This is a genomic window from Bradyrhizobium sp. AZCC 2230 (assembly GCF_036924495.1).
Classification (GTDB): Bacteria; Pseudomonadota; Alphaproteobacteria; order Rhizobiales; family Xanthobacteraceae; genus Bradyrhizobium; species Bradyrhizobium rifense.
The window spans coordinates 5,577,501-5,692,337 of sequence record NZ_JAZHRS010000001.1 but is presented as its reverse complement, the minus strand read 5'-3'; the positions used below and the strand labels follow the sequence as shown (position 1 = coordinate 5,692,337).

Below are 114,837 nucleotides of genomic sequence, written 5' to 3'. Positions count from 1 at the left end.
GCCAGATCGCGGGTGCGGGGATTCGTCGTGTCAGTTTTGTGACGATGAAGAAAATCGGCAGCAGGTAGATGAACCAGAGCGTGCCGAACGGCTCGATGAAGGATTCGAGATAGAGCAGGCCAGCGTCGCGCCAGCTGGTTTCGGCCGCGAAAGCAGGCGCCTTGAAGCCGAACTGGATTGTCACCCAGACGACATAGAAATAAGCGAAATGCACCACCTTGCGGTCGAGATAGGTTCGCCAGTCCCGATCGATCACCAGCGGCAGGAACAGGCCCGAAATCAGGAAGAAGTCCGGCATCCGGAACGGCTTCGCAAAGGCCACCAGGACATGCATGAAACCGGTCTCGCCGGCGGCGAGTTCGACCCCCAGCACCGAATGCATCATCACGACCATGACGATGCAGATGCCCTTGGCATAGTCGACCCAATCGACACGCGCAGCAGCCGGGCCCCTGGTGCCCTCGCTCGCGGCAATTGTGCCTGATGATGCCATGGTGTCCCGTTTCGAGGCGTGTTCCGCCCGGTCCTGTGTGGGCGTGGGGCAGTGTGGGGCTTTGTGGTTTCCGACTTCTTTACCGGTACAAATCGCGTGCCGGTTTTGGAGCGCAGGCTCTTCCTTCCCTACGGGAAAATGCTAAACCGCCCCGAGTTGGGGTTTCGTTAACCAAACCAAAACAGGGATTTTCATGCGAATCGCGATGATCGGCACGGGTTATGTGGGACTGGTGTCCGGAGCCTGCTTTGCGGATTTCGGTCACGACGTCATTTGCGTCGACAAGGACGAGAAGAAGATCGCGGCGCTTCATCGCGGCGAGATTCCGATCTACGAGCCCGGCCTCGACGAGCTGGTCGCGACCAACGTCAAGGCCAAACGCCTCGACTTCACCACCGACCTGTCGAAGCCGGTCGCCGACGCCGATGCCGTGTTCATCGCGGTCGGCACACCCTCGCGTCGCGGCGACGGCCATGCCGATCTCTCCTACGTCTACGCTGCCGCGAAAGAGATCGCGCAGTCGCTGTCCGGCTTCACCGTCGTGGTGACGAAGTCGACGGTTCCGGTCGGCACCGGCGACGAGGTCGAGCGCATCATCCGCGACGCCAATCCCAAGGCCGACGTCGTCGTCGCCTCCAATCCGGAGTTCCTGCGCGAGGGCGCTGCGATCCGCGACTTCAAATTCCCCGATCGCGTCGTCGTCGGCACGTCCGACGAGCGCGGCCGCAAGGTGATGGGCGACATCTATCGTCCGCTGTCGCTGAACCAGGCGCCGCTGATGTTCACGGAACGTCGTACTGCGGAGATGATCAAATACGCCGCGAACGCGTTCCTCGCGACCAAGATCACTTTCATCAACGAGATCGCCGACCTCTCGGAAAAGGTCGGCGCCAACGTGCAGGAAGTCGCGCGCGGCATTGGCCTGGACAACCGTATCGGCACAAAATTCCTGCACGCCGGCCCGGGCTTCGGCGGCTCCTGCTTCCCGAAGGACACCAAGGCGCTGATCAAGATCGCGCAGGATTACGACGTGAGCTTGCGCATCGTCGAATCCGTGCTGGCGGTCAACGAGAACCGCAAGCGCGCGATGGCGCGGAAAGTAAGCCAGGCGCTCGGCGGTTCCTTGCGCGGCAAGACCATTGCCGTGCTTGGCCTCACCTTCAAGCCCGATACCGATGACATGCGCGATGCGCCGTCGATTCCGCTGGTCACCGGTCTCCTCGACATGGGCGCGAAGGTGAAGGCGTTCGATCCTGTCGGCATGGAGCAGGCCAAGAGTGAGCTGCCCAGCATCGCCTATAGCGAGGATGCCTATTCCTGTGCGCAAGGTGCCGACGCGCTGGTCGTCGTTACCGAATGGGTGCAATTCCGTGGTCTCGATCTTGATCGGCTGAAGAGCGTCATGGCGCAGCCCGTCGTCGTCGACCTCCGCAACATCTTCAGCCCCGAAGACATGCGTGCGGCTGGCTTTACCTACGAGAGCGTCGGCCGGCCGTCGGTTCAGGGCTGATAGCTACACATTATTGTCGACCAAAAGCGTCATGGCCGGGCTTGTCCCGGCCATCCACGTCTTGTTCACTGCCAGGTGAAAGAACGTGGATGCCCGGGACGAAGACGCGCTTCGCGCTTTTGCCCGGGCATGACGAACGGATAGACCTTTTTTGCCCCGCAACTTCGACACGCCCCTCCCGATCGATGCCGTGCTCGACGACCTCTCGCGCACGCTGGAGGCGCACAATGCGGCCGTGCTGGTGGCCCCGCCCGGCGCCGGCAAGACCACGCGGGTGCCGCTGGCGCTGCTCGATGCGCCCTGGGCCAAGGGCAAAAAGATCATCGTGCTGGAGCCGCGGCGCATTGCGGCCCGCGCCAGCGCCGACCGCATGGCCAAGTCGCTCGGCGAGCGCGCCGGCGAAACGGTGGGCTATCGCGTCCGTTTCGGCTCGAAGATATCGCGGGCTACACGCATCGAGGTCGTGACGGAGGGCATCTTCACCCGCCAGATCCTCGACGATCCCGAACTCTCGGGCGTTGCCGCCGTCCTGTTCGACGAATTCCACGAACGCTCGCTCGACGCCGACATGGGGCTTGCGCTGGCGCGCGATGCGCAGCAGGGCTTGCGCGAGGATCTGCGTATCCTGGTGATGTCGGCCACGCTCGACGGCGCCCGCGTCGCAAGGCTGCTTGGCGATGCGCCCGTCGTCGAGAGCGAGGGCCGCGCGTTTCCTGTCGAGACCCGCTATCTCGGCCGCAAGGCGGATGCGCCGATCGAGCGGCAGATGGCGGACGCGATCGCGTCGGCCCTGCGTGCCGACGGCGGTTCGGTGCTCGCCTTCCTGCCGGGGGCCGCCGAAATCCGCCGCACCCAGAATTTCCTCAGTGAGCGCGTGCAGGATGCCAGCATCGAGATCGTGCCGCTGTTCGGCGCGCTCGATGCCGCCGTGCAGGACCGCGCCATCGCGCCGGCGCCGAAGGGCACGCGCAAGGTGGTGCTCGCGACCTCGATCGCCGAGACGTCGCTCACGATCGAAGGCGTGCGCATCGTCGTCGATTCCGGTCTCGCCCGTGTACCGCGCTACGAGCCCGACATCGGCCTGACCCGGCTCGAGACCGTGCGCGCTGCGCGTGCCGCAGTCGACCAGCGCCGCGGCCGTGCCGGCCGCACCGAGCCGGGCGTCTGCTACCGGCTCTGGGACGAGCCGCAGACGGCGTCGCTCGCACCCTACACCCAGCCGGAAATGTTGAGTGCCGATCTGTCCTCGCTGGTGCTCGATCTCGCGCAATGGGGCGTCGCTGACCCTGCCGCGTTGTCGTTCCTCGATCCGCCGCCGCAGCCTGCGTGGAAGGAAGCAAAAAGCCTGCTCTCCGAGCTCAACGCGCTCGATGGTGATGGTAGGATCACCGCCGAAGGCAAGAGCCTGCGTGCGCTGGCGCTGCCGCCGCGGCTGGCGCGCATGATCGTGGATTCGCATCGCGCCGGCGCGGGCGAAGAAGCCGCCGAGATCGCGGCCATCCTCACCGAGCGCGGGCTCGGCGGCGACGGCGCCGATCTCGAGCACCGGCGCGACCAGTTCCGCCGCGACCGTTCGCCGCGGGCGGCGAGCGCGCGCGACCTGGCGCGGCGCTGGGCCTCGCAGGTGGCGGCGTCCGAGAAGGCGGGACAGCAGGAGGGTCTCTCGACCGGCTTGATGCTCGCCTATGCCTTCCCGGATCGCGTCGCGCGCAACCGCGGCAACGGCAGTTTCGTGCTCGCCAATGGCCGCGGGGCTGCGGTGGAGCAGACCTCTTCGCTTGCCCGCGCGCCCTATATCGCGATCGGCGAGATGACAGGAACGGCCGCCAGCGGCCGCATCCTGCTCGCCGCGCAAATCGCCGAGGACGACATCGAGCGGCATTTCGCCGAGCATATCGACACCGCCGACGAGACCTCCTTCGATCGCGGCGCGATGGCTCTGCGTGCGCGGCGCAAGCGCGTGCTGCATGCGATCACGCTGTCCGAGGCCACGCTTGCCGTGTCGCCCTCGGAAGAGACCGCGCGCATTTTTGCGGATGGGCTGATCGCCGCCGGCCTCGACCGGCTGCCCTGGTCGAAGGCCGCCAAACAATGGCGCGACCGCGTCATGTTCTTGCGCAAAGCCGAGGGCGATAGTTGGCCCGATCTCTCCGACGACGGTTTGATCGCGCGGCGCGACGACTGGCTGGTGCCGGCGCTCTACGACAAGATCGCACTGAAGGACATTTCCGCCGGTGATTTCTCCGATGCGCTGATGGCGCTGTTGCCGTGGGAGATGCGCGCGCGGCTCGACCGCGAGGCGCCGACGCATTTCGAGGCGCCCACGGGAAGCGTGCTCGCGATCGACTACGAGGCCGAGCAGGGGCCGACCATCGCCGTGCGGCTCCAGGAATTGTTCGGCCTCAACACCCATCCGTCGATTGCCGCCGGCAAGGTGCCGCTGGTGCTGGAATTGCTGTCGCCGGCGCAGCGGCCGGTGCAGGTGACGCGCGATCTCCCCGGCTTCTGGCGCGGCAGTTACGCCGCGGTCCGCTCCGATATGCGCGGCCGCTATCCCCGCCATCCCTGGCCCGAAGATCCGGCAAGCGCGCCGCCCACCCGGCGGGTCAAGCCGCGCGGGACGTGAGAAATCACACGCGGCCATTAACCGTACGCTCATCCTTTTCGTCAAAATGACACAGGCTCTGCCGTGGCGGCGCTCGCGGACGGGCGTGCCGCGTGGTGAAATCGCGCTTTCGGCTCGGAAGTGGTGTGATGCGTAACATTATGATCATCGCGGCCGTCATGATCGGCCTCGGCACTTTCATGGCACAGATGGCGGACAAGGTGAGCTCCGCGTCCGCCACGTCAGCACCGCAGACGACGGTCGCGCTTGCGACCACGGCGCCGGCCGGCGGCCGCAGCCTCAACATTCCCCGCGATGGCCGTGGCCACTTCCAGACCGAAGGCCGCATCGACGGCCAGCGCATCGGCTTCATGGTCGACACCGGCGCCTCCGTGGTGGCGCTGAACGAAACCTCGGCCGCCCGCTTCGGCCTGCGTCCCTCGCGCAGCGACTACAACGCCACCGTCACCACCGCCAACGGCACCATCAAGGCCGCGCGCACCCGCATCGCCATGCTGGACGTCGGTGGTCTCATCGTGCGCGACGTCGATGCCATGGTGCTGCCGGACGAGGCGTTGTCCGAGAACCTGCTCGGCCTCTCCTTCCTGTCCCGCCTGAAGCGCTTCGAATACGCCAACGGCCAGATGGTGCTGGAGCAGTAAAAGCGCCTTATCGCGCTGACGAACTACCATTCGCACGAATTTCTTGGGACGACCCAGGCGGAAGTTCTCGCGCCAGGCCGCGTTTTTCCGTTACCAAACTGCCGCAATTATCATCCATAAGGCGCCAATCCCGCCTTCCGCTGCGGCTTGGCATTCGCTAAGGCTGCATCAATTCCTGTCATTTTCACGAGACCGTCTCAATGTTTCCCAAGCCGAAATCCGTCTTGTTGCCCAACACCTATGCCTTCGAATCCGAGCCGATGGTGAAGGCCACGGGTTTCCGCGAATATGACGCGCGCTGGTTGTTTCAGAAGGAAATCAACCTCATGGGCGTGCAGGCGCTCGGGATGGGGCTGGGCGCGCTGATCGCGGAACTCGGCGTCAGCCAGGAGATCGTCACCGGGCACGATTTCCGTGGCTATTCGGCCTCGATCAAATACGCGCTGATCTCCGGCCTGATGGCGGCGGGCTGCAAGGTGCACGACATTGGCCTTGCGGTGACGCCGATGGCCTATTTCGCGCAGTTCGATCTCGACGTGCCCTGCTGCGCCATGGTCACCGCCTCGCACAACGACAATGGCTGGACCGGCGTGAAGATGGGCGCCAACCGTCCGCTGACCTTCGGCCCCGATGAGATGACGCGGCTGAAGGAGATCGTGCTCAACGCCGATTTCAAGAACAAGGCCGGTGGCTCCTACCAGTTCCACGAGAATTATCCGGCGCGCTACATCGCCGACCTCACCAACCGTCCGAAGCTCAAGCGCAAGCTCAAGGTCGTCGCGGCCTGCGGCAACGGCACCGCCGGCGCGTTCGCGCCGCAGGTGCTGGAAGCCATCGGTTGCGAGGTGATTCCGCTCGACACCGAGCTCGACCACACCTTCCCGAAATACAATCCGAATCCGGAAGACATGGAGATGCTGCACGCGATCCGCGATGCGGTGCTGCTTCACAAGGCCGATGTCGGCCTCGGCTTCGACGGCGACGGCGACCGCTGCGGCGTCGTCGACAACACCGGCGAGGAGATCTTTGCCGACAAGGTCGGCGTGATGCTGGCGCGCGACATGTCGGCGATCCACAAGGACGCGCAGTTCATCGTCGACGTGAAGTCGACCGGCCTCTTCATCACCGATCCGGTGCTGCAGAAGCAGGGCGCCAGGACCACCTATTGGAAGACCGGCCATTCCTACATGAAGCGCCGCACCCATGAGACGGGCGCGCTCGCGGGCTTCGAGAAGTCCGGCCACTTCTTCTTCAACAAGCCGTATGGACGCGGCTATGACGATGGCCTGGTCTCCGCGATCGCGATCTGCGACATGCTCGACCGCGCGCCCGGCAAGTCGATGGCCGATCTGAAGAACGCGCTGCCGAAGACGTGGTCGTCGCCGACCATGTCGCCGCATTGCGCCGACGAGACGAAATACGGCGTCATCGACCAGGTCGTGAAGCATTTTGAAGGCTTGCAGGCCAAGGGCGCCAAGATCGGCGGACAGCCGATCCGCGATCTCGTCACCGTCAACGGCGTGCGCGTCACGGTCGAGGACGGCAGCTGGGGCCTGGTGCGCGCGTCATCGAACAAGCCTGAGCTCGTGGTCGTGGTCGAGAGCCCGGTCTCCGAGCAACGCATGCACGACATGTTCGAGATGGTGAACAGCGTGCTGCGTACGCATCCCGAAGTTGGCGAGTACAATCAGAAGATCTGAGATGAGGCGCGCGCTCGCACCACGATCTCTGCTGTCATGCCACGGCTTGACCGGGGCATCCAGTACGCCGCGGCTTCTCCGTATTTCGTCGCCGTCTCTGGAATACTGGATCGCCCGGTCAAGCCGGGCGATGACGACTTCCGTGTGGTGAGAGCAAACCCTATGCCGCGACCACGGCCGGGATCGGCAGCGCCGTGACCGACTTGATCTTCTCCATCGCGAAGCGCGAGGTGACGTTCTTCAGCGGCACAGCGCTGATCAGCTTCTTGTAGAAGATGTCATAGGCCTGCATGTCCGCGACCACGACGCGCAGCATGTAATCGACGTCGCCCGCCATGCGATAGAACTCCATCACCTCCGGCATGGCGCTGACCGCTTCGGCGAATTTCTTCAGCCAGGCGTCGGAATGGTCGGAGCTCTCCACCGACACGAACACGGAGATGCCGAGCCCGATCTTGTTCTGATCGACCAGCGCCACCCGCTTCAGGATCACGCCGTCGGCCTCCAGGCGCTGGATGCGCTTCCAGCAGGGGGTCGAGGACAGTCCGACGCGGTCGCCGATTTCGGCGACGGACAGGGAGGCATCGTCCTGGAGTACCATCAGGATCTTGCGATCGATGGCGTCGAGGCGGCGGCTGGTCTCGGGGAGCGGGACAGCGAGGTCGGTCATTTGAAGAACTTTGTTCCAATATGAGGGTTGGTTTCCGTCATATAGAGAAAAATCTTCTATCGCAAGCCTATATTCTTGGCGTCGCTGCAGAATGGCTCTAAAGCCCGCCTTATAAAAGCTCTTCAACTTCAATGCGTTGCGGGGCGGCGAGGCCGCCGCCATGGCGCGTGCATTTCAGCGCTGCGGCCGCCGCGGCGAATCGCAGCGCGTCCCGCAGGCCGCCGCCCTCGGTGAGCCGAAGCGTGAAGGCGCCATGGAAGACGTCGCCGGCCCCGAGTGTATCGACGGCCTCAACCGGAAAGGCCGGCGTCTCCTCCAGCGTGCCCGCCTCGTTCAGCCAGATCGTGCCATTTGGGCCGCGGGTGGCGGCGAGGAAGGCGGGCGTCAGCCCGGCCAGCCGCTTCAAGGCCTCGCCGTCGTCAGCGACGCCGGCGGTCTCCTGGACCTGCTCGCTGGAAAACAGCAGATGCGAGGCGGCCGTGAGCAGGCCGTCGGTCAGCGCCATCGCGCGATCGACGCCGACAATGACGGGAATGCCGCGCCGGCGCGCCTCGGCGCAGAGATCGATGCAGAAGGCGCCGCAGCGGCTTTCGACGAGGACAGCCTGACAATCGGCGAGGAGCTCGTCTGCATCTGACAGTTTTGCGGTCCACAGCGTGGGATCGCGATAGATCGTCAGCGTTCGCTCACCGGTCGCGTCGATGATGATCGCAGAGACGGGCGTGGCCGCATCCGGCATGCGCACGATGTGCCCGATGTCGATGCCCTCGGCCGCCATCCGCTCGAGGATGAAGCCGCTCGAGGTCTCCCGCGCATCGCCCATCGGTCCGGCAAAGGCGACGCGGCCACCGAGCCGTGCCATGGCGATCGCGGCATTGAGCGCGTTGCCGCCGCAGATCTCGGCAAGATACGTGGCGTTGGCCTTGCTGCCACGTTCCGGCACGGACTCGACCCGGAAGGTGAGGTCGCGCACGGGAATGCCGATGCAGAGGATGCGCGGCGCGATCACGGATAGCGCCATCGCTGATCAGCTTTTGTCGTGTACCCAGCGGCCGAGCAGATGATGCGCGATCGCGAAGGGGTGCGGGCCGGCGAGCCCGTCGGGATGCGTCCGCGTCAGCATCAGGGCCGCCTCATCGCGCGTGAACCAGCGTGCATCCTCGAGCTCGGAATGATCGACGACGACGTCCTCGTTCAAGGCTCGCGCACTGCAACCGATCATCAGCGACGACGGGTAGGGCCAGGGCTGCGTCATGTAATACTGCACGTCGGTGCAGCGAATGCCTGATTCTTCGAGGATCTCGCGGCGCACCGCGTCCTCGATGGTCTCGGCGGCCTCGACGAAACCGGCGAGACAGGAATACATGCCTGGCGGAAACTGCTTCTGGCGGCCGAGCAGGCACTTTTCGCCGGATGCCACGTGCATGATCACGACCGGATCGGTGCGCGGAAAGTGCTCGGCCTTGCAAGCCGGGCACTCGCGCTTCCAGCCGCCTTCCTTCATCGCGCTGCGGGTGCCGCAATTGGCGCAATAGCCGTGGCGCTGATGCCAGCCGACCATCGACTTCGCCATCGCGATCGCCGACAGCTCGTCGGGCGGGATTGCGCCCTGCATCGCCATGCCGCGCAGCTCGGTGACGGTAAAGTCCTCGCGGCCGATCAGCTTTTCGGCGGCAGCCTGCGCAAAGCCCATGCCGAAGATCGCTGCGCCGTCGCGCAGGCCCAAAAAGATCGTGCCGGGATTGGCGCCGCATTTCAGCGCCTCGTCGATCGAAAGCAGCGCGCGCGTCTTGTCGCCGTCGCGCTTCACCAGCAGCGAGTCGCGGTAGACGACATAGGCGCGCGACGACGACTTCTGCTCCATCGCGAACAGTTTTTCGTCATCGCGCCGCAGATGCGCGGCGCGATCGAGGATGTTGGTGACGAAGGCCGGTTGCCCCAGCGGAAACGAGTCGAATGCTGACATTTCTTGTTCTTTCAACCCAACCAGATTTTTCGGCGAAGCGCGCTGATGAAATTCTGTACTTCAGTAGCGTCGTGCGCCAAGGGCTTCATCACACCCCACACCGGCCGCGGCCAGGCGGCGTCGCTGGTGCGGCGCGCGATGATGTGGACATGGAGCTGCGGCACCAAATTGCCGAGCGCGGCGATATTGAGCTTGTCGCATTGGGTGATCTCCTTCAGCGCGCGCGAGACGCGGGAGATCTCGGTCATCAATTGTGCCTGCTCGACCTCGTCGAGGTCGATGATCTCGACGGCGTCGGCGCGTCGCGGCACCAGCAGCAGCCAGGGATAATGCGCGTCCTTGATGACCAGCACCTTCGACAGCGGCAAATCGCCGATGTCGATGGTGTCCTCTTTCAGGCGGGAGTGCAGCGACCAGGTGGGATCGGACATATGCGTTTCCAGAATGCCCGATGGGTCGGGCGCGTTTGGTCGGACCATACGATACCGATTCCCCGAGGGGAAGGATCGGGGCCGCATACGCGGTCGGCATTCCAGGCGCGCTGTGCGCGCCCCTGAATGACGGAATTACGCCTCCGCCAGCACCCGCGCATTGGCGCGGATCGAGGCTTCGCTGACGCGAATGCCGAGGCCGGGGCCGTCGGGCACGACGACGTGACCTGCGCGGTTGGCGACGCGCTCTTCCAGCACGTCCTCGGTCAAAACATGATGCGGCATGTAGAACTCGCAGCCGAGCGAGATGCCCGGTGTCGCAGCGATCAGCTGCGTGCCGGCGGCAAGACCAATGCCGCCCTCCCATAGCGTGCCGCCATAGCCGGGCAGGCCGGCAATGTCGGCGATCGCCATGATCGCCTGCGCCTCGAACAGGCCGCCGGCCTTCATCAGCTTGATCGAGACCGCATCGGCCGCCTCGCGCCGGACCACCTCCATCATGTCGCGGCGGTCGAAGCAGCTTTCGTCGGCCAGAACAGGCGTTTCCAGCGCCGCGGTGAGCTGCGCCATCACGTCGAGAAATTTGCGCGGTACCGGCTGCTCGATGAAGGTCGGCGCGAACTCCTCGACATCGCGCAGGATCTTGATGGCGCCGAACGGCGCCAGCGCCTGGTTGTAATCGACGCGCAGATCGACCTTGTCGCCGAACTCCTTTCGGATCGCCGAGAGATGATCGAGGTCCTCACGATGCGGCTTTACGCCGGTCTTGACCTTGTAGATGACATTGTCGTCCGGAACCATTTTTCGCATGCGTTCGAGATCGGCGTCGAAATCGGGGTCGGCAATCGAGAACGACAGCGGGATCGTATCGCGCACGCGGCCGCCGAGCAGGTCGGCGACCGACAAGCCGGACGATTTGCCGACGATGTCGAGCAGCGCCATCTCGATCGCGACTTTTGCTTCCGCGTGGCCAACCAGCGCGCGGTCGAGCTCAGCCATCAGCGCGCGGATGCGGCGCACGGATTTGCCGAGCAGCATTGGCCTCAAGTAAATGTCGAGTGCCGAGAACGCTGCTTCCGGCGTTCCCGTGAACACCTCCCACGGTGCGGCCTCGCCCCAGCCGACCACGCCGTCGCTCGAGGTGAGCTCGATCAGCACGCGCTTCACCGTGCCCTTGACGTTGCCGACGCCCTGCAGGCGGGCCATCTTGATCGGGCTTTCGATCAGGAACAGGCGGAGACGTTCGATGGTCGCTTCAGTCATGTCAGGCCTCCATTGACGTGCCAGACTTGGCCGGTGACGTAGGATGCTTTCGGGGACGCCAGGAAGGCGATGATTTCGGCGACTTCCTCCGGCCGCCCGCGGCGGCGCATCGGAATCAGCGCCTCGGTCGTAGCGATCTGCTCCGGCGACAACCGGCTCTCGCTCGGCGTGTCCTTGACGATGAGGCCCGGCGCAACCGTATTGACGGTGATGCCGTCTTTCGCGAGCTCGATCGCGGTCAGCCGCACCAACGCTTCCAGCGCGGCGCGGCTCGCCGCTGTCGCCGCGAACGGCGCGAATTCGGGCCGGATCGCATGCGCGACGAAGGAAGATACCGCGACGATCCGCGTATTCTGCCCGGCACGCAGCAGTGGAAGTGCGGCTTCGGTCATCCTCGTGAAGGCCAGTGCCGATTCGTCCATCGCCTGCCGGAACTGGTCCGCCGGCGTACCGATCGCGCTGCCGCGGCGGGCATGGCCGCCGACCAGGATCAGTCCGTCGAGCCGGCCGAAGGCGTGCTGCGTGGCGGCGAGTGCGTCGGTGACGGCTGCCTCCTCCGCGAGATCGCCGAGACATTTTGCGACCACAGCGCCCGTCGCTTGCACCTCCGCCGCAGTGGCGTCGAGACCTTCTGCGTTCGAGCGTGTGTGCAGCAAGAGACCTACACCAGGTGCTGCCAGCAGTTTTGCGGTGGCGCGACCGATGCCGCTGGCGGCGCCGGTGACGAGATAGACGCGGTCGATATCGGGCATCACTATACTGTTGTGACTGGCGGCAGCGCGCCGGTGCGGTGGAAATGGCTGAGGAAGGCGCGCGTCGCGGCTTCCTGTGGATTATCGATCACCTGACGAGCCGGGCCTTCTTCAACGACGACACCGTCGCGCATGAAGATCAGGCGGTCGGCGACTTCGCGGGCAAACGCGATTTCATGGGTCACGATCACCATGGTCATGCCTTCGGAGGCCAGCTGCTGGATCACGTTCAGCACCTCGCCGACGAGCTCGGGATCGAGCGCCGACGTTGCCTCGTCGAACAGCATCACATCCGGCTCCATCGCGAGTGCGCGTGCGATCGCGACACGCTGCTTCTGGCCGCCGGAGAGCGTCGCCGGGTATTGGTCGGCCTTCTCGGCAAGCCCGACCTTGGCAAGCTGGGCGCGCGCGAGCTTCTCGGCGTCGGCCTTGGCCATCCGCCGCACCGTGACGGGTCCTTCCATCACGTTCTGCAGCGTCGTCATGTGCGGGAATAGATTGAAGTGCTGGAACACCATGCCTGTGGTGGCGCGGAATTTTGCGAGCGTCCTCACATCGGGCAGTCTTGCCCCGTCGCCGAACGCAAAGCGCGTGTCGCCGACACGAACGCTGCCGCCGTCGGGCACGACCAGCAGATTGATGCAGCGGAGCAGCGTCGACTTGCCTGAACCGGACGGGCCGATCAGCGCGACAACGCCGCCCTTGGCGACATCGAGGCTGATGGTCTTCAGGACCTCGTTGCTGCCAAAGCTCTTGCGCAAGGCCCGGATCTCGATTTTCGACGTCTCGCTCATTCGCTGACCGCCAGTCGCTTCTCGCCGCGCCGGGCGAGGATGGTGAGCGGGATCAGGATCGCCGCATAGGCCACCGCAACCGCGGTGTAGGTTTCCAGCGGCCGGTAGCTGTCATGGGCGGCGACCTGGCTCTGATAGACGAGGTCAGGCACCGCGAGCACCGAGACCAGCGAGGTGTTCTTGAACTGGATGATCGACTGGTTCATCAGCGCCGGGATCATGCGCTTGATCGCCTGCGGCAGGACGATGCGCCGCATGGATTGGCCCGGCGTCATGCCGAGCGCCGCACCGGCTTCCGACTGGCCCTTGTCGATCGAGATGATGCCGCCGCGGATGATCTCCGAATAGAACGAGCCGCCATAGAGCGAGAGCGCCAGCGCAGAGGCCGTGATCGGGGTCATCTCGACGCCGGCGAGGATCGGCAGCGCGTAATAGAACCAGATCAGCTGCACCAGGATCGGGGTGCAGCGGAACGCCTCGATGAAGGTGAGCGCGGTTAGGCGCACGGCCTTGAAGCGCGACAGGCTGCCGAACGCGCCGAACAGGCCGAACACCAGTCCGAGCACGACGATAACCACGGTGAAGCCGACGGTGACGCCAAGCCCGTTGAGAAAGAGCCAGCGATAGCTCCAGAGGATGCCGAAGTCCCACTGATACATGCGTTCTTTCTTGCTTCACCTCTCCCGCTTGCGGGAGAGGTCGCGTCGCATCGAAGATGCGATGCGGGTGAGGGCTCTTTCCTCTTGGGGAGTCTTGCCAGCGGAGACACCCTCACCCCGGCCCTCTCCCGCAAGCGGGAGAGGGAGAGAAGCGGAGCGAGCCAGCCCTGACTTCATCACTTACAGCGAAACGCCCGGCGGAATGTCCGCCTCGGTCACGCCCACCAGCTCCATGTTGGTGATGATCGCGTTGCGGATGAAGCCGAGGCCCTTGTTGAAGTCGATCCAGGTGTTGACGTAGTCGCGGAACGTCTTGTCGTTCTCGCGGCGGAAGCCGGCATTCGACGTGGTGGCAAAGATCGGCGTCGGCAGCACGAACTGGCCGAGCGAGGGGTTCTTCTTCAGCACCGTCAGCGACAGCATGGTGATGAGGCACTGCGCGTCGACGCGGCCGGTCTGCAGGGCGGCAGTGGCGTCGTCGGCGGTCTTCAACCGCGAGATCTGCGCCTTCGGGGTCAGGCGGCTGACGACCTGGTCATGCGAGGAGCCCTGGTCGACGGCAATCTTGACGTCGGGCGAGTTCAGCTCGGCCCAGCTCTTCGGCTTGAAGTCCTTCTTGCAGAGGATGCCGAAGGCGTTGTTGAAGACCGGCACCGAGAAGTCGACCACCAGCGCGCGCTTCGGGGTCGGGTTTAGGCCGAAGAAGATGTCGATCTTGTTGGCCTGGAGATCGAGCACCGAATTGCCCCAGGTGGTCTCGGTGATCTCGAGCTCGGCCTCCATATCGTCGGCCAGTCCCTTGGCGATGTCGATGTAGAAACCCTTCCACTGGCCGCTCGAGAGGTCCTTCATGTAATAGGGCGCGCCACCGCCGACCGCGCCGATCCGCATCTTCTTGGTGCGGCGGATGCGGGCAAAGGTCGATTCGTTGGGATCGGTCGCCTGGGCCACCGCCGGCGACGCCAGCGCTGTCGCGGTCACTGCGCCAATGGCGCCAAGTCCGACAATCGATGCAACATCACGACGTGTAACCATTGGGATCAATCGCTTTTCTGGTTGGGTGGAGTTCCGCCACGCGTTCATACCAAGGCGCTCCCGGCAGTGAAAGCACAGCCTATCGGCTGGGCAGACCGGGAATTGCCCGGATGCTGGGCAAGCGCAAGTCGTTCCGGGCGATACCCGCTTGCTTTCCCGACCTTTTGGCCCCAAATAGGGACCGGGAGATTGGCGGTGGACGAGCCACTCGCCAACCGGGTCAGGTCCGGAAGGAAGCAGCCCTAACGAGGTCCGGATCGGGTCGCTCGTCAGTCTCCTACCTGTTTTTCCGAGCGAATTGCGCCGGCGGCTCGAGCCGCCAGCGCGCTCCTTTCCGCAAAAGCCGGCGAGAGACATTTCATTGCGGATCGACCGATGACCGACGCTGGCGTCCCTCCTGATCCTGACAGAGCCGGCAAGGCTGCCAACGCGCCTTACCGCGTTCTCGCGCGCAAATACCGCCCCTCCTCGTTCGACGATCTGATCGGCCAGGAGGCCGTGGTCCGCACCGTCTCCAACGCGTTCGAGACCGGGCGCATTCCGCAGGCCTGGATCCTCACCGGCGTCCGCGGTGTCGGCAAGACCACCACCGCGCGTATTCTCGCCCGTGCGCTCAACTACGAGATGCCGGACGGCTCGGTGAAGGGCCCGACCATCCACATGCCGACGCTCGGCGTGCATTGCCCGGCGATCATGGAAAGCCGGCACATGGACGTGCTGGAGATGGACGCGGCCTCGCATACCGGCGTCGACGACGTCCGCCAGATCAATGACAGCGTGCGCTACGCGCCGGCCAGCGCCCGCTACAAGGTCTACATCATCGACGAAGTCCACATGCTGTCGACGGCGGCGTTCAACGCCTTCCTGAAGACGCTGGAGGAGCCGCCGGAGCACGCCAAATTCGTGTTCGCGACGACGGAGATCCGCAAGGTTCCGGTCACGGTGCTGTCGCGCTGCCAGCGTTTTGATCTTCGCCGCGTCGAGGCCGATGTGTTGATGAAGCATCTTGCCAACATCGCGGCGAAGGAAAGCGTCGAGATCGAGCCCGAGGCGCTCGGCATCATCGCGCGCGCCGCGGAAGGCTCGGTGCGCGACTCTCTGTCGCTGCTCGACCAGGCGATCGCGCATGCGGCAGGCAATGTGAAAGCCGACGCCGTCAGGCAGATGCTGGGTCTCGCCGACCGCACCCGCGTCATTGACCTGTTCGATTCGCTGGCGCGCGGTGACATCGCGAGCGCCTTCAAGGAATTCCGCGACCAGTACGACGTCGGCGCCGATCCGATTGTTGTGCTCTCGGACCTCGCCGAATTCGTCAATTTCGTCACCCGCGTGAAGATCGTGCCGGCGACCGCCGACAATGTCGCCTATGGCGAGACCGAGCGCGTGCGCGCGAAGGATTTCGCTTCGAAAATCTCGATGCGCGTGCTGTCGCGGATGTGGCAGATGCTGCTCAAGGGCATCACCGAAGTGCAGGCCGCGACGCGCCCTGCTGCGGCCGCCGAGATGGTGCTGGTGCGCATCGCCTATGTCGCCGACCTGCCGACGCCGGACGAGGCGATCAGGATGCTGGAGCAGAACGGCGGCGGTTCGCCGGTCATGAGCGGCGGCGGTGCTGCGCGCAGCGGCGCGCCGGCTGCCCCGATGGCCTCCGCGGCGTCCAGTACCTCTGCTGCGCCGGTTCGCATGCCGACCTCGTCGCCGACTGCGTTCGGCGGCGGCGCCCGGCCGCAGATGGCGGCGCCTGCGCCGGACCCGCAAGCGGCGGCCCCTCAGTTGCACATCACCAGCTTCACCCAGCTCGTGGCGCTCGCGGGGCAGAAGCGTGACCTCATGACCAAGGCCGCGCTCGAAGGCGACATGCGCCTCGTTCGTTTCGAGGAGGGCCGGCTGGAGGTCGCGCTCGAGCCGAACGCCTCCAAGACCATGATCTCCGAGCTCGCGCGAAAATTCGAGCTGTGGACCGGCCGCCGCTGGACCATCATTGTGTCCAACGAGCAGGGCCAGGCGACGCTGCGCTCGGTGAGCCAGGCCGCCAAGCAGGAACATGCGCGCACCGCCGAGGCCGATCCGCGCGTGCAGGAAGTGCTGTCGCGCTTCCCCGGTGCGAAGGTCGTCGAGGTGCGCAGGCTTGCGCCGGAGACGCCGGAATCCAATATTAACGCCGACTATGGCTCTGACGATCCGCCCGACGGTTCCGACGCCGACGACGATCTCTGAGCCAGTTTTGAGGACGAGCACCCATGGCTGATTTTCTCGGCATGATGAAGCAGGCGGCGCAGCTGCAATCCAAGATGCAGGAGATGCAGGAGCAGCTCGCCAATGTGGAGGTCGAGGGCATCTCCGGCGGCGGCCTCGTCGCCGTGCGCATGACCGCGAAGATGGACGTCAAGGGCATCAAGATCGATCCCTCGCTGATGAAGGCCGAAGAGCGCGAGGTGCTGGAAGATCTGCTCGTCACCGCGCTCGGTGATGCCCGCCGCAAGGCGGAGACCGCGATGCAGGAGAAGATGCAGTCGCTGACCGGCGGTCTCGGCCTGCCGCCGGGGCTGTTCGGCCAGTAATATGGGCGCGGTTGCAGGTCCCGAAATCGAGCGGCTGGTTCAGCTTCTCGCGCGCCTCCCGGGCTTGGGCCCGCGCTCCGCGCGGCGTGTGGCACTGCATCTGATCAAGAAGCGCGAAGCGCTGATGATGCCGCTGACATCGGCGCTGCAGGTTGCGCTCGACAAGGTCCAGGTCTGCAAGACCTGCGGCAACATCGACACGCAAAATCCCTGCACCGTCTGTATCGATCCGAAGCGTGATCCCGCCATCATCGTCGTCGTCGCCGACGTCGCCGATCTCTGGGCGCTGGAGCGGGCCAATGCGACCCAGGGGCGCTACCACGTGCTGGGCGCGACTCTGTCGCCGCTCGACGGCGTCGGCCCGCAGGACCTCACCATCGACGCGCTGGTCGCGCGTGCCCACGCGGCCGAGGTGCACGAGATCATTCTTGCGCTGAATGCGACAGTCGACGGACAAACCACCGCGCATTACATCACCGACCTGCTTCAGGACGCCAACGTAAAAGTAACCCGGCTGGCCCACGGTGTGCCTGTTGGTGGCGAGCTTGATTATCTCGATGAGGGCACGCTATCGGCCGCCATGCGGCAGCGGACCCTGTTCTAGCCATCCAGACTTGACGGAACGGACGACATGACGAAACTTTTCGCCACACGATCGGCTTTGGTCGCGACGATGCTTTTGCTGGTGACACCGGCCATCGCCGCACAGCAGGACGACGAGGCGGCGCCGCCCTCAAAGCCCGGCAAGCCGATCAGCACTGGCGAAGTGCTCTCGGGCGAATTGAACGCCATGAAGATTCGCGACGCCAAGAACGCCGGCAAGCGGATTGCGATGTACCAGATCACCTCCGAGCCGCGCCGTCTGCCGGCGCCGAACGGGCTGTGCGATCTCGAGACGGGACCTGAGACCTTCCAGCTCATCACCTCCAGCGATGCGCAGGCCACGCAGCTGAAATCGTTCGTCGGCAAAGAGATCTCGGTCAAGGTCGACGAAATCGCCTGCGCCAGCGATCCCGGCCAGATGAGCGAGGCCGTGGTGACGAAGTGGAGCTTGGTCAGGAAGTAGGGGGCGCGTCAGCGTTTCCGCGGTCACAGCTGCCGTAGGGTGGGCAAAGGCGCAACGCGCCGTGCCCACGATTTTCCAGCCGTGATTGGTGGTGGGCACGCTTCGCTTTGCCCACCCTACGGCATCGCGCCGAGGACTATATCCTCACCGGCCCCAGTGACTCAAAATGCCCGCGCCTCTGCAGCCACGTCAGCAGCACCAGGCTCGGGATCGCCACCAGCACGCAGATCACGAAGAACAGCGGCCAGCCGGTCGTATTGGCCACGAAGCCGGCCCCTGACGAGAGATAGGTCCGCCCCACCGCTGCAAGCGCGGTGAGCAGTGCGTATTGAGTCGCCGTGTGCAGCGGGTTCTGGCACAGCGCCGAGAGATAGGCGACGAAGATCACGGTGCCGACGGCGCTGGTAAAATTCTCGGCGCAGATCGCGAGCGCCAGCGCCCATTGATTGGTGCCGACCAATGCGAGCCAGGAGAAGGTGAGATTCGCCAGCGCCTGCACCACGCCGCCGATCCAGAGCGAATTTGCCAGCGAATAACGGCGCGCGACAAAACCGCCGGCAAAGCCGCCGATCAGGGTCGCAGCGAGGCCTACGCCCTTCACGATCGCCGCATAGTCGTTGCGGGTGAAGCCGAGGTCGATCACGAACGGCGCCGTCATCGTTCCCGAGAACGCGTCGGTGAACTTGAACAGCACGACGAAGGCGAGCGCCGCGATCGCGTCCTTGCGCGACAGGAATTCCGAGAAGGCGCCAATCGCCGCGTGCAGCACGCGCGTGAATGCGGTCTCTTCGTGCGTCGCAGCTTCCGCCCGCACCGATTGCTCGGGCTCGGTCGCGGCCAGCGCCGTGATCGTCCCGATCAGCACCATCGCCGCCATCACCACATAGCCCCACATCCAGGCCGAGGTACGCGTGATGCCGGTGCTCTCGAAGCCGGAGACGATGAACAGAGCACCCGCGGTCGAGACCAGCATGCCGATGCGGTAGGCCGCGACATAGGCCGCCATGCCGGCGGCCTGCTCGCTCTCCGGCAGGCTCTCGACGCGAAAGGCGTCGACCACGATGTCCTGCGTCGACGACGTCGTCGCCACCAGCAGCGCACCGAGCGCGACATAGAATGGCGACCTTCCGGGATCGGTCATCGCCAGCAGCAGGATGGCGACGATCAGCAGCAATTGCGAGAACAGCAGCCAGCCGCGCCGCCGCCCGAAGGCGCGCGTGAACAGCGGCACATGCAGCGCGTCGACCAGCGGTGCCCACAGGAATTTCAGCGTGTAGGGCGTGCCGACCAGCGCAAACAGCCCGATAGTCTTGAGATCGACCCCGGCCTCGCGCATCCACACCAGCAGCGTCGAGCCCGACAGCGCCAGCGGCAGCCCCGAGGAGAAACCGAGGAACAGCACGATCAGCACGCGCGGCTGCAGGTAGACAGCCAGGCTGTCGCGCCAGGAGGTCGCGGGGGTGGATGTCGCGGCAGGGGAGGTCGCGTCGGGTGCGGTCATGGGGAGGTGTTAGCAGATTCTGGGGGTGGCGAGGGAGGTGTCGTCGCCGCCGGCCACAAAGGAGGTGTCGTCGCCCGGCTTGACCGGGCGACCCAGTATTCCAGAGGCTGTAGTTATGGAGGACCCGCGATCTCCGAATAGAGATCGTTCCAGTTCGGATTATCCTTCTCGATCAGCGCAATCTTCCAATCGCGCTTCCACTTCTTCAGCCGCTTCTCCCGCTTGATCGCATTCTCGGGATCATCGAATTGTTCGAAGTAGACGAGCTTCACGACACCGTATTCCTTCGTGAAGCTTTCGATGAGCTTCAATTTGTGGTCCGCGACCCGGCGGATAAGATCATTCGTCACACCGATATAGAGTGTACCGCCGATCTTGCTGGCGAGAATGTAGACGTAGTAGTGGCGTTCACCCATCTGCCGCCTCTGGGATACTGGGCCGCCCGGTCAAGCCGGGCGACGACAGTGAAATTGGGGCGGCAGCGTACCGGATCTGGGAAAGGAATCACTCCCCCGCCTGGAGCTTCCTTGGAAACAGCTCCGGCGCGCCCGTTGCCACCAGCCGCGGGCGCTCTGCCGGCGCTTCGGTCTTGCTGAAATCGAGCTCCTCGATCCGGCCTGCGCGCTTTTCGATCTTGTCGGCGGAAATCAGGATCTGGCGGACGTCCTCGTTGGCGTCGGCAAAGTGCTTCTGCAATTTCAGTACGCGGTCGCGCAGGCGGCCGAGATCGTCGCCGAGCTTGATCACTTCGGTCTGGATCTGGTCGGCGGCATCGCGCATGCGCACGTCCTTCATGATCTGCTGCATCACCTGGATCGCGAGCATCAGCAGCGACGGCGACACCAGCACGACCTTGGCGCGATAGGCCTTCTGGATCACGTCGTCGAAACCGTCATGGATCTCGGCGTAGACCGATTCCGACGGCACGAACATCAGCGCCATCTCCTGGGTCTCGCCGGTGACGAGGTATTTTTCCGCGATGTCGCTGACATGCTTCATCACGTCGCCGCGCAGCCGCTGCGTGGCGAGGCGCTTCTCCTCATCGGTCCGGGCATCGTGCAGCGCGGTCATCGCTTCCAGCGGAAACTTCGCGTCGATGCAGAGCGGGCGCTGGTCGGGCAGGAACACGACGCAGTCGGGCCGTTTTCCCGTCGAGAGCGTGAACTGGAATTCGTAAGCGCCCTTCGGCAGACCGTCCTGGACGATCGCCTCCATCCGCGCCTGGCCAAAGGCGCCGCGCGACTGCTTGTTGGCGAGCACGTCGCGCAAGGTCGTCACCTGCGTGGTGAGGTCGGTGAGATTCTTGTGCGCGTTGTCGATGATGCCGAGCCGCTCGTGCAGCGCGCGCAGGCTCTCCATGGTGTTGCGGGTCGAGTGTTCCATGGACTGGCCGACCCGATGGGTCACCGAATCCAGCCGCTCGTTGACCGCCCGCGCCATCTCGGCCTGACGGCCGGCGAGGGCCTGGGTCATGGCGTCGGCGCGGCCGGCGGCCTCGCTCTGGGCGTGCAGGACCTGGCTCAGCCGCTCCTCCAGCTCGTCGGCGCGGATGGCGTGCGCCATCGCGAGTTCCGCGCCGCGCCGCCCTGAGCGCGCAATCACGACCGCAATGGCGATCAGCAGGATGAGGACCAGGACGCCGAAGCCGATCAGCGCGTCGATGGTGCGCACCGGCCAGTCACCCAGCATGAAAATGATCTCGTTCATGCCAGCCCTTCTACCCGATTCGCCTGTTCGCACGAACGAATAGCGAACATTTATGGTTAATCGATCCCTAATTTTTATGGTTAACGAAAAGCGAAGTTTTATGGTTAGCGGACCGTTAACGTGTTCCCGGCCGCATTGACCGCTTGTCGCGCGCAGCTTAAATCGCCCGCCATGGCCCTCAGAGAAATCATCATCCTGCCCGACAAGCAGCTGCGTCTGGTCTCCAAACCGATCGAGAAGGTCACGCCGGAGATCCGCAAGCTTGCCGACGACATGTTCGAGACTATGTACGACGCGCCCGGCATCGGGCTTGCGGCGATTCAGATCGCGCAGCCGCTGCGGCTGATCACCATGGACCTGGCCAAGCCCGACCAGGACGGCGAGACCAAGCCGGAGCCGCGCGTCTTCATCAATCCCGAGATCATCGCGTCTTCCGAGGACCTGTCGGTCTACGAGGAAGGCTGCCTGTCGATCCCCGAATATTACGAGGAGGTCGAAAGACCTGCGAAGGTGCGCGTGCGCTTCACCGATCTGGACGGCAAGGTGCACGAGGAGGACGCCGAAGGCCTCTACGCCACCTGCATCCAGCATGAGATCGACCATCTCAACGGCGTGCTGTTCGTCGACTATCTCTCAAAGCTCAAGCGCGACCGCGTGATCAAGAAGTTCGAGAAAGCCGCGAAGCGCGCAGAGTAAGGTTCTCCGTCGATGCCCCTCCGCCTGATCTTCATGGGTACGCCCGATTTCTCCGTGCCGACGCTGCTCGAGCTCGTCGCGCACGGCCACGAGATCGTGGCCGTCTACACCCGCGCGCCGAAGCCCGGCGGGCGGCGCGGGCTGCAACTGCAGCCAACGCCGGTCGAGGAAGCCGCGCGAAAACTCGGCGTGCCCGTGCTGACGCCGAAGACGCTGAAAACCGAGGCGGCGCTCGACGAGTTCAGCGCCTTTGAGGCCGATGCGGCCGTCGTCGTTGCCTATGGCATGATCCTGCCGCAGTCGATCCTCGATGCGCCAAAGCTCGGCTGCTACAACCTTCATGCCTCGCTGCTGCCGCGCTGGCGCGGCGCCGCACCGATCAACCGCGCGATCATGGCCGGCGATGCCGAGAGCGGCGTCATGGTGATGAAGATGGATGTCGGCCTCGACACCGGCGACGTCGCCATGGCCGAGCGGCTCGCGATCACCGACAACATGACCGCTGTCGACCTGCACGATCGCCTGTCCCGGCTTGGTGCCGATCTGATGGTGCGCGCCGTGGCCGCGCTCGACCGCGGTGGCCTCCAGCTCAAGAAGCAGAGCGAGGAGGGCGTCACCTACGCCGCCAAGATCGACAAGGCCGAGGCACGGATCGACTGGAGTAAGCCCGCGCACGCGGTGCTGCGCCACATCCACGGCCTGTCGCCGTTTCCCGGCGCTTGGGCCGAGCTTGAGAATGCGCGCGTAAAAGTTCTGCGCTGTGAGCTCGCCAAAGGCTCCGGTGCGCCGGGCGAGGTGCTCGATGGCCAGCTCACCATTGCCTGCGGCGAAGGCGCGATCCGCATCCTCGAGCTGCAGCGCGAGGGCAAGGCCCGGATGCAGGCCACCGACTTCCTGCGCGGCGTGAAGGTCGAGCCGCCGATGCGGCTCTCCTGATGCCCCGCTACAAGCTCACCATCGAATATGACGGCGCGCCGTTCTTCGGCTGGCAGATTCAGGACACGCTGCCCTCGGTGCAGGGCGCGCTGGAAGCGGCGGTGAAGGCGATGACCGGCGCGGATGTGCGGGTGCATGGCGCGGGCCGCACCGATGCCGGCGTGCACGCGCGCGGCCAGGTCGCGCATGTCGACATCGAGAAGCCATTTCCGCCGGGCCGTTTTCGCGATGGTTTGAATGCGCATTTGCGCCCGCATCCGATCGCGGTCCTCGAGGCCGACATTGTGCCCGATACCTTCGAGGCGCGCTTCTCGGCCGTGAGGCGCCACTACCGCTACCGCGTCGTCAACACCCGCGCCAATCTCGCGCTCGACATCGGCCATGCCTGGCGCGTGCCGCGCCGGCTCGATGCCGATGCGATGCATGTTGCTGCACAGCGCCTGCTCGGCAAGCATGATTTCACGACCTTTCGCGACACCGAGTGCCAGGCCAAGTCGCCGGAGAAGACGCTCGATCAGCTCGACGTGCTGCGCGACGGCCGCGAAATCACGATTCTCACCTCGGCGCGCTCGTTCCTGCACAGCCAGGTGCGCTCGATGGTGGGATCGCTGGTCTGGGTCGGCGAAGGCCGCTGGACCGCAGACGATCTCTCCGCAGCGCTGGAAGCTCGCAACCGTGCCGCCTGCGGCATCGTAGCGCCGCCGGATGGGCTGTATTTGGTGAAGGTGGATTATTAGGCGGGAGACGAACGCTCCCACTCCATCATCGGTGTCATGCCCCGGCTTGACCGGGGCATCCAGTACGCCGCGGCCCTTCCGTATCACGCACGGTCTCGGAGTACTGGATCGCCCGGTCAAGCCGGGCGACGACAGCGAGTGTTGGGCGAGGGAGAAGACCCTACCCAAAATACCGCGTCAAAATCCCGCGATAGACCTTCGTCAGTTTCTCCAAATCCCCCACCGGCACGCGCTCGTTGACCTGGTGCATGGTCTGGCCGACCAGACCGAACTCGATCACCGGGCAGTAGCTCGAGATGAAGCGCGCATCCGACGTGCCACCGCTCGTCGACAGCTCCGGCTTGCGGCCCGTGACCTCTTCGATCGCGGACACCGCGAGATCGGTGAACGGGCCGGGCTTGGTCACGAACACGTTGGAGTTCGACGGCTCCCAGACGATGCGGGCCTTGATCCGGTTGCCGCAGGCCTTTGTCAGGCGCGTTTCGACCAGCTCGCGCAGGCTCGCCTGCGTATGGTTGTCGTTGTAGCGGATGTTGAACTTTGCGCGGGCCTCGCCCGGGATGACGTTGTTGGCCTTGTTGCCGACATCGACCGAGGTGAATTCGAGGTTGGAGGCCTGGAACTGCGCGCTGCCGTGATCGAGCGGCTCGTCGGAGATCGCCACGATCAGTCGCGAAATATCCGGCACCGGATTTGAGGCGCGATGCGGATAGGCGACATGGCCCTGCACGCCGTCGACATAGAGCGTGCCCGATTGCGAGCCGCGGCGGCCGACCTTGATGGTGTCGCCGAGCGTCTCGACATTGGAGGGCTCGCCGAGCACGCAATGGTCGAATTTCTCGCCGCGTTCGGCGGCCCACTGCAACAGCTTGATCGTGCCGTTGATGGAGACGTCTTCCTCGTCGCCGGTGATCAGGAACGAGATCGAGCCTGAGCCCGATTCTTGCCCGTCCGCGCGCGGCTTGCCGTCGTTGGCAGCGAGATGCTCCAGCACCGCGGCGACCGAGCAGGCGATGCCGCCTTTCATGTCGACCGCGCCGCGGCCGTGCAGGAAGCCGTCCTTCACCTCGCCCGAGAAAGCACCGACGCTCCAGGCGCTCTCGTCGCCGGGCGGCACCACGTCGGTGTGGCCGGCGAAGGTGATGTGGGGGCCCTCGTTGCCGATCCGCGCATAGAGATTATCGACATCTGCGGTGCCGGCTTCGCTGAAGGTCACGCGGTGGCAGGTGAAGCCGGCCGCATTGAGAGCTTTTTCAAGCACGCCGAGCGCACCGGCGTCGGCCGGGGTTACCGAGGGGCAGCGGATGAGGTCGCGGGCAATGGAGAGAGCATCGGTCATGCGCTCCGCTTAACATGCATGCCGCCGGGTGGGCTAGCGCTGGGCGGGACAAATTCGATCTCGCTCTGCTGGTCCCAGCTTTTCGCAGGGGGCGACGCGGAGCTGTCCGCGATGTCGGCCAGCGGATCAGGACCGAACCGGTTGCTGCCCGACGTGCCGCGCAGGAAGAACATCTCGACGATACCCCACAGCCACAGCGCGTGGATGGCCCAGTCGAACGGAAGAAACCAGTTGGCGTCGGGAAGCCAGTCCCAGAAATGAAACAGCAGTCTGGGGACGAAGAAAAAGGGAACGATCCACCAGCCGCTTCTGTCGCGATCGTGCAGCCGCTTGATCGCCGTCGCGAGGTAGATCCAGAAGAACAGCAGGGCGCCGAGGGCGTTCAGAATCAGGATCGCGCGATCGCCGGATGCCTGCAAACGGTAGGTCCTGGGATCAGCGGCCTTGAACAGATCGTCGAGGCCGAAGTCGAAATCGAGCTTCAAGGAGAATTTCAGCGATCCCGTGGCGCTGATGAGGTGGATGACCTGACTGATCAGCCCAAGCAACGCCACCAGCACGGCAACGATCAGCAGCGCCTGCCACAGCAGAGCGCGGTTGATGCGGCCGTCGAAGCGAAACAGATACCAGGTCCAGTCCATGGCAAAGGCTCCGGGCGGAAGGAGCCGCCGGGGATTGGTCGCGATGGAGGGAGGGCGGGTTCGATTATGGGTGCGAATGGCGAGTAGCGAATAGCGAGTAGGGCACAGACCCTATTCGCCACCTGCCATTCGCTATTCGCCTTACATCAATCCCGCAGCAGCTCGTTGATGCTGGTCTTGGAGCGCGTGCGCTCGTCGACGCGCTTGACGATCACCGCGCAGGCGGTGCTCGGGCCGATCTGGCCGTTCTTCATGGGCTTGCCGGGCAGCGCGCCGGGCACCACCACCGAATATTCAGGCACTTCGCCGATGAAGATCTCGCCGGTCTCGCGGTCGACGATCTTGGTCGAGGCGCCCAGGAACACGCCCATCGCCAGCACCGCGCCCTTGCGCACGATGACGCCCTCGGCGACCTCACTGCGGGCGCCGATGAAGCAATCGTCCTCGATGATGACGGGCTCGGCCTGGAGCGGCTCGAGCACGCCGCCGATGCCGGCGCCGCCGGAGATGTGCACGCGCTTGCCGATCTGCGCGCAGGAGCCGACGGTGGCCCAGGTGTCGACCATGGTGCTCTCATCGACATAAGCGCCGAGATTGACGAAGGACGGCATCAGCACGACGTTCTTGGCGATGAAGGCCGAGCGGCGCACCACGGCGCCGGGCACCGCGCGAAAACCGGCATCGCGAAAACGGTTCGGGCCCCAGCCCTCGAACTTCGAGGGCACCTTGTCCCACCAGTTCGCCTGGCCCGGGCCGCCGGGAATGACGTCCATGTCGTTGAGGCGGAAGGAGAGCAGCACGGCCTTCTTCAGCCACTGATTGACCTTCCACTTGCCGTCGGCCCCGCGCTCGGCAACGCGCGCCTCGCCCTTGTCCAGAATCTCCAGCGACTGGTTCACGGCCTCGCGTACTTCGCCCTTGGTCGAGGTCGAGATGCCGTCGCGCGCGTCGAAGGCGCTGTTGATGGTGGATTCCAGGGCGGACAGGGACATCGGGATTTCCTCTCGGGCAGGCCAGGATTTGTAACGGATTGGGTCGCTTTTTCGGGATTTGGGGAGGTGGAGTCAAGCTTGGCATTGCTGTCATCACCCGCGAAAGCGGGTGATCCAGTACGCCGCGGCGGACGTGATGAATCGAGGCGCTGGCGATTACTGGATACCCCGCTTTCGCGGGGTATGACGGCTACTCGGGGTGGGATAGCCTCGCCAAAAACCCCGTCAAATCATCCGTGACGTGGTCGACATGGGCCGCATCGCGGCCCTCGAGTTCCCAGTCCTCGCGCACCACTTCCCTCGTCCCGTCAGGCACCACCAGCACGGTGGTCATGCCGAACTCATGCGGGACGGTGAGGTTGCGGGCGAGGTCTTCGAACATGGCGGCCTTGGTCGGGTCGACCGCGTGTTGCTTCAGGAATTTCTGATAGGTTTGCGCCGCCGGCTTGGGTTCGAATTCGGCGGCGATGATGTCGAACACGCCGTCGAAATGCGAGCCGAGCCCAAGCCGCGCCAGCACGGCATCGACATGATCGACCGAGCCGTTGGTCAGGATCAGTTTTCGCCCCGGCAGTTTTGCGATGGCCGCGCCGAGCGCCGGGTTCGGCTCCAGCGGCGAATGGTCGATCTTGTGCACGTAGGCGAGATAGTCGTCGGCGCGTACGCCATGCAGGGTCATCATGCCGCGCATGGTGGTGCCGAAGCGCTGGTAATAGTCCTTCTGGATCTTGCGCGCTTGCTCCGGGCCGACCTGCAGCCAGTTGCACACGAACTCGCCGATTCTAGCATCGACCTGCTGCCACAGATTGACGTGATGCGGGTAGAGCGTGTTGTCGAGGTCGAACACCCAGGTATCGACGTGGGCAAAGGTGCGGGATTGGTTCATCACAACTCTCTATTTGTTACACGCAAGCGCCGCCCACTTTCCGCTGTCGTCCCGGACAAGCGAAGCGCAGGTCCGGGACCCAACCACAGGGAGTGGTTTTGCGAAGACCGGCAACTGCCATCACGCGCCACAACTGCTCCCTGTGGTTATGGGTCCCTGCTTTCGCAGGGACGACAGCGGGGTTTGTGGCGCCAGCGCTCCAATCAAACAAACACCCATCACGGCACTGCAAAGCGCAGCGTCTTGCCGCCACTGCTCATATCCACCGCGCCAAAACCCGTCGGCGCAAATCCGCGCGCGCCGCAATCGGTCTGCTCGTTGGTCTCGAACTTGGTCTCTCGCGTGCAGAGCTGCTTGTCGCCGCCCCAGTTCAGCGGCTTGTCCTTCAGCTTGACGGCGCGGTTGTCGCCATCGACGGCTTCCGCGAAGCTGAAGATCTGCTTGGGCTGGCCGGCGACATCAGGATGCAGGCAGGTTTTGGGATCGATGCGGTACCAGCCGCGGCTCGTCACCGACTTGCCGTCGTCGGTGGCGACCGCCGCCATCACCTTGTGCGGTGTGTCGTTGCACCAGGTGAGACCATTCGGGGACGGCGCCTGCGCCGCATCGACCATGGTCTTGAACAGATTCGGCGATGAAACCACGTCGGTGGACAGCCCGCGGCTCTTCAGGAACGCAGCGAGTGCGGCCTGCGTTTTCGGTCCGTCGACGCCGTCGATTGCGCCGATGTCGTAGCCCGCGATCACCAGCAGCCGCTGGATGCCGGCGAGCCGGGCCTGCTCGTCGTCATATTCGGAATCCTCGGCGAGATAGGCGACGAGATTGCCGTCGTCGCCCTGCGTCGGCGTGATCTGGGTGAAGGCGGCCTGGGTCTGGCCGCTGCGGCACTGCCGCGCGGCCGCGATGACGAAATTGTCCTGAGCCACGCACAGCATGTCGCTGCCGTTCTGCGGGATTGGGGACGCACCGTAGACGCCGAGCGCCCGCGCATTGAGCAGGATGCGGTCGGCAGAGAGCGTGCCCTGAACCACGACGCGGCAGGTGGCGGGATCGATCCTGAACCAGCCCCGCGTCGCGGTCGCCGCCTTGTCGTCGATGCCGATCGCGGCCTCGACGACATAGGACATGCGGTTGCAGATTTTCAGATCGGCGAAGGCCGGCGCGGAGGAGAAGAAGAACGACGCGGCAGCCGCCGGCAGCGTCATCAGGAGACGAGTCAGAGGCGAGCGGCGATGCCGCCGCTCTTGCCCGGCCATGACGGCGCCTCTCGTCTTCTCGTCGCTCACTTATGTATCAGCGTCCCCGTGCCCGTGTTGGTGAAGAGCTCGAGCAGCACCGCGTGCTGCATCTTGCCGTCGATGATGACGACGCCCTCGACACCCTGCTCGAGCGCATAGATGCAGGTTTCGACCTTCGGAATCATGCCGCCGGAAATAGTGCCGTCGGCGATCAGTTTGCGCGCGTCCTTCACCGAGAGTTGCGGGATCAGCTTCTTCGACTTGTCGAGCACGCCCGGCACGTCGGTGAGCAGCAGCAGGCGTTTTGCCTTCAGCGCACCGGCAACCGCCCCCGCAAAGGTGTCGGCGTTGACGTTGAGCGTCTGGCCGTCTTTCGAGGTCGCCAGCGGCGCCAGCACCGGGATCAGCTCGTAGCCGATCAGCTGGTTGAGCAGCGTGAGGTCGACCTTCTCGGGATCGCCGACGAAGCCGAGATCGACCGCCTTCTCGATATGCGAGTCCGGATCGATGATGGTCCGCGTCGTCTTCGACGCCTTCACCATGTTGGCGTCCTTGCCGGACAGGCCCACGGCCTTGCCGCCGGCTTCGTTGATGTAGCCGACGATCTGCTTGTTGACGGAGCCGGCGAGCACCATCTCGACGATCTCGATGGTCGCGGCATCGGTAATGCGCAGGCCGGCGGCGAATTCCGAGACGATGCCGAGGCGCTTGAGCATGGTCGCGATCTGCGGGCCGCCGCCATGCACCACCACCGGATTGATCGCGGTCTGCTCCAGCAGCACGATGTCGCGGGCGAAATTCTTCGCGGTCTCCTCGTCGCCCATGGCATGGCCGCCATATTTGATGACGATGGTTTCTTCGTCGTACTGCTGCATGTGCGGCAGCGCTTCGGACAGGATGCGGGCCTGGTCGAGCGGGGAGATTTCGGTCATGAGGCGGATCTCGCTGGCGGGACTAACGCGGCCAGCGTTCTATCTGATTGGCGGGCGAGGCGCAAAGTGTGCGTTCTTCCCCTCTCCCCTTGTGGGAGAGGGTGGCTCGCCGCGTAGCGGCGAGTCGGGTGAGGGGTTCTATCCGCGAGCGCGCCCGTGGAGAGAGACCCCTCATCCGGCGCTTCGCGCCACCTTCTCCCACAAGGGGAGAAGGAAGAAAGCGGGCACTATTTGCTGGGCACCACCGCCGCCAGCGTCACCGCCAGCCAGCTCAAAATCATCAGCGTTCCGCCGGTCGGCGCCGCGAACGGAAACAGCGAATGGCCGGCATATTGCAGCACAGTGAGGTCGCCGGCGAACAGCGCGGCGCCGATCACGAAGCCGAACGCGGCGATCAGGCCAATTCCGCCATGCAGAAGGCCGCGCACGAGCAGGGCGACAGAGGCCAATATGGCAGTTGCATGAAACAGCAGCATGGCGCTTGCGGAGGCAAGCCGGCTGGCGTCAGCGCCATGGGCGGAGGCGGCGGCCAGTGCGACGCCGGCGGCGCCCATTAAACCGGCAAGGGCGATCAGCAGGCGAGCCATCATTTGGTCCGCTCTTCCAGCAGCTTTGCCATCGCGGCGCGCAGCTCGGCCATGCCGGCCGATTCGCGTGACGACGTCGCGAGCACGTCCGGGAACGCCGCCGGATGCTTGGCCAGCGCGGCCTCCGTCTCGGCGATGCGCGTCTGAAGCTCGGCGGCCTTCACCTGGTCGGCCTTGGTCAGCACGATCTGGTAGCTGACGGCCGAGCGGTCGAGCGTCTTGAGCACTTCGAGATCGACGTCCTTTAGCCCGTGGCGTGCGTCGATCAGCACATAGACGCGTGCGAGCGAGGCGCGTCCGAGCAGGAATTTGTGGATCAGCTCGGTCCAGGACGCGACCTGGCTCTTGGGCGCCTTGGCATAGCCATAGCCGGGCATGTCGACGAGGCGCAGGTCGGTCTTGCCCGGGACCTCGAAGAAGATCAGCTCCTGGGTGCGGCCCGGCGTGTGCGAGGTGCGCGCCAGCGCGTTGCGGCCGGTCAGCGCGTTGATCAGGCTCGACTTGCCGACATTGGAGCGGCCGGCAAAAGCGATCTCCAGCCCCGCCATCGGCGGCAGCGTCTCGACCGAGGGCGAAGCCCAGATGAACTGCCAGTCGCGGGTGAACAGCTTTCGCCCGGCCTCGATCAGCTTCGCATCTTTGTCGTCGGTCATGCGAAGGCTTTCAATTGTTGACCCCGTCATTGCGAGCGACTTGTCCGCCGTAGCTCGAAGAGCGAAGGCGGAAGCGAAGCGCCCGCATTGACGATGCTTACGTCGCCTTCCTCGCGAACGTCGCCTTGAGATTGTCGAACAGCTCCACCTTCACGCCGTTGCGGCGCATGATGAAGCTCTGCTGGAGCACGGAGAGCGTGTTGTTCCAGGCCCAGTAGATCACGAGTCCCGCCGGGAAGCCTGCCAGCATGAAGGTGAAGATCAGCGGCATCCAGTTGAAGATGATCTGCTGCGTCGGATCCGGCGGCGTCGGGTTCAGCTTCATCTGGAACCACATCGTGATGCCCATGATGATCGGCCAGATGCCGAGCGCGAGATAGTGGCCGAACAGCGGAAGCGTGGTCGGATCGAACGGGATCAGGCCGAACAGCGTGAACAGATTGGTCGGATCCGGCGCCGAGAGGTCCTTGATCCAGCCGAAGAACGGCGCGTGCCGCATCTCGATGGTGACGAACAGCACCTTGTAGAGCGAGAAGAACACCGGGATCTGGATCACCACGGGAAGACAGCCGGCGACCGGATTGATCTTCTCCTTGCGGTAGATCTCCATCATCTCCTGCTGCTGCTTCACCTTGTCGTCGGGATAGCGCTCCTTCAGCGCCTGAAGCTGCGGCTGGACCGACTTCATCTTCGCCATCGAAGCGTAGGACTTGTTCGCCAGCGGGAAGAACAAGAGCTTGACGATCACGGTCACGAGCAGGATCGAGATGCCGAAATTGCCGAAGAAGCGGTAGAAGAAGTCGAGACCGAGGAACATCGGCTTGGTGATGAAGTAGAACCAGCCCCAGTCGATCAAGAGATCGAAATGGTTCAGGCCGAGCTCCTTGTTGTAGCCGCCGAGCCCTGCGAACGGGAACACGCCGACGACGCCGGCTTCCTTGGCACCCGCGAACAGCCGCGCGTTTGCGGTCGCGCTGCCGCCGATCGCGACGGTGACGGGATCGAGCAGATAGTCGGTCTGGTAGGTATGGACGTTGCCGACGAGGTTCGAGGAGAACTTCGCCTGAAGCTGGGCACTGGTGTCGGGCAGCAGTGCCGAAGCCCAGTACTTGTCGGTCATGCCGAGCCAGCCATTGGTGGCCTTGAAGTTGACCGACTTGGCTTCGTCGATCTTCTTATAGGCATATTCCTGCAGGCCATCGAGATAGCCGATCAGGCCTTCGTGCAGGATGTAATAGCCCGACACCTGCGGCGTGCCGTGGCGCGAGATCAGCGCGAACGGGTAGAGCGTCACCGGCGCATTGCCGACATTGCTCACGTCGTCCTTGATGGTGAAGAGATAGTGGTCGTCGACCGTGATGGTGCGGCGGAAGGTGAGGCCCTCGCCATTATCCCATTTCAGCACCGCCGGCGTGGTCGGCGTCAGGCTGCCGCTGCCCTCCTGCTGCCAGACGGTCTGGGCGTCCGGCATCTTCGACGTCACGCCCGTCGCCGCCACCCAGCCGAACTCGGCGTAATAGGGCTCTGCGGTGCCGGAGGGCGAATAGAGAATGATCGGCGGCGATTTCGGGTCGACCGTCTCGCGGAACTGCAGCAGCGCGAGGTCGTCGATGCGGCCGCCCTTCAGCGAGATGCTGCCGGCGAGGCGCGGCGTGTCGATCTTCAGGCGCGGGCTCGCGGCAATCGCGGTGTCGCGGTTGACGGTCGGCTGGGCCTGCTGGTTCGCGCCCGGCGCGGCGGTCGGCGCCGGCGCGCTGCCGGATTGCGGCGTGGCGCCCGGCGTCGCGGACGCCGTCGGCTGCGGCGCGGTCTTCTGGAGCTCGGCCTGCGCCTGCTGCTGGGCGCGCTGCTTCTCCATCGCCGGCACATTGTAGAAATACTGCCAGGCGATCAGCACCAGGCCGGAGAGAATGACGGCGAGGATGGTATTGCGATTGTCGGTCATCACTATGGTCTCGTCATCAATCCGGTTTACGGCTGGCGGCTGGGCGGGGGCTTGAATCTGCCCTCGGCCCGCGTCCCTTGTGAGGTCCTTTGGCCGTATGCCGCGCGGGCTTCGTGAACGCTATGCGCAGATCGTCGAGCATGGTCGTGAAGTCGCGCGAGAGCGCGTCCCTGCGGCCGACCAGCACGTAATCATGATGGGGTTGCATCGACACCGGATCGAGCCGCTTCACCAGTTCGCGAAGCCGGCGCCGGATGCGATTGCGCTCGGGGGCGTTGCCGTTCTTTTTGGTAACGGTGAAGCCGATCCGGATCGGGCCAGAGTCGTCGCGACTGCGGCTTTGCAGGACGAACGCGGGATTATTCACCCGCGCGCCATTGGCAACGGCGAGGAAATCCGCTCGCTGCCTCAGCCGATCCATAATGAAATCCCAAAAAGGGGGTCCGGCTCAGGCGCTCAGACGCTTGCGGCCGCGGGCGCGGCGGGCAGCCAGAACCTTGCGACCGCCGGCGGTCGCGAGACGGGCCCGGAAGCCGTGGCGGCGCTTGCGCACCAGTTTGCTGGGTTGATAAGTCCGCTTCACGGGTTTTTCTCCGCTGACCGGGCAATTTGCCTGTAGAATTGATGATAAAGTCCGGAAGATGCGGCCCAAAATGAGCCATTTCCGGCCCCAGAAGAGCCGCTCCCGGTGTCGCACCGGGTCATCGCGGACAATTTGGCTGGCTTATAAGCGAGCGTCTTGTTTTCGTCAACGCCGCAGGACCGCACAGTTCCGGTGAATATCGCTGTTTCCTTGGGGTTTTTAACCCTTGAGGTGGCGGATAGCGGTATCAGCGCCTACATCCCACCTTGGCAGATGAGCGATCTGTAATTTGACCACCCCTAGGGGCGGGTCGCATCTTCCATCAGTCGAGCTCTATCAGAAGGCCAGCAGGGGCGAATTTCGTGGTAGCGACAGACCTCCAGCAGCCGACCCAAGATCTGGACCAGGATCTGGATCAAGATCCGGATCGGCCAACGGACCAGCCGGTGACGCGATCCCGCGGACCGGATGGGCTTGGCCTGTCCGGCAAGCTGTTGCTGCTGACCGTCCCCCTGGTGATGATCGCGGCCGTCCTGCTCTATGTACCTGCGATCGCCAACTTCTGGGTCAACCGGCTCAACGACCGCGTCGCCGCGGCCAACACGGCCGCGCTGGTGCTCGATGCGGCGCCGCTCGGCATGGTGCCGGATTCGCTGTCGCGGGAAATCCTCAAAAGCATCAATGCGCGCGCGGTCGCCATCAAGATGGGCCAGCAGCGCCGCCTGCTCGCCAGCGACAATCTGCCGGCCACGATCGAGCATGACATCGATCTGCGCGACATGACGGTGTGGCAGGCCATTACCGGCTCGTTCCAGATGATGCTGGAGACCGGCAACCGGCCGATTCGCATCGTCGGCCCCGGCGTCGGCAACGCCCAGTTCATCGAGATCGTGACCGACGATCTGCCGCTGCGGCAGTCGATGTACCGCTTCTCCCGCAACGTCGTGGTGGTCGCGCTGATCATCGGCGTCCTGACCGCCGGCCTCGTCTATCTCGCGCTCCATTATCTCTTCGTGCGGCCGATGCGCCGGCTGACCGCGAGCCTGGTCGGCTTCCACGAAAATCCCGAGAGTTCGGCGCGGATCATCGTGCCGAGCCAGCGCAGCGACGAAATCGGCGTCGCCGAGCGCGAATTGTCCGATATGCAGCGCGATCTGATGTCGATGCTGCATCAGAAGAGCCGGCTCGCCGCACTCGGCCTCGCCGTCTCCAAGATCAACCACGATTTGCGCAATCTGCTGGCCTCGGCGCAACTGCTGTCGGACCAGCTCGCCAGCGTGCCCGATCCGCGGGTGCAGCGTTTTGCGCCAAAGCTGGTGCGTTCGCTCGAGCGCGCCATCGCCTTCTGCCAGTCGACGCTGTCCTACGGCCGTGCCCAGGAGGCCGCGCCCGACCGGCGCATGATGCTGATCGAGCCGGTCGTGCTGGAGGTGCGCGAGACCGCGGGTCTTGGCAACGACGTCTCGATTGCCTGGGTCGCCGCGATCGAGCGCGGGCTCGCGGTCGACGCCGATCCCGACCAGCTGTTCCGCGTGCTGCTCAACCTCGTGCGCAACGCCGCCCAGGCGCTGGAGAGCCATGCCTCCGGCGACGGCGGCCCGCAGCAGATCCGGATCACGGGCAAGCGCGAAGGCGCGGTCGCCATCCTGGAGGTCTCCGATACCGGCCCCGGCGTGCCCCCGAGGACGCGGGAGCATCTGTTCGAGGCGTTCCAGACCTCCGGCCGTCCCGGCGGCAGCGGGCTGGGCCTCGCCATCGCCGCCGAGCTCGTCCGTGCCCATGGCGGCGACATCCATCTGGTCGAAGGCACCATCGGCGCCACCTTCCGGATCGTCATCCCAGACCGCCCCGTGGAACTCCTCTCCATCCGCAACGAGCGGCAGCGGGCCTAGTCGGCCAAAGGCCGACGCGAAAACCGTCATCTCCCTGCAAAATCTCCTCATCCCGGACCTTGCCAATCGGGGCAAGAGCGGTTAGTCAGAGCGCTCTTTCGCACCCCTCCGGCGCTCGCTGGAGGCTGCGTGTGGGCCCCGCCCGCACAGCTGTTTGCGAAACACGCGCCCGTAGCTCAGCTGGATAGAGCATCAGACTACGAATCTGAGGGTCGGACGTTCGAATCGTTCCGGGCGCGCCATTTCCGACACCACTCGGTACAAAACAGCGAACCCTAGTCACGGAAGCGACTTCTGCTCATTGACGCAAAACCGGCTATCCCTCGCGATATGACGGAACGGGACAGAAGGGGTCAAGCTGCCGTTAGGTTACGGGCTCGCTGTTATCGGAGTTGCCCGAACGAAGACGATCAGATGATCCACCTTTGGCCACCCGTTGAGGAGTGGCTCTGGGTCGCTTAGAATCATCCGGCTCGCAGGTCTGGCGTTGCTGCCACGGCCTTTAAACGCGCTGTCTCCTCGGGGGTGAGCGCGCCCTCGGCGGTCGCGTTGAAAGCGCGCGCCGCCTCGATGGTGCGTGCCGCCGCGTTCGGTTCGGCGTCTGGGCCGGCCAGACGGAACGAGGCTGGCGACAACGGACCGAACCATAACGCCCGTTCAAGCGCCGGCCACGCCGCGGGGCGCGGTTCGACGCCGGCATTGGCGGCAAACAGCGTCGCCAACGCATGCATGGGGACGTCGCGCGGCCCCTCTCGACGCGCTCTCGCCGTCGAAATGCCCTGCTCCATCGTTTGGATGGAGGGCATCGGCCGCAGCCCCGCCCACAGGTAGGCAAGCCAACGCGCCTGCAATTCGAGCACCGGGAAATAAGGGCCAACCAGCGGATAAAGGCCGATGAAACCGAGGCCGTCCAGATCGGGATGCAGCGTGTGGTCGTGCAGGTCGACGTGATAGCCGTCGAGACCCAGGCTCGCGGCGATCGTCTCGCTGACGAACGGCAGCGAGAGCCCGAAGCCGGTGCCTAGAATGACGGCGTCGAACGCGTCGGTCGATCCGTCGGCAAAGCGCACGGTTTGGCCGTCGACCGCCTCGATCCACGGCCGCGGTTGGATGCGCCCTTCCGCCACCAACGCCAGATAGTTTTGCGACTGGGTTAGGCCGGCGACGAAGATGTTGTCGTCCGGCTTCGGCGCGCCGAACTGCTCGGGGCTGCCGCAGCTCGCCACGACCATTTGTTTCATCCCGGCCGCGATCGCGTCCGGCGGGAGGGCCCGTCCGGCCTGCGCGGCGAAACGGGTGAAAGCGACGTGATCCGCCGGCACGCCGGCGAGCAACTTTTGCAGCACATAGCGTTGGCGGCGCATGGCGACGGAGACCTTCGCCGCGCCCGACGCTGCCAATTCGCTTGCGATTTCGAGCGCGCTGACCGAACAGCCGGCAACCAGCACGGATTGCCCGCGATAGGATTCCGACCCTCGATATTGGGAGCTATGAATGGCGCCGCCGCGTCCGGCAAAGCCGTTCAGCCCTGCAATTTCAGGCATGTCCGGCGCCGTGCAGCAGCCCGTCGCAACCACGACGCGCGAGAAGAGCTCCGATGCGACGCTGTCGCCGCTTTCCGAGCGGACGATCCAGCCCGCGCCGGGGCCGCGCTCCAAGGCTTCGACCCGGGTCGACAGACGAAGGTTTGGCGTGAGGCCAGCCGTCTCGGCGTAGCGCTGCAAGTAAGCCAGCATATCAACTTGGCTCGGATAGACGTTGGCGCTTGCGGGATGATCGAGATCGCTGAAGGCCGTCAGCACCCGGCTCGTATTGGTGCGCATGCCTGGCCAAACGGCGCTCGCGGGCGAAGCTGGATTCCATTGTCCGCCGGCCGCCGCCGCGGCCTCGAAGACGACCGGTCGGAAACCGTGCTTCTTGAGGTAGCGCGCGGCGACGAGGCCGGCCGGCCCCGCGCCGATGACGGCGACGGAACGTTCAGGTGTGCGAATCGGGTCGAGAGAAGCGTTCATGGCGCGAGTCCTCCACAAGGTCGGCCCATTCCGTACGCTTCCCTTGGGGCGCCGCGTTCCTAAATGGTTCCTAAGCGCCGCTTCCGTTTTGCTAAATTATTGCTAACTGCTAGAGTCGGCTCATGCAGGGAGAAGATCGACATCCGATCGACGCGGAGCTAGCCGCCTTCCTGGAGAGCCCGGTGATGATCATCGTCGGCAGCAGCGACGACGGCCTGCGGGCGCAGATTGCCCGAGCAGCCGGGGCGATCGTCGATCGCGCCCAAGGTCGCGTCGACCTCGTCGTTTCCGGCTGGCAATGGCCAGATACGATCGCCAACGTTCGTCGTAACGGGCGGCTCGCCGTTACCTTCGCGCGGCCCGCCGACTATGTCTCGTATCAGGTAAAGGGCCGCGCTGCGATCATCCCCGCTTCCGTCGCGCATCGGGCCCGTGCGCAGCGCTACATCGAGGCGATGACCGAGACGTTCGCGGGGCTCGGCCTCGACCGCGCGGTCGTGGCGCCCTGGCTCGTCAAGCGCGAACCGCAGGTCTTGCGCCTCTCGATCGAGACGGTATTCGTGCAAACTCCGGGCCAGAAGGCGGGCAGCATCCTCGAGCCCTCGTGATGACAGTCTCTCTGCGCAGCCTCCACGCTTGTTTCGAAGGCGTCATTCCCGCGATCATCGCGACGGTTTCGCGAGACGGCGTTCCGAACATCTCCTATCTCTCCCATGTCGCATTCGTCGACGACGAGCATGTGGCGCTGTCAGACCAATTTTTTTCGAAAACCGCGGCCAACATACGCGCCAACAACAATGCCGCCCTCATGCTGGTCGATCCGCATGACGGCGCGCAATATTGGCTGGCCGTGATCTTCGAGCGCTCGCTCGACACTGGCGCGCTCTTCGATACGATGGCAGCCGAGCTTCGCGCGAGCAGCGCGCAACTAGGCATGGCTGACGTAATGCGGCTCCGCGGCGTGGACGTTTACCGGGTGGCGTCCGTTGAGGCGGTTCCTTCTCCCAGCGCCGCCAAGGCGGCGCCGTCGTCGACAGCGGGCCTGCATCTCGTCGCGGCTGCGACCCTCACCGGCCGGATCGCCGAAGAGGGCGAAGTCGACACGATCGTCGACGCCGTGCTGGATGGCCTGCGCGACAGTTTCGGATACGCCAACACAATGCTGCTCATGAAGGATCCCGCCGGCGAACGCCTGGTGACCGTTGGCAGCCGCGGCTATCCGTGGACCGGCATTGGCTCGGAAGTGGCGCTCGGCGAGGCGGTCGTCGGGATGGCCGCCGCCGAGCGCCGCCCCGTTCGCATCAGCGACATGAGCCGCATCCGCCGCTTCGGCGGCGCAATCCGCGCGTCGGCGGCGGACGAGAATCGCACCCGCGTCATTACGCTGCCGGGTCTCCCCGAGGCCATGAGCCAGATGGCGCTGCCGATGATCGCGGGAGGCGCCTTGCGGGGCGTGCTGTTTCTCGAGAGCGAAGTGCGTCTCGCCTTCCCGAAAGATGTCGAGACGGCGCTCTCGATCGTCGCAAGCCATGCGGCGGCGGCCCTCGCGCATGCGGAGAGCACGAGCGGCGGCGAGCAATCGCTCGTCACATCCCAGGGAAACGGCGCCTTGGCGGGACGGCCCTTCACCGTCGTCCACCACGGTTACGACGACAGTGTCTTCATCGATGGCGAATACCTGATCAAAGGCGTTTCGGGCCGGCTTCTGGTGCATCTGCTTGGGCTGCATCAGCGAGAGGGTCGGACGGACTTCACCAATCGCGAGATGAGGCTCTCCGACGAACTGCGGTTGCCCGATTTCAAGGACAACCTCGAAACGCGCCTGCTCCTGCTCAGGCGGCGGCTTGAGGAGAAGGCTGCTCCAATCCGCCTGCGACGAACGGGTCGCGGAAGGCTCCGGCTTGAGCTGGCCGGACCGGCGCTGCTTGAGTCGCGGTGAAGGGCTTGGGAGACTTCGGGCCGTGGACGGGGCATGGACAAATGGCCGCTTAGCGGCACGAAGCGGCCATCCCAATCTTTCAGAATCATAACGCTATTTCAATCACATAGGTGTTCGCAGTTTTATTCTGAGTGGCGCGCCATTTTCGGCCATTCGTTGCCAGGCCCTCTCCTAGCGTTGACCACGGCTCTGGATCGGAATTCTTGCCGCAACGTTCGGCCGGTTTTTCTCGAGCCAGGCCACGGCTTCGGGTCCGTCGACGACGCACTCGAACGTTTCCCAGGCCGGATCCTCGATGGTGTCGGGTTGCAGTCGCTTCGCCGCATATTCAACGAGGTCATGCAGGCCTTCGTATCCGCGTCGGCGCTCGAGGGAGTCCACAATCGCCGTGCTGGCCCAGCCTCGTTGGGCCAAATCGACAATGCTCGGAACGTCAGCCTCGCTGAACCAGGGCGTAGCATCGAACTCGAGACAGCGGATGTTGTCGGCGGTATGGCAAGTCGCGTGGATCATCGGGTCCCTCCGTTCGCCGGGTGACAACCATGCCCCTGACATTGCATTCCAGATTCGCTCGTGCAGCCGTGCGCCCGTCAGCCTTTGACCAGGTCGCCGAGCAAGTTGGCCGCCACCATCAGCTTGGCGAGCGTCAGGCCACCAGCGGCAATCTCCTCGACCGCTCGGCGGATGCGCGTGGCTTCAGGATGAGCCGCAAGCCAGGTCTCGGCAGCCTGCTGACCGGATTGGCCGATGGTCAGCATATCTGCGGCCAGGCGTCTTTCGGCTGCAGCGATCAGCTCGCCGGCGCGGTCGATGGCCAGGCGTTCGAAATGATCGCTGGCCGGCACGCTGCGCGCGGCGGCGAGGATGCGGTCGAGACGGAAATTGGCCTCGGCAGCAAAGAACGTCGCTGCGGCATCGCCGATGCTGCGACCGGTACGCTCGGCGACCGTCACGATATCAGGCGCCGAGACCAGGGCGTCGAGGTCGGCAAGTTCGCCGGCGAGTCCGCTCGGGACGCCGGCATCGGTCAGGTCCTGCCGGCGCTTGCTGCGCGCGGCCTGCAAGTCCGGTGGCAGGGCGTCGTCTAGCGAGGCTGCGATGTCGCGGACGGCAGGGCCAAACCGGGCGATGAGCGCGCTCAGACCATCCTGGAAATCGACATTGCGCACATACCAGACCATGCGGGAGAGCAGGAGGTCCTGGATCGCCGCGTAGAGGCTGAGCTGCAACTGCCCGTCGATTCGCGTGTCGAGCGCGTCGATCGCGTCATTGAGCCGCCTGAGCTCGTAGATCGCGTCCACCGCAACCTGCGCCATGACGATGGTCGAGACATCGGCGTCGGTCTCGTCGGTCAGGCGCACGATGCAGGCTGGGCCCCCGCGGTTGATCACGGCATTGACGAGACTGGTCGCGATGATCTCGCGTCGGAGGCGATGGAGCTCGACCGCGGTCGGGAATTTATCGAGAACTTCGCGCGGAAAATACAGGGACAGTCTGCGGGCGAGATAAGGATCATCCGGCACGCCCGTGACGAGCAGGTCCTCGTAGAGCGTCAGCTTGGCGTAGGCGAGCAGCACTGCAAGCTCGGGCCGTGTCAGGGCCTGGCCGCGCCGCGTGCGCTCGGCGATCGCGGCGTCGTCCGGCAGGAATTCCACGGCGCGGCTGAGCAGGCCGCGCTGCTCGAGCGACTGCATCAGGCGGGTGAGGAAGCCGGTCTCGGCCACGCCCTTGCGTTCGGCGAGCGAGAGCGCCAGCGTCTGCAGATAGTTGTTGCGCAGCACCAGCGTGCCGACCTCGTCGGTCATTGCGGCAAGCAGGTTGTTGCGATCGGCGAAGCTGAGGCGTCCCTCGCGTTCGGGGCGTGCCAGCGCGATCTTGATATTGACCTCGACGTCGGACGTGTTCACGCCGGCCGAATTGTCGATGGCGTCGGTGTTGAGCTTGACGCCCTTCTGCGCGGCTTCGATGCGGCCGCGCTGGGTGACGCCGAGATTGGCACCTTCGCCGATCACCCGGGCGCGAACGTCGGTTCCCGTGATGCGGATCGGATCGTTGGCGCGGTCGCCGGCCTGATCGTCGCTCTCCGCCGATGCGCGGATATAGGTGCCGATGCCGCCGAACCACAACAGGTCCGTGCGCGCTTTCAGGATCGCCGTCATCACCTCGAACGGTGTGGCCTGCTCCTTGTCGAGATCGAGCAGGCTACGCACTTCCGGTGCGAGCGGGACCGCTTTGAGCGTGCGCGAGAACACGCCGCCGCCTTGCGAGATCAGCGACTTGTTGTAGTCCTGCCAGCTCGATCGCGGCAGGTCGAACAGGCGCTTGCGCTCGGCGAAACCGGTCGAAGGATAAGGGGAGGGATCGATGAAGATGTCGCGGTGATCGAAAGCCGCCACGAGCTTTGTCGCCGGCGAGAGCAGCATGCCGTTGCCGAAGACGTCGCCGGACATGTCGCCGACGCCGGCAACGGTGAACGGCTTGGTCTGAATGTCGGTGCCGAGCTCGCGGAAATGGCGCTTGACCGCCTCCCAGGCGCCGCGCGCAGTGATCCCCATCTTCTTGTGGTCGTAGCCCTGGCTGCCGCCGGAGGCGAAGGCATCGCCCAGCCAATGGTTCTTTTCAGTCGAGATCGCGTTGGCGACGTCGGAAAAGGTGGCGGTGCCCTTGTCGGCGGCGACGACGAGATAGGGGTCGTTGCCGTCATGGCGCACGGTGGAATCGGGCGGCACGACGGCGTCGCCGTCGAGATTGTCGGTGAGCTCGAGCAGCGAACGCACGAAGATGCGATAGGCCTCGGTGCCTTCGGCGAGCCAGCCGTCGCGATTGGACGGCGGCGGCAGGCGCTTGGGCACGAAGCCGCCCTTGGCGCCGACCGGCACGATCACGGCGTTCTTGACCTGCTGCGCCTTGACGAGGCCCAGGATCTCGGTGCGGAAATCCTGCGGCCGGTCGGACCAGCGCAGGCCGCCGCGCGCGACCTTGCCGAAGCGCAGGTGAATGCCTTCGATACGCGGCGAATAGACGAAGATCTCGTAGAGCGGTCGCGGCGCCGGCAAATCGTCGATCCGGCGCGCATCGAACTTGAAGGAGATCACCGGACGCGGATGTCCGTCCTCGCCGATCTGCCACAGATTGGTGCGGATGGTCGACTGCACCAGATTGGTGAAGCGGCGCAGGATGCGGTCTTCATCGAGCGAGGCGACGGATTTGAGCTGTTCCTCGATCTCGGCGAGCAGGGCCGTCTCGCGCGCCGCGCGCTCGGCATCGGTGGCGGCGCGGCGCGGATCGAGGCGGGCCTGGAACAGAGCGATGAGGCTCGCCGTGATCGCGGCGTTCTTGCGCGCCGTCTCCCACATGTAATCCTGGGTGAACGGCGCGCGGATCTGGTGCAGATAGCGCGATAGCGCCCGGATGGTCGAGACTTCCCGCCAGCCGAGCGCAGTGCGCAGGATCAGGGCATTGTATCCGTCGGATTCGGCGCGATCCGTGACCACCGCCATGATCGAGGCTTCCAGGCGATGGCTGAATTCCCGATTGATCTCGATCGGCTGGCCATCACTCGTCTCGATCGTCATCTCGTGCAGCCAGACCGGCTCCGGCCTGTTGCCGGGCACGATCTGATAGCTGCGTTCGTTGACCACGCGCAGGCCGTGATTTTCGATCACCGGCACACGGTAGGACAGCGATAGCGGTGCGGCGTCGGAGAACACCTTCAGGCTGAGGCGCCTGGGATCGTCCTCGTCCTTGTCGCGGTGAACCGAAATCGTCACCGGGCGGGCCGGGGTCAGCTTTTCGATGGTCGCGATATCGGCGATCGCCTGCTCCGCGGTGAAAACCTCGCTATAGCCGCCGCCAAAGGCCTGGGCATAGCGGTTGGCGATCATGCGCGCGCGCATGCCGTCGGTCGACGCACTGAGCGCGGCCTTCAGTTTGTCGGCCCAGGTCGCGGCAATGGCGCTGATCCCAGCTTCCAGCGTGGCGCGCTCGACGACGGGGGTTTTGCCTTCATAGCGTCCGATGATGAAGTGGACGCGCGCCAGCGCGCCTTCCGGGAACGAGACGTAGGAAGCGGACAAGGTCCCCTTGTAGACCTGCGCCAGGAAGGCTCCGACGCGCGTGCGGACGTCGGTGTCGTATTTGTCGCGCGGAATGAAGGTGAGGATGGAGACGAAGCGATCGAACTTGTCCACCCGCGCCAGCGCCCGGACGCGCGGGCGCTCATAGAGGATCAGTATCTCGATGACGAAATTGTGGAGCGTGTCGACGTCGATCTGGAACAGCTCGTCACGCGGATAATCTTCGAGAATATGCATGAGCGCCTTGCCCGAATGGCCGTTCGGGTCGAAGCCGGCGCGCTGCAGCACCCGCGAGACCTTGTGGCGGACATAAGGGATCTGCCGCACCGAGCGGGTATAGGCGCCCGAGGTGAACAGACCGACGACGCGCAATTCGCCTTCGAGCCGACCGTCGGGCGAATAGAGCTTGATGCCCACATAATCCATCCGGATGCGGCGATGGACGCGGCTACTGACATTGGCCTTGATGACGATCAGCAACGTCGGCTCGTGCATGAACTCGCGGATTTCCGACGTCATCACCACCATTTCGTTGCCGCGGCGCAGCACCTTGACGTCGGAATCTCTGAGGATGCCGAGGCCGTCGCGGGTCATGATGTCGTCGGACGTATCGCTGTCGGGCGAGAAGCGATATTCGCGCACGCCGAGGAAGGTGAAATTGTCTGCGCAGAGCCATTGCAGGAACTGATTGGCTTCGGCGACCTCGTCGATCGGGAGCGGCGGCGGATTGGAAGAGAACGTCTTGATCGCTTGCTCAACGCGGTCACGCATGGCGCGCCAGTCGGTGACGCAGGCGCGGACGTTGTTCAACGCCCTGGCGACCCCGTCGATCAGTTTCTGGCGGTCGGCGTCGGCGTCCAGGCGGTTGATGTGGAGGTGAATCAGGCTTTCGCGTGCGCCCTTTGCTCCCTCCGGCAGCGCTTCGCCGTAGAACCGAAGCAGCTTGCCCTCATCATCGCGCTCCACGGCGATGATCGGGTGGGCGACGAGGGTGACTTCGATACCCTGCTCGGCGAGCTCCGCCATCGTGGAGTCGTACAGGAATGGCATGTTGTCGTTGAGAATCTCGAGCACGGAGATCTCGCGCCCGTTCGGCAATGTCGGATTGACGACGCGGATATCGGCGCTGCCGGCCGTGCGCCGCTGCACGTGCTCCCAGGCTTGCTCCGCCAGAAGGGCAAGCGAGGCGGCATCGAAATTGTCGAGATCCTCGATATTGGTGTAGCCGAACAGGGGCTCGGCAAAGGCCCGGGGGCTCTTGCCCGGCGGCACGCTGCCTGCTGCATCGCGGATCAGGGTTGCCCGGGCCTTGTCGTCACGCCACGCCATAGCGTCCTCCATGTCCCGGCCGACTAACCGCAATTACGGTCGGGCGTTGATTTCGGAGTGGACCTCTTCGTGTTCCATCGTTCCCTGTCCGCGATTCAATCGCGTACGCGAAATCCTCGGTCTTGCGGCCTCGAAGATACTAGCACCCCGGAGCCGCCAAGGCGCGCAGAGTTGTGAGGCGCGCTCAGGGCCGAAATCAGCGCCGACGGTCGCCGCCCCGTGGGGCGGCTTGCAAAATCACAAGGAATTTCAAATGTGTATGGGTTCGCAGCTTTTATCCTGACCGGCGCGCCATTCTTCCCGCCCTGCCTGCGCAAATCTGCTCTAGGCCGCCAGGTTATGCTTTTCATCCCCGATCAGACGGACCCGGTTGCGGCCGGCGGCCTTCGCGTCATAGAGCGCGATATCGGCCTCCGCGAACAATTCGACGATCCGCCGGCGGTGCGGGCGGCCGACCAGCGCGGCTCCGATCGAGGCGCCGACCTGGAGGCGAAGACCGTTCCAGAACAGCGGACGGCTCAACATCATGACGGTCTGCTGCAGCACGCGCGCGATCCGCGCAGGATCTTTCGGAGCGCGCAGGATGATCGCGAATTCGTCGCCACCGAGCCGGCCGACCAGGCCGGCATTGTGGAAGGCCCGCCGCAGACGCTGCGCGACCTCGCACAGGCATGCGTCTCCGGCCAGATGGCCGAATGTATCGTTGAGCTTCTTGAAGCCGTCGAGGTCGAGCAGAACGAGCGCCGACGCAAAACCGTGATTCAGGCTGTCGTTGACGACCTCGCGATAATGGGCCTGAAACACCGCACGATTGGCGAGCCCGGTGAGCGGATCGGTTTCGGCCTGCTGCCGCAGGCTCTCCAGCGCCTGTCGGTCGGAGGTCACGTCCTGCTTGGAGCCGAAGATCCGCACCGGCCTTCCGCCCTCTCGCACCGCGTTGATCGAGAGCCGCATCCAGCGTGTCTCACCGCGCCAGGTTCTGATCTCGGTCTCGAGCGTGACCGGGCAACCGCTCCGGATCACCTCGGCACGCGCGAGCTCCATGTGGCGCCTGGATTCGTCGATGTAGAGATCGACGATGCTCGCGCGCCGTAGCGGGTTGCTCACGGGATAGCCGAAGATGTCGTAGACGCCATGGGTCCAGCTCAGGCGCTCCGTCTCGAGGTCGCATTCCCAGGCGCCGATGCGAGCGGCGTTCAGAGCCTGATCATAAAGTCGTACGCGCACCTCGTCCGGTAAAGTCGAGGCAGCATGGTCTTCTCTCATCGACGATCCGGCAGCATGTCGCGATTTGGCCCAAGTCCTTAAAGGCTAGGGCTGCTGCGTTAACGAAGCCTATATGTCCGGCTCGAGGATCCCAGCTTCAATGACCGAATGCGGCGGCCCGCGCCCGCAATTCATCCCGCACGCGATCAAGCACACTTTCAAATTCACGCGTTTCGGTCTGCCGGAACAGCCGCACACTCGGATACCAGGGGCTGTCCGCGCGATCGAGCAGCCAGCGGTAGTCGGGCGTCCATGGCAGCAGGATCCAGGTCGGACGGCCAAGGGCGCCGGCGAGATGGGCAACGCTGGTGTCGACGGTGATCACGAGATCAAGACAGGCGATCAACGCGGCGGTATCAGTGAAGTCGGTGAGGTCGGCGGTCAGGTCGACAATGTCGCCTCTCTCCCGCAGGACCGCCGCATCATGCGGGCGCGGAGCCTTCTGCAGGCTGACGAAGCTGGCATCGACGTCGAGGATGCGGGACAGCGTTCGCAGCGGAATCGAGCGCGTCTCGTCGTTGACGTGGTATGGATCGCCGGACCAGACCAGGCCGACCCGGAGCCTGGTGCGAGGGCCAAGACGATCCTCCCAGGCCTGGACAAGGTTGTCCGGAGGGGCGGGCAGATACGGTTCCGACGGGATCGTATCGAGGCGGGTCTTGAAGGCGAGCGGCAGGCTGGATATCGGGCAGTGCAAGTCGAAAGCCGGCAGCGTGTCCATGGCCGACCTCGGAACGCAAAGAGATGCACCGCTCAGCGTCGACATCAGGCGATGCAGCGGGTCCTGCACGACGAGAATAACGCGTGCGCCGCGCTCCGCCAGCATGGGGACGTAGCGGACGAAGTGAATGGTGTCGCCCAATCCCTCGTCGGCCGCGACAAGGATCGTCTTTCCCGCGATGCTTTCACCCCCGAGCCAGATCGGCCGCTGAAACTGAGGGTGTCTTGCCGAAGGCAGTTTCAAACGGGCCTGGTGTCCGCGCCAGCCGGCTTCGAAATTGCCTGTCAGGAGATGCACCAGAGACACATTCCACTCTGTCACCGTACTGCTCAGCCCGAGCGAATTCATACGGTCCGACAGCGCGAAGACCTCGTCGAAGCGATGAAGGTGGAAGAGCGCGACCAGTCTGTTGTCGAAGGCATCCTTGAAGCGCGGTTGGAGCTCGACGGCCTTGTCGAACCATGCCAGTGCCTCCTCGTTGCTGCCGAGCCGCCGCAACGCAAGACCCAGATTGTTGCAGATCTCGGCATTTTGGGGATCGAGCTGGTGCGCCCGCTGGCCGTCGGTCGCGGAGTCCTCGAACCGTTTCAGGCAATAGAGAACCCAGGCGCGCGTCCGCAGCGTCGGGGCATGGTTCGGGAGCAGGCTGCTGCCGAGATCGAGACAGGCGATCGCCTCCTCGTTCCGCCCGAGCTTGTGAAGCACAATCCCGCTCTTATACAGGGCGTCGTGATGATGTGGATTGAGCTTGAGCGCATGTTGAAAGCTCGGCAGGGCTTGATCGAGCCGCGCAAGCTGAATGAAGATGTCGCCGCGCTGTCGCCACAGCTCGGCGTCGTCAGGCCGAAGCTGTATCGCCTGGTCGAGGACGTTGAGGGCTTCGTCGCAACGCCCATATTGCTGCAGGACGGTTGCGAAGCTCGCCAGATATTCGGGCTTCGGTGCGCGCTGGATCGCGCGGACGATCCACTGCAGCGCATCGTTGTATTGCCTGTCCCGGAGAAACAGCAGCCCCATGAGATGCTGGGCGTCGGTGTGCTCCGCATCGATTCCGAGCGCCTGCTGGTAGCAGGCACGCGCGTCGAGATGCCGTCCGTCCCTGAAATGCGCAAGGCCCGCTTCACAGAAGGCGGCTGCTGTGCTCATCGCTGCTCAAGTCCCGTTCAAGGCGAACGTCCACCTCGGTGGCGGCAGCGGCTTGTGACGGGCGCAACCCCGCCTCACTGGCGTCGCGGTTGATTCGACTTCAGCAGGGGGAGCTTGCGCCAAGGTTGCGGCGAGGTTCGGAGTCCCTTTGGGTCCTCAAGCGGAATGGGCTTAGGTTGAATCAGGCGGCCGCGGGCTCGGTGCACCTCTCCCGCTTGCGGGAGAGGTCGGCGCAACGCGCCGGGTGAGGGCTCTTTCCTCTTGGGGGTTCTCGATTGCGGAGATACCCTCTCCCCAACCCTCCCCCGCAAGCGGGGGAGGGAGCGCACCTCCGTCGTTGCAACGATCGAGCCTGATCTCATCCCGCTCTAGCCGCTGAGATCGGGCAGAGCTGGCGCACCGCCGGCAGCGGATGCCTGACTCGCGCCCGCCGCAGGCGCCTTCTTCCGCCGCCGCAGCCTGTCCAGGATCAGGTACATCGCCGGCGTCGAGTAGAGCGTGAACAGCTGAGCGACGACCAGGCCGCCCATGATGGTGATGCCGAGCGGCTGGCGGATCTCGAAACCCGGGCCGGTGCCGAAGGCGATCGGGACGGCGCTCAGGAACGCGGCGAGCATCGTCATCGTGATCGGCCGCGCCCGCAGCCGTGCCGCGAGCAGGATGGCATCGTGGGCGTTGAGGCCGCGATGCCGCTCCGCATCGAGGGCATAGTCGACCATCATGATGGCGTTCTTCATCACCATGCCGACCAGCAGGATGCAGGCGATGGTGGTCACCAGCGTGAACTGCGTTCCCGTCGCCCAGAGCGCGACCAGCGCGCCGAAGGCGGTCGGCGGCAAGGTCGAGAGAATCGTCAGCGGATGGACATAGCTCTCGTAGAGCATGCCGAGCGCGAGGTAGATCGCGACCAGGGCCGCCGCGAACAGCGCCGCCTGCTTGACGATCGACTTGTCGGCCTCCTTGGCCTCACCGCGGAATTCGGCCTTGATGTCATCGGGCAGCTTGGCCGCGGCTTCCTCGCTCCGGATCGCCGCGAGGACGTCGCCGATCGACGTGCCGGGCTTGATGTCGAAGAAAATCGTCGCGGCCGGAAACTGGGCGCTGTGGCGGACCCACATCGCAGCGTGCGCGCGCTGTGGCCGGGTCAAAGCGGTCAGTGGCACCGCCTTGCCGCTCGCGCCCGGCACGTAGATCTGGCTCATGGAGTCGGGACCGCTCGCCGCCTCTGGCTCGACCTCGAAGATCACACGCGCATAATTGGTCGGCAGGAACAGCAGATTGATCTGGCGCTGGCCGAAGGCGTCGTTGAGCGTGTTGTCGACCGCGACCGGCGTGACGCCGAGCATCGCGGCGCGCAGGCGGTCGATGGTCAGGCCGGCCTGCAGGCCGCCGGTTTCCCAGCTCGCGATGACGTCGATGACCTGCGGAACGCCGCGGACGCGGCGGATCATGGTCTCCGCGGCGCGCAGCACCTGCTCCTCGTCGATGCCCCACATCGTATATTGATAACGCGAGCCGCCGGACTGAACGCCGAGATTGAGATCCTGCAGCGGCACGAAGAAGACCCGGACGCCGTCGATGCGGTTCATGCGTTCGCGCAGTCGCGCGATGACCTGCTGGATCGACAGCTTGCGGACATCAGGCGGCTTGAGCGCGACCAGCATCTGCCCGACGCTGAGCGCATTGCCGTTGCCTTCGCCGATGTAGGACGTCAGCCCTGAGATCGCGGGGTCTTCCAGGATCGCCGCGCCGACGGCGCGCTGCCGGTCCTCCATGGACAGGAACGAGATGTTCGACGGAGCCACGGTCCGCACGAACATCACGCCGGTGTCCTGGGTCGGCATGAAACCCTTCGGCAGTTGCATATAGAGCCACACGCTGGTCCCCGTCAGGGCAGCGATCATCAGGACGGTGAGAAAACGGTGGCGCAGCGTCCAGTCGAGGCTGCGGGCATAGAAGGTGCGGTGCTCGGGAGCCGCATCGGGGTTATGCAGCCGCTGTCGGCCACGATCCAGGAGATGTCCGCACATCATCGGTGTCAGCGTCAGGGAGATCACCGCCGAGGATACGATGGCGACCACCAGCGTCACACCGAACTCGCGGAAATAGCGCCCGACCACGTCGGGCATGAACAGGATCGGGATCAGCGCCGCGATCAGGGCGACGGTGATGGCGACGACCGTGAATGCCATCTGGCGCGCGCCGTTGATGGCGGCCTGCAGCGCCGGCTCGCCTTCGGACATGCGGCGGATGATGTTCTCGATCATGACGATGGCGTCGTCCACGACGAAGCCGGCGGCGATGGTCAGTGCCATCAGCGACAAATTATCGAGGCTGAAGCCGCACAGGTTCATCACGAACAGGGTCGCGGCCAGCGAGACCGGAATGGTGATGCTTGGAATCACGGTGGCCCAGAACCGCCTGAGAAACAATGCGATGACGAGCACGACGAGCGCAGAGGCGATCACCAGCGTGAGCTTGACGTCGTTCACGGCGGCCCGGATCAGCGTGGTGCGATCATAGATCGTATGCAGCTTGATGCCGGGGGGCAGCCAGCGCTGGATTTCCGGCAACTCGGCCTTGATGGCGTCGACGGTCTCGACGATGTTGGCGTCGGACTGCTTGTAGACGAACAGGACGACGCCGCGCTCGGTGCCGTACCAGCCGGCGAGACGGTTGTTGATGACGCTGTCGGTCACCGACGCGACGTCGCCGAGGCGCACGGGCGCGCCGTTGCGCCAGGCCAGCACGATATCGCGATAGTCGACGTCCCTAAGCAGCTGGTCGTTGGCTTCAATGGTCAGGCGCTGGCCATCGACCGAGACCGCGCCCTTCGGCAGATTTTGCGATGCATTGAGCACGGCGACGCGGGCAGCTTCCAGCGACAGGTTCATGGCGGCGAGCCGGGCCGGAGACACCTGGATGCGCACTGCGCTGCGCTCGGCGCCGGTGACGTTGATCCGCGCGACGCCCGGAAGCTGCGACAGCTTTGGCGAGATCACGCCGTCGGCGAGGCCATAGACCTCGCCGGGCGTGAACACGTCGCTGGTCAAGGCGAGCGCCACGACCGCCGCGCCCGCGGGATTCGCCTTCCAATAGGTCGGCGGCCACGGCCCCTTCGGCAAGTTCGGCCCTGCCGAGTTGATGGCGGCCTGCACTGCGCCGGCGGCGGCATCGAGATCGACCGAGAGCTCGAACTGCACCGTGATGCTGGTGCCGCCCATGGCGCTGAACGAGGTGATCTCAGTCACGCCGGGAATCAGCGCCAGCGTCGTCTCGAGCGGTTGCGACAGCGCATTCGCGACCGTTGCCGGACTTGCGCCGGGGAATGGTGCGTAGATTCCGATCGTGGGCCGCTCCACCGCCGGCACCGAGGCGATCGGCAGGCGGAAATAGGCGACGCAACCGAGCAGGAACACGCCGATCATCAGCAGCGTCGTCGCCACCGGCCGCAGCACGAATTGCGCGGTGATGCTCACGGCGATGGTCGTTCCGCCTGGGGCAGCGCCGCCGGATCATCGGCGGATTGCCATCCGAACCGGGTGCGCAGCGAGGCGAACGCCAGATAGACGACCGGGGTCGTATAGAGTGTGAGAATCTGCGAGACGATCAGTCCGCCGACGATGGCGATGCCGAGCGGCTGGCGCAGCTCGGAGCCGGTGCCCGAGCCGATCGCCAGCGGCAGCGCGCCGAACAGCGCCGCGATCGTCGTCATCATGATCGGGCGGAAGCGGAGAATGCAGGCCTGCCGGATGGCGTCGAACGAGGACGCGCCGTCCTCGCGTTCGGCCGCGAGCGCGAAATCCACCATCATGATGGCGTTCTTCTTGACGATGCCGATGAGGAGGATGATGCCGATCAGCGAGATCAGATTGAGGTCCTGCCGGTAAAGCATCAGCGCCAGCAGCGCGCCGATGCCCGCCGACGGCAACGTCGACAGGATCGTGATCGGATGGATGTAGCTCTCATAGAGCATGCCGAGGATCAGATAGACCGTCACGATCGCTGCCAGCAGCAGCCATTTCTCGTCCGAGAGCGAGTTGGCAAACTCGGCGGCGGTGCCGATCAGCTTGGTCGTGACCGCGTCCGGCAGTCCGATCTCGCGCTCGATCTGGCGCAGCGCCTCCGTTGCATGGCTCAGCGAAACGCCGTCGGCGAGGTTGAACGAGATCGTGGTGGCCGGAAACAGGCCCTGGTGCGAGATCAGCAGCGGAGCGTGCTGCCGCTCTATCCGCGCGAACGCCGACAGCGGCACCGGCGCGGAGGCCTTGCTGAAGGCACCGCTGAAGCCGCCGGTCGACTGATCGATCGTGCTGGCCTGGGCCGCGGCCGCGGTCAGATAGATCTTGCCGAGGATATCGGGATCGTTGCGCAAGGCGGGATCGACCTCGAGTATCACGTGATACTGGGTGAGGGGGCCGAACACCGTTGCGATCTGGCGCTGCCCGAACGCGTCATAGAGCGTCTGGTCGATCGTGTTCAGGCTGACGCCGTAGCTCGCCGCGAGCTGGCGGTCGATGGTGACGGACATCTGCAGGCCTTCGTCCTGGCGGTCGTCGGCGACGTCGGCGAGCTCCGGGCGCTGGCGCAGCGCTTCGACCAGACGCCGGCTCCAGAGCCGAAGCTCGTCCTCGTCGAGATCCTGCAGTGCATATTGGTATTGCGTGCGTGCGACGCGCGATTCGATCTGCAGATCCTGCGCCGGCTGCAGATGCAGCGTGATGCCGTGAACGCCCTCGACTGCGTGCTGCAGCCGCGCCATGACGGCTGCTGCGGATGATTTTCGCGCGTCGGGGCTGCCGATATCGATATAGAGCCGGCCGCTGTTCAGCGTCGTGTTGACGGATCCGATGCCGACGAAGCTGCCGACGGTGACGACGTCAGGATCGCGCCCGATCACGGCCGCGAGCTGCTGCTGCCGCTCGGCCATCGCCGCAAAGGAGATGTCCTGGGCAGCATCAGTGGTGCCGATCAGAAGACCCGTGTCCTGCAGCGGCAGAAATCCCTTGGGGATGGCGACGTACAGCATCCCGGTGGCGACCAGGGTGAGCACGGTGAAGACCAGCGTGAGGTTGCGGTGCCTCAGCACCCAATCGAGCCCCCAGAGGTAGAAGCTTGCGGAGGCGTCGAAGCCGCGCTCGCTGATGCGGTACAGCCAGCCGTGATGCGCGTCGGGGTCCTCGTGCCGCAGAAGCTGCGCGCACATCATCGGGGTCAGCGTCAGCGAGACGAGACCGGAGATGACGACGGCAAAGGACAGCGTGATCGCAAATTCCCGGAACAGCCGGCCGACCACGCCGCCCATCAGCAGCAGCGGAATGAACACGGCGATCAGCGAAATCGTGAGCGAGACGATGGTGAAGCCGATTTGTCGGGCGCCCTTCAAGGCCGCCTCGAGCGGATCCTCGCCCTCCTCGACATAGCGCGCGATGTTCTCGATCATCACGATGGCGTCGTCGACGACGAAACCTGAAGCAATCGTCAGCGCCATCAGCGAGAGATTGTCGAGACTGAAGCCGCACAGCGCCATGACGCCGAAGGTTGCGATCAGCGACACCGGCAGCGTGACGCTCGGGATCACGGTGGCCCACAGCTTGCGCAGGAAGATGAAGATCACGAGCACGACGAGGGCAACCGTCAGTACCAGCGTGAACTGAACGTCGTGGATCGCGGCCCGGATCGTCGTCGTGCGGTCGCTGACGACCGAGATCTTCAGCGCAGCGGGCAGCGAATCCTGGAGTTTCGGCAAAATGCTCTTGATGGCATCCACCACCTCGATGGTGTTGGCGCCGGGCTGGCGCTGGATGTCCAGCAGCACGGCGCGCTCGCCCTGGAACCAGGCCGCCTGCTCGGCATCCTCGACGCCGTCGATGGCGGTGCCGACATCGCGCAGCAGCACCGGCGCGCCGTTGCGATAGGCAATCACCGCATCCTGATAGGCATCCGCGGTGAACAGCTGGTCGTTGGTGTCGACGTGAAACGCCTGCCGCGGTCCATCGAGCGAGCCCTTCGGATTGTCTGCGGTGGTGGCGGCGATGCCGCGGCGAACGTCGTCGAGCGACATGCCGAGCCCGGCAAGCCGCGTCGGATTCATTTGCAGGCGTATGGCTCGCGTTTGTCCGCCCTCGATGCTGACGGCGCCGACGCCCGGGATCTGCGACAGTTTTGGCACCAGAATGGTCGCGGCGTGATCGTTGGCCTCGTGCAGCGCCATCGTTTTCGAGGTCAGCGCCAGGATCAGCACCGGCGTGTCGGCCGGATTGACCATGCGATAGGTCGGCGGGCTCGGCAGCTGCTCGACCGGAATCCAGCCGGCGGCCGCATTGATCCGCGCCTGCACGTCCTGCGCGGCGGCGTCGATCTTGCGCGACAGATCGAATTGCAGCGTGATCTGGCTGTAGCCGTACGAGCTGGTCGAGCTCATGTCCGTCAGCCCCGAGATCGTGCCGAAATAATGCTCCAGCGGCGCGGTGATCGAGGTTGCGACGACGGTGGCCGAGGCGCCGGGATAGCGCGTCACCACCTGGATGGTGGGAAAGTCGACATTCGGCAGCGGCGCGATGGGCAGCTCACGATAGCCGAGCATGCCCAGCAGCACGACCGCGACGATCATCAGCGTCGTTGCGATCGGCCGAAGGATGAAGGGCGCGGACATGGCGGACCTCAGTCAACGCGCGGCTCGGAGCGCGGCTGGGTGGTCGGCTGCGCCTTGGCGGTCGGCGTCTGGCCCTCGATCGTGATGCGGGAGCCGTTCTCGAGCCGGTAATAGCCGTCGGTGACGACGCGCTCGCCTCTGGCGATGCCTTTGTCGATCAGCGCGCGTCCGTCAAAAATCTGCCCGACCGTGACGGGGCGGAACGCCGCCGTATCGTCCGCCTTTGCGACCCAGACGAAATCGCCGCGCGGCCCGTGCCGCACGGCGATCGCGGGCGCGGTGATCGCGTTCTTGCGGGTGTCCACCGTGATCCGTCCGTTGGCGAAATTGCCCGGCCAGAGTTTCAGCGCCTTGTTGGGAAAGGTCGCCTTCAGCTTGATCGTGCCGCTGGCCTGATCGACCTGGTTGTCGACCAGCGTGATCGTGCCCTTGTCCAGCTCGGTCGTATTGTCGGCCGTGAGCGCGATCACCGGCGCATCGGCCTGGCCGAGGCTGAGCCGGGTCTGGCCGACGGCGACGGCGGCAAGTGTGTAGATCACCGAGATCGGCTGCAATTGCGTGACGGTGACGATGGTCGTCGGCGACACGGCGCGGACGTAATTGCCCTGGTCGACCTGACGGATGCCGAGCCGTCCGCTCAGCGGCGCGCGGACGTTGGTGAAGCCGAGCTGCGTGCGCGCATATTCGATCTGGGCCTCGTCGTTCCGGACCTGCGCCTTGTACTGCTCGACCAGCGCATGCTGCTGGTCCACGACCTGCCGCGAGATCGCGGCGGCCTTCTGGATCAGCGAATCGTAGCGCTCCATGTCGATCTGGGCGCCGTCGAGCAGCGCCTGATCCTTCTGCCTCACCGCGACCTGCTGATCGAGCTGGGCCTGGAACGGGCGCGGATCGATCACCGCGAGGATGTCGCCTTGTTTGACGTCCTGTCCTTCCTGGAAAAGGATCTGGACGATCTCGCCGTCGACCCGACTCTGCACGTTGACGGTGTTGTAGGCCTGGATCGTGCCGATGCCGGTCAGATAGATCGGGACGTCCTCCGCCTTCGCGGCGGCGACTTTGACGGCGACCGGCGGCCGTGCCGCCGGCGTGGCGGCTTGCTCAGCTTCCACCGGCTGCATGAAGGGCAGCGCGAACGGAAGCTTGATGTCCTTGATGTCATTCCTGAAATAATAGGCTGCAGTGCCCGCGGGCAACACCACCAGCGCGCCGATGAAGAGTTTTACCGAGCGTCTCACGTTCAAACCCATCACCTCAGCCGGCCGCCGATGCCGGATTGATCGCCTCAGGGGCGGAACCTCTTAGCACGAGGCAACCTGACGTTGATATCGCAGGAGACGATGTGCTACCATCCGTAACATTAGCACGCGTAGCGGATCGAGATCAACGGCGCTTGCGTTGATGAACGTCTGGTCTGCCGATGAATTTTGCCGGGCTCTGGGCGGCCCTACACGACTTCGACGGTCGCTGCGTCGAACTGGGTGCCGGCGGCGCGGTGGCGGGCGAGCACCTCGCCGGATAGCTCCGACACCGCGTTCTGCGCGGTGCTGTCCAGCATCGCGCGGACGCGCTGGCTTGATGTCTTCAGCAGCGCCGGGTCGAGCTTGCCGGCATCGACGCCGTTGATGACCGACTGCGCCAGCCCGCGGGCGCGCTCGGTGTCGGTCAGATGCGAGCAGATCATCAGCATGTCGTTGCCGGCGGCCATGAAGCGCGCGCCGGAATCCGGCGCGTCGAGCCTACCCGCCATCGCGCGCATGCCGACGTCGTCGGACACGATCACGCCGTCGAACTTCATCGCCTCACGCAACAGCCCGTGGGTGATCGCGCGCGACAGCGTCACGGGATCGTTCGCGTCGAGCTTCCGGTACAGGATGTGCGACGTCATCATCATCTCGATGCCGCCAGCGATCGCGGCGGCAAACGGCAGCAGCTCGCGCGCCTTGATCTGGTCGAGGTCGAGATCCAGCACAGGCAATTCATGGTGTGAATCGACCTGCGTGTCGCCATGCCCCGGAAAATGCTTGCCGCAGGCGCGGACGCCGCGGCGTTCCATGGCCTTGGTGAACGGAAGCATCGACTTGATGACGTCGTCGGCCGAGCGGCCGAAGGCGCGCTCCCCGATCACGGGGTTGGCGGGGTTGCTGTGAATGTCGAGCACCGGCGCAAAGTTGAGATTGCAGCCGAGCGATGCAAGCTCGACGCCCATGGCGTCGCCGACCTGTTCCGCGGTGCCGGCCCATCGCGCCGCATAGGAAAAGCGCGTGATCGGCGGCGGCGTGCGGCAGACGCGTCCGCCTTCATGATCGATGGCGATGAACTGCTTGTCGCGCTGCGAGGCATCGCGGATCGCGGCGATCAGATCCCGGTGGATCGACAGCCACTCGCGATAGGGCAGGTCATGGCGGAAATTGCTCTTGTAGAGGATGACGCCGGCGGGCCGGAGATCCCGCAGCAGCGCGCGGTCGCGATCATCGAGGACGCTGGTCGGCCGCAGGCCAAGGAAGAAATGGTCACCGACCGTTGAAAGGAGGGAATCGCTCATTCGCCGGGGCCGCCACAAATCGTTTCGGTTGATTGGGATGGAGCTGGACGCAACGCGAACTCTCAGCCCCTGCGCGAGCCGTCGAGCGGCCCGCTTCGTCATTACAATATTTCAAATTTCCTCAACGGAATCAATATTCAAATCCGCCTTCGCGCGCAGTTGCGCCGGCAAGGTCAGTATTGACCGCCTTGCCGGCGCAACTGCGCTCACGCCGCAGCCAGCACCGGCTCCTTCGGCTGCCGGCCAATCATCAACGACAGCACGGCCGCGACGATACCGGTCGCGCCCGCGATCATGAAGGCTTGCAGATAATCGCCCTGCGACGAGCGCATGAAGCCGGCGAAGAACGCGGCGCAGGCCGCGCCAAGCTGATGGCCGGCGACCACCCAGCCGAAGATCATCGGTGCATTCTTGTCGCCGAAGGCTTCGTTGGCGATGCGCACGGTCGGCGGCACGGTCGCGATCCAGTCGAGGCCGTAGAACACCGCGAACACCGACAGGCTGACGAAGGAGAAATCCGAGTAGGGCAGGTAGATCAGCGACAGCCCGCGCAGGCCGTAATAGAAGAACAGCAGCTTGCGCGGATCGAAGCGGTCGGTGAGCCAGCCCGACAGCGTGGTGCCGAACAGGTCGAAGAAGCCCATCAGCGCCAGCAGGCTAGCGGCCTGCACCTCGAAGATGCCGTGGTCGCCGCAGAACGCGATCAGATGGGTGCCGACGAGGCCGTTGGTGGTGAAGCCGCAGATGAAGAAGGTCGCGAACAGGAACCAGAAGGTCGGAACCTTGGCCGCGCGCACGAGGTTGCTGATCGCAGCTATGAACGGATTGCCCTGCGCCGGTGCTGCGGGCTGGTCGTCATGCGGGCTGCCATAGGAGCGCAGGCCGATCGACGCGGGCCGCTCCGGCACCAGAAAATAAACCAGCGGGATCAGCGCCGCGCAGCATGCGGCGACCGTCAGCACCACCGGCTTCCAGCCGCCCCATTCGACCAGGCTCGCGAGGCCCGGCATGAAGATGAGCGTGCCGGTCGCGGTGCTCGCCGTCAAAAGTCCCATGACCAGGCCACGATTGGTGGTGAACCAGCGATTGACGATGGTGGCGCCGAGCACATTGGCGACCGCGCCGGAGCCGATGCCGGACAGCAGCCCCCAGCTCATGAACAATTGCCACGGCGCGGTCATGAAATAGCTCATAGCCGTCGAGACCGACATCAGCGCCAGCGCGCCGAGCACGGTGCGGCGGATGCCGAAGCGCTGCATCACGGCGGCGGCGAAGGGGCCGGCGAGGCCGTAGAGAAAGATGCCGACGGCGGCCGACGACGAGATCACGCTGACGTCCCAGCCAAAGGCCTTCTGCAGCGGCAGCATCAGCACGCCCGGCGTCGCGCGCAGGCCGGCCGAGGCCAAGAGCGCCAGGAAGACCACGGCAACGACCACGAAGGCGTAGTTTGGGCCGAACGGCCTCTTGGAGACGGAGGTGGATTGAACCGAAGCTGGGGGCATGTTACTTACCGGTACGTATTGCGATGCGGTACTAATACGTACCGGTCAGTAACATTGTCAAGTCCCAGCTCATGCCGAAGGTCGGACGAAGCCAGATGCCGAAAAAAGCCGAGAAACCCGCAAACGCGCCGCTGCGGGCCGCCGACCGGATCCGCGCCTCCGCCAGCGAGCTGTTTTATCGCGAGGGCATCCGCGCCGTCGGCGTCGACGAGGTGGTGGACCGGGCCGGCGTCACCAAGCCGAGCCTCTATCGCAGCTTTGCCTCCAAGGACGATCTCGCAGCCGCCTATTTGCGCGACTACGATCTGAGCTTCTGGGAAAATTTCGAACGCCCCGGCGGCAAGACCTACAGCAACGCCCGCGACCACGTGCTCGCCTATATCGGCCAGCTCGCGGCGCGCGCCGTCGCCAAGGGCTATCGCGGCTGCGGGCTGAGCAACGCCGCGGTGGAATATCCCTCGCGCGACAATCCCGCCCGCCAGGTCGCCGAAGCGCACAAGAAAGTCTTCCGCAAGCGCCTGCGCGAGCTTGCAGCCGGCATGGGCGCGCGCCAGCCGAACGTGCTCGGCGATGCGCTCTTGCTCCTGATCGAAGGCATCTACGTCACCGGCCAGCAATCGGAGGACGGTCCCGCGCAGTCGGCGGTCGCGGCGGCGAAGCTGCTGATCGATGCGAGTGTGAAGGCGGGGTGAGGGTGGGGTAGCGCATGGCTTTGTCGAGAGATTATGCGTCGCTCTCGTCGGTGGGAATGTGGCGCTGAAGGTCCATCCTGTCGTGGAGGATGCGCACGATTTCGATCGTGCTCTCCGGCGCGACGCGGTACATCAGGAAGTGGCTTCCGCGCCGACCGCGTCGGACAATGTGGAGCGTGCGAAGACCCGGCGCGATTTCGTCCCGGGTTTTGGAGCCTGCAACCTCAGGACCATTGGCGAGTTCGCCAATCGCTTGAACCAGAATGTCTCGATAGACGCGCGCTTGTCGCGGTCCGAAATTCTCAGTGGTCCATTTCAGAATATTGGCGAAATCGACTTCCGCGGCAGCGCCGAGGCGGACGCGCCATTGTTGCCGGGCCATACGGCTTTATTCATCCGTTCCGGAGATGACCTTCTCCGAGAGATCAGTCAGATAGGTTTGCAGATCGTCGATCGTCCTGAATTCTTTGAACTCGCCTCGCTGCAATGACCCAATTCCGAGGCGAGCTGCGGCGCGCAACGCCTTAAGCTTGCCAGCGTCCTCGGCCTCGCGTTGCTCCACCAGTCGCAGCCCATCCCGCAGCACCTCGCTGGCGTTCTGGTAGCGGCCGGACTCGACGAGGGTTTCAATGAGTTCCTGTTGGCGTTTCGTCAGCACGACATTTCTCGTCGGCATCATCGTCCTCGCTGGTCGACCCTTATGGCATAATATGCCACAAGGGTCCTACAGCTTCAACCTCGCAACCGACGTAGGGCCGGTTTGGAAGGGCAAGAGAGATGGTCAGTGGCCATAACCGCCCACCGCGCCGCTGACAAGATCGTCGCGATTCCGACCAGCGCGCACCATCTTCTACGCGTGCTGGCCAGACAGGAAGACCAGAAATTATAGTTTCACGCCAACGCTCGCCAGGAAGCTTTCCATACGGTTGTCAACCTCAGCCTTCGTCTCCGCCCACGCTGGGAACGACTGGAGAAGATCGTCGTGCCAAGCGATTAGGTTTGGGTATTCCTTGAACGGAAACTTCGCACGATCGACCTGGGAGAAGGGCGCCGCAATATCGATGTCGGCAAAGGTCAATGCATTGCCAACCATGAACTTGCGGCCTTCAAGATGCTGGTCGAGTACCTTCGCTGCGGCGCGAATCTTGCGCTCGGCAAACTCGATGAGGGACTCGTCTTTCGGTACTCCCATGACCGTCTTGCCGACGCGCTCGTCGAAAATGGTGGTGGTAAAGGTGCGCCACTGTTCGCCCGACCAGAACATCCACTGAAGGACCTGGAAGCGCTCCTCCCGGGTGATGCCGACCAGCGGCGAATTCACCTTGTTGGCGAGATACAGATTGATCGCTGATGATTCCCAGAGAATGGTGTCTCCATCCTGCAGAACCGGCGTCAGACCGTGGGGATTGAGACGTGATTTGAACTCGTCGGTTTGGCTCTCGCCTTTGAAGAGGTCAACGTTAACGCGTTCGAGTTCAATGCCCATGATCTTCGCAGCCGTGGTCACGCGACGTAAGCTGCCCGAGCCCGCATCACCATAGATCTTGATAGCCATAACTCTTCCTTTCGGTTCGGGGCCCGTGAGCGGGCGGCCGAACGCCGTTTCTCATATTCGCTTGGCGAGTGACATTGACGCCTTTCGAATGTCATCTATTGCTAATTGGAATGGATTGAGGATTGTCTGCGTGGCGGGGCGGTGGCCTGGTCATTCAGCTCGATCGACACTCGATCGGGATAAAAAGCGAAATAAAAGTGATGGATAAGCTAGACGCGATGCGGATGTTCGTGCGCGTCGTCGAGAGCGGAAGCTTTTCGCAGGCGGCGCGTGACCTAAACGTCAGCCAGCCGACGGTCAGCAAACAGCTCGCTGCGCTTGAGGCGCGGCTCGGGACACAACTCCTCGCGAGAAATTCCCGTGCTCTTGCCGTGACGCCCGCAGGACAGGACTATTACGAGGCCACCGTCCGCATTCTTCAGGATCTCGACTTCGTCGAAGAGAGAGTCCTTGAGAGGCAGTCGGCCCCTTCGGGGCTGGTCCGCGTGACCCTCTCGCCAGGCTTCGGGAGGATGTTCGTTATCCCTCGGCTATTGGATTTTAGGAACCGTTTTCCCGACGTCGCGATCGAGATGGAAGTCTCCGGGAGGCACGTTGACCTTATCGAGGAGGGGATGGACGTCGCAATCCGTATCGGTCGGCTTTCCGATTCAGCACTCGTCGCCCGGCGCATCGGCGACATGCGGATGATAACCTTGGCCTCCGCCGGCTATCTTGCCCAACACGGCACGCCGCAAACGTTAGACGAACTGCGCAACCACCAGCGTATCAGCTATGTCTACCAGGGGGATATCATCGGGTGGGGGTTCCACGTCGACGGCCGGCAGGTCACGGTCGACGGTGGGGGAGCGTTCCGCACGAACGACGCCGAGCATGTCCGCGGCGCGGTCCTCGCGGGCCTCGGCATCGCCCACCATGCGAGTTGGTTGTTCACGGATGCGCTGGCCTCCGGCGAGGTTGTACGAATTCTGGACCAGTATGCGCCGCCGCCCTTTCCGATCAACGCAGTTACCGCTGCCGGACGGCGCATGCCCTCCCGAGTGCGGCAGTTCATCGATTTTCTCGCTGCGATTTGCGCCGAGGAGCCGGAATTAAAAGTAGGCGACGGCTAGGGTGTCAGGGAGTGGACGGCGCCGGGTTGGCCAGAAGGCGCGCCTTGAGCTTCTCCGACGGGATTGTCATGTCATCTCCTTTCCAATTGCGCCGGTCTCGCCTGGAGCGCGATCGGGCATGGCCCGCATCATCGAACTGTCACCGCCTTGTCATTCGCGCTCTATTGATTGCGGCTCGTTTCGTCGCGCAATGGAGAGGCTGACATGCATCCGACTGAGACAATTTCGTCCGACCGCCGGTCGATCCTGAGGGGCCTCGCGGCCGCGGCGGCTGCGTCGCTGGCGGCACCGGCATTTGCTGCCGAAAGCCTCCCCGCGGCGCCGACCGGAACGGCGGCCGCCATCGCCACCGACAAGGCCTATTGGGCGGCGGTGAAGGGGCTCTATGCCGTGACGCCTGATGTCGTCAATTTCGAGAACGGCTATTGGGGCATCATGCCCGAGCCGGTGCGGCGCGAATTCATCCGCCAGTCCGACATGATCAACTATCAGAACACGTTTTACGCGCGGCAGCGCGCGGGCGCCGACTTCGAGGCCGTGCGCGCCAAAGTGGCGGAGGCGGTTGGTGCTGCGCCCGACGAGATCGCGCTCACCCGCGGCGCGACCGAAGCGCTGCAGCTCCTCATCGGCGGCTACAACAGGCTGAAGCCGGGCGACGGCGTGCTCTTTGCCGATCTCGACTATGATTCGGTGCAATATGCGATGAATTCGCTCAAGGCGCGCCGCGGCGTCGACGTCGTCAAGTTCGACGTGCCGGAGCCCGCCACCCGCCAGGCGGTGCTCGACGCCTATGCCCGCGCCATCGAGGCGAACCCGAAGACGAAACTTCTCCTGCTGACCCATGTCAGCCATCGCACCGGCTTCGTCATGCCGATCGCCGAGATCGCACGCATGGCGAAGGCCAGCGGCATCGACACCATCGTCGACGCCGCGCATTCCTGGGGACAGATCGACTTCCGTGTGGGCGAGCTCGAATCCGATTTCGTCGGTTTCAACCTGCACAAATGGATCGGCGCACCGCTCGGGGTCGGCTTCCTCTACATCAAGAAGGACCGCCTCGCCGACATCGACCGTGATCTCGGCGACGAGGATTTTGCGGAAACCGACATCCGCTCGCGGGTGCACACCGGCACGGTCAATTTCGCCACGGTGCTGACGGTGCCCACCGCCGTCGCGCTGCATCAGCAGATCGGCGCCCCGGCAAAGCAGGCGCGCCTGCGCTATCTGCGCGACTATTGGGTGAGCCGCGCCCGCGGCTTTAGGGATATCGAGATCCTGACGCCGGATGAGGCCGGCTCCTATGGCGCGATCACGTCCTTCCGTCTCGCCGGCAAGACCAGCAAGGCGGACAACGAGGCCATCGTGGTGAAGCTCCGCGACAGCCACAAGGTCATGACGGTACGCCGCGCCGGCGTCGCCAGGGGCCAATGCATCCGTGTGACGCCGGCGCTCTTTACCGACGAGGCCGATCTCGACCGCCTCGTCGAGGCGCTGGCGGTGGTCACCGGTACGAAGACGGGGTGAGGGCAGGGGAAGCAATCATGCGCGTATGATCGCGCCCGAAATCATCCGTTTCCAGGAACAGAAAGCGCGCTCCGGTCTGATCGCCGATGCGTGCCGTCTGCGCCGGACCATCCCCCGCGCCGAGGGGCAATCGCATATGGAGTGCACGAGGCAGCGGCATCGGCACTGGTGCTCCCTCTCCCGCTTGCGGGACCCCCGCGCCGGGAGCGGGCTAGAGCTGATCCTGTATCCGCGTACACCGTCAATCGACGCCAATTGCAAACCGGTTAGCGTCCGAAGGCGTGGCATCGCAGGGGCGCGCACCGATAGGTGGTGACTGGATGTTCACCTTCTGGTCATCGGAGAGGCGAAGGGTCCAGCACAGATTGTTATCGGAACGGATCGAATTATTGACCGCGTCATAAGTCCATCGGATTGCGACGTGCGCACAATCGTCGAGAACGAGTGCTGCATCATCCCCTGTCCCCGCCGATCCTCTTGCGTCGATGCAAAGCTCCGGCTTGCCTTCCAGCGAGATCTTGTCTCCGGAAAGGCGAAACACGCGCTGGCGTACGCCCCAAAAGGCGTCGCACCGATCGATCGTCAGGGGCGCGCCTGCCACGAATTGATAGTTGGGTGCGGAAAGGCAGAGATAATCGGCATAAGAAGGGGTAATTCGTAACCCCTTCGGGCGCTGCGCGAGGAGCTTTTCCCGTCTCGTCGGTTCGATCGTGAGTGCGCAGATGCGAACACTTCGATTTTCCCAACATCCGCCGCTGCGGCTGACGTTACCCAGCGAGGATTGGGCGTGGGTCGCGCCAGGTGACTCGTTCCAGTGGGCGATCCCCTCGTGGTTCTCAATATCGATCGAAGCCCAATACCGGTCGCCATAGATTGAAAACGAGCCATCTGTGTCGGTCCGTACGAATTCACAGACACCATCGATGTAGGGCTGACCGTCCACGATCAGCTTGCAGTCGACGGGCATCGTTACCGCGAATCCGGGCACCGACGTCGACAGCAGGAATGCGACGACGCCAATTGCGAATCTAACGAACATCTGCCGCTGTCTCCGGTGAGAGCCACGTCAGCTCACATCGTGCACATAGCGCATGCCGATGGCGAGCCGATTCCAAAAATTGATCATGCCGATGAGGATGGTGAGATCGGTGATCTCCTTGTCGGTAAAATGCTTCCTCAGCTCTTCGTAGTCCGCATCCGGCGCGCGCGTTTCTGCGACATTGGTGAGCGCCTCGGTCCAGGCCAGTGCGGCGCGTTCGGCTTGCGAATAGAGCGGCGATTCACGCCATGCGTCGAGAAGATAGAGGCGCTGCTCGGTCTCGCCATGCTTCCGTGCATCCTTGCTGTGGAACGTCGAGACAATAGGCGCAGCCATTGATTTGGGATGCCCGCATCTTCACCAGCTCGATCAAGCCTCTCGGCAGCCCGCATTTGAGGATGTAAGCCTCCACCGCGCGGAGCGCCGCGTAGCCCTCGGGGGCGATTTGCGCCGGTAACAGTCGGTCGGCATGCATAGCTCTGTCCTCTCTGGTCGTCCGCCTGGATCCGCAGCCAAGATGGGGCTTGAATAGAGACCCAGCGTTCCCCCAATGTGGGGGCAACGTGGACGCCCCATTTTATCGACCCGCAGTCTGGTTTATCTCTGTCACTCCGGTGCCCTGCGCAAGGAGGCAGACGCGTGCTCGACCATATTCTCAGATTCGTGACGCTCGGATCGATCATCGTTGGCATGGCCGCGATCTATGCGGCGCTCCACACCAACAATCGGCGTCTGGGCGCGGACATCTTCCTGCGATATTCAGACCGGGTCTCCGACCTGCGACGCCGCCTTCCGGTCGCGGCCTTCCTCGAGCGAGGGGCTGCCGGCGACATTGAGCTGACACCCGAAGAGCGCCGGGCGGTGCACGAGATCATCCATTCGATCTTCGAGCTTTACGAGCTCAAGGTGCATGGCTATTTTCCGCCGGCGATCTGGAAGATCAGGGAGCCCGATATCGAAAGGCTACTCTCGCTGCCGGTCTTTCAGCAGGAGCTGGCAAGCCTGGAAGGCCGATATACCAGGCATCCGCGTTTGATAGCCTGGGTCCAGAAGATCAGGGGTCAGCAAGAGACGATCTGACTTGCCCCGTGAATCGGTTGCCGGCCTCACCGCCACCCCAGCGCCGGCGCGACGTGCTTCAGGATCGCCTCGATCGCATGCGCGCAATAGTCGACGCCGAGCTGGTTCGGAATGGTCAGCAGCAGCGTATCGGCCTGCGCAATCGCCTCATCCTGCTTGAGCTGTTCGATCAGCGCATCCGGCTCCGCCGCATAGCTCCGGCCGAAGATCGCCCGCGTGCGGGGATCGATGAAGCCGATCTGGTCCTCGCCGCCGCGCTCGCCGCCGAAATAGGCGCGGTCGCGATCGTCCATCAGCGCAAAAATGCTGCGGCTGACGGAGACGCGGGGCTCGCGGCTGTGGCCGGCTTCCTTCCACGCCGCACGATAGGCGCGGATTTGGGCGGCCTGCTGCACGTGAAAGGCTTCGCCGGTCTCGTCGTTCTTCAGCGTCGAGCTTTGCAAATTCATGCCGAGTTGTGCGGCCCACACCGCGGTGGCGTTCGAGCCGGCGCCCCACCAGATGCGTTCGCGCAAGCCTTCGGAATGCGGCTCCAGGCGCAGCAGCCCAGGCGGGTTCGGAAACATCGGCTGCGGATTGGGTTTTGCAAAACCCTCGCCGCGCAGGATGTCGAGAAAGACCTCGGCGTGACGCCGGCCCATGTCGGCGTCGCTCTCGCCCTCGGCCGGCTGGTAACCGAAATAGCGCCAGCCGTCGATCACCTGCTCCGGCGAGCCGCGGCTGATACCGAGCTGAAGCCGTCCGCCGGCGATGAGATCGGCAGAGCCGGCGTCCTCCACCATGTAGAGCGGGTTCTCGTAGCGCATGTCGATCACGGCCGTGCCGATCTCGATCTTGCTGGTCCTGGCGCCGACGGCCGCGAGCAGCGGGAAGGGCGAGGCCAGCTGCCGCGCGAAATGATGGACGCGGTAATACGCGCCGTCCAGGCCGAGCTGCTCCGCTGCAACGGCGAGCTCAATGGATTGCAGCAGCGTGTCGCCAGCCGAGCGGGTCTGCGATTGCGGCGAGGGGGTCCAGTGGCCGAAGGAGAGGAATCCGAGTTTTTTCATGGGCGTCATTTAATGATGGCAGGGCCGGCGTCAACCGCCTGCGCCGGCAGCCGGGGTATGCGATGACGCCGGCGCAAAATGCTCGGCGCGCTCGACCAGGAGATCCAGAAAGCTTCTTGCACGCAGCGACATCCAGTGCGTCTCCGGATAGACCGCATGCAGGGGTAGCGCGGCGCCGGTGGAGCGGTGAGAGTTGCAGCGGCCCGCGACTTGAGCGGATCTGGTGTCTCGTCGCGCGAAGTCATCGTGAAGTTGGTCACCGGCGATGACCCATTTCGAGTGATTGCCAAATCGATTTCTCACCGTGCGTTCTTCCAGCCTGCTTCGTGCGGGTCTATGGTTCGGTCGCTACCATGAGCTGCCCGAGGGGCGTGCCGAGGCCCCAATCTCCAAGTGGCAGCGTCGCAGCTACCGGCGGGCGTTGAGCCTCAACAGATCAAGTCTTTCTTTTGATCAGCTCTACTCGATCGCGCGCGTGCGCAGCACGCGCATGCAGGGGAGATTCTCAATGATCAAGCGCACCATCCTTACGGCTGCCTGTTCTATCCTGGGTTTCGTTTCCGCAAGCGGATCTGCGACGGCGGAAACGATTGGGCGATTGGAATGCAGCGTTGTCGGCGCGGCAAGTCAGGAACCCATCGGAGACCGAGATGGGCATCGACTCACCAACGTCCAATTCGCTTGCTTTGGCGAGGATGGCCCGCTGAAGGGCGCGGTGTATACGGGATCTTCGACCCAGGAGTGGGATGGTTCTCAGAGCACATTTCTGGCTGCAGGAGGGATATACCGGGTGCCCGGGGGGCTCGCAGTGAGCCAGGCTATCGAGGGTACATCGTCTGTCGTCATGAAGGATGGCAAGCCGATTGGCAACGAGAGCTCCGGAAAAACACGCTTCAAGTTTGCATCCGGCACGCTCGCCGCGCTCGCGGGGAAGATCGCGCGCTTTGAAACCAAGCCAACCGGCGTTGGGCGATTCAGCCTTGAATATACGGCTGACAGCTCAACAGATACCGTCGGCACCGGCAAGCAATAGTGCTCATCGCGCTTTGACAGCTTCGTCGGGAACGGAATCTCGTCTCGAGTGAGGGTTGCAAACTCTCGTCTCGGGACGGATTGCAATCCTGCGTGGAAGTCTGGCTGCTTCGTGACGCTTTGGCGTTACCGCGGGACTAGGGCGTGTACTCATAAAGGTCCGCTTCTCAGGACGAAGCGGAAGGTTGCTTGGCTTAACTATCATCGACTGCTTTTGACCCAAAATGGACTTCGCCCGCAGCGACCGCGCGGAGTCGCTCGACGGTGGTTGCCGAACCGGCTCACGCCGGCTCGGCAATGGTGATCACGACCGTATGAAAGCGAGCAAGTCAGAATTAATCACGTCTGCATCCGTGGTGCACATGCCGTGTGGAAAGCCGGGATAGACCTTGAGCGTGCTGTTCTTGAGCAACTTGGCCTGAAGCAGTGCCGCGTCCTTGTAGGGTACGACCTGGTCGTCGTCGCCCTGCAGGATGAGCATTGGCACCTTGATCGCCTTTAGATCTTCCGTCTGGTCGGTCTCCGAGAAAGCCTTAATGCCGTCGTAATGGGCATTGGCGCCGCCCATCATGCCCTGGCGCCACCAGTTCTGGATAATTCCTTGCGAAACCTTCGCACCGGGCCGGTTGAAGCCGTAAAACGGACCCGAAGCCACATCGAGAAAAAATTGAGACCGGTTCGCAGCAAGCGCCTTTCGGAAGCCGTCGAATACTTCAATCGGGGTTCCGTCGGGATTTTTATCGGTCTTGACCATCAGCGGAGGAACGGCGCTTACCAGAACAGCTTTGGCGACGCGAGCCTGAGGCTCCCCGTACTTCGCGATATAACGGGCAACTTCGCCGCCACCGGTCGAGTGTCCGATATGGACGGCCTTGCGGAGATCCAGATGCTCAACCACGGCAGCCGCGTCGGCGGCGTAGTGGTCCATGTCGTGCCCATCGCTGACCTGCGCCGAGCGGCCGTGGCCGCGGCGGTCATGTGCAATGACGCGAAAGCCTTGGGCGACGAAGAACAGCATCTGAGCGTCCCAGTCGTCCGAACTGAGGGGCCAGCCGTGATGAAAGACGATCGGCTGGGCATTTTTCGGCCCCCAATCCTTGTAGAAGATCTGTGTCCCGTCTTTGGTCGTTACAAACGTCATGGTCTCGGCTCCTTTTGTCTCGGCAGAGGTTTTATGGGTGGGTTGGGCGATCGCAGCGGTGAGGGAAAACAACGGAGTTGCAGCCGCGACAGCACCTGCGCCAAGAGCCGCCCGTCGGGAGATGTTCATTCCAGATTCCTTCATTGAACCGGAGCAGGTATAGATTCCGTCCTGGATAGCCGAATAGACCGGAATCGTTCCGTTCTTTCGTGAACAGATGTCATGAATGGCTACGATTCTAGAAAAGACGGCCGGTCTCCTCGCCTTCGTCCGGACGGTCGATGCGGGGTCTTTCGCCGGCGCGGCGCGGTTGGTCGGCGCCACCCCTTCAGCGGTATCAAAAAGCGTCGCGCGCTTGGAGCAACGTCTCGGCGTGCGCCTGCTGCAGCGGTCGACGCGTACACTGACTCCAACCGCCGAAGGCGTCGCGTACTATGAACATGTGGCCCCCCATCTGCGCGCCATCGAGGAAGCCGATGACATCGTGCAGGCACCGGGAAACGTGCGTGGAGTGCTTCGGGTTACTGCGCCGACGACATTCGGACGCCCACTCATCTCTGCATGGGCCGGCTCGTTTCTGGATCGCTACCCGGATATCAAGCTCGACCTCAGCGTCACCGACCGCCGTATCGATCTGATCCGCGAAGGCTTCGACATCGCGGTGCGAATCGGGGAACTGGAGGATACGAATTTGATCGGCCGCTCCCTCGGCGTGCTGCACTATGTCCTCGGCGCATCGCCAAAGTACTTGCAGCGCCGAGGCATCCCACGGTCGGTTGATGATCTCAAGCGGCACAGCTGTCTTCGCTACGTGCTCGCGGGCCGACCGCAACCGTTCACGTTCGCTGACGGCAGGCGAGTCGTCCCCGATGGTCCATTCGATACGGACGATGCACAATATCTGATCGAGGCGGCCGTAGAGGGAGCCGGCATTACCCAGTTCATGCGCCTCGCGATTGAGAATGATCTTGCCGCCGGCCGCCTACGCACCGTGCTACCGGAAATACCGTTGTTCACCACGCCGGTCTACGTCCTACACCCCTTCGGACGCCAACTTCCGCTGCGGGCGCGCCTGTTCATCGATTTTCTCGTCGAGGCTTTGGGCGTCGGTAACGGTCCGAATTTGTCATCGCAGAGCTAAAAGTATTTACGGGTGGCGCGCACCCCCTAAACATTCGTCTGATCGTGTTGCAGTGCATGAGTCTCCTTCTGACCCAGGCCGTGTGAAAATCCCGCAACTTGGGGCGCGCTTTGGCGCATTTCGCACCGCCTAGCTTCTAATTCGGTGGAATCGACTCCCTGTCATCTCAGTGGCAACCAGGAGCGTCATATAGACGCTGATTTGGTCGCGCAGAGTCCGGCCTCACGCCCGCATCGCCTCCAGCAATCCGCCTACGCCCACGATCATCATCACGCGCTTCATGTTGTAGGCGAGCACGTTGAGCGCCATTTCGGTGGCCACCTTTGGCAGCTTTTTCGTGAGAAAGTGCGTTGCCCCCATCCAACACTTCATCGTGCCGAACGGATGCTCCACTGTCTGACGGCGAACCCTCATTGCATTGGGGTTGTGGTCAAGCCGATTCTGAACTTTCTCCAGAACGACCTCGTGCTCCCAGCGTGAGATGCGGCGCTCGGGGCCTGTCGTGCACTGAGCTTTTAGCGCGCAGGTTTTGCAGGCGCTTGTCCAATAGCGGCGCAGTGTCTTTCCGTCCTCTACGTTCGTATAGTGATAAGTTAGCCGCTCGCCGGCGGGACAGCGATAGACATCGTCGGCGGCGACATAGACGAAGTCCTGTTTGCCGAAGCGGCCAGCAGCTTTGGCGCCCGAAGTCATCGGCTTCGGCAACGTCACCGTGATGTCGGCTTCCTCGCAGGCCCTGATCTCCTCACCATCGTAATAGCCGCGGTCTGCCACGACTTCGAGCGCCTCGACAGCCATCTCGCCGCGCGCCTGTCCGGCCATGTTGGCGAGTTGGTGGCGATCGGTGCCCACGTTAGTCACCTCGTGAGCCACGATGAGATGATGCTGCGTATCAACCGCAATTTGCACGTTGTAGCCAACGATGCCGGTGTCCTTGCCACTGGTCGCCATCGAGCGTGCGTCAGGATCGGTCAGCGAGATCTGCTTGTCCTCGCTCTTCATCATCTCCGCATTGATCGCATTGAGCCGGACAATCTCCTCCTTGAGCTTCTCGATCTTTCCATTCAATCGCTCAACCTTCGCCTCCGGCACCGCATCGCCGTGTCGATCGGCGGTCTCGAGCTGTGAGAGATACCGGGCGATGCTCTCGTCGATCCGCTCCAGACGCCGCTTCATCTTCGCCTCGGTGAAGTTCTTGTCCCGCGCATTGACGGCCTTGAACTTCGATCCATCGATGGCGACGCTCGCTGCAACAAGCAGATCAAGGCTTGCGGCACAGCGCGACGAACTCGCGGCAGACCTCACGAATGGCCTTGCCATTGTCCTTGCGGAAATCCGCGATGGTCTTGAAGTCCGGCGTCAACTGCCCGGTCAACCAGATCATCTCGATATTGCGCTGGCATTCCCGCTCCAGGCGCCGGCTCGACGGAACCCGATTAAGATAGCCGTAGATGTACAGCTTGAGCATAACACCGGGGTGATAGCTGGGTCGGCCGGTATCGAGGGGCTGGACACCGACAAACCCGAGCTTATCGAGATCGAGACCGTCGACGAACACGTCGACCGCACGCACCGGGTTATCCTCGGTTACATAATCGTCGAGCGATGCCGGAAACATCGTGCTCTGCCCGCGATCCAACCCTTCAACAAAGCGCTTCATCAGATGCCCCGCAAAGTCACCGGGAATCTTATCGTGCGAATCACGGAAAACAGAGCGTTTTCACACGGCCTGGGCCCTAAGCCGACCTGCATTTGAATTGGCTTCTAGGTCGCCTTTTAAAGGCAAAGCGGACGTCGCTCTTATGAGCACACGCCCTAGCTTGCCGCTTGGGATCGTTCGCGGCACGCCATTGTCGTGGCGTCATTCCGGTCCAGCGCCTGAAGGCGTGGGTGAATGCGCTGACTTCGCCATAGCCGAGCAGCCGGGCGGTTTGCGAAATCGGCAATTCATCCTTCTTCAAATAGCTCTTGGCGAGGTCGATCTTCAACTCGTCGAGAATGGCCGTGAAGGTTAGCCCTTCCGAGGCGAGGCGCCGCGCCAAGGTGCGGTGACTCATGCCGAGGCGACGCGCAATCTCCTCGGCCCGTGCCTCGCGATGAGGAAGCAAGGGAGCGATGGCATTCTCGACGCTCGATCTGAGCGAAACTGCGCCAGGCTTCCGGTGCGCAAGCGCCTCCTCGCAGAAGGTCACCAGCAGATCGTTCAAATGGTGATCGGCACTTTCGATCGGCATCTGCCCCACGGGTCGTGGGTGAGCGCGCACAATCGGACCGCTGCACCGCGAGTGATCGGCGGCGAGACATTTCTTCGCCTTGAAGAACCGTTGGTGCCTTTCGGTGAAGGGCCATAGTTGCGGCGGAATCGGCACAGCCGAAGGATAGGGCAATTCGTGCGGTTGCTCTAATATTTTGACGAGAGCGCCAGTTTTGGCTATGATCTAGCCAGAATGGCCTTCGACGTCATCCTTGCCCCAGAAGCGGTTGAAGACTTCCAGCTCCTGGGAGCGCACGTTCGGGCGGCGGTTCGTGCCGCGCTCGAGACGCATCTGAGGCATGAGCCCGAGAAAGTCAGTCGCAGCCGGATCAAGAAGTTGCGGGGGTTGCGTCGGCCTCAATATAGGCTGCGCGTAGACGACGTCCGGGTGTTCTACGATGTTTCCCGCACGACCGTCGAAGTTCTGGCGATCGTTGCCAAATCAGAGGCCGAGTCATGGCTCGCACAGTTCGGAAGTCCGGAGTGAAGAAAGTGCCGCTCTCCGAGGTTAAGGACGATCTGTCTCGCTACCTTCGTGAGGCCGAGACGCAGGAGATTGTTATCACGCGTCATGGCAAGCCGGCCGGTGTGCTGATTGGATTTGAATCGGAGGACGATTGGTTCGAGTACCGCTTGGAGCATGATCCTCGTTTCCTGCAGCGCGTCGAACAGGCGCGGAACAGCCTGCGCGCGGGACGCCGCGTGAAGCTCGAGGATATCGATAAGGAGTAGCCGGAGGGGTCCGGCCCAACATGCCCGATGATGCTATCCTGCGCCTGTTTTTGTTAGACGGGTCAACTGCCGTGCACAGTCGCTTAAGCCATTGATCGCGGTACCGCCTGCCTAGGGAATATCATACTTACGTACCCAGAAATTGAGGGCATGATATGGATACCCTGTTGGACCACGTCAGAAGCAGTGCCGCGCGGCTGACCGCATATGAGGTCAAGTAGCGGGTTTGGCACCATCCAAGGCCACGGAGCGATTATTGGCTGCATTCCAGGCATTCATCGACGATAGCCGGAACGATGGCCTTGGCACCTTTGTATTGGCTGGCCACGTTGCGGCTGCCGAGACTTGGGCAAAATTCGCGAAAGACTGGGATACCCTGCTTCCGAGCGCGGGTACGCTTGCTCCTAATGGCAAGTATCATTTCCACATGACCGAAATGGCTTCGAATCCAGACCGTATGCTGCGCGTTCAGGCCTTCTATTTTCTTATAGAGCAGTATGCGCTGTTCTCAATTTCTTGCAGCTTCAACATCAATGATCTTGAGCGCGCAAAAGCCCGCATATACTCACAGCTTCTCCACAGGTTGTGCACTGCCAGTCGCGTCGCGTCCCCCCTTTCACCAAGAGGCGGCGATGAAGCAACTACCGAAGGAACAGCGCGGGTCGGAAGCTCTTCGTCTTCAGATCGAGGCACTGTTGGCGGCGCCACACAGTTGGCGCGGGTACGAACCTCAGCGCCAATGGCTTGAGAAGCTGTTGCAGCGAGATCATGCTGCGGGCGGCTTTACGCCGGCCGAACGCGATGCTGTCGCGCGGATCGCGTACATGCGCACTCCATTTGAGGGCTGGGACGGTTATTCTATTTCTGAGCTGATCAAGGGCGCGCTTCAGTACTCAGCTGATTACGACTATGACGAAGAATTGCTCCTCAAAGAGATCGCCTCCGAGCATTCGATTGCACTGGTCAGAGATCAGATGCGGACGCTAGTCGGATTGTGCAGAGCCGGTGGCATGGACTTGTCGCTGTTCGATGCGAGAACCGACTCGTCTGACGGTGATGTCGCTTGAGAGGTCACGTTCCTCGCGAAAAATCTATTGAAATTTGCGCCGCTTGAACGCTGCAACATCTGCAGCAGTGAGCTTGAACCACTCCCCGTTTGCACGACGATCCGAGAAACGCCTGTGCCAGTAGGCCTCGATGCCTGAGGGGTCGTCAGTTCGGATCGCGTGAACGAGGCTCGCCGCTTCAGGCTGGACAACGCGGATTTCCTTCACACGGCGCTCGATCTCGTCGCTGCGACCAATCTTGTAATGAGCACCGGACCTGATCAAATAAACGAGGCCCTCGTGCGCTGCCCTGCCGACCGCTTTCTCTGTTTCGATGCCCAACATGCCGGCGATATCGTGCAGATCAGGTTTATCTTCCACCCAGGTCCTGAGATTCGATAAGAGGTCGTTTTTTGACCCAAAGTGCTTGAAGATAGCTTTGGTGCTCGGAAAATCCGCATTCGTCTTCCGATGCGGTGCGAGTTCGCTGGCGGTTGGCAAGTGCCCGTAGTGCCTCGCGGCCTCGATGTATCGTTGCAGGATGATATTGGTCTCTGATTTGCCTTGCCACTGATTAGGAGCAAAGCCCGCTTCGTTAGTGCATCGCTCCAGCGAGCCCAATAGACGCCTCGCCAAGTGTGCTCGCGAATGCCGGTTTCTCGCTCGAACAACTGACTTCCGGGTGCCTGACCATCGTTCGCTTTTGCCAGCCTTCGTATGTCCTGAAGGATAGTGTCTCGCACCGGTCATTCCTCCGTGCCGCGTTCCCTGACAATGCCATCGTGCGCCTGTTTTGCCCGACGGGGCAGCGGTTAGGTCACGCCGCCTTTCTCCGACTGGGGCGGATCAGCACGTCTGCCGAGATGCCAAGACGTTCGTGAAGACGGCGAATCATCGTGATCGACAGCCCGCGCTTCCGGTTCAGAACCTCGGCAATGCGGGTGCGTGTCCCAATGATCTCTTCGAGGTCCCGCCGCGTCAGTCCTTGCTGCTCTATGCGAAATTTGATCGCCTCGATGGGATCGGGTGGATCCATCGGATAATGCTCGTTCTCGTATGCGTCGATGAGCGTGGCGAGCACGTCCAGCCGGTCGCCTTCTGGCGTGCCAGACTTCGCATCCCAGAGGCGTTCCACCTCATTGAGCGCGGCGTCATAGTCGCGCTTCGTCCGGATAGGATTGATCTCAGTCGTCGCCATGTCGGACCTTTTTCGTATCGATCTTTCACGCTTCGCACCGCGCATCGAATTGGTGCGGAACAGCCTGCGCGCGGGACGCGGTACCAAGCTTGAGGATATTGATAAGGATTAGCGGCTAGGGCGCGTTCTGACGCACGCGGCCCATGATGCCATCATGCGCCTGTTTTGCCCGACGGGTCAAGCGAATTACGGTTTTTCGGAAATACTGCGTTTGAACAACAGGGGCAAGCGCGATGACGATTTATCCCGATCTCATTGCGCTCTAAGTCTTTGATTTCGCTATTCCCGGCTACTGTGCATGGGGTTGTTTTCGACTTTTTGTTTTGGGGGTGCAAAAATATCAGGCCGAACCCGACCTGGTCCGGCGCTCGCCTTTTCATCAATCCATTTTTCGGGAGACGCATCATGCAAGTTTATAATGTGGTGAAGTTCAGGGTGAAGCAGGGCGAGGAAGCCGCCTTCCTCGACGCGCACCGGAACGGCAAGGCGAAATGGCCGGGCCTCGAACATGGCGTCATCATCAAGACCGGCGAGCAGACCTTCTGCCTGATCGGCACATGGTCCAGCCAGGACGCGATGGTCGCGGCACGATCAGCGATGATCAAGACCCTCGACAGCTTCAGGTCCGTGCTCGAGGACCAGGGCAATGGACGCGGGGTAACTGACGCCGTTTCGGGTGCGGTGGTGCTTGATATTTAGCAGGCGCGTCGCGCCCGCTACTTCATCACCCGCAAGCCTTTGGTCGTGAACTTCTGCGTCTTGCCGCCGGGTCGCAGCGGACGCTTGTTGCCGGCGGCCTTGCCGGTCCCGGGCGGTTGGTGCGCGGGCACGAGCTGGTCGGGACGCGATCCGATCAGGTCGCGGCGGCCCATCTCGATCAAGGCCTCGCGCAGCACCGGCCAATTGTCGGGGTCGTGATAGCGCAGGAATGCCTTGTGCAGGCGGCGCTGGCGCAGGCCCTTGATCGCCTCGACCTTGTCGCTGCCGCCGCGGCGCACGCCGCGCAGCGGATTGACGCCGGTGTGGTACATCGCGGTCGCGGTCGCCATCGGCGAGGGCAGGAAGGTCTGCACCTGATCGGCGCGATAGCGGTTCTTCTTGAGCCAGAGCGCGAGGTTCATCATGTCCTCGTCGGTCGTGCCCGGATGCGCCGCGATGAAATACGGGATCAGGTAATATTTCTTGCCAGCCTGTTCGGCCGCGGCATCGAACATCCGCTTGAACTTGTTGTAGGCGCCGATGCCCGGCTTCATCATCTTGTCGAGCGGGCCGCGCTCGGTGTGTTCAGGCGCGATCTTCAGGTAGCCGCCGACGTGATGGGTGACGAGCTCCTTGATGTATTCCGGGCTCTCGACCGCGAGGTCGTAGCGCACGCCGGAGGCGACCATCACCTTCTTGATGCCCTTGGTCTCGCGCACCTTGCGATAGAGCCGGATCAGGTCGTCATGCGAGGTGTTGAGGTTCGGACAGATCTCGGGGAAGACGCAGGACGGCCGGCGGCACGCGGCCTCGACCTTCGGATCCTTGCACGCCATCCGGTACATGTTGGCGGTGGGGCCGCCGATGTCGGAGATCACGCCGGTGAAGCCCGGCGTCTTGTCGCGGATCTTTTCGATCTCGCGCAGGATCGATCCTTCCGAGCGGTTCTGGATGATGCGGCCTTCGTGCTCGGTGATCGAGCAGAAGGTGCAGCCGCCAAAACAGCCGCGCATGATCGTGACCGAGAACTTGATCATGTCCCAGGCGGGGATCTTTGCGTCGCCATAGGACGGGTGCGGGGCGCGCGCGTAAGGAAGATCGTAGACCGCGTCTATCTCCTCAGAGGTCAGCGGGATCGGCGGCGGGTTGAGCCAGAGGTCGCGGTCGCCGTGACGCTGCACCAGCGGCCGCGCATTGCCGGGATTGCTCTCACGATGCAGCACGCGTGAGGCACGCGCATAGGCTTCCTTGTCCTGCTCGACCTGCTCCAGCGCCGGCAGACGGATCACGGTCGCGCCCTTCTGGCGCGTCGCGCCCTCGTCGGCGGAATCGAGATCGTCGGCGTGCAGCTCGGAATAGTCTTCGGGCACGCGGCGGAACAGCGCGACGCCCCTGATGTCGTCGAGCTCGCGCGGCGCTTCGCCGGCGGCAAGGCGATTGGCGACTTCGACGACGGCGCGCTCGGCATTGCCGTAGAGGAGCAGATCGGCCTTGGCATCGGCCAGCACCGAGCGGCGCACCTTGTCGGACCAGTAATCGTAATGCGCGATCCGGCGCAGCGACGCCTCGATGCCGCCGAGCACGACCGGCACGTCCTTGAACGCCTCGCGGCAGCGCTGGGCGTAGACGATGGTGCAGCGGTCCGGGCGCTTGCCGCCCTCGCCGCCGGCCGTATAGGCGTCGTCGCTGCGCAGGCGGCGGTCCGCGGTGTAGCGGTTCACCATGGAATCCATGTTGCCGCCGGTGACGCCGAAGAACACTTTTGGCTTGCCCAAAGCCTTGAACGGTTCGGCCGAATGCCAGTCGGGTTGTGCGATGATGCCGACCCGGAAACCTTGTGCCTCGAGCAGGCGGCCGATGATGGCCATGCCAAAGCTCGGATGGTCGACATAGGCATCGCCGGTGACCAGCACGATGTCGCAGGTGTCCCAGCCGAGCGCATCCATCTCGGCGCGGCTCATCGGGAGGAACGGCGCCGGCTTGCGCGGGCGCGCCTGGGCCATCAGGGGCTTTTCGGCGGTGATGATTTGGGTGTCCATGGCGCACAGGCATAGGACTCCGGGCCCGCGAATACAACCGACGCCCGCGTGAAAGATCAAGGTTCCGAGAGAAGGTGTTCTCAGTCTCCGTCAGCCGCACCCATGTCGCACCGGTGCTGCTCGCGAGCCTCTCCGGATCTCCCGGGGCTTTGCAATCGCCGCACATGCTCAGGAAACCGTCTTCCGGCTTCTCATCATGGTCCGCATCCGATATCCGGTTGCTTCATGGGCAAGGAAACATCTGAAGGTGGTCACGAAGCGGCCGGCGGCGCTGCGCCGTCGGCTGAACGCTGGCTCGGCGCCATTGCGCTGATCGGCTTCATCCTGGTGGCGACCGCGCAGGCCTCCAATCAGATTCTGGCGCGCGGGCTCGCGGGCTCGGTGCCGCCCTTCGCGCTCGCCTTCTTTTGCTGGAGCATCGTCGCGATCGGCCTCGCGCCGATCGCGCTTGCGGAGATCCGCGCCGGCCGCGTGCCGCTTGGCCAAAATATCTGGCCGATCCTCGCCGCCGGCTTCATGGGCATGTTCCTGTGCGGCGGCCCGGTCTATGCCGCGGGCGTGTCGACGACGGCGATCCACATTGCGCTGATCATGGCGCTGTCGCCGATTACGGTGCTGATGATATCTGCGGTGCTCGGCATCGAGCATGTCGGCCCGCTGCAATGGCTCGGCACGGCACTCGCGCTGTCGGGCGCGCTGATTTTGGGCGGTGTCTGGGCAAGCCTGCGCCGATAGTTCCATCGTGACGCGAATGGTTCACAGGCAGGAACAATCTGCCTTCGCGAACATTCTGATGAGTGGGGTTGCGGGCGAGCCCGGCTCGCGCGTGCTCGTGTCCAGGATCCGGAATGCCTCGATATTCGCCTCGGGCGATGGGGGAGCTGTGAATACAGTCATAGAGAATTTGCTGTCGCGGAAGCAGAAGCTTGTGGAACAGCTTGAGATGGCGCAGTCGGTCGAGGACCGCGATAAGATCGAGCACCAGCTCGAACAGATCAACACCGCGCTGGATTTTCTGGACAGACCGGAATCGCGAGACGGGCGGTAGAGCATGATCCGGAAAAGTGCGAAGCGGTTTTCCGGAAAGATCATGCTCAAAAAATAATCTGAACCGGTCAGTCCACCTTCAGCGCTTTGGCGTAGACCAGGCCCGAATTGGTGATGTGCGTCGTCATCGCCGCTTCGAAGGCGGCGTGCTCGCCGCGCGCGAACAGATCGAGCAGCTTGCGGTGCTCGTCGAAGGAGGAGCGGGTGCGCACGTCGATCGGTGAGGTCAGATTGGTGCGGAGCGCGGCGACGCGGCCCGAGACGAGCTGGTAGGATTCGGCGAGATAGCGATTGCCGCAATGCGCGAACAGGCCTTCGTGAAAGGTGGAGTCGGCGCGGCCATAGGCGATGTTGTCCCTGGCCTCGACCGCCGGCTCCATCGCGGCGATCGCATCGCTCATGGCCGCGATCGCACCATCACGGTCGTGGCGAAAGGCGAGCTCGGCGGCCTTGGGTTCGAGCGCGATGCGAAAAGTACAGAGCGCGGTGATGTCCTCCGCGCTCGGCGTGAACACGAAACTGCCGACCTGCGGCCGGATCACCACGAGCCCCTGCGCCTGCAACTGGCCCATCGCCTCGCGCACCGGTGTGCGGCTGACGCCGAAGGAATTCGCCACCATCTCTTCGGAGATGGCGGCACCGAGCGCAAACTCGCCGTCGATGATCGCCTGCCGCAGCCGCAGCATCACCCGCTGCGACAGCGATTTCGGCGCATCGAGCTTCAGCGAGCGCATGGATGCTCTCAAATCACCTTGCCGGGGTTGAGCAGATGATCGGGATCGAGCGCGGCCTTTAACGTCCGCATCAGGGCGATCTCGGGCTCGCTGCGGGCGTGTCCGAGCCATTTCTTCTTCAGCGTGCCGATACCGTGCTCGGCGGAGACGCTGCCGCCCATGTCGCGGACGAGACCATAGATGATCGCGTCCATCTCCTCCTTGGGCTGCTGCGCGACGGGAAGGCCCGTGACCCAGGAGACGAGGTGCAGATTGCCGTCGCCGATATGGCCGTAATAGACGCTCTCGCAGCGCTTGATGCCGGAGGCGAGCGCCGCCTTGCAGCGCGTGGCGAACTCGTCCATCCGCGCCACCGCAAGGCCGATGTCGTAGGAGATGTGCGGACCCAGCACCTGGCCGAATTCGGCGCAGATGTCGCGCACACGCCAGAACGCCTGCGTCTGCGCCAGCGATTGCGCCACGGCGGCATCCGCGAGCAGCCCGCGCTCCATCAGCTCTTCGAGCCAGGCCTGGAAACGCGGCGCATCGACGCTCTCGTCGGTGCCCTGCGCTTCGACCAACACATAGAGACCCTGGCCGGCGGCGACTGGCGGCTTGACGCCGGCCCGCGTCGTGATCACGTCCCAATAATCCGGCCACATCACCTCGAACGCCGAGAGCAGCGGGCCGAGCCCGCTGCGTGCGGCATCGAGCAGCGCGATCACCGCAGAATAGTCCTTCAGTGCGCACAATGCGGCCATGGTCGAGCGCGGTTTCGGAAACAGCCGCAGCACCACGCGGGTGATGATCCCAAGCGTGCCTTCCGAGCCAATGAAGAGATGCTTCAGATCGTAGCCGGCGTTGTTCTTCATCAGCTTGTTGAGGCTGGTGATGATGGTGCCGTCGGGCAGCACCACTTCGAGACCGAGCACCAGCTCGCGCGTCATGCCGTAGCGGATCACGCGGTTGCCGCCGGCATTGGTCGAGAGATTGCCGCCGATCGCGCAGGAGCCGCGCGAGCCGAGATCGAGCGGAAAGAAGAAGCCGGCCTCGTCGGCGGCCTTCTGGATCGTCTCCAGCGGCGTGCCTGATTTCACCGTCATCGTCATCGAGGCGCGATCGATCTCCTCGATGCCGGTCATGCGCTCCAGCGAGATCGCGACCCATCCCGCTTCGGGCGCGGCGCCGCGGCAGAGCCCGGTCAAGCCGCCCTGCGGCACGAAGGGCAGCCGCGCCTGCCGGCAGGTCAGGATCGCATCGGCGACGCCCTGCGCGTCGAGCGGTCGGATCACCGCGAGCGGCGTCTGCGGCAGGCTCGCGCTCCAGTCGTTGCAATTACGCGCGGGCACGTCGCTGCCGGTCAGCACGGCTGCGGCACCGAGCTTGTCACGCAAGGCGGCGAGCAATGGCTCGGGATGTCCGACGGGGGTCACCATGTTCATGCGAGACCTCCTCTAAATTTGGCTGCGTCTCATGCGCGCCGTGACGGCGGAAAGGATTTGCGTCCATCTTGTATGTAAGGTACAAGATGAAAAGTAAAGCAAAAACAAGGCTCGGCAAGCCCTCTCAGATCATTAGAGATCAGGGGCTTATTCGGGAGCCGCAACAAAGGGTGGTGCTATGACGGAGGCAATTCGCGGGTTCTGGGTGGCGTCGGCGACGCCGCTGGCGACGGACAGCAGCGTGGACTCCGCCAAGCTTGCCGCTCATGCCAAAAAACTCTTCGGCAATGGCGTCGATGGCGTCGTGCTGTTCGGCACCACCGGCGAGGGCACCTCGTTCAATGTCGCCGAACGCATAGCGACCATCGAAGCCGTGCTCAAGGCCGGCGTGCCGGCGGAGCGCATCGGCATCGGCGGTGGCTTCCCCGCCATCAGCGACGGCATCGCGCTGACGCGCGCCGTGCTCGGCCTTGGTCTGCGCCACGTGCTGTATCTGCCGCCTTACTTCGATCGCAGCGTCACGCCCGAAGGCATCGAGGATGCGTTCGCGGCGATCTTCGACGGCGTCGCTGATGATCGTCTGCGCGCCTATCTCTATCATATTCCGCAGGTCTCGGGCGTCGCGATCCCGACGACGGCCGCGGCGAATTTGCGCAAGCGTTACGGCAAGGTGGTCGCGGGCCTGAAGGATTCCAGCGGCGACTTCAAGCAGTTCCAGGCATTCCGCGCGGCTGCGCCGGAACTCGCCATCACCGTCGGCAACGAAACCGACATCGCGCGTGCGATCGCCGGCGGCGGCGCCGGCACCATCTGCGGCATGGCCAACATCACGCCGGAGCTGGTCAAGGCGATGATCGACGGCAAGGATGTCGAAGCGCGCATACAGGCCGCGGTCGATATCGTGGTGAAGTCTCCGTCCTTCCTGACGACGCTGAAGGCCATTCTCGCCGCGCAGACCGGCGACGCCGGCTGGTTGCGCGTGCGTCCGCCGCTGCGTGCGTTGACTGACGGCGCCGCGCTCAAGGCGAAGCTGGACGAACTGACCAGCCCCGCGATCGCCTGAGCGCCCGTTTCATTCGCTCCGAACCTCCGCGCTGCGCGCCGATATGGCGCGGGCCGCAACCAGCGCGGCCGCGAATCCTGCCGCCGCGCCCACGCCGAGCGCCCAGCGCGGACCCAAATTGTCCGCCACCCATCCAACAATCGGTGCGCCGATCGGTGTGCCGCCCAGCGCGACGCCGAGGCGCAGCGCCATCACGCGCCCCCTCATCCGCGGTTCGGTGGAGAGCTGCATCATGGCGTTGGAGGTATTCGTGACCGTCAGGGCCGCGACGCCGATCAGGATAAGGCTGCCTGCAAACAGCTAGTAGCTGGGTGCGAGCGCGGCCAGCGTGCATCCCGCGCCAAAAGCCGCGGCGCCCAGCAACAGCGAGACAAATCGCGGCTGCGCGCGCCCAGCAGCCAGGAGGGCGCCCGAGATCGTGCCGACGGCCATCGTCGAGGATAAAAGGCCAAAGCCGCGCGCATCGGTGTGGAAGACGCTGACCGCCATGGTCGAGATGAAGATCGGAAAATTCAGTCCGAACGTGCCGATCAGGAACAGCATGATCATGATCGCCCTGAGATCCCGACGCGACCATACGTAACGAAAGCCCTCAGTCATGCCGCCCTTGGTGCGGTGGGCGCGTGCATTGGGGCGAAGCTCAGAGGTGCGCAGCAAGGCGAGTGAGCCGAGCACCGCCATGAAGGATGCGGCGTTGAGCAGGAAGGCCCAGCCGGTGCCGATCGAAGCGATGACAATCCCTGCGACCGCGGGCCCGACCATCCGTGCGGCATTGAAGGACGTCGAGTTCAGCGCGATCGCGTTGGAGAGTTCGCCGTCGCCGACGAGCTCGGCGACGAATGTCTGGCGCACCGGGGCGTCGAACGCCGCGGCGCAGCCGAACAGGAAGGCAAACACGTAAACATGCCAGAGCGCTACCTTCCCGGTGACGGTGAGAAGGCCGAGAACGAGCGCCAGCACGCCCATCGTCGCCTGGGTCGCGACCAGAAGCCGTCGCTGGTTGAAATGATCGGCGGCAAAACCCGTCCACGGCATCAGCAGAAGCTGCGGCCCGAACTGGAGCGCCATCACCACGCCGACGGCCGACGCATTGTGCCGTGTGAGCTCGGTGAGAACGAGCCAGTCCTGCGCGGCGCGCTGCATCCACGTTCCGGTGTTGGACACCAGCGCGCCCGCTGCCCAGACGCGGTAATTGTAGTTCAGCAGGGAGCGAAAGGTGCCCGCGACCGCCACGCTCACGCGCCCGTTGGTGTGTTGCCGCCGTGGAACCGGCCGAAGTGTCGCGCACAAAACAAGCTGAGCAGCAGCGCGCCGACCGCGAGGGCTGCGACGTCGCCCGTATCCAGCAGTGAAAACTCTCCGACACGGCAGACGAGGAGATATCCGACGACGAGGTTGAAGAAGCCCCAGAGCACGTTGACCGTCGACGAGGACAGGCCTTCTCCTCGCGGTTTTGCGAACGGGGACTGGAACGGCTCGCCGCGCAGGCCGCTGACGAGATGTGGAATGGCGTTCGCCAGAAAAGCGCCGCCCCAAAAATAGGAAACGAGATGAAGCCAGTTCATGCCTGCGCGCTCCGTGTTGCCAGTAGATCGATGATCGCCTGGGTCGAGCCGCTCTCGCCGAGCCGCGGAAACACGTTTGCGATGCCGTAGTCGTGAGCCTCGGAACGCGGATCGGTCATGGCGTCGGTGGCAAGGGTGACGTTGAAACCCGCCTCGTAAGCCTGCCGCGCGGTGGACTCGACACCGGTGCCGGTGGCGACGCCGGCGATGACGACCTGCGTGACGCCGCGCTGCCGCAACTGGCTCTCGAGATCGGTGCTGGCAAATGCGCCCCATGTCCGCTTGGTCACGGCGATATCGTCGGACTGTCGATCCAGCTCGGGAATGAGATCGGTCCATCCGTCGGGGAACGGACCGCCAGGGCGCGGCCGCTCGGTGCGGCCCGGTGCGCCGCCGGTGACATTGACCAGCACGACCGGCAGGCGATGCCGCCGAAACATCGCGGCGAGCGCACTGGCGCGCGCCACGACGTCGCCCATCGCGTGAACGGAAGGGAGATCGACGATGCCGCGTTGCAGGTCGACGATGATGAGCGCAGTGATCGGGTCGAGAATCGTGAGAGCCATGATCAGGTCCTTCCGGCAGCGCAGCCGCGTCAATCGTCGACGAGTCGTTTGAGCAGCGTGACGGCGGCGGCCAATTCGTCCTGCTCCCGCGCGGACAGCCGTGCCGAAATGGTGCGCGAGAGCCAATCCTGCCGGGCGGCGCGACCGACCCGGATCCAGTCGCGGCACGCTTTCGTCAGCGACAGAATGGTCTGACGGCCGTCCTCCGGGTCGGGGGCGCCACTGACCAGGCCCGCGGCCAGAAGAGCGGCGACCGCGGTGCTCATTGATTGCGGGCGCATCTTCTCCGATCGCGCCAGGCTCGACACTGTGGCGGGGCCATCTTTTTCCAGCTGGAGCAGGATGGACACCTGGGACAGCGTCAAATCCTCCGGGCCTGCCTGCTCGCGCAGCCGGCGCTTGAGCTTTCCGACCAGCGAACGGAGGTCTTCTGCCAGCGCGCCGGCGCGCGCGGACGGGCGTTGGTCCGACGAATTGATCATGGCTGAGTGAATGGCATATACGAAGGTAAACTGTAAAGATAATCTGTGCAGTCCATCTGAACAAAAGGACGTGAGTAGACTAGCGAGCCGCAACAATGGCGGCGGGGTGTGATCGCACGAGCGCCGAGGTCGTGAAGCACACATGCGACATGGCGTCGCGTCGATGACGCGTCGTCAGCATCGACAATGAGCGGACGCGCTCGTTTCGTGCGCGTTCCAATCGCGACGTTCCGGTTCCTGCTCACGAAAGCGTCACGGCATCGGGGCTCCACATCATTGTGCGATCGTTCCTGCTCTTAGAACGATTCAACACTAGAGCGATTCAAGTCGCCGCCATGTTCTCTTCATTCGCCGCGGCTGGTAGATGCGCGAACTCCAATGCCGTGACCTGGAAGTGAATTGAAAGTGCGTGCTCCTGTGGATGGCCCTCGCGTCAGTGGTCATCGAAATCGCGCCGGCAAGAGCCGCGCCAGCCTTCTCATCGGAGCGGCCGTGCTGCTCGCCGGATATCCCTTCGACACCACCAATGCGCAGGCGCAAACAGCGCTGCCGCCGGTGAATGTGGATGCGCCGACGCAGCGGCCGAAGCAGGCACGCGCTTCGGAGCAATCGCAACGACGCACACAGCGAGTCGCACGCCGTAGCCCGACCGCCGCTCCGCCCGCAGCGCCAACGCCGTCCGAACGCGCCGCGGCTGATGCCGCCACACAACAAGCCGCAAAGCTCGGATATCGTGCGATGCCGAGCGCGAGCACGCTGCGTTCGGGCGCGTCGCCGCTCGATACCTCACAATCCGTAAACGTCGTCCCCGCGCAGGTCATCAAAGACCAACTGCCGCGCAACATCGACGATGCGCTGGTCAACATCAGCGGGATCACCCAGACCAACACGCTCGCCGGCACCGAGGACGCCGTGATTCGCCGCGGCTTCGGCGACAACCGTGACGGCTCGATCATGCGCAACGGCATGCCGCTGGTGCAGGGCCGCAGCCTGAACGCCGCAGTCGACAGCGTGGAGGTGCTGAAGGGGCCGGCCTCGCTGCTCTACGGCATCATGGATCCAGGCGGCATCGTCAACACGATCAGCAAGCGCCCGGAGCTCTATCAGCACGGCTCGGTCACACTGCTCGGCTCGACCTACGCCAATAATCGCAACGGCGCCGACGGAACGCTCGACGTTACCGGTCCGATCGGCGACGGCGGTCTGGCCTATCGCTTCATCGGCTATGGCGTCAGCGAGGACTATTGGCGCAATTTCGGCCGCCATCGGGAAATGCTCGTAAACCCGTCGCTCGCATGGTACGGCGAGACCACGACGGTCCAGCTCACCTACGAGCACCGCGAATTCATCTATCCGTTCGATCGCGGCACCGCCTTCGTCAACGGTGCGCCGCTGGCGATCCCGACGACGCGCCGGCTCGACGAGCCCTTCAACAACATGTGGGGCACCTCCGACCTGATGCAGGCCTCGGTCGAGCAGAAGCTCAGCGACAATTGGAAGGTCACGGCGGCCTACAGCTACAACACCGAGACTTACAGCGCCAACCAGCTCCGCATCACCAGCGTCGACGCCAAGACCGGCGTCGAGAAACGCAGCAACGACGGCACCCAGAACTCGCTGAGCAATGCCAGCTATGGCACCTCCTATATGCAGGGTGACGTCTGGGTGGGCGGCTTCCGCAACGAGATCCTGGTCGGCGGCGAGGCGATGTATCGCACGATCGATCGTCGCGACCTGATCCGCCAGGCGACCGCAAACTTCAATTTCTACAACCCCGTCTATGGTCTGGTCACACCTGGCACGACCATTTCGGCAGTCGACAGCGAGCAGACCGACAAGCTCGGTACTCGCGGGTTCTTCGCCCAGGACACGTTCCATCTGACCAACTGGCTGTCCGTGGTCGGCGGCGTGCGCTGGATGGAATACGAGCAGCTTGCCGGAAAGGGCCGGCCTCTGTTCATCACCAACACCAATCTGGCGGGCGACAAGGTGCTGCCGCTCGGTGGTATCATCGTCAAGCTGAACGAAGAGCTTTCTTATTATGTAAGCTATACTCAGTCGCTGAAGCCGACTTCGGTCATCGCGGCGTTCACGACCGGCTTCGTCGTAGACTCTACCATTACGCCCGAAGAGGGAACGCAGTGGGAAACCGGCCTGAAATTCGATGTCAATAAGCGGTTGTCGGGCACATTAGCGGTCTACGATATCCAGAAGAAGAACGTGCTGGTGCTGGATGACATCGGCAGCGGCAAGTCGGCGGCGCGCGCGTCCGGCGCCGCGCGTTCGCGCGGTATCGAATTGGACGTCACCGGCAGGCTGACCGATGAATGGGCCATGATCGGCAGCTACGGCTACACCGACGCGCGGCTGATCAACGATCCCCAAGTCGGCAATGCAAAACTGCTGAACGCCGCGATGAACACCGCGTCGCTCTATCTCGTTTACGACTTCGGCGACCGGTTGCCCGGTCGCCTGCGGCTCGGCGGCGGCGCACACTATGTCGGCGACCGGCCGGGCGACTCCGCCAATACGTTCTTCATGCCGGCCTACACCGTTGCGGACATCTTCGCGACCTACGATACCAAAATCGACAAGGTGCCGGTGACCTATCAGTTCAACGTCAAGAACCTGTTCGACAAGGTCTACTACACCTCCACCACGGGAAGCGCGCTGAACGCTGCGATCGGTGACGCGCGGCGCTTCTCGCTGTCGGCCACGGTGAAGTTCTAGCGATGGGCCCGGCGCGCAAAGCCATCGCGGTCCTGATCGCGCTGGCGTCTGCCTGCCTTGCGGCCACAGGTGCGAGTCGCGCCGAGGAGATCACGCTGTATTCGAACAGGGAGGCTGCCCAGGTTGCGCCTGTTGCCGCGGCCTTCACGGAAACGAGCGGCATCAACGTCAAAATCGTCTTCGTCGAGGACAGTCTCGTCAAGCGCCTGGCGTCGGAAGGCGAGGCATCGCCCGCCGACGTCCTGCTGACGATCGGACTGGATAAGACCACCAAGCTTGCCGCAGGCGGCCGGACACAGGCTTTCACGTCGCCGCGTCTCGAACAAGCCGTTCCGGCCAATCTTCGCGGGGGGAGTTCGCAGTGGATCGCGCTTGCGCTCCGCCCGCGCGTGGTGATGGCGCGCAACGACAGTGCAATCACGGCGATCGACTATGAAGACCTCGCGGGTTCGCAATGGCGCGGAAAGCTCTGCATGCGTTCGCTGCTGCATCAGAACAATGTCGCGCTTGTTGCCGCCTATCTCGCTCATCATGGCGAAGCGGCGACCGAGGCCTGGCTCGCCGGTCTGAAGGCGAATCTCGCCCACAAGCCAGATGGCAAGGACAACGATGTGATCCGCGGGATCGCGCAGGGGACGTGCGAGATCGGTATCGGCAACACTGTGGCATTGGCGCAATTGCGTGACGGACGGGAAGGGACCGACTGGCGCAACTGGGCGATGGCGGTCAAGGCAGTCCCGACCGCTTTCAAATGCAGCGGTACGCATGTGAACCTCACCGGCGCTGCCATCGCCAAATACGCGCCTCACATGGCCGGTGCGCAGAAATTCCTGGAGTTCCTGGTCACGCCGCCGGCGCAGCGGATGTTTGCAGCGGCCGAGCTCGAATATCCCGTGCTGGCCACGGCGGAGCGCGCGCCGATCGCTGCCGAAATGGGCGCGTTCACCGCCGATGCGCTGCCGATCGACGAGATCGGCCGGACCCAGCAAGCCGCCATCGCGCTCATCAGGAAGGCGGGCTTCGATGACTAGGCTCGGGCCCACAATCAAGGCGGCGCTGCTCCAGGTCCATTCCATTGCCGGCCTCGTGCTCGCGCTGCTGCTCTCCCTGATTGCGCTGACCGGTGTGATCATGAGCTTTGAGGACGAGATCGTCGACCATCTGAATGCCGGCATCATGCAGGTCGTGCCACGGACGACGCCGGCGCTGCTGCCGGATGAGCTGGTGGCGCGGCTGAAGGCGGTGCCGGACGCCGGCAAGGTTACGGCCATCATGTTGTCGAGCGATCCGTCGGCGGCCGTGCATGTTCGCTTTGCTCGCGACGAGCAGGGCGTGCGGCCGTCCTCGCTCTATGTCGATCCGTATGACGGCCACGTGCTCGGCGTTCCCCGCGGTGAGGACTTCTTCGCGACGGTGCGCAGGCTGCATCGCTGGCTGCTCATCCCCGGCGATGCCAGGGGCTGGGGACGTCAGATCACCGGTGTTGCTGCGCTCGGCCTGATCGTGATGCTGATCTCGGGCCTCGTGCTGCGCTGGCCGCGCCGGGCCAGCAGCGTGAAGATGTGGCTGAAGCCTAATCTCGGGCTCAGTGGCCGCGGCCTGCATCGCTCGTTGCACGCCGTCATCGGCACCTGGGTCCTGCCGGTCTATCTCGTGATGACCTTGACCGGACTCTGGTACTCGTTTGACTGGTACAAGGACGGCGTGGTCTGGCTGCTGTCGCGCCCGCATGTGGCGGCGGCGAAGATGCAGCCGAAGCAATCGCGTCCACCCGGCCGTCCCGAACCGGTTCAACCGGTCGGGTTCGATCGCGCATGGTCGACCCTCCAGCATGAGGAGAGCGGCGGTTTCGCCAGGGCCCAGCTGACGCTTCCTGCCGGCCCGGGCACGGTGATGCGGATCCGCTCGTGGCCGAAGGACTCCACGCTCGAGTCCATGCGCGATGAATTCCGCATCGATGCTGTCACCGGCCAGATCGTCTCGGCGGAGCGCTATGCCGACAAGACGCTTGGCGAGAAGGCCATCGCGAGCGTGCTCGACATCCACCGCGGCGCAGTCCTGGGCCGGCCCGGCAAGCTCGCGTTCATGATCGCCGCGGCCTCGATGCCGCTGTTTGCGATCACCGGCGTGCTCCTGTACCTGTCACGCCGCAAGTTGCGGCGTCCGGCGCAGCCGCCGCTCGGGCGGCTGGTTGCAGGCGAGTGAACGGACGCGAAGGCTAGCCAAGCCCGCCACAATCGTTCAAAAGCCCATGGCCTGTCCACCAGGGTTCACGCCATGAAGCTTTCGACCGTCACCCCTGCCGATATCCGCAGCGCGCTGCTGTTGCGCGAGGAAATTGCGTTGCTCGATCTCAGGCACGAGGCCGCCTTCGCCACCGGCCATCCGCTGTTCGCGGCCAACATGGCCGTGGACCGGATCGCGATCGAGGCCGCGGTGCGGCTGCCGCGCAAGAATGTGCCGATCGTGCTGTTTGATGACGGCGAGGCGTTGGTCGCATCTGGCGCCGAACGCCTCGCGGCGCTCGGCTACAACAATGTCCGTGCGCTCGATGGTGGCCTGAAAGCCTGGCGCGCGGCGGGCTATGAGGTGTTCGAAGACGTCAATTCCTATTCAAAGGCGTTCGGCGAACTGGTCGAGGCACGTCGCCACACGCCGTCATTCAGCGCCGACGAAGTGGCAAAACTGATCGCGGACAAGGCCAACATCGCCATCCTCGACGTGCGTCGCTTCGACGAATATGCGACCATGAACATTCCGGACTCCGTCAGCGTGCCCGGTGCGGAGCTGGTGCTGCGCGCCGGGCAGGCTGCGCCCGATCCCGACACCACCATCATCGTCAATTGTGCCGGCCGCACCCGCTCGATCATCGGCACGCAGTCGCTGATCAACGCCGGCGTGCCCAACAAGGTGCGGGCGCTGCGCAACGGCACGATCGGCTGGACGCTGGCGCGGCACACGCTCAACCACGGTGCTGACCGGCGCGGCGTGATCGGGCCGTTCGAGGGCGGCCCGGCCAATGCCCGCGACGTCGCCTATCGCGCCGGCGTCCGCCATATCGGCGCGAACGAGATGGCGGTGCTGGTCGCCGAGACCAGCCGCACGCTCTATCGCTTCGACGTGCGCGACGCGGAGGAATATGCGGCCGGGCATCTCCCGGGCTTTCGCCACTATCCAGGCGGCCAGCTCGTGCAGGAGACCGACATGGCCGCGCCGGTGCGCGGCGCGCGCGTCCTCCTGACCGACGACAAGGGCGTACGCGCCGACATGACGGCCTCCTGGCTCGCGCAGATGGGTTGGGAGGTCTATGTGCTCGAAGGCGGCTATGCCGGCACGCTCGAGGTCAGCCCGCCGCTCGTGCTGCCGAAGCCCGATCCGGCGCATCGCTACCGCCGCCCCTATGAGGGAACCGACATCGCCGAGCGCGCGATGCAGGCCTATCTCGACTGGGAATACGGGCTCGTCGACCAGCTGCGCCGTGACGGCACGCACGGGTTCTATGTGATCTGAAGCGGTCGCGTTGATCCACCGGAGTTGTACGGAGCGGCCGCGCCGGGCCTTGCCGCGCCGCGCGAATGATGGTCGATTTTAAGTGCGAATCAGTTTTGCGTTCTGCCCAGACATCCCCAGGATAGCAGATCGCATCAGGCGGATTTTCCGGCCGGTTCGGTATGCTTTTAGGGCGTAGCCCGGTTGGCGCGAAGCGAAATCGGGGATAGGGCCGTGTCCAATCCATCACCGTCACCCTGAGGTGGCCGCTTCTTCAGCGGCCCTCGAAGGGCGACGGGCCGGCTGCATCTGGGCCGTTCATCCTTCGAGGCTCACCCTGGCGCGCCAATGCGCACCAGGGATCGCACCTCAGGATGACGGGGCTGCCATCGCGAGCCTCTACTGCGTATGCCACCTTCTCCCCATATCCAAACCCTATTGTGCTGTGCGTCGTCCGCGGTTTATGAGCTGCGGCAAAGCCGCCATTCATGGAGATTCTATGCCAGCCCCAGGCCAAAGCCCTGAGCGGAGCGCGAAGGCGCTGCTGCTTGAAGGTGTCAACGACAGCGCTGTGGATCTGTTCAAGGGCGCGGGCTTCACCAATGTCGAGCGCCTGACCAAGGCGCTGGATGGCGAGGCGCTGCGCCAGGCGCTCAAGGGTGTCTCGCTGCTCGGCATCCGCTCCCGCACCCAGATCACCGACGAGGTGCTGGAGGCCGCCGACGGGCTGCTCGCGGTCGGCTGCTTCAGCGTCGGCACCAACCAGGTCGATCTGCTGGCGGCGCGCAAGCGCGGCATTCCCGTGTTCAACGCGCCGTTCTCCAACACGCGCAGCGTCGCCGAGCTCGTGATCGGCGAGATCGTGATGCTGCTGCGGCAGATCTTTCCGCGCTCGGTGTCGGCCCATGACGGTGGCTGGGACAAATCCGCGACCGGCAGCCGCGAGGTGCGCGGCCGCACGCTCGGCATCATCGGCTACGGCAATATCGGCTCGCAGCTCTCGACGCTCGCGGAAGCCATGGGCATGCGGGTGATCTATTACGATCGCACCGACAAGCTCCGCCATGGCAACACCGAGCCGGTCGACAAGCTGGAAGAGCTGCTGGCGCAGAGCGACGTCGTCAGCCTCCACGTGCCGGAGACGCCGGAGACCGCCGGCATGATCGGCGAGAACGAGCTGCAGGCGATGAAGCCGGGCTCGTTCCTGATCAACAACAGCCGCGGCACCGTGGTCGATCTCGATGCGCTCGCAGGCGCGCTGCGTGACGGCCACATCGCCGGTGCCGCCATCGACGTGTTTCCGGTCGAGCCGTCCTCGAATGCGGAGCGGTTCAAGAGCCCGATGCAGGGCCTCGGCAACGTCATCCTCACGCCGCATGTCGGCGGCTCGACCGAAGAGGCGCAGGAGCGCATCGGCGGCGAGGTCGCGCGCAAGCTGGTCGACTATTTCATCACGGGATCGACCATGGGCGCGGTGAATTTCCCGGAGGTGCAGCTGCATTTGCGTCCCTCCGGCGTGCGTTTCAGCCACGTCCATCGCAACGTGCCGGGCATGCTGCGCCGGCTGAACGAGGTGTTCCTCCAGCGCGACATCAACATCGCCGCGCAATATCTGGAGACGGCGGGCGACCTCGGCTACGTCGTGCTGGACGCCGATCTCGGCGGCGAGGATTCAGGCGCGCTGCTGGCTCAGATCGGCGCGCTCGAAGGCACGGTCGGCGCGCGGCTGGTGTTCGAGCACTAGAGCGTTTTCGAGCGAAGTGGACACCGGTTCGCGTAAAGAAAACGCGTCAAAACAAGAGTCTGCCGCCGTCACGTTCCGGTTGCATTACGAGGCGTAAGCTCTCTAAACTGCTGTCGTCTTCGGCGTGTGACAAATCGCGTCGAATTTGAGCTTCAGTTGTGTGAGTGTCCGCCATGGAACGGGACGCCGTACTGATTGATCTCGCGCTTCAGGGCGGCGGTTCGCATGGCGCCTTCTCCTGGGGTGTGCTCGACCGCCTGCTGGAGGAAAAGTGGCTGACGATCGCCGCGATCTCCGGAACCTCCGCAGGCGCGATGAACGCGGCGGTGCTCGCGGATGGCTGGACGGCCGGCGGCGCCCAGGGCGCGCGTGATGCGCTGGAACAATATTGGCGCCGTGTCTCGAAGGCTGCGGCCTTCAGCCCGCTGCAGCGTTCGCCGCTCGATCGGCTGATGGGGCGCTGGACGCTCGATACGTCGCCTTTCTACATTTTCACTGATTTGATGTCGCGGGTGCTGTCGCCCTACGATCTCAATCCGACCGGTTACAATCCGTTGCGCGCGGTGCTGGCCGAGAGCATCGATTTCGAGCGGCTCGCGCGCTCGCCGATCCAGCTCTTCATCACCGCGACGCGGGTGCGCACCGGCCGCGGCCGCATCTTTCGCAACGCCGAGATCACGGCGGACGTGCTGCTGGCGTCGGCCTGCCTGCCGACCATGTTTCGTGCGATCGAGATCGATGGCGAGCCCTATTGGGACGGCGGCTATGCCGGCAACCCGACCATTACGCCGCTGGTGCGCGAGAGCGATGCGCACGACACCATCCTCGTTCAGATCAATCCGACCGAGCGGCTGGAGGAGCCGCGGACGGCCGCGGAGATCCTCAACCGTCTCAACGAGATCTCCTTCAACTCGCCGCTGATGAAGGAGCTGCGCATGATCGCGCTGCTGCGCCAGGCCGCCGATCCCGGCAGCGGCGAGGGCGCGCGCTGGGCGAAAATGCGGACACATCGCGTCAAGAGCGACATGCTGGCGAAATTCGGGTCATCGTCGAAACTCAATGCGGAATGGGAATTCGTCTCGATGCTACGCGCCGAGGGCCGCACGGCCGCGGAGGCGTTCCTCGCAGAACACGGTGCGGATATCGGCCGGCAATCGACCGCCGATCTCGATGTCCTCCTGGCGGAGTGCTGAGGCATGGGGCTTCTCGGCCTCTTCGTCGGGCTCGGCCTGCTCGTCCTGTTTGCCTTTCGCGGCTGGAGCGTGCTGCTGCTCGCGCCGGTTGCCGCGCTCGTTGCCGCGCTGTTTGGTGGCCAGCCGTTGCTGGCGAATCTGACACAGGTTTTCATGGTGAATGCCGCGGGATTTCTGGCGCAGTTCTTCCCGATCTTCCTGCTCGGCGCCGTCTTCGGCAAACTGATGGACGACAGCGGCGCGGTGACGTCGGTTGCCGCCTTCATGGCCAAGCGTCTCGGCGAGCGCCGCGTGATCCTTGCGGTCGTGCTGGCCGGCGCGCTCGTCACCTATGGCGGTGTCAGCCTGTTCGTCGCGTTCTTCGTCATCGTGCCGATGGCACGTTCGCTGTTTCGCGCGGCTGCGATTCCGCGCCGGCTGATTCCGGCTGCGATCGTGTTGGGGACGTCGACCTTCACCATGTCGGCGCTGCCGGGTACGCCATCGATCCAGAATGCGATCCCGATGCCGTTCTTCGGTACGACGCCCTTTGCCGCGCCGGGCCTCGGCATCATCGCGTCGCTCATCATGCTCGGCGCGGGATTGTGGTGGCTGCATCGCGCCGAAGCCAAGGCTCGCCGTGCCGGGGAAGGCTATGGCGATGACGTCGAGGATGCGACCAAGCGCGCCGCCGCCGACGAGCTCGTGCGTGAACGCGCGACCACGGCACGGGAGTTCGATCCGGCGGAAATGCAGCATGGCCATCGCAGCGATCAGCCGTCACCGGTCCTGAGTGCCGTCCTGCCGCTGATCGTCGTCGTGGCCGTCAACCTCGTGATGTCCCTCGTGGTGCTGCCGCGGCTCGACGTTTCCTATCTCGCCGAGCAACGCTTTGGCGAGACGTCACTCGCCGCCGTCGCGGGCGTGTGGTCGGTCGCGGTTGCCTTGACCGCGGCGATCGTCACGACCATCGCGCTGAACTGGACGCGGCTGCCGGCATTGCGGCAGACCATGGACGCCGGCGCAAATGCGTCGGTGCTGCCCGCGTTCAGCGTCGCCAGCCTTGTTGGATTCGGTGCGGTTGTCGCTTCGCTGCCTGCGTTCGCGCTGGTGCGCGAGTGGGTGCTCGCGATCGAAGGCGGACCGCTGGTCTCGCTCGCGGTCGCGACTAACATCCTGGCGGCGCTGACCGGCTCGGCGTCGGGCGGCCTGACCATTGCGCTGGACGCGCTCGGCCAGACCTATGTCGAGCTCGCCGCGCGCACCGGCATCGACCTTGCGTTGATGCACCGCGTGGCGGTGATCGGCTCGGGGACGCTGGACATCCTGCCGCACAATGGTGCGGTGGTCAGCCTGCTCGCGATCTGCGGCCTGACCCATCGCGACAGCTATCTGGACATCGTGATGGTGGGCATCGTGACGTCGCTGCTGGCGCTGGTAGCCGTGATTGCGATCGGTAGTGCGCTGGGATCGTTCTGACCTGGATACAAATGTCAATGAATTGACGCGCCCGTGAAGGTCGCTTTGAATGCGGCCAACTGCAGAACGTAAAAACCAAGAAAGCCGGATGGAAACGATGACGCTCATAAGGGCAAGACTGTGCGCATGGCTGGTGGGGACGGCAGCAGTGCTGGGCGCGACCGGCGCGTTCGCGGCAACGCTGGCCGAGGACGCGGATACCGTCTGCAAAGGTCTCGCCGGTGACGCGGATGCCGTCAAGATCGACACCGCGACGTTGCAGACAGCGTCTCAGCTCGCCGTCGCCGAGCGTGGACCGACGCCGTCGGGACGCATCACGCCGGCCAATCCGGTCTTCTGCAAGGTGCTCGGCCATATCGAGCCTGTCGATCCCAAGGCGCCGCCGGTCAAATTCCAGGTCAATCTGCCCGTCGAATGGAACGGGCGCTCGGTGCAATATGGCGGCGGCGGCTTCAACGGCGTGCTGATCACCGGCCTCGGTTTGCCGCCGGCCTATCCCTTCGACAAGCCGTCGCCACTCGCGCGCGGTTTTGTTACCTACGGCACAGATTCGGGGCATGAATCCAAGCCGGGCGAGCCGCCGCAGTTGTTCGCGCTCAACGACGAAGCGTTCGAGAATTTTGCCCATCGCGCCTACAAGAAGGTTCGCGACGCAGCGGTCGGGCTGATGCAGCGCGCCTATGGCAAGAAGCCGGACAAGATGTACTTCATGGGCTCGTCCGAAGGCGGCCGTGAAGGCCTGACCATGGCGCAGCGCTACCCCGACGATTTCGACGGGATCTTTGCGCGCGTGCCCGTTATCAACTGGGTTGGCCTGCAGCATGCGGGCACCCGCTCCGGCCTCGTCACCATGGGCGAAGGCTGGATCAATCCGGCGCAGGTCAAGCTTGTCGGCGATGCCGTGCGCACGGCCTGCGACAAGGCGGACGGATCCGACGACGCGCTGGTGCAGGACCCCGTCGCTTGCAGGGCGGCGTTCAAGGTCGAGACATTGCGTTGCGCCGACGGCAAGAGCGGCGATCAGTGCCTCACCGACGCCCAGATCAAGGCGGTCGACACGCTGCATGCCACCTACAAATTCCCGTTCACGCTCGCCAATGGTCTCGACGACTATCCGGGCTGGGGCGTGTCGGGCGAGGACACGCCGGCGATCGGGCCGACCGGCGGCTGGATGGCGTGGTGGCTCGGCGCCGCGCCGCCGGCGCAGCCGCCCGCGCCCAACAACGGCATCGCCTGGATCTATGGTGCCGGCGGCATTCAATACGTGTTCGCGCGCGATCCCAAGCTCGACGTCACCACCTACAAGGTGGAGGACCACAAGGCGCGGCTGCTCGAAGTGTCGAGCCTGATGGATTCGACCGATCCCGATCTCAGCCGGTTCCGCGCCCGCGGCGGCCGGCTGATCATGCTCGAGCACATGGCGGACTACGCGCAAAGCCCCTATGCCGGCATCCGCTATTTCGAGAGTGTCGAGCGCAAGCTCGGCAAGGCCGAGACCGCCGAGTTCGCGCGGCTCTATACCGCGCCCGGCGTCGACCATGTCGGCTCCGGCGCACCCGCCAATGTCGATATGCTGAGCGCGCTGGTCGACTGGGTCGAGAAGGGAACGGCGCCCGGCGACCTCGAGGTCACCGAGCAGAAGGTCGAGGCACCGTCATTCGCGGTGACGCGCGCGATGCCGCTGTGCCGCTGGCCGGGCTGGCCGCACTACAAGTCCGGCCCTGTGACCGAGGCGGCGAGCTTCACCTGCGCGCCATAGAAGCAATTGCGAACAGCGGGTGATGGCGGCGGATCTACCCCGCCGCCATGGCCTGTGCGCCGCCAAGCAATTGCGCATTGAGCCGACCTCCGGAGAACAGCATGTCGTCGAGGGCTTCGTCGATATCGGCCGACGTCACGGAGTTGCCGCCGTCGCGCGCCAGGCTCGCCTGTGCCAGCCGTCGCATCAACTCCTTGATAAACGCGCAACTCGTGCCCTCGCTGCGGCGGGCTGCCTCAGTGATGACCGCCTCGCCGAGCGGCAGTCCCTTGCCGTAGAGCCGGACCAGCTTGCCGCGGCCAGGCTCGTCGGGGAGCGGCACTTCGATCGCCTGGTCGATGCGGCCCGGGCGACCCGCAAGCGCTCCTTCGAGGTCCTCGGGCCGGTTGGTGGTCAGGACGAACAGGATGTCCGCATCCTCCTTCAGTCCGTCCATCTCGTTGAGCAGCTTGTTCAGCATGGATTCCTCGCACGGTCCCATGTCGTCGCGATCGCGGGCGATCAGATCGACGTCCTCGATCACCACCATCGACGGCTGCAGCAGCCGCGCCAGGCTCATATAGGCGCCGAGCAGGCCGATCTGCTCGGCTGTGATGATCAGCGTCGTATGACCGGGCAAATGTGTCGCGAGATAGCGGATCGTGTGGGTCTTGCCGGTGCCCGGTGGCCCATACAGCAGGATGCCCTTGCGCGTCGACTGGCCAAGCCGGCGCAATTGATCGCGGGTGCCGACGAAGGTCAGCACATTGCGATCGAGCAGCCGCAGGGTCTGCTCAGGCAGGATCACATCGTTGCGCGCGACCTGCGGTAACCGATGCACGGTGATGCCGCGCGAGCGCCCGCGATAGTCGGAGTCGGCATCGAGCGACAGGATCTTGCCACGATAGGTCCGTGCGGCCTGGACGGCTTCTTCCAACTCGCTGAAGCATTGCTGGACCAGGGCCGCACCTGCCGAGCCCGATGGCACCAGGATCTCGATCCGAATTCCCGGCTCGCGGCTGTATTCGCGGTGCGCGCAGAGCAAGACCGCATAGCGGAGATGATCCTGCTCACATAGCCACAGTCCGTTATCCAGACACTTGACCGGGCTCTTCTCGCCGACGTCGACGTCGGAATATTGCAGAGGGGCAATCGCGACCGCATATCGGCCGCTCTTGAGAAGTCGCGAAATCGACAGCGTTTCGTAGCGCTGCTCCTCGTTCAGCCCGAACAACCGGATGGCTTTCCCGAAGAGACGGTCGATCGCGGCCTGGACATCGACTCGCATGTGGCCGGGAAATTGGCGGATCGTGGTCACGAGTTTGCTGCGCGCGGTGCCGGCAAAGTGCCAGTCAAGCACGTCGCAAGCAAAGTCGAAATTCTCTTCCTGTTCGCTTGCGGGCTCATCGGCCGCACGGATGCACTCGCTGCACAGCCAGATCGTGCGGTTGCCGATCCGAACATCCGTCTGCCCCTCGGGCTTGCCGCAGAGTTCGCAAGGAGTCTTGATCGCCTCGAGCATGACCTGCAGTTTGTGGCCGGCCAGGCCGATGGATTGTTGCGCGGATTTGAAAAGGGCTTCCGCGACCGATTGCGGGTAAGGCCCGCAAACTGCTCTTTCCTTCTGCTCGATCTGAGTGATCAGCGCGGTCGCTTCGCGCTCCGATTTGCCGAAAACCTGACGGAGCAAATCCATCACGAATTGGTCTGGGGTGTCGTCGTCATTATGGATTACGAGCTGGGTCGGCTGGTTCTCACCACGCATACTATTCATCACGAAAGGTCTCCTGGACAATCTATGATTGAATAGAACGAATAGGGAACATAAAAAGAAGCGGCCGTCAAGCGTGACGGCCGCTTTAATCTCAATCGATGGGCGAGCCCTTAGTGCGCGCCGCCACCGCCGGCCGACTTCACCCGGCGCGTCAGCAGCACCGCGATCGCGGCAAGCACCAGCACCACGCCGATCACCGCAAACGTGTCGGAGAAGCCCATCACCAGCGCCTGGCGCTTCACCGTCTTGCCGAGCGCGATGATGGCCTGCTCGCGCGCGGCGTTGGGGTCGGGCACGCCATGGGCGATGAAGTAGTCCGTCATCTGTGCGATGCGGGTGCGGACTTCCTCGCGGCCGAGCGTGACGGAGTGGCCGATGATGTTGGAGTGGAACTGCTCGCGCTTGGTGACGATGGTTGCCAACACCGCGGTGCCGATGGCGCCGCCGAGGTTGCGCATCATGTTGGAGATGCCGGAGGCGGCGGGCGCGTCCTGCGGCGCGACGCTGCCGAGGCTGAGCGCTGAGATTGGCGCCAGCGTCAGCGCCTGGCCGATTGCGCGCACGATGTTAGGCACCAGCAACTGATCGCCCGAATAGTCGAGCGACATCTGGATGTTCATGAACGAGCTCGCGGCGAACAGCAGCAGGCCGGCGGCTGCGATATAGCGAATATCGAACCGCTGCATCAGTTTCGGCACCAGCGGAATCAGCAGGAGCTGCGGCAGGCCGGTCCAGGCCAGCACGTTGCCGATCTGCTCGGCATTGTAGCCTTGCACCTGGCCAAGATAGGCGGGCAGAAGATACACCGAGCCAAACAGCGCGAAACCAAGGAAGATCGAGGCGAACGTGCCGATGCCGAAATTCCACTGCGTCAGCAGGCGCAGACGCAGCAGCGGCTTCTCGATCACCAGTTCATTATAGATGAACAGCGACAGGCTGATCGCAGAGATGATCGCAAGCCGCACGATGAAGGGCGAGCCGAACCAGTCGTCCTTGTTGCCTTCTTCCAGCACGGCCTGCAGCGATGCCAGGCCGACTGCCATGGTCGCGATGCCGAACCAGTCGCCTTCGCGCAACAGTCCCAGATTCAGCGGCTGGCGCTCCAGCGTGAAGAACAGCGTGGTCACCATGACCGCCGTTGGCAGCACGTTGACGAAGAAGATGGTCTGCCAGCCGTAATTCTCGGTGAGATAGCCGCCGATGGTCGGCCCGATCGCGGGCGCAAAGGTCACCGCGAGCGAGAACATCGCAAGGCCGATCGGCTGCTGGCCCTTCGGCAGCTTGGTGAAGACCAGCGTGAAGGCCATCGGGATCAGCACGCCGCCGAAGAAGCCCTGGAAGCCGCGCATCGCGATCATCGACGGCAGATCGTGGGTGAAGGCGCAGGCAACCGAGAACGCTGCAAACAGCGTCGCGAAGCTCAGCATGATGTTGCGGAACGAGAACACCCGCGACAGATAGTCTGTCAGCGGGATCACAATGATCTCGCCGATCAGGTATGACGTCGAGATCCAGGATCCGTTGTCGACGCCCGTGCCGATGCCGCCCTCGATGTTGAGCAGCGAAGCGTTGGTGATCTGGATGTTCAGGATCGCCATGAAGGCGCCGATCATCGCGGCGAAGACGGCGATCCAGACCGTGGCGCTGGCGCGATTGGGATCAGCTGCGACGCGCTCAGGCGTCGCGGCCGGAATTGCGGGTGCTGGCGTCGAGATTGAGAGGCTGTTTGACATGGCACGACCCTCCAGAAACAAGCTTCGCTTTAGGCGTCGTTGCGGCTTGCGCGGTCGGCGCTGAACGGGTTGCGATCGTCGGGATCACGGACATGCCGGGCCGCAGCTCGATCGCAGGCTGCGTTTCGGCATCCAGCGCGATCTTCACGGGGATGCGCTGCACGATCTTGGTGAAGTTGCCGGTGGCGTTGTCAGGCGGCAGCAGGGCGAACTCCTGGCCGCTGGCCGGCGCGATGGAATCGACGTGACCGTGCACCACCTGGCCCGGGAACGTATCGACCTCGATCTCGACCTGCTGTCCGGCGCGGACATTGGTGAGCTGGGTCTCCTTGAAATTGGCCACCACATAGGCGCCTTCGGCGGGCACGATCGACATCAACTGCGTGCCGGCCTGCACGAACTGGCCGACGCGGAGCGTGCGGTTGCCGATGACGCCGTCGATCGGGGAGACGATCGTGGTGTAGCCGAGATTGAGCTCGGCCTGATGCTGAAGTGCGGCGGCGCGGGCTGCGGCGGCGTTGGCTTGCGCGATCTCGGCTTTCAGGAGCTCGATTTGCTTGAGGGCGGAAGCGAGATTGGCGGTGTCGCGCTGGATCGCTGCGTCGGCGCCGGCGTTGCGCGACTGTGCCTGCTGCGCGTTTTGCACGCTGCCATAGCCAGTCGCGGCGAGATCGGTGTAGCGCTTGTTCTCCTGCTGCGCGAAGGTCTTTGCGGCCGTGTCGACATCGACGGTCGCCTTGGCTGCGGCGATCACCGCGTCCTGAACATCGAGCTGCGCCTGCTTGCTTGTGATCGTCGCCTTCGCCGCGGCGACATCGGCCTTGGCCTGGTCGAGCGCGACGCGGAAGTCGCGGTCGTCGATCCGGGCCAGCACCTGGCCGGCCTTCACATGCTCGTTATCGCCGACCACGACCCGGTCGAGATAGCCACTGACCTTCGGCGCGATGGTGGTGTTGTCGGCCTTCACGTAGGCGTCATCGGTGGAGACGAGGAAGCGGCCGACGGTCCAGTAATCGTAGCCATACCAGCCGGCGCCGGCGAGGGCCGCGATCGCCACCCCGGCAAGTAACAGCTTGCGAAGGTTGAGTTTCCGGCGCGGGGCGGGGCCCGGCACGATGGGCAGGACGCCTTCCGGCGCGGGTGTTGGAACCACATTGGGCTCAGTCTTGGACGGGGTGGTGTGCACGGTCAAGGCCGGCTCCCTGAATTAGGAAACTTGACGATTTCCAAAATAGGACTAGCTTTGGGATAGTCAATGGAATGACAGGCATCATCTAAAAACATGGCTCAGGCAAAACCGTCGTCAGAATGCCGTCCGCGCGGACGGCCGCCGGTGCGCAGCGACGAGGAGACGAAGCGAATCGTCCTCGAAGCCGCGCGGCACACATTCGCCGTCGATGGCTACGCAGCAACCAGCACCGAGGAACTGGCGCGCGGCGCCGGCATCTCCACCAAGACTCTCTATCGGCTGTTTCCGGGCAAGGCGGCACTGTTCGAGGCGATGTGCGCTGACCGGCTCGATCGGTTGCTCTCCGACGTCAATTTGCAGGCCAACAATCAGGCCGACATCGCAACCAGTCTGGCCGCTGTGCTTGTCGCCTGTGCCGATCTCGCGCTCGATCCTGAGGTCGTGGCCCTGCAGCGCATGGTCCTGCAGCAATCGGCCACGTTCCCCGATCTTGCCGCGAATTTCTACCGGGATGGGATCGCGCGCACCGCGGCGGCGCTCGCGGGATGGCTCCGCGATCAGGTCAAGAAGAAGCGCCTTGCACTCGATAATTTCGACGAAGCCGCCGGAATGATGATTGGCATGATGGTGTCAGCGCCTCAGCGTGCGGCGATCTACGCAAGCCTGACACTGCCCTCGCGCGAGGAGATAGAGAGGCGGGCACAAATATGCGCTGCAATTCTCCTCGACGGTTGTCGCGGGCCGTCGAGCAATTAGCAGCCGCAGGTTTTGACAATCAGCCGGCGTGCGTTTATATGCTTCGCATGCGAAATAAATCGCCTGAGGCGAAGCATCATCGGCTGATCTATCTGCTGAGCGTTGCGCAGCGCCGTTTGCAGCGCTGGATGGCGGCGCAGCCCTCGAGCGAAGTGACGCCGGCGCAGGCGGGGTTGTTGTTCATCCTCGGCAAACAGGACGGCGTCCTGATGGGCGAGGCGGGTGCGGCGCTCGATATGGGGCCGGCCGGCATTTCCGGTCTGGTCGACCGCACGGCGTCGGCAAGGCTGGTCGAGCGGCGGGCCGATCGCGAGGACGGCCGCGCCTGGCGCGTGTGGCTGACGCCGAAAGGCCGCACCGTGCTGGCACAGGCGAAGACCGACGCGACCGCGGTCAATGCGGCCCTGACGGAGGGATTCACCAGCGCGGAGATCGACATCGTCGCACGCTGGCTGACGAGCATTCAAGACAAGTTTCCAAGAGATCCCATAAGCGACCCCACAAGAGATCCAGAGGACTAAGAGGAGAGACAAATGACCGAGCATGTGCGAGTTGAAACCAACAACGGCATTCTCACGCTCACCCTGGCGCGCCCCGACAAGAAGAACGCGCTGACGGATGCGATGTACGCCAAGCTTGCGGATACCATCGAAGCCGCCGAATTCGACCCGTCCGCGCGCGTGCTGCTGATCCGCGGCGAGGGCGACATGTTCACCGCCGGCAATGATGTCGGTGAGTTCGCGGCCGTCGCCGCTGGCAAGTCGGAAGGAAGCCGCAACGTCGTGCGCTTCCTTCAGTCGCTGGCGCGCAGCACCCGGCCGCTGGTCGCAGCCGTGCAGGGCCGCGCCGTCGGCGTCGGCACCACGATGCTGCTGCATTGCGACCTCGTCGTGCTCGCCGACAACGCGCAATTGTCGACGCCGTTCGTCAGTCTCGCGCTGGTGCCGGAAGCTGCCTCCAGCCTGCTGATGCCGGCGCGCATCGGCTATGCCCGCGCTTACGAGATGTTCGCGCTCGGCGAAACCGTGCCGGCCAAGGCCGCGCTGGAATGGGGCCTCGCCAACCGCGTGGTGCCGCTCGACAAGCTCGACGCCGAGGCGCTGGCGCTCGCCCAGCGTCTTGCCCGACAGCCGGCCGGTGCACTCACCGCGACCAAGAAACTGATGCGCAACGGCGAGGCGCTGGTGGCGCAGATGAATGCGGAAGGCGAGCAGTTCGCGCAGCGCCTGCGCACGGCGGAGGCGCGCGAGGCGTTCACCGCCTTTGCCGAGCGCCGTCCGCCGGATTTCACGAAGGTTTCGTGACGCCGGGGCCTGCTCAAGGGTTTGGCAAATCGGAACTCCCGGCATTGACTCAAACCTTAACTGAACATTGGCATGTCGCGGTGCATGGTGGCCTCTCTTGGAAGAGTAGGCCCCTGACCCATGGCAATGTTTAAGAAATCGGTAAGTTCGCTTCTCCTGACCCTGATGGCCCTGCTGGCGGCCGGCGCATTGGCCTCTACCGCGATCCAGATGTTCGGGGCCTTCGGCCGCTACAGCGATAGTCTCGAAACCGCGAGGCTCGCCGCCGCCGACAAGGCGATCTTCCATGGTGTGCTCGCGCTGCGCAATAATCGTGGCGATGCTCAGAGCGCGATCCTCGGCGAAGATGATCCGCGGACAAAACTTGCCGAAGCGGAGAAGGCCGAGCAGGGCGGCTATGAAGGCGTGAGCACAGCGATAGCCAGCGTCGACTTCGCCCGGCGCGATGAGCTTGCGAGCACGCTGAAGCAGCTGTGGGGTGAAGCCGCGCCGCAATTCCAACTGTTTTATGACGAGGCCAAGCGCCCGCGCGCCGAGCGCAAGATCGAGCGGACCAATTCCTGGTATGATGCCGTCAACAAGGTCATCGACACCGCGAACCTCGCCTCTACCGCAGTGTCGAACCGTGCCTGGATGAACGATCCCTACATCGCCCGCATGATCCAGGTCCGCCGCTTCGCCTGGCAGGTGCGCGACCGCTATGGCATCCATTGTTCGATGCTGCGCTCGAACGTCAACAGCAGCAAGCAGCTCGACGATGGGCAGAAGCGATCGCTGGCGCAATGGGACGGCACCATCGCCTCCGGCTGGGCGGGCATGGCCGAGTTGCTCGCAGCGCCTGATGTGAGCGCGGAACTGGTCACGGCAGCGTCGGATGCGAAGGCCAAGACCGACGGCGTCCTGAAGCAGATCGGCGATCTCACCAAGAACTTTGACGGCAGCGGCAAGCCGGCGATGCCCGCTTCGGAATGGAACACGCTGTGCCAATCGCCGTTCCCGCTGATCGTTGCGGTTGCGACCAAAGCGCTCGATCAGTCGATCGCGCGTGCCGAGACGGTGCAGGCGAAGGCGCTGACCAATCTCGTGATCCAGTCGCTCGCGTTCCTCGTCGCGCTCGCCGTGACGCTCGCCGGTGTTTACGTCGTGCGCAACCGCTTGATGCGTCCAGTGCGCGCCATCTTGGATGCCATCGCGCGCATCAGCGCCCGCGACTACGCGACGCCCGTCCCGCAATCGCGTTACCCCGACGAGTTCGGCACCATGGCCGCCGCGCTCGAAAGCCTGCGCGAGAGCGCGGCGACCGCGGAACGTCTGGGCCAGGAACGCGAATCGCAGCAGGCGCTGCAGCTCGCCCGTTCCGGTACCGTGGACGACGCGTGCCGCAGTTTCGACGACACCGTGCAGGCTGTGATCCACAGCGTCGCCGCGTCGGCCAAGGAGCTCGATGCGACCGCGACCGATGTGCGTACGCTGGTGTCGGAATCGAGCAGCCAGACGGCTGCGGTCTCCTCCGCCGCCGAGCAGGCCACCAACAATCTCGAAAGCATTGCGGCTGCGACCGAGGAGCTCTCGGCCTCCGTCGGCGAAATCTCCGCACAGGTGCAGTCCAGCGCACGCGATGCGCGCGAAGCGGTGTCGCAGGTCGCGCAGACCAACGCCACTGTCGAGATCCTCGACCAGACCGCGGGCCGCATCAGCGAGGTCGTGAAGATGATTCACGCCATCGCCGGCCAGACCAATCTGCTCGCCTTGAACGCGACCATTGAGGCGGCCCGCGCCGGCGAAGCCGGCCGCGGCTTCGCGGTGGTTGCCGGCGAGGTCAAGAGCCTCGCGGCGCAAACCGCGACCGCGACCGAGGAAATCTCGCGCCAGGTCGAGGAGATCCAGGGTGCGACCGGGCAGGCGGTCGCCGCCATCCGCTCGATCGGCGGTGCCATCAGCGGTATCGACGAGAAGATGACCGCAATCGCCGCCGCCGTCGAACAGCAGCGCGCGGCCACCACCGAAATCTCGCGCAACTTCCAGCATGCCGCCCAGGGCACCCGTGAGGTCACCGATACCATCGGCAGCGTCGCCAAGCTCAACCAGGAGACCGGCAACGCCGGCTCGGTGCTGACCCAGTCCGTGACCAAGATGTCGGCCGATGCCGACCGTCTCCGCGTCGCGGTCGAGGGCTTCCTTGGCGCGGTGAAGACCGCTTAAGCTCCCATTCCCTGTTCCAACGGCAAGTGGATCGGCATTGCCGTGCGCGCGTGCGCGCTGTAAATGGTAGCGGTACCATGCTCCAACAGCTCGCGGGCGCATCAAAACTAACGACGGGAATACAGGGAGATAATTTCGATGCCGGTCACCCCACACAAGGCCCAGCGCCCCTATCGCGGCGTGTTCCCGGTCGCACCCACCATCTTCGACGAGCGCGGCGAGCTCGACCTGGACGGCCAGCGTCGCTGCATCGATTTCATGATCGATGCCGGTTCGCACGGCATTTGCATTCTCGCCAATTTCTCCGAGCAGTTCGTGCTGACCGACGCCGAGCGCGAGACCGTGATGCATGCCGTGCTGGAGCATGTCGCGGGCCGCGTGCCCGTGATCGTCACCACCACGCATTTCAGCTCGGCCGTGTGCGCGGCGCGCAGCCAGCAGGCCGAGGCTGCCGGTGCGGCCATGGTGATGGTCATGCCACCCTATCACGGCGCCACCTTCCGGGTGCCGGAGAAAGGCATCGTCGAATTCTTCAAGGTGCTCTCGGGCGCGATCAACATCCCGATCATGATCCAGGATGCGCCGGTGGCGGGCACGCCACTGTCAGTCGAGCTGCTGGCGCGGCTGGCGCGCGACTTCGGCAACATCCGCTATTTCAAGATCGAGGTCGCAGGCGCGGCGTCAAAGCTCAGGAGCCTGATCGAGGCGGGCGGCAAGGATATCGAGGGTCCCTGGGACGGTGAGGAGGCGATCACGCTGCTCGCCGATCTCGATGCAGGCGCGACCGGCGCCATGACCGGCGGCGGCTATCCCGACGGCATTCGCCAGATCATCGATCCCTATTTTGCCGGCAAGCGCGAGGAGGCGAAGGCCGCCTATGAACGCTGGCTGCCGCTGATCAACTACGAGAACCGCCAATGCGGCCTGATCGCCTGCAAGGCGATGATGCAGGCCGGCGGTGTGATCAAGTCGGACGCGGTGCGGCATCCGCTGCAGCCGCTGCATCCGGCGACGCGCGCGGGATTGCTGGAATTGGCCAAGGAGCGTGACGCGCTGGCGCTGCGCTGGGGGAAGTAGAGTCACGCACTCCGCTGTCGTAGGGTGGGCAAAGCGGAGCGTGCCCACCACCCGTTGCTGTCACGAAGAATGGTGGGCACGGCGCTTCGCGCCTTTGCCCACCCTACGAGGCCGGTGCCAGCGGCCACTCGCCGATGATCCGGAAGCGAGCCTTGGCATCATCCTGCTTAAACAGCGCGATACGATCGATCGCCAGCGCGTCGAGCTTCAGCGTGGCAAACCTCGCCCGCAGCATCTCCAGAATCGGCCCGCGCCGCTCCGCATCCAGCCGTCCCGTCAGCGTCATATGGAAGCGGAATTCTTCCATCACGTAGGGATAACCCCAGCGGTCGAGATACTCGCGCTGGCGCGCGCTGAGCTTTTCGGGTTTTCGCCGCGCGCGCTCTTCCGCTGTCAGGGCCGGACGGAAGGAATCGAAATCGCGGACACAGTCGGCTGCCAGTTGCAGGAGCGCGTCGACCGGCTCAGCCGGAATGACGGCGATGAAGCCGCTGATGGCATCGACCACCGGCTGGATCACCGGCATCGGCCGCGCCTTCGCGGCGAATGTCGCGCAGGCAGCCTTGAGCTCGGCCTCTGTGTTGCCTGATACCAGCGCCATCGGCGCCTTCAGCGTGCCGTGAAAGCCGTATTTGCGGGGATCGGCGGTAATGTCGCGCCAGTCCGGCACGGCATGCAGGGTGCCTTGCGGAAACGAAAGCTCGTCGCTCGTATAGGCATCATAGCCGAGCAACTCGGCGCCGAAGCGGGACAGCACATTGTCGGCGCCGGCGGCGAAATAGATCGCGTAGCGGGGAAAACCTGTCATTGCCGGAGCATAACCAATTTATGCCGCAACGACAGTCTCGCGCGCCGGCGCCGCCGCAGTAGCGAGCAGCCGCGTCGCATCGGTGAGATGCGCGAGCTTGCCGGCGGCGATCACCGCGACAAGCCGCGGCCGCTGCGACGCGCTATCGTCGACCAACAGGATGTCGGCGCGATGTCCGGCGGCGAGCGTGCCGCGATCGGTCAGGCCTGTGGCTTGCGCCGGTGCCGACGAGATCAGCTTCCAGGCTTCCGTCAGCGGTAGCACGCCGTCTGCGGCAAGACGGAAGGCAGCGAGCAGCGGCGCCGGATAGTAATAGTCGGATGCCAGCACCGAGCAGAGCCCCTTCGCGATCATGTCGGAGGCCTTGGTCCAGCCGGTGTGGCTGCCGCCGCGCACGACGTTCGGCGCGCCGTAGACGATGGCGTCGCCATGATCTGCGGCTTCGCGCGCCGTCTCCTCGTTGACCGGAAATTCGGCGAGCGTCACGCCGAGGCTGCGAAAATCCCGGCGCATCGCCGGAGTCGCATCGTCATGCGAGAGCATCCGCACCTCGGCGCCGCGTGCCGCTGCAGCAAGCCGGGTGATCGAAGCCGGAACATCGGCGGCACGCGACACGATACGCGCAACGAGCTTGTCGAAATCCTCGCCCGACAGCCCGGTGCGCTCCACCATGCGGTTGCGCTTGCGCGGATTGGAGATTTCGGCGACGACTCCATCCATGTGGTCGTTGAAGGCGAACAGGTCGACGCGACCCTCGGCCAGCCACCGGCCGATCTCGTCTTCGGCATCGAGATTGTAGGTCTCGTGCCGCAGGTGGAAGCGAGTGTCGGCGGCAAATTGGGGACGCTGCCGTTCGATCGCCTCGAGCAGGCGTTTTGCATTGTCGCCGCTGCGCAGGCCCGGCTCCCACGACCAGGTCGTGGCGTGGAACACCGTGGTGATGCCGTTGCTGATGACCTGGCGATCGGTGTCGGCCAGTGCGACATCGATCGGGAAATCGACGCCGGCGCGCGGCATCATCTGCCGCTCGAAGGCATCGCCATGGAGATCGACGATGCCGGGCAGCACCAGCAGGTTGCGCGCATCGATCGCGAGCCGAGAGCGGCCACGTGACGCATCGATTTGAGCAATGTCCGTTCCGGAGACGCCAAGGGAGGTTTCGGCGAGCTCGGAGCCGATCAGGGTCCGGCCACCTTCGATGAAAATGTCTGTCACGCGACCGCGCTTCGTTTGCTGGAAGAGGAACTTGCCCCTGCTTCGTATGCCGTCAGGAAATCTTCAATTGCGAGCCTGCGGAAATTGGGCAGGGCTTCACGCAATTTGTCGTGATCCCAGTCCCACCATGCCAGCCTGGCCAGCCGTCCGGCAACCGCTTCGGAGAACCGGCGCCGCACGATCCGCGCCGGATTACCGGCGACGATGGTATAGGCCGGCACGTCCTTGGTGACGATGGCACCCGCTGCGATCACCGCGCCGGTGCCGATGTTGCGGCCCGGCAGCACGACCGCGCCATGACCGATCCAGACGTCATGGCCGATATGGACGTGATGCTGACGCCGCCAGTCGAAGAAATTGGTGTCGTCGCTCTCGCCCGGAAAGTAGGCGCTGGAGCGGTAGGTGAAGTGCGCCTGGGTGGCGCGATGCATCGGATGATTGCCCGGATTGATCCGCGTCATGGCCGCGATCGAGCAGAACTTTCCGATGGTGGTGTAGGTGATCTGCGCGTCGTTGACGACGTAGGAGTAATCGCCCATCGCGACCTCATGGAGGATCGTGCGCGCGCCGACCTCGGTATAGGCGCCGAGCCGGGTCTCGTGCAGCTTCGCCGAAGGATCGATGGTCGGTTCGACCGAAAGCACTTTGCCGGCCATGTTGCATCCGAAAGCTTGAGGGTAGGCGCTCGTCTTCGAGCGGCTCGATGACAATGTCATGACGATACAATGACAGGGGATGAGGTGTGTTGCATCGCCGCACTGCACGGCGCGTGTCACACAAGTGTCAAGTGCCGGGATTAGCGGTGGACGCCAGCTACTCTGGAGCCCTGCATGCTGGTGGTTGAAGGTCTGACGTGCCGCTTCGGCGCAAAAGCCGCGGTGGACGACGCTTCGTTTCAAATTGCTCCCGGCGGCTTCGTCGGTGTGATCGGGCGCTCCGGCGCCGGCAAGTCGACCATGCTGCGCATGATCAATCGGCTCGCGACCCCGACGCAGGGCCGTATCCTGTTCGATGGTCTCGACGTCACCGCGCTGCGCGGCAAGGAGCTGCGGCAGTGGCGCGCTCGCTCCGCGATGATCTTCCAGCAATTCAACCTCGTCGGCCGGCTCGATGTGCTGACCAATGTGCTGATGGGCCGCCTTGCCACCATGCCGGCCTGGCGCTCGCTGACGCAGACCTGGCCGGAGCAGGACAAGGCGCTGGCGATGTCGGCGCTCGAACAGTTCGACATCGCCTCGCTGGCCGCGCAGCGCGCCGACCAGCTCTCCGGTGGCCAGCAGCAGCGCGTCGCGATCGCCCGCGCGCTGGTGCAGCAGCCCGACATCATCCTCGCCGACGAGCCGATCGCCTCGCTCGATCCGCGCAACACCAAAATCGTCATGGATGCGCTGCTGCGCATCAACAAGCATTTCGGCATCACCGTGCTCTGCAATCTGCATTCGCTCGACCTGGCGCGCAGCTATTGCGACCGCCTGATCGGCATGTCGGCAGGGCGGGTGGTGTTCGACGGCGCGCCGGCCGCGCTGACGGATCTTGTTGCACGTGAGCTCTACGATCTCGAAGCCAACGATGTCATGGGCGGAACGCCCGCGCCGGCACCCGAAGGCGTCCCGGCGCTCGGAACCGCTGCCGCCGCCTGAGCGGCGGACTGAAGTCAAGTTTTGCGTCAACCGACCCCAACCGATGAAGAGGGTATCATGATCACTCGCAGACTCATTCTTGCCGGCGCCGCCGCGCTGACCTTCGCCGGATCCGCGTCCGCCGAAGACTGGAAGACGAAATATCCCGAAATCACCTTCGCCGTGATCCCGGCCGAGAACGGCTCCGGCGTCACCGAGCGCTACGGGCCCTTCATCAACTATCTGTCGAAGGAACTCGGCATCAAGGTGACGCTGCGCGTCGCCAACGACTACGCGGCCGTCATCGAAGGTCAGCGCGCCGGCAACATCCACATCGGCTATTACGGTCCGGCCTCGTTCGCGCGCGCCCGCCTGACCGGCGTCAAGACCGACGCTTTCGTGATCGACGTCAACGCCGACGGCTCGAAGGGCTATTACTCGGTGTTCTACGTGCTGGCGAAGTCGCCGTACCAGAAGATCGAGGACCTCAGGGGCAAGAATCTCGGGCTTGTTGATCCGAATTCTACTTCCGGCAACAACATGCCCCGTTTCAAGCTGAACGCGTTGGGCATTGATCCGGACGCCTATTTCTCCAAGGTGCTCTTCACCGGCAGCCACGAGAACGCCGTACTGGCACTGGCCCAGGGCACCGTCGACGTTGCCGCCAATTGGTGGAACGCCGACGACGATTCGAACCTGACCCGCATGCTCAACAAGGGCATGGTGAAGTCGTCAGACGGCACCGTGATGAAGAAGGAAGACTTCCGCATCATCGTGAAGTCCGACCTCATCATCAATTCGCCCTACGCCTATCTCAGCGACCTGCCGGATGACATGAAGGCTGCGATCAAGAAGGCCTTCCTGGATGCGGCCCAGAAGGATCCCGAGGCGTTCAAGAAACTCTCCGACGGCAAGAACAAGCCGTGGGAGCCGATCGCCAATGACGATTACAACAAGACCATCGACCTGATTAAGTTCGTCGATGCTTTGCGCAAGAAGGCGTCCTGAACTCGTCAGGACGATGCTACTCGAGCCGGGTCGATGGACCCGGCTCTTTTTCTTGATGGACCGCCGAACACATGACGCTCGCCGCTTCGATTCTCCCCGAACAGCAGCTCGCCGTGCTGAATGCCGCCTACCGCAAGGCGATCGCGCGCAAGCGCCTGCGGCTGATGGCAGGTGCCGGGTTGTTCATCGCCGCGCTGATCGTGGCCTCGATCGGCGCCGAAGTTAATCTGCGCACCTTCTTCACGTATTTCGGCAATTTCGTCAGCTATTTCGATCGCATCCTCACGCTCGACAACGGCCACCGGGTCTGGACCGATTTTGGCGAATGGTTCTGGGGCTGGCATAAATGGCTGAAGCTGCTCGCCGAGACCTTGCTGATCAGTTATGTCGGCACGCTGATTGGAGCGGTGTTCGCCTTCGCGCTCAATTTCTTCGCGGCTGAGAACACCTCGCCCGTGCCCTGGCTACGCTTCGTGGTGCGGCGCTTGCTCGAATTTGCGCGCACTGTCCCAGGTATCGTGTTTGCGCTGATCTTCGTCATCGCCTTCGGGCTCGGCCCGATGGCGGGCGTGCTCGCAATTGCCATCCACTCCACCGGCGCGCTCGGAAAGCTGTTCTCGGAGATCGTCGAGAACGCTGATATGAAGCCGGTCGAAGGCATCCGCTCGACCGGTGCGAGCTGGCTCGCTTGCATGCGCTTTGCTATCCTGCCGCAAGTTACCGCGGGCTACGCCAGCTACGCGCTGCTGCGCTTCGAGATCAATGTGCGCGAAGCCTCGGTCATGGGCTTTGTCGGCGCCGGCGGCATCGGCCAGGAGCTCATCGTCGCGATCCGCAAATTCTACTACTCCGACGTCAGCGCGATCCTCGTCACCATCATCATCACGGTGTTCCTGATCGATATCACGACCGGCTGGGTGCGCGGCCGGCTGTTCGGCAAGGAGGCGCGGACGTGAGCAAGCCGCAAGAGGTCGACACCGCGCAGATCCGCGCCCGCTATCCCGACGTGTTCGACCGGCCTGCCTCGGCGCGGCTTGCGACGCCGGCGATGATCATCGCAGCCCTCGCGATTCTGGTCTATGGCCTCGTCGATCTGGATTTCTCGCCCTCGCGCCTCGTCGCCGGCCTCAGCCAGCTCGGCTGGATCAGCATGATGATGATCCCGCCCGATCCCGGCTCGTCGCTGCCGCTCTATCTGAAGGCTCTGGGCGAGACGCTCTCGATCGCGCTGCTCGGCACGACGATCGCCGCGTTGTTCGCGCTGCCGGTCAGCCTGCTTGCCGCACGCAATGTCGTGCCGTCGATCATCCTGCGCTTTCCCGTCCGGCGTTTCCTCGATTCGATCCGCGGCGTCGACACGCTGATCTGGGCGCTGGTGTGGATCAATGTCGTTGGGCTCGGCCCGTTCGCCGGCGTGCTCGCCATCGCGGTGTCGGATTTCGGCGCCTTCGGAAAACTGTTCTCGGAGGCGATCGAAGGCGCCGACCAGGAGCAGGTCGAGGGCATCCGGGCCTCCGGCGGCAGCGCCTTGCACGAGATCCGCTTCGGCCTGTTGCCGCAGGTGCTGCCCGTGATCGCGGGCCAGGTGCTCTATTTCATCGAATCGAACACGCGCTCGGCCACCATCATCGGCATCGTCGGCGCCGGCGGCATCGGACTTCAGCTGGCCGAGCAGATCCGCGTGCTGGAATGGCAGAAGGTGTCGTTCCTGATCCTGATGATCCTGGTCGCCGTTGCCGCGATCGATTTCATCTCGAGCAAGCTGCGGTTTGCGATCATTGGGCGAAAGGCCGTGGCCTGATCACAGGTGCCGTAGGGTGGGCAAAGCGAAGCGTGCCCACCACTTCTGTAGTGATGTCGGAAAGATCGTGGGCACGGCGCAAATGCGCCTTTGCCCACCCTACGGCTCCGGATTCGCGGAGAGTGGGGTGAGCCTTTACGGCTCCACCAAAAACTCCACCCGCTCCGCCGCGAACCGCGAGTGCTTCGTCACCAGCGGCTTGCCCTCGAGATCGAGGTCCGTCGCATCGACCACCAGGATCGGCCGCCCCAGCGGCAGATCGAGCCGCGCGGCGTCGGTGGCGTCGACGATGCCGGCGGTGATCCTTGTGGCGCCGCGGCGGTAATCGCCGATCCCGTAATGCTCGAGCATCTTCGTCATCGAGCGCGTCGCGGCAAACACCGTGCCCGCGCCGGGAAACAGGTCCGCAGACAGCCAGGTGGTGGAGACGCAGATCGGCGTGCGGTCGGCGAGGCGGATGGCCTCGATCCGCACCAGCGGCGCGCCGGTCTTCAACCCCAGTTCCCGCGCGACCTCGCGGGTCGCGACGTCTTCTGACGCCTCGATCATCCGGCCATGCGGCTCGCGGCCGTCGGCGCCGACGATCTCCGAGAAGCGCGTGCGCGAGCGCAGCGGATAAGCGAGTTTCTGCGCCTCGACATAGGTTCCGCTGCCGCGCTCGGCGCGCACGATGCCGCGCTCGGCGAGCGCCGCCAGCGCACGTCGCACGGTGTGGCGATTGACGCGATAAGTTTCGGCGATCTCCATCTCGCCCGGCAATTTGTCGCCTGCGGCAAAACGGCCGTCGGCGATGCCGCGCTCGATGCCGTCGGCAACGAGGCGCCATAGCGCAACGCCTGAGGAGGCGGTGTCCTGCATGCTCATGTCGTTGGCCAGCCTAGCCCGAAAATCACACGTTTGTCACGAAACAGTCATGGCGCTTCCTTATCAAGTTGTCTATTATCATAGACAACTTGAGTTCGGCAAGTTCTGTCAAAAGGTCGATGGATTCGGTGACCCAGCACAACACCCAGCAAGCCCAGCGCCAGGCCGCCATGGCCGTGCTGGCGCACGCGGAGGCGGGCGAGATCGCCGCCCGCCTCCGCGTGATCCCCTTGCCCGGCCATCAGGATTTGCGCGCGCCGGAGAACGGTCTGGTGATGCTGCGCGGCCGGGTCGGCGGCGA

The 114,837-nt window shown here is 64.1% G+C and carries 102 protein-coding genes, 1 tRNA gene, 1 other RNA gene and 3 pseudogenes (2 of these 107 running past the window's edge); 47 read left to right on the top strand and 60 right to left on the bottom strand.

Going from position 1 to position 114,837, the window contains the following annotated elements:
• Positions 1-493, bottom strand: partial view of an acyltransferase family protein gene (locus tag V1280_RS27265; RefSeq protein WP_334531335.1) — the 5' end (the start) only. Its footprint begins 575 nt before the window's first position; 493 of the gene's 1,068 nt are visible here — the first part of the coding sequence; it begins with the start codon at positions 491-493; its stop codon lies off the left edge, out of view.
• 193 nt (positions 494-686) lie between these two features.
• Between V1280_RS27265 and V1280_RS27260 the strand changes: the two genes are divergently transcribed.
• From V1280_RS27260 to V1280_RS27245, 4 genes are all read left to right on the top strand, one after another.
• Positions 687-2,003 carry a UDP-glucose dehydrogenase family protein gene (locus tag V1280_RS27260; protein WP_334531332.1) on the top strand — a complete coding sequence of 439 codons (1,317 nt, stop codon included), beginning with the start codon at positions 687-689 and terminating at the stop codon, positions 2,001-2,003.
• 151 nt (positions 2,004-2,154) lie between these two features.
• Positions 2,155-4,629, top strand: coding sequence for an ATP-dependent helicase HrpB (hrpB, locus tag V1280_RS27255; RefSeq protein ID WP_334531329.1), 2,475 nt, complete (start codon positions 2,155-2,157; stop codon positions 4,627-4,629).
• Between the two features lie 128 nt (positions 4,630-4,757).
• Complete coding sequence (locus V1280_RS27250; RefSeq protein WP_334531327.1) at positions 4,758-5,270, top strand: TIGR02281 family clan AA aspartic protease; 513 nt, start codon at positions 4,758-4,760, stop codon at positions 5,268-5,270.
• A gap of 200 nt (positions 5,271-5,470) precedes the next feature.
• Positions 5,471-6,970: a phosphomannomutase/phosphoglucomutase gene (locus V1280_RS27245; RefSeq protein WP_334531325.1), complete on the top strand. Its 1,500-nt coding sequence runs from the start codon at positions 5,471-5,473 to the stop codon at positions 6,968-6,970.
• A 160-nt stretch (positions 6,971-7,130) separates the two neighbouring features.
• Here V1280_RS27245 and V1280_RS27240 read toward each other — a convergent pair whose 3' ends face one another.
• The 9 genes from V1280_RS27240 to V1280_RS27200 form a co-directional block, all read right to left on the bottom strand.
• The gene (locus tag V1280_RS27240) at positions 7,131-7,640 is read right to left on the bottom strand and encodes an Lrp/AsnC family transcriptional regulator (RefSeq protein WP_334531323.1); all 510 of its coding nucleotides are present in this window, start codon (positions 7,638-7,640) and stop codon (positions 7,131-7,133) included.
• A gap of 109 nt (positions 7,641-7,749) precedes the next feature.
• On the bottom strand, positions 7,750-8,661 hold the full coding sequence (locus V1280_RS27235) for a sugar kinase (RefSeq protein ID WP_334531321.1): 912 nt from the start codon (positions 8,659-8,661) through the stop codon (positions 7,750-7,752).
• A gap of 6 nt (positions 8,662-8,667) precedes the next feature.
• A complete protein-coding gene (nudC, locus tag V1280_RS27230) occupies positions 8,668-9,606 on the bottom strand; it encodes an NAD(+) diphosphatase (protein ID WP_334531320.1) in 939 nt (312 codons plus the stop codon).
• An 11-nt stretch (positions 9,607-9,617) separates the two neighbouring features.
• A complete protein-coding gene (locus tag V1280_RS27225; protein ID WP_334531318.1) occupies positions 9,618-10,037 on the bottom strand; it encodes an HIT family protein in 420 nt (139 codons plus the stop codon).
• A gap of 135 nt (positions 10,038-10,172) precedes the next feature.
• Complete coding sequence (locus V1280_RS27220; protein ID WP_334531315.1) at positions 10,173-11,300, bottom strand: muconate cycloisomerase family protein; 1,128 nt, start codon at positions 11,298-11,300, stop codon at positions 10,173-10,175.
• A complete protein-coding gene (locus V1280_RS27215; RefSeq protein ID WP_334531313.1) occupies positions 11,297-12,052 on the bottom strand; it encodes an SDR family NAD(P)-dependent oxidoreductase in 756 nt (251 codons plus the stop codon). The genes V1280_RS27220 and V1280_RS27215 overlap by 4 nt, the downstream gene beginning before the upstream one ends.
• Positions 12,053-12,054: 2 nt before the next feature.
• The gene (locus tag V1280_RS27210) at positions 12,055-12,846 is read right to left on the bottom strand and encodes an amino acid ABC transporter ATP-binding protein (protein WP_334531311.1); all 792 of its coding nucleotides are present in this window, start codon (positions 12,844-12,846) and stop codon (positions 12,055-12,057) included.
• Positions 12,843-13,505 carry an amino acid ABC transporter permease gene (locus V1280_RS27205; protein WP_148775943.1) on the bottom strand — a complete coding sequence of 221 codons (663 nt, stop codon included), beginning with the start codon at positions 13,503-13,505 and terminating at the stop codon, positions 12,843-12,845. The genes V1280_RS27210 and V1280_RS27205 overlap by 4 nt, the downstream gene beginning before the upstream one ends.
• A 180-nt stretch (positions 13,506-13,685) precedes the next feature.
• The gene (locus tag V1280_RS27200) at positions 13,686-14,540 is read right to left on the bottom strand and encodes a transporter substrate-binding domain-containing protein (protein ID WP_334531306.1); all 855 of its coding nucleotides are present in this window, start codon (positions 14,538-14,540) and stop codon (positions 13,686-13,688) included.
• A 184-nt stretch (positions 14,541-14,724) separates the two neighbouring features.
• Here V1280_RS27200 and ffs point away from each other — a divergent pair.
• From ffs to V1280_RS27175, 5 genes are all read left to right on the top strand, one after another.
• An RNA gene (ffs, locus tag V1280_RS27195) (signal recognition particle sRNA small type) lies at positions 14,725-14,821 on the top strand.
• Positions 14,822-14,915: 94 nt separating this feature from the next.
• Positions 14,916-16,757, top strand: coding sequence for a DNA polymerase III subunit gamma/tau (locus tag V1280_RS27190; RefSeq protein ID WP_334531304.1), 1,842 nt, complete (start codon positions 14,916-14,918; stop codon positions 16,755-16,757).
• Positions 16,758-16,780: 23 nt separating this feature from the next.
• Positions 16,781-17,101: a YbaB/EbfC family nucleoid-associated protein gene (locus tag V1280_RS27185; protein WP_212303945.1), complete on the top strand. Its 321-nt coding sequence runs from the start codon at positions 16,781-16,783 to the stop codon at positions 17,099-17,101.
• Between the two features lies 1 nt (position 17,102).
• On the top strand, positions 17,103-17,705 hold the full coding sequence (gene recR / locus V1280_RS27180; protein ID WP_334531300.1) for a recombination mediator RecR: 603 nt from the start codon (positions 17,103-17,105) through the stop codon (positions 17,703-17,705).
• 27 nt (positions 17,706-17,732) lie between these two features.
• Positions 17,733-18,167, top strand: a complete 435-nt coding sequence (locus V1280_RS27175; protein WP_334531297.1) for a hypothetical protein — start codon at positions 17,733-17,735, stop codon at positions 18,165-18,167.
• 136 nt (positions 18,168-18,303) lie between these two features.
• Here the strand turns inward: V1280_RS27175 and V1280_RS27170 are convergent, their stop codons facing one another.
• From V1280_RS27170 to V1280_RS27160, 3 genes are all read right to left on the bottom strand, one after another.
• On the bottom strand, positions 18,304-19,668 hold the full coding sequence (locus tag V1280_RS27170; RefSeq protein ID WP_334531294.1) for an AmpG family muropeptide MFS transporter: 1,365 nt from the start codon (positions 19,666-19,668) through the stop codon (positions 18,304-18,306).
• A gap of 113 nt (positions 19,669-19,781) precedes the next feature.
• On the bottom strand, positions 19,782-20,084 hold the full coding sequence (locus V1280_RS27165) for a GIY-YIG nuclease family protein (protein WP_334531292.1): 303 nt from the start codon (positions 20,082-20,084) through the stop codon (positions 19,782-19,784).
• Positions 20,085-20,172: 88 nt separating this feature from the next.
• Positions 20,173-21,375, bottom strand: a complete 1,203-nt coding sequence (locus V1280_RS27160; RefSeq protein ID WP_334531290.1) for a DNA recombination protein RmuC — start codon at positions 21,373-21,375, stop codon at positions 20,173-20,175.
• 171 nt (positions 21,376-21,546) lie between these two features.
• On the opposite strand from V1280_RS27160, the gene def reads away from it, so the two are divergent.
• Genes def through truA form a run of 3 tightly spaced genes read left to right on the top strand, consistent with a single transcriptional unit; the run spans position 21,547 to position 23,744 of the window.
• Positions 21,547-22,071 (top strand): peptide deformylase, encoded by a 525-nt coding sequence (gene def, locus V1280_RS27155; protein WP_027530437.1) that lies wholly within the window; start codon positions 21,547-21,549, stop codon positions 22,069-22,071.
• A 12-nt stretch (positions 22,072-22,083) separates the two neighbouring features.
• Positions 22,084-23,007, top strand: a complete 924-nt coding sequence (gene fmt, locus V1280_RS27150) for a methionyl-tRNA formyltransferase (protein WP_334531284.1) — start codon at positions 22,084-22,086, stop codon at positions 23,005-23,007.
• Positions 23,007-23,744 (top strand): tRNA pseudouridine(38-40) synthase TruA, encoded by a 738-nt coding sequence (truA, locus tag V1280_RS27145; RefSeq protein WP_334531281.1) that lies wholly within the window; start codon positions 23,007-23,009, stop codon positions 23,742-23,744. Before fmt ends, truA begins: the two co-directional genes overlap by 1 nt.
• Positions 23,745-23,904: 160 nt before the next feature.
• Here the strand turns inward: truA and dapE are convergent, their stop codons facing one another.
• The 11 genes from dapE to rpmH form a co-directional block, all read right to left on the bottom strand.
• A complete protein-coding gene (gene dapE, locus V1280_RS27140) occupies positions 23,905-25,083 on the bottom strand; it encodes a succinyl-diaminopimelate desuccinylase (protein ID WP_334531278.1) in 1,179 nt (392 codons plus the stop codon).
• Entirely contained in the window at positions 25,080-25,724 is a 645-nt protein-coding gene (locus V1280_RS27135) for a DUF805 domain-containing protein (RefSeq protein ID WP_334531275.1), read from the bottom strand. The genes dapE and V1280_RS27135 overlap by 4 nt, the downstream gene beginning before the upstream one ends.
• Before the next feature lie 146 nt (positions 25,725-25,870).
• Positions 25,871-26,716 carry a 2,3,4,5-tetrahydropyridine-2,6-dicarboxylate N-succinyltransferase gene (gene dapD, locus V1280_RS27130; protein ID WP_148775929.1) on the bottom strand — a complete coding sequence of 282 codons (846 nt, stop codon included), beginning with the start codon at positions 26,714-26,716 and terminating at the stop codon, positions 25,871-25,873.
• Between the two features lie 190 nt (positions 26,717-26,906).
• Positions 26,907-27,602 carry a pyrimidine 5'-nucleotidase gene (locus tag V1280_RS27125; protein WP_334531268.1) on the bottom strand — a complete coding sequence of 232 codons (696 nt, stop codon included), beginning with the start codon at positions 27,600-27,602 and terminating at the stop codon, positions 26,907-26,909.
• Between the two features lie 218 nt (positions 27,603-27,820).
• Positions 27,821-28,807, bottom strand: a complete 987-nt coding sequence (locus V1280_RS27120; RefSeq protein WP_334538433.1) for a DUF1036 domain-containing protein — start codon at positions 28,805-28,807, stop codon at positions 27,821-27,823.
• 77 nt (positions 28,808-28,884) lie between these two features.
• Positions 28,885-29,772: an acetylglutamate kinase gene (argB, locus tag V1280_RS27115; RefSeq protein ID WP_148749803.1), complete on the bottom strand. Its 888-nt coding sequence runs from the start codon at positions 29,770-29,772 to the stop codon at positions 28,885-28,887.
• Positions 29,773-29,999: 227 nt separating this feature from the next.
• Entirely contained in the window at positions 30,000-30,362 is a 363-nt protein-coding gene (locus tag V1280_RS27110; protein ID WP_334531264.1) for a DUF423 domain-containing protein, read from the bottom strand.
• Positions 30,359-31,012, bottom strand: coding sequence for a ribosome biogenesis GTP-binding protein YihA/YsxC (yihA, locus tag V1280_RS27105; protein WP_334531262.1), 654 nt, complete (start codon positions 31,010-31,012; stop codon positions 30,359-30,361). The genes V1280_RS27110 and yihA overlap by 4 nt, the downstream gene beginning before the upstream one ends.
• Positions 31,013-31,109: 97 nt before the next feature.
• Complete coding sequence (gene yidC / locus V1280_RS27100; protein WP_334531260.1) at positions 31,110-32,957, bottom strand: membrane protein insertase YidC; 1,848 nt, start codon at positions 32,955-32,957, stop codon at positions 31,110-31,112.
• Between the two features lie 16 nt (positions 32,958-32,973).
• The gene (gene rnpA / locus V1280_RS27095) at positions 32,974-33,378 is read right to left on the bottom strand and encodes a ribonuclease P protein component (RefSeq protein WP_334531257.1); all 405 of its coding nucleotides are present in this window, start codon (positions 33,376-33,378) and stop codon (positions 32,974-32,976) included.
• Between the two features lie 27 nt (positions 33,379-33,405).
• Positions 33,406-33,540, bottom strand: a complete 135-nt coding sequence (gene rpmH, locus V1280_RS27090) for a 50S ribosomal protein L34 (RefSeq protein WP_008542748.1) — start codon at positions 33,538-33,540, stop codon at positions 33,406-33,408.
• Between the two features lie 362 nt (positions 33,541-33,902).
• On the opposite strand from rpmH, the gene V1280_RS27085 reads away from it, so the two are divergent.
• Both V1280_RS27085 and V1280_RS27080 read left to right on the top strand, forming a co-directional pair.
• Complete coding sequence (locus V1280_RS27085; RefSeq protein ID WP_334531256.1) at positions 33,903-35,432, top strand: sensor histidine kinase; 1,530 nt, start codon at positions 33,903-33,905, stop codon at positions 35,430-35,432.
• 165 nt (positions 35,433-35,597) lie between these two features.
• A tRNA-Arg gene (locus V1280_RS27080) sits at positions 35,598-35,674 on the top strand.
• A 222-nt stretch (positions 35,675-35,896) separates the two neighbouring features.
• On the opposite strand, the gene V1280_RS27075 is transcribed toward V1280_RS27080, so the two are convergent.
• Entirely contained in the window at positions 35,897-37,444 is a 1,548-nt protein-coding gene (locus tag V1280_RS27075) for a flavin-containing monooxygenase (RefSeq protein WP_334531254.1), read from the bottom strand.
• A 185-nt stretch (positions 37,445-37,629) separates the two neighbouring features.
• Here V1280_RS27075 and V1280_RS27070 point away from each other — a divergent pair, with 185 nt between their 5' ends.
• Together V1280_RS27070 and V1280_RS27065 are read left to right on the top strand one after the other, a co-directional pair.
• Positions 37,630-38,052, top strand: coding sequence for a hypothetical protein (locus V1280_RS27070; protein ID WP_334538431.1), 423 nt, complete (start codon positions 37,630-37,632; stop codon positions 38,050-38,052).
• Positions 38,052-39,383: a GAF domain-containing protein gene (locus V1280_RS27065; RefSeq protein ID WP_334531251.1), complete on the top strand. Its 1,332-nt coding sequence runs from the start codon at positions 38,052-38,054 to the stop codon at positions 39,381-39,383. The genes V1280_RS27070 and V1280_RS27065 overlap by 1 nt, the downstream gene beginning before the upstream one ends.
• 171 nt (positions 39,384-39,554) lie before the next feature.
• Here V1280_RS27065 and V1280_RS27060 read toward each other — a convergent pair whose 3' ends face one another.
• From V1280_RS27060 to V1280_RS27020, 9 genes are all read right to left on the bottom strand, one after another.
• Positions 39,555-39,896: a hypothetical protein gene (locus tag V1280_RS27060; protein ID WP_334531249.1), complete on the bottom strand. Its 342-nt coding sequence runs from the start codon at positions 39,894-39,896 to the stop codon at positions 39,555-39,557.
• A gap of 77 nt (positions 39,897-39,973) precedes the next feature.
• Positions 39,974-44,800, bottom strand: coding sequence for an NAD-glutamate dehydrogenase (locus tag V1280_RS27055; protein WP_334531247.1), 4,827 nt, complete (start codon positions 44,798-44,800; stop codon positions 39,974-39,976).
• Between the two features lie 312 nt (positions 44,801-45,112).
• Complete coding sequence (locus V1280_RS27050; protein WP_334531245.1) at positions 45,113-46,054, bottom strand: sensor domain-containing diguanylate cyclase; 942 nt, start codon at positions 46,052-46,054, stop codon at positions 45,113-45,115.
• A gap of 97 nt (positions 46,055-46,151) precedes the next feature.
• Complete coding sequence (locus V1280_RS27045; RefSeq protein WP_334531243.1) at positions 46,152-47,921, bottom strand: tetratricopeptide repeat protein; 1,770 nt, start codon at positions 47,919-47,921, stop codon at positions 46,152-46,154.
• Between the two features lie 368 nt (positions 47,922-48,289).
• Positions 48,290-51,400 carry an efflux RND transporter permease subunit gene (locus V1280_RS27040; protein ID WP_334531241.1) on the bottom strand — a complete coding sequence of 1,037 codons (3,111 nt, stop codon included), beginning with the start codon at positions 51,398-51,400 and terminating at the stop codon, positions 48,290-48,292.
• On the bottom strand, positions 51,397-54,576 hold the full coding sequence (locus V1280_RS27035) for an efflux RND transporter permease subunit (RefSeq protein WP_334531238.1): 3,180 nt from the start codon (positions 54,574-54,576) through the stop codon (positions 51,397-51,399). Before V1280_RS27035 ends, V1280_RS27040 begins: the two co-directional genes overlap by 4 nt.
• 8 nt (positions 54,577-54,584) lie before the next feature.
• Complete coding sequence (locus V1280_RS27030) at positions 54,585-55,814, bottom strand: efflux RND transporter periplasmic adaptor subunit (protein ID WP_334538429.1); 1,230 nt, start codon at positions 55,812-55,814, stop codon at positions 54,585-54,587.
• 209 nt (positions 55,815-56,023) lie between these two features.
• On the bottom strand, positions 56,024-57,121 hold the full coding sequence (locus V1280_RS27025) for a glycoside hydrolase family 3 N-terminal domain-containing protein (protein ID WP_334531236.1): 1,098 nt from the start codon (positions 57,119-57,121) through the stop codon (positions 56,024-56,026).
• Positions 57,122-57,327: 206 nt separating this feature from the next.
• Entirely contained in the window at positions 57,328-58,623 is a 1,296-nt protein-coding gene (locus tag V1280_RS27020) for an MFS transporter (RefSeq protein ID WP_334531234.1), read from the bottom strand.
• A gap of 95 nt (positions 58,624-58,718) precedes the next feature.
• Between V1280_RS27020 and V1280_RS27015 the strand changes: the two genes are divergently transcribed.
• Complete coding sequence (locus tag V1280_RS27015) at positions 58,719-59,315, top strand: TetR/AcrR family transcriptional regulator (RefSeq protein WP_334531232.1); 597 nt, start codon at positions 58,719-58,721, stop codon at positions 59,313-59,315.
• 31 nt (positions 59,316-59,346) lie between these two features.
• Here the strand turns inward: V1280_RS27015 and V1280_RS27010 are convergent, their stop codons facing one another.
• From V1280_RS27010 to V1280_RS27000, 3 genes are all read right to left on the bottom strand, one after another.
• Complete coding sequence (locus tag V1280_RS27010) at positions 59,347-59,697, bottom strand: type II toxin-antitoxin system RelE/ParE family toxin (RefSeq protein ID WP_334531231.1); 351 nt, start codon at positions 59,695-59,697, stop codon at positions 59,347-59,349.
• Positions 59,698-59,703: 6 nt separating this feature from the next.
• On the bottom strand, positions 59,704-59,991 hold the full coding sequence (locus tag V1280_RS27005; protein ID WP_334538427.1) for a type II toxin-antitoxin system ParD family antitoxin: 288 nt from the start codon (positions 59,989-59,991) through the stop codon (positions 59,704-59,706).
• 207 nt (positions 59,992-60,198) lie between these two features.
• Entirely contained in the window at positions 60,199-60,870 is a 672-nt protein-coding gene (locus tag V1280_RS27000) for a glutathione S-transferase family protein (RefSeq protein WP_334531229.1), read from the bottom strand.
• A 122-nt stretch (positions 60,871-60,992) separates the two neighbouring features.
• On the opposite strand from V1280_RS27000, the gene V1280_RS26995 reads away from it, so the two are divergent.
• Both V1280_RS26995 and V1280_RS26990 read left to right on the top strand, forming a co-directional pair.
• Positions 60,993-61,982, top strand: coding sequence for a LysR family transcriptional regulator (locus tag V1280_RS26995; RefSeq protein ID WP_334531226.1), 990 nt, complete (start codon positions 60,993-60,995; stop codon positions 61,980-61,982).
• Positions 61,983-62,186: 204 nt separating this feature from the next.
• The gene (locus V1280_RS26990) at positions 62,187-63,506 is read left to right on the top strand and encodes an aminotransferase class V-fold PLP-dependent enzyme (RefSeq protein ID WP_334531223.1); all 1,320 of its coding nucleotides are present in this window, start codon (positions 62,187-62,189) and stop codon (positions 63,504-63,506) included.
• A gap of 241 nt (positions 63,507-63,747) precedes the next feature.
• Here V1280_RS26990 and V1280_RS26980 read toward each other — a convergent pair whose 3' ends face one another.
• Together V1280_RS26980 and V1280_RS26975 are read right to left on the bottom strand one after the other, a co-directional pair.
• A complete protein-coding gene (locus tag V1280_RS26980) occupies positions 63,748-64,545 on the bottom strand; it encodes a ricin-type beta-trefoil lectin domain protein (RefSeq protein ID WP_334531220.1) in 798 nt (265 codons plus the stop codon).
• A gap of 27 nt (positions 64,546-64,572) precedes the next feature.
• Positions 64,573-65,020 (bottom strand): annotated as a pseudogene (locus V1280_RS26975) (carboxymuconolactone decarboxylase family protein).
• 164 nt (positions 65,021-65,184) lie between these two features.
• On the opposite strand from V1280_RS26975, the gene V1280_RS26970 reads away from it, so the two are divergent.
• Positions 65,185-65,625 (top strand): hypothetical protein, encoded by a 441-nt coding sequence (locus V1280_RS26970; RefSeq protein ID WP_334531217.1) that lies wholly within the window; start codon positions 65,185-65,187, stop codon positions 65,623-65,625.
• 26 nt (positions 65,626-65,651) lie between these two features.
• On the opposite strand, the gene V1280_RS26965 is transcribed toward V1280_RS26970, so the two are convergent.
• Both V1280_RS26965 and V1280_RS46885 read right to left on the bottom strand, forming a co-directional pair.
• Positions 65,652-66,674, bottom strand: a complete 1,023-nt coding sequence (locus V1280_RS26965) for an LLM class flavin-dependent oxidoreductase (RefSeq protein ID WP_334531214.1) — start codon at positions 66,672-66,674, stop codon at positions 65,652-65,654.
• Between the two features lie 30 nt (positions 66,675-66,704).
• Entirely contained in the window at positions 66,705-66,977 is a 273-nt protein-coding gene (locus V1280_RS46885) for a hypothetical protein (RefSeq protein ID WP_442895167.1), read from the bottom strand.
• 205 nt (positions 66,978-67,182) lie between these two features.
• Here V1280_RS46885 and V1280_RS26955 point away from each other — a divergent pair, with 205 nt between their 5' ends.
• Complete coding sequence (locus tag V1280_RS26955) at positions 67,183-67,707, top strand: hypothetical protein (RefSeq protein WP_334531211.1); 525 nt, start codon at positions 67,183-67,185, stop codon at positions 67,705-67,707.
• 303 nt (positions 67,708-68,010) lie between these two features.
• Here the strand turns inward: V1280_RS26955 and V1280_RS26950 are convergent, their stop codons facing one another.
• Positions 68,011-68,847 (bottom strand): alpha/beta fold hydrolase, encoded by an 837-nt coding sequence (locus V1280_RS26950; RefSeq protein WP_442895252.1) that lies wholly within the window; start codon positions 68,845-68,847, stop codon positions 68,011-68,013.
• Positions 68,848-69,073: 226 nt separating this feature from the next.
• On the opposite strand from V1280_RS26950, the gene V1280_RS26945 reads away from it, so the two are divergent.
• Positions 69,074-69,988, top strand: coding sequence for a LysR family transcriptional regulator (locus V1280_RS26945; protein ID WP_334531206.1), 915 nt, complete (start codon positions 69,074-69,076; stop codon positions 69,986-69,988).
• A 222-nt stretch (positions 69,989-70,210) separates the two neighbouring features.
• On the opposite strand, the pseudogene V1280_RS26940 reads toward V1280_RS26945, so the two are convergent.
• Both V1280_RS26940 and V1280_RS26935 read right to left on the bottom strand, forming a co-directional pair.
• Positions 70,211-71,648, bottom strand: a pseudogene (locus tag V1280_RS26940) (IS1182 family transposase).
• Between the two features lie 76 nt (positions 71,649-71,724).
• Positions 71,725-72,195 (bottom strand): helix-turn-helix transcriptional regulator, encoded by a 471-nt coding sequence (locus V1280_RS26935; RefSeq protein ID WP_334531203.1) that lies wholly within the window; start codon positions 72,193-72,195, stop codon positions 71,725-71,727.
• Between the two features lie 240 nt (positions 72,196-72,435).
• On the opposite strand from V1280_RS26935, the gene V1280_RS26930 reads away from it, so the two are divergent.
• The 3 genes from V1280_RS26930 to V1280_RS26920 all read left to right on the top strand — a co-directional run bounded on the left by V1280_RS26930 (position 72,436) and on the right by V1280_RS26920 (position 74,041).
• Positions 72,436-72,729: a type II toxin-antitoxin system RelE family toxin gene (locus tag V1280_RS26930; protein WP_334531200.1), complete on the top strand. Its 294-nt coding sequence runs from the start codon at positions 72,436-72,438 to the stop codon at positions 72,727-72,729.
• Positions 72,726-72,974: a type II toxin-antitoxin system Phd/YefM family antitoxin gene (locus V1280_RS26925; RefSeq protein ID WP_334531198.1), complete on the top strand. Its 249-nt coding sequence runs from the start codon at positions 72,726-72,728 to the stop codon at positions 72,972-72,974. The genes V1280_RS26930 and V1280_RS26925 overlap by 4 nt, the downstream gene beginning before the upstream one ends.
• Before the next feature lie 632 nt (positions 72,975-73,606).
• Positions 73,607-74,041, top strand: a complete 435-nt coding sequence (locus V1280_RS26920; protein WP_334531196.1) for a hypothetical protein — start codon at positions 73,607-73,609, stop codon at positions 74,039-74,041.
• A gap of 24 nt (positions 74,042-74,065) precedes the next feature.
• On the opposite strand, the gene V1280_RS26915 is transcribed toward V1280_RS26920, so the two are convergent.
• Positions 74,066-74,641 (bottom strand): GIY-YIG nuclease family protein, encoded by a 576-nt coding sequence (locus V1280_RS26915; RefSeq protein ID WP_334531193.1) that lies wholly within the window; start codon positions 74,639-74,641, stop codon positions 74,066-74,068.
• A 196-nt stretch (positions 74,642-74,837) separates the two neighbouring features.
• Positions 74,838-75,218, bottom strand: coding sequence for a helix-turn-helix domain-containing protein (locus V1280_RS26910; protein WP_334531191.1), 381 nt, complete (start codon positions 75,216-75,218; stop codon positions 74,838-74,840).
• 405 nt (positions 75,219-75,623) lie between these two features.
• Between V1280_RS26910 and V1280_RS26905 the strand changes: the two genes are divergently transcribed.
• Positions 75,624-75,917 (top strand): DUF718 domain-containing protein, encoded by a 294-nt coding sequence (locus V1280_RS26905; RefSeq protein WP_334531189.1) that lies wholly within the window; start codon positions 75,624-75,626, stop codon positions 75,915-75,917.
• Between the two features lie 17 nt (positions 75,918-75,934).
• Here the strand turns inward: V1280_RS26905 and V1280_RS26900 are convergent, their stop codons facing one another.
• A complete protein-coding gene (locus tag V1280_RS26900) occupies positions 75,935-77,956 on the bottom strand; it encodes a YgiQ family radical SAM protein (RefSeq protein WP_334531187.1) in 2,022 nt (673 codons plus the stop codon).
• 225 nt (positions 77,957-78,181) lie between these two features.
• Here V1280_RS26900 and V1280_RS26895 point away from each other — a divergent pair, with 225 nt between their 5' ends.
• Both V1280_RS26895 and V1280_RS26890 read left to right on the top strand, forming a co-directional pair.
• Positions 78,182-78,691: a DMT family transporter gene (locus tag V1280_RS26895; protein ID WP_334531185.1), complete on the top strand. Its 510-nt coding sequence runs from the start codon at positions 78,182-78,184 to the stop codon at positions 78,689-78,691.
• A gap of 16 nt (positions 78,692-78,707) precedes the next feature.
• Positions 78,708-79,004 (top strand): hypothetical protein, encoded by a 297-nt coding sequence (locus tag V1280_RS26890; protein WP_334531183.1) that lies wholly within the window; start codon positions 78,708-78,710, stop codon positions 79,002-79,004.
• Positions 79,005-79,071: 67 nt separating this feature from the next.
• Here V1280_RS26890 and V1280_RS26885 read toward each other — a convergent pair whose 3' ends face one another.
• Positions 79,072-79,737, bottom strand: coding sequence for a GntR family transcriptional regulator (locus tag V1280_RS26885; RefSeq protein WP_334531180.1), 666 nt, complete (start codon positions 79,735-79,737; stop codon positions 79,072-79,074).
• Positions 79,738-79,745: 8 nt separating this feature from the next.
• Positions 79,746-81,158 (bottom strand): FAD-binding oxidoreductase, encoded by a 1,413-nt coding sequence (locus tag V1280_RS26880; RefSeq protein ID WP_334531177.1) that lies wholly within the window; start codon positions 81,156-81,158, stop codon positions 79,746-79,748.
• A 178-nt stretch (positions 81,159-81,336) separates the two neighbouring features.
• Between V1280_RS26880 and V1280_RS26875 the strand changes: the two genes are divergently transcribed.
• Entirely contained in the window at positions 81,337-82,221 is an 885-nt protein-coding gene (locus V1280_RS26875; protein WP_334531174.1) for a dihydrodipicolinate synthase family protein, read from the top strand.
• 9 nt (positions 82,222-82,230) lie between these two features.
• On the opposite strand, the pseudogene V1280_RS26870 reads toward V1280_RS26875, so the two are convergent.
• The 4 genes and pseudogenes from V1280_RS26870 to V1280_RS26855 all read right to left on the bottom strand — a co-directional run bounded on the left by V1280_RS26870 (position 82,231) and on the right by V1280_RS26855 (position 84,834).
• Positions 82,231-83,460, bottom strand: a pseudogene (locus tag V1280_RS26870) (MFS transporter).
• The gene (locus V1280_RS26865; RefSeq protein ID WP_334531171.1) at positions 83,457-83,786 is read right to left on the bottom strand and encodes a hypothetical protein; all 330 of its coding nucleotides are present in this window, start codon (positions 83,784-83,786) and stop codon (positions 83,457-83,459) included. Before V1280_RS26865 ends, V1280_RS26870 begins: the two are co-directional and overlap by 4 nt.
• A complete protein-coding gene (locus V1280_RS26860; protein WP_334531168.1) occupies positions 83,783-84,352 on the bottom strand; it encodes an isochorismatase family protein in 570 nt (189 codons plus the stop codon). Before V1280_RS26860 ends, V1280_RS26865 begins: the two co-directional genes overlap by 4 nt.
• A gap of 29 nt (positions 84,353-84,381) precedes the next feature.
• Positions 84,382-84,834, bottom strand: coding sequence for a MarR family winged helix-turn-helix transcriptional regulator (locus tag V1280_RS26855; protein WP_334531165.1), 453 nt, complete (start codon positions 84,832-84,834; stop codon positions 84,382-84,384).
• A 405-nt stretch (positions 84,835-85,239) separates the two neighbouring features.
• On the opposite strand from V1280_RS26855, the gene V1280_RS26850 reads away from it, so the two are divergent.
• The 8 genes from V1280_RS26850 to V1280_RS26815 all read left to right on the top strand — a co-directional run bounded on the left by V1280_RS26850 (position 85,240) and on the right by V1280_RS26815 (position 97,207).
• Positions 85,240-87,564, top strand: a complete 2,325-nt coding sequence (locus tag V1280_RS26850) for a TonB-dependent siderophore receptor (protein WP_334531162.1) — start codon at positions 85,240-85,242, stop codon at positions 87,562-87,564.
• Positions 87,565-87,566: 2 nt separating this feature from the next.
• Entirely contained in the window at positions 87,567-88,595 is a 1,029-nt protein-coding gene (locus V1280_RS26845) for an extracellular solute-binding protein (protein WP_334531159.1), read from the top strand.
• On the top strand, positions 88,588-89,769 hold the full coding sequence (locus V1280_RS26840; protein WP_334531156.1) for a PepSY-associated TM helix domain-containing protein: 1,182 nt from the start codon (positions 88,588-88,590) through the stop codon (positions 89,767-89,769). The genes V1280_RS26845 and V1280_RS26840 overlap by 8 nt, the downstream gene beginning before the upstream one ends.
• 72 nt (positions 89,770-89,841) lie before the next feature.
• Positions 89,842-91,074, top strand: a complete 1,233-nt coding sequence (locus V1280_RS26835) for a rhodanese-like domain-containing protein (protein WP_334531153.1) — start codon at positions 89,842-89,844, stop codon at positions 91,072-91,074.
• A 478-nt stretch (positions 91,075-91,552) separates the two neighbouring features.
• Positions 91,553-92,797 carry a phosphoglycerate dehydrogenase gene (gene serA, locus V1280_RS26830; protein ID WP_334531150.1) on the top strand — a complete coding sequence of 415 codons (1,245 nt, stop codon included), beginning with the start codon at positions 91,553-91,555 and terminating at the stop codon, positions 92,795-92,797.
• A gap of 173 nt (positions 92,798-92,970) precedes the next feature.
• Positions 92,971-93,990 (top strand): patatin-like phospholipase family protein, encoded by a 1,020-nt coding sequence (locus tag V1280_RS26825; protein WP_334531147.1) that lies wholly within the window; start codon positions 92,971-92,973, stop codon positions 93,988-93,990.
• A 3-nt stretch (positions 93,991-93,993) separates the two neighbouring features.
• A complete protein-coding gene (locus tag V1280_RS26820; protein ID WP_334531144.1) occupies positions 93,994-95,448 on the top strand; it encodes a GntP family permease in 1,455 nt (484 codons plus the stop codon).
• A gap of 88 nt (positions 95,449-95,536) precedes the next feature.
• On the top strand, positions 95,537-97,207 hold the full coding sequence (locus tag V1280_RS26815; protein WP_442895166.1) for a tannase/feruloyl esterase family alpha/beta hydrolase: 1,671 nt from the start codon (positions 95,537-95,539) through the stop codon (positions 97,205-97,207).
• A gap of 34 nt (positions 97,208-97,241) precedes the next feature.
• On the opposite strand, the gene V1280_RS26810 is transcribed toward V1280_RS26815, so the two are convergent.
• From V1280_RS26810 to V1280_RS26800, 3 genes are all read right to left on the bottom strand, one after another.
• Complete coding sequence (locus V1280_RS26810; RefSeq protein ID WP_334531138.1) at positions 97,242-98,960, bottom strand: ATP-dependent Clp protease adaptor ClpS; 1,719 nt, start codon at positions 98,958-98,960, stop codon at positions 97,242-97,244.
• Positions 98,961-99,070: 110 nt separating this feature from the next.
• Positions 99,071-100,693, bottom strand: a complete 1,623-nt coding sequence (locus tag V1280_RS26805; protein WP_334531135.1) for an MDR family MFS transporter — start codon at positions 100,691-100,693, stop codon at positions 99,071-99,073.
• Positions 100,635-101,885, bottom strand: coding sequence for an HlyD family secretion protein (locus V1280_RS26800; protein ID WP_334531132.1), 1,251 nt, complete (start codon positions 101,883-101,885; stop codon positions 100,635-100,637). The genes V1280_RS26805 and V1280_RS26800 overlap by 59 nt, the downstream gene beginning before the upstream one ends.
• 141 nt (positions 101,886-102,026) lie before the next feature.
• Here V1280_RS26800 and V1280_RS26795 point away from each other — a divergent pair, with 141 nt between their 5' ends.
• From V1280_RS26795 to V1280_RS26775, 5 genes are all read left to right on the top strand, one after another.
• A complete protein-coding gene (locus V1280_RS26795) occupies positions 102,027-102,638 on the top strand; it encodes a TetR/AcrR family transcriptional regulator (RefSeq protein ID WP_334531130.1) in 612 nt (203 codons plus the stop codon).
• Positions 102,639-102,685: 47 nt separating this feature from the next.
• Positions 102,686-103,159, top strand: a complete 474-nt coding sequence (locus tag V1280_RS26790) for a MarR family winged helix-turn-helix transcriptional regulator (protein ID WP_334531127.1) — start codon at positions 102,686-102,688, stop codon at positions 103,157-103,159.
• A 12-nt stretch (positions 103,160-103,171) separates the two neighbouring features.
• Positions 103,172-103,942 carry an enoyl-CoA hydratase gene (locus V1280_RS26785; RefSeq protein WP_334531124.1) on the top strand — a complete coding sequence of 257 codons (771 nt, stop codon included), beginning with the start codon at positions 103,172-103,174 and terminating at the stop codon, positions 103,940-103,942.
• Between the two features lie 120 nt (positions 103,943-104,062).
• Positions 104,063-106,144 (top strand): methyl-accepting chemotaxis protein, encoded by a 2,082-nt coding sequence (locus V1280_RS26780; RefSeq protein ID WP_334531121.1) that lies wholly within the window; start codon positions 104,063-104,065, stop codon positions 106,142-106,144.
• Positions 106,145-106,282: 138 nt separating this feature from the next.
• The gene (locus V1280_RS26775; RefSeq protein ID WP_148775878.1) at positions 106,283-107,221 is read left to right on the top strand and encodes a dihydrodipicolinate synthase family protein; all 939 of its coding nucleotides are present in this window, start codon (positions 106,283-106,285) and stop codon (positions 107,219-107,221) included.
• Positions 107,222-107,324: 103 nt separating this feature from the next.
• On the opposite strand, the gene V1280_RS26770 is transcribed toward V1280_RS26775, so the two are convergent.
• Genes V1280_RS26770 through V1280_RS26760 form a run of 3 tightly spaced genes read right to left on the bottom strand, consistent with a single transcriptional unit; the run spans position 107,325 to position 109,900 of the window.
• The gene (locus V1280_RS26770) at positions 107,325-108,029 is read right to left on the bottom strand and encodes a DUF1045 domain-containing protein (protein WP_334531116.1); all 705 of its coding nucleotides are present in this window, start codon (positions 108,027-108,029) and stop codon (positions 107,325-107,327) included.
• Positions 108,030-108,047: 18 nt separating this feature from the next.
• A complete protein-coding gene (locus V1280_RS26765; RefSeq protein ID WP_334531113.1) occupies positions 108,048-109,244 on the bottom strand; it encodes an alpha-D-ribose 1-methylphosphonate 5-triphosphate diphosphatase in 1,197 nt (398 codons plus the stop codon).
• Entirely contained in the window at positions 109,241-109,900 is a 660-nt protein-coding gene (locus V1280_RS26760) for a chloramphenicol acetyltransferase (RefSeq protein WP_334531110.1), read from the bottom strand. Before V1280_RS26760 ends, V1280_RS26765 begins: the two co-directional genes overlap by 4 nt.
• A 174-nt stretch (positions 109,901-110,074) precedes the next feature.
• On the opposite strand from V1280_RS26760, the gene phnC reads away from it, so the two are divergent.
• The 4 genes from phnC to phnE (V1280_RS26740) all read left to right on the top strand — a co-directional run bounded on the left by phnC (position 110,075) and on the right by phnE (V1280_RS26740) (position 113,672).
• A complete protein-coding gene (phnC, locus tag V1280_RS26755) occupies positions 110,075-110,884 on the top strand; it encodes a phosphonate ABC transporter ATP-binding protein (RefSeq protein ID WP_148775873.1) in 810 nt (269 codons plus the stop codon).
• Positions 110,885-110,941: 57 nt separating this feature from the next.
• The gene (phnD, locus tag V1280_RS26750; protein WP_334531106.1) at positions 110,942-111,871 is read left to right on the top strand and encodes a phosphonate ABC transporter substrate-binding protein; all 930 of its coding nucleotides are present in this window, start codon (positions 110,942-110,944) and stop codon (positions 111,869-111,871) included.
• Between the two features lie 71 nt (positions 111,872-111,942).
• A complete protein-coding gene (phnE, locus tag V1280_RS26745; RefSeq protein WP_334531103.1) occupies positions 111,943-112,827 on the top strand; it encodes a phosphonate ABC transporter, permease protein PhnE in 885 nt (294 codons plus the stop codon).
• Positions 112,824-113,672: a phosphonate ABC transporter, permease protein PhnE gene (gene phnE, locus V1280_RS26740; RefSeq protein ID WP_334531100.1), complete on the top strand. Its 849-nt coding sequence runs from the start codon at positions 112,824-112,826 to the stop codon at positions 113,670-113,672. The genes phnE (V1280_RS26745) and phnE (V1280_RS26740) overlap by 4 nt, the downstream gene beginning before the upstream one ends.
• A gap of 135 nt (positions 113,673-113,807) precedes the next feature.
• Here the strand turns inward: phnE (V1280_RS26740) and phnF are convergent, their stop codons facing one another.
• Positions 113,808-114,536: a phosphonate metabolism transcriptional regulator PhnF gene (gene phnF, locus V1280_RS26735; protein WP_334531097.1), complete on the bottom strand. Its 729-nt coding sequence runs from the start codon at positions 114,534-114,536 to the stop codon at positions 113,808-113,810.
• A 119-nt stretch (positions 114,537-114,655) separates the two neighbouring features.
• Here phnF and phnG point away from each other — a divergent pair, with 119 nt between their 5' ends.
• A protein-coding gene (phnG, locus tag V1280_RS26730) for a phosphonate C-P lyase system protein PhnG (protein WP_334531094.1) crosses the window boundary here: on the top strand, positions 114,656-114,837 show its 5' portion. It continues 283 nt past the right edge of the window; the window shows 182 of its 465 coding nt (coding positions 1-182); it begins with the start codon at positions 114,656-114,658; its stop codon lies beyond the right edge, outside the window.

Bases quoted from the DNA above. Each gene is read 5' to 3' on its own strand.
- nudC (WP_334531320.1), bottom strand. From the start codon at position 9,606: ATGTCAGCATTCGACTCGTTTCCGCTGGGGCAACCGGCCTTCGTCACC.
- V1280_RS27200 (WP_334531306.1), bottom strand. From the start codon at position 14,540: ATGGTTACACGTCGTGATGTTGCATCGATTGTCGGACTTGGCGCCATT.
- yihA (WP_334531262.1), bottom strand. From the start codon at position 31,012: ATGACCGACGACAAAGATGCGAAGCTGATCGAGGCCGGGCGAAAGCTG.
- rnpA (WP_334531257.1), bottom strand. From the start codon at position 33,378: ATGGATCGGCTGAGGCAGCGAGCGGATTTCCTCGCCGTTGCCAATGGC.
- V1280_RS26885 (WP_334531180.1), bottom strand. From the start codon at position 79,737: ATGCGCTCGCTGAAGCTCGATGCGCCGAAATCGCTGTCGCAGCGGGTG.
- argB (WP_148749803.1), bottom strand. From the start codon at position 29,772: ATGACCGAAATCTCCCCGCTCGACCAGGCCCGCATCCTGTCCGAAGCG.
- V1280_RS27025 (WP_334531236.1), bottom strand. From the start codon at position 57,121: ATGAGCGATTCCCTCCTTTCAACGGTCGGTGACCATTTCTTCCTTGGC.
- V1280_RS27135 (WP_334531275.1), bottom strand. From the start codon at position 25,724: ATGGACTGGACCTGGTATCTGTTTCGCTTCGACGGCCGCATCAACCGC.
- yidC (WP_334531260.1), bottom strand. From the start codon at position 32,957: ATGACCGACAATCGCAATACCATCCTCGCCGTCATTCTCTCCGGCCTG.
- V1280_RS27045 (WP_334531243.1), bottom strand. From the start codon at position 47,921: ATGAGCACAGCAGCCGCCTTCTGTGAAGCGGGCCTTGCGCATTTCAGG.
- V1280_RS27170 (WP_334531294.1), bottom strand. From the start codon at position 19,668: ATGACCGCACCCGACGCGACCTCCCCTGCCGCGACATCCACCCCCGCG.
- V1280_RS26780 (WP_334531121.1), top strand. From the start codon at position 104,063: ATGGCAATGTTTAAGAAATCGGTAAGTTCGCTTCTCCTGACCCTGATG.
- V1280_RS26980 (WP_334531220.1), bottom strand. From the start codon at position 64,545: ATGTTCGTTAGATTCGCAATTGGCGTCGTCGCATTCCTGCTGTCGACG.
- V1280_RS27055 (WP_334531247.1), bottom strand. From the start codon at position 44,800: ATGGAGGACGCTATGGCGTGGCGTGACGACAAGGCCCGGGCAACCCTG.
- V1280_RS27010 (WP_334531231.1), bottom strand. From the start codon at position 59,697: ATGGCCCGGCAACAATGGCGCGTCCGCCTCGGCGCTGCCGCGGAAGTC.
- V1280_RS27165 (WP_334531292.1), bottom strand. From the start codon at position 20,084: ATGGGTGAACGCCACTACTACGTCTACATTCTCGCCAGCAAGATCGGC.
- V1280_RS26775 (WP_148775878.1), top strand. From the start codon at position 106,283: ATGCCGGTCACCCCACACAAGGCCCAGCGCCCCTATCGCGGCGTGTTC.
- V1280_RS27050 (WP_334531245.1), bottom strand. From the start codon at position 46,054: ATGAGAGAAGACCATGCTGCCTCGACTTTACCGGACGAGGTGCGCGTA.
- V1280_RS27110 (WP_334531264.1), bottom strand. From the start codon at position 30,362: ATGATGGCTCGCCTGCTGATCGCCCTTGCCGGTTTAATGGGCGCCGCC.
- V1280_RS27175 (WP_334531297.1), top strand. From the start codon at position 17,733: ATGACGAAACTTTTCGCCACACGATCGGCTTTGGTCGCGACGATGCTT.
- V1280_RS26835 (WP_334531153.1), top strand. From the start codon at position 89,842: ATGAAGCTTTCGACCGTCACCCCTGCCGATATCCGCAGCGCGCTGCTG.
- phnE (WP_334531103.1), top strand. From the start codon at position 111,943: ATGACGCTCGCCGCTTCGATTCTCCCCGAACAGCAGCTCGCCGTGCTG.
- phnF (WP_334531097.1), bottom strand. From the start codon at position 114,536: ATGAGCATGCAGGACACCGCCTCCTCAGGCGTTGCGCTATGGCGCCTC.
- V1280_RS27035 (WP_334531238.1), bottom strand. From the start codon at position 54,576: ATGTCCGCGCCCTTCATCCTTCGGCCGATCGCAACGACGCTGATGATC.
- V1280_RS26865 (WP_334531171.1), bottom strand. From the start codon at position 83,786: ATGAACTGGCTTCATCTCGTTTCCTATTTTTGGGGCGGCGCTTTTCTG.
- V1280_RS26965 (WP_334531214.1), bottom strand. From the start codon at position 66,674: ATGAAAAAACTCGGATTCCTCTCCTTCGGCCACTGGACCCCCTCGCCG.
- V1280_RS27185 (WP_212303945.1), top strand. From the start codon at position 16,781: ATGGCTGATTTTCTCGGCATGATGAAGCAGGCGGCGCAGCTGCAATCC.
- V1280_RS26810 (WP_334531138.1), bottom strand. From the start codon at position 98,960: ATGAATAGTATGCGTGGTGAGAACCAGCCGACCCAGCTCGTAATCCAT.
- V1280_RS27070 (WP_334538431.1), top strand. From the start codon at position 37,630: ATGATCATCGTCGGCAGCAGCGACGACGGCCTGCGGGCGCAGATTGCC.
- V1280_RS26845 (WP_334531159.1), top strand. From the start codon at position 87,567: ATGGGCCCGGCGCGCAAAGCCATCGCGGTCCTGATCGCGCTGGCGTCT.
- V1280_RS26920 (WP_334531196.1), top strand. From the start codon at position 73,607: ATGAAGCAACTACCGAAGGAACAGCGCGGGTCGGAAGCTCTTCGTCTT.
- V1280_RS26890 (WP_334531183.1), top strand. From the start codon at position 78,708: ATGGTTCACAGGCAGGAACAATCTGCCTTCGCGAACATTCTGATGAGT.
- recR (WP_334531300.1), top strand. From the start codon at position 17,103: ATGGGCGCGGTTGCAGGTCCCGAAATCGAGCGGCTGGTTCAGCTTCTC.
- V1280_RS27190 (WP_334531304.1), top strand. From the start codon at position 14,916: ATGACCGACGCTGGCGTCCCTCCTGATCCTGACAGAGCCGGCAAGGCT.
- V1280_RS26815 (WP_442895166.1), top strand. From the start codon at position 95,537: ATGGAAACGATGACGCTCATAAGGGCAAGACTGTGCGCATGGCTGGTG.
- phnD (WP_334531106.1), top strand. From the start codon at position 110,942: ATGATCACTCGCAGACTCATTCTTGCCGGCGCCGCCGCGCTGACCTTC.
- V1280_RS26875 (WP_334531174.1), top strand. From the start codon at position 81,337: ATGACGGAGGCAATTCGCGGGTTCTGGGTGGCGTCGGCGACGCCGCTG.
- V1280_RS27250 (WP_334531327.1), top strand. From the start codon at position 4,758: ATGCGTAACATTATGATCATCGCGGCCGTCATGATCGGCCTCGGCACT.
- V1280_RS27000 (WP_334531229.1), bottom strand. From the start codon at position 60,870: ATGGCTATCAAGATCTATGGTGATGCGGGCTCGGGCAGCTTACGTCGC.
- V1280_RS27245 (WP_334531325.1), top strand. From the start codon at position 5,471: ATGTTTCCCAAGCCGAAATCCGTCTTGTTGCCCAACACCTATGCCTTC.
- V1280_RS26955 (WP_334531211.1), top strand. From the start codon at position 67,183: ATGATCAAGCGCACCATCCTTACGGCTGCCTGTTCTATCCTGGGTTTC.
- V1280_RS26880 (WP_334531177.1), bottom strand. From the start codon at position 81,158: ATGAACATGGTGACCCCCGTCGGACATCCCGAGCCATTGCTCGCCGCC.
- V1280_RS26945 (WP_334531206.1), top strand. From the start codon at position 69,074: ATGGCTACGATTCTAGAAAAGACGGCCGGTCTCCTCGCCTTCGTCCGG.
- V1280_RS27215 (WP_334531313.1), bottom strand. From the start codon at position 12,052: ATGCCCGATATCGACCGCGTCTATCTCGTCACCGGCGCCGCCAGCGGC.
- V1280_RS27060 (WP_334531249.1), bottom strand. From the start codon at position 39,896: ATGATCCACGCGACTTGCCATACCGCCGACAACATCCGCTGTCTCGAG.
- V1280_RS26855 (WP_334531165.1), bottom strand. From the start codon at position 84,834: ATGATCAATTCGTCGGACCAACGCCCGTCCGCGCGCGCCGGCGCGCTG.
- V1280_RS26825 (WP_334531147.1), top strand. From the start codon at position 92,971: ATGGAACGGGACGCCGTACTGATTGATCTCGCGCTTCAGGGCGGCGGT.
- V1280_RS27160 (WP_334531290.1), bottom strand. From the start codon at position 21,375: ATGAACGAGATCATTTTCATGCTGGGTGACTGGCCGGTGCGCACCATC.
- V1280_RS26805 (WP_334531135.1), bottom strand. From the start codon at position 100,693: ATGTCAAACAGCCTCTCAATCTCGACGCCAGCACCCGCAATTCCGGCC.
- V1280_RS26990 (WP_334531223.1), top strand. From the start codon at position 62,187: ATGCATCCGACTGAGACAATTTCGTCCGACCGCCGGTCGATCCTGAGG.
- V1280_RS26860 (WP_334531168.1), bottom strand. From the start codon at position 84,352: ATGGCTCTCACGATTCTCGACCCGATCACTGCGCTCATCATCGTCGAC.
- V1280_RS26820 (WP_334531144.1), top strand. From the start codon at position 93,994: ATGGGGCTTCTCGGCCTCTTCGTCGGGCTCGGCCTGCTCGTCCTGTTT.
- V1280_RS27020 (WP_334531234.1), bottom strand. From the start codon at position 58,623: ATGCCCCCAGCTTCGGTTCAATCCACCTCCGTCTCCAAGAGGCCGTTC.
- V1280_RS26930 (WP_334531200.1), top strand. From the start codon at position 72,436: ATGGCCTTCGACGTCATCCTTGCCCCAGAAGCGGTTGAAGACTTCCAG.
- V1280_RS26910 (WP_334531191.1), bottom strand. From the start codon at position 75,218: ATGGCGACGACTGAGATCAATCCTATCCGGACGAAGCGCGACTATGAC.
- V1280_RS26785 (WP_334531124.1), top strand. From the start codon at position 103,172: ATGACCGAGCATGTGCGAGTTGAAACCAACAACGGCATTCTCACGCTC.
- V1280_RS26760 (WP_334531110.1), bottom strand. From the start codon at position 109,900: ATGGCCGGCAAAGTGCTTTCGGTCGAACCGACCATCGATCCTTCGGCG.
- V1280_RS27005 (WP_334538427.1), bottom strand. From the start codon at position 59,991: ATGCCGACGAGAAATGTCGTGCTGACGAAACGCCAACAGGAACTCATT.
- V1280_RS27260 (WP_334531332.1), top strand. From the start codon at position 687: ATGCGAATCGCGATGATCGGCACGGGTTATGTGGGACTGGTGTCCGGA.
- dapD (WP_148775929.1), bottom strand. From the start codon at position 26,716: ATGTCCCTGTCCGCCCTGGAATCCACCATCAACAGCGCCTTCGACGCG.
- V1280_RS26770 (WP_334531116.1), bottom strand. From the start codon at position 108,029: ATGACAGGTTTTCCCCGCTACGCGATCTATTTCGCCGCCGGCGCCGAC.
- V1280_RS27075 (WP_334531254.1), bottom strand. From the start codon at position 37,444: ATGAACGCTTCTCTCGACCCGATTCGCACACCTGAACGTTCCGTCGCC.
- V1280_RS27210 (WP_334531311.1), bottom strand. From the start codon at position 12,846: ATGAGCGAGACGTCGAAAATCGAGATCCGGGCCTTGCGCAAGAGCTTT.
- V1280_RS27240 (WP_334531323.1), bottom strand. From the start codon at position 7,640: ATGACCGACCTCGCTGTCCCGCTCCCCGAGACCAGCCGCCGCCTCGAC.
- V1280_RS26790 (WP_334531127.1), top strand. From the start codon at position 102,686: ATGCGAAATAAATCGCCTGAGGCGAAGCATCATCGGCTGATCTATCTG.
- def (WP_027530437.1), top strand. From the start codon at position 21,547: ATGGCCCTCAGAGAAATCATCATCCTGCCCGACAAGCAGCTGCGTCTG.
- V1280_RS27205 (WP_148775943.1), bottom strand. From the start codon at position 13,505: ATGTATCAGTGGGACTTCGGCATCCTCTGGAGCTATCGCTGGCTCTTT.
- V1280_RS27125 (WP_334531268.1), bottom strand. From the start codon at position 27,602: ATGAACCAATCCCGCACCTTTGCCCACGTCGATACCTGGGTGTTCGAC.
- phnC (WP_148775873.1), top strand. From the start codon at position 110,075: ATGCTGGTGGTTGAAGGTCTGACGTGCCGCTTCGGCGCAAAAGCCGCG.
- V1280_RS27065 (WP_334531251.1), top strand. From the start codon at position 38,052: ATGACAGTCTCTCTGCGCAGCCTCCACGCTTGTTTCGAAGGCGTCATT.
- V1280_RS27235 (WP_334531321.1), bottom strand. From the start codon at position 8,661: ATGGCGCTATCCGTGATCGCGCCGCGCATCCTCTGCATCGGCATTCCC.
- serA (WP_334531150.1), top strand. From the start codon at position 91,553: ATGCCAGCCCCAGGCCAAAGCCCTGAGCGGAGCGCGAAGGCGCTGCTG.
- V1280_RS26840 (WP_334531156.1), top strand. From the start codon at position 88,588: ATGACTAGGCTCGGGCCCACAATCAAGGCGGCGCTGCTCCAGGTCCAT.
- V1280_RS27015 (WP_334531232.1), top strand. From the start codon at position 58,719: ATGCCGAAAAAAGCCGAGAAACCCGCAAACGCGCCGCTGCGGGCCGCC.
- dapE (WP_334531278.1), bottom strand. From the start codon at position 25,083: ATGACCGATGCTCTCTCCATTGCCCGCGACCTCATCCGCTGCCCCTCG.
- V1280_RS26950 (WP_442895252.1), bottom strand. From the start codon at position 68,847: ATGACGTTTGTAACGACCAAAGACGGGACACAGATCTTCTACAAGGAT.
- V1280_RS27220 (WP_334531315.1), bottom strand. From the start codon at position 11,300: ATGACTGAAGCGACCATCGAACGTCTCCGCCTGTTCCTGATCGAAAGC.
- truA (WP_334531281.1), top strand. From the start codon at position 23,007: ATGCCCCGCTACAAGCTCACCATCGAATATGACGGCGCGCCGTTCTTC.
- V1280_RS26905 (WP_334531189.1), top strand. From the start codon at position 75,624: ATGCAAGTTTATAATGTGGTGAAGTTCAGGGTGAAGCAGGGCGAGGAA.
- V1280_RS26900 (WP_334531187.1), bottom strand. From the start codon at position 77,956: ATGGACACCCAAATCATCACCGCCGAAAAGCCCCTGATGGCCCAGGCG.
- fmt (WP_334531284.1), top strand. From the start codon at position 22,084: ATGCCCCTCCGCCTGATCTTCATGGGTACGCCCGATTTCTCCGTGCCG.
- V1280_RS26895 (WP_334531185.1), top strand. From the start codon at position 78,182: ATGGGCAAGGAAACATCTGAAGGTGGTCACGAAGCGGCCGGCGGCGCT.
- V1280_RS27120 (WP_334538433.1), bottom strand. From the start codon at position 28,807: ATGACGCTGCCGGCGGCTGCCGCGTCGTTCTTCTTCTCCTCCGCGCCG.
- V1280_RS27225 (WP_334531318.1), bottom strand. From the start codon at position 10,037: ATGTCCGATCCCACCTGGTCGCTGCACTCCCGCCTGAAAGAGGACACC.